At 71.8% G+C, this 115,343-nt stretch carries 92 protein-coding genes, 2 tRNA genes and 2 pseudogenes (1 of these 96 cut by a window edge); 65 read left to right on the top strand and 31 right to left on the bottom strand.

The annotated features are described in order from the left end of the window. From fes to ccsB, 6 genes are all read left to right on the top strand, one after another. On the top strand, window positions 1–323 hold the final stretch of the coding sequence (fes, locus tag ACQP09_RS14060) for an enterochelin esterase (protein WP_433399131.1). 1,153 nt of this gene lie to the left of the window's left edge; 323 of the gene's 1,476 nt are visible here — the last part of the coding sequence; the start codon falls outside the window, past its left edge; it ends in the stop codon at window positions 321–323. A 108-nt stretch (window positions 324–431) separates the two neighbouring features. Next, a complete protein-coding gene (locus tag ACQP09_RS14055) occupies window positions 432–1,721 on the top strand; it encodes a hypothetical protein (RefSeq protein ID WP_433399129.1) in 1,290 nt (429 codons plus the stop codon). 67 nt (window positions 1,722–1,788) lie between these two features. Beyond that, window positions 1,789–2,391: a TlpA family protein disulfide reductase gene (locus tag ACQP09_RS14050; protein ID WP_404069318.1), complete on the top strand. Its 603-nt coding sequence runs from the start codon at window positions 1,789–1,791 to the stop codon at window positions 2,389–2,391. Window positions 2,392–2,395: 4 nt separating this feature from the next. Continuing rightward, the gene (locus ACQP09_RS14045; RefSeq protein WP_433399126.1) at window positions 2,396–3,205 is read left to right on the top strand and encodes a cytochrome c biogenesis CcdA family protein; all 810 of its coding nucleotides are present in this window, start codon (window positions 2,396–2,398) and stop codon (window positions 3,203–3,205) included. Window positions 3,206–3,209: 4 nt separating this feature from the next. After that, window positions 3,210–5,147, top strand: coding sequence for a cytochrome c biogenesis protein ResB (locus ACQP09_RS14040; protein ID WP_433399123.1), 1,938 nt, complete (start codon window positions 3,210–3,212; stop codon window positions 5,145–5,147). Next, window positions 5,144–6,220 (top strand): c-type cytochrome biogenesis protein CcsB, encoded by a 1,077-nt coding sequence (gene ccsB, locus ACQP09_RS14035; RefSeq protein ID WP_433399120.1) that lies wholly within the window; start codon window positions 5,144–5,146, stop codon window positions 6,218–6,220. Before ACQP09_RS14040 ends, ccsB begins: the two co-directional genes overlap by 4 nt. 58 nt (window positions 6,221–6,278) lie before the next feature. Here the strand turns inward: ccsB and ACQP09_RS14030 are convergent, their stop codons facing one another. Further along, a complete protein-coding gene (locus ACQP09_RS14030) occupies window positions 6,279–7,616 on the bottom strand; it encodes an aldehyde dehydrogenase family protein (RefSeq protein ID WP_433399117.1) in 1,338 nt (445 codons plus the stop codon). 142 nt (window positions 7,617–7,758) lie between these two features. Beyond that, the gene (locus ACQP09_RS14025; RefSeq protein ID WP_433406590.1) at window positions 7,759–8,124 is read right to left on the bottom strand and encodes a PLD nuclease N-terminal domain-containing protein; all 366 of its coding nucleotides are present in this window, start codon (window positions 8,122–8,124) and stop codon (window positions 7,759–7,761) included. Between the two features lie 157 nt (window positions 8,125–8,281). Between ACQP09_RS14025 and ACQP09_RS14020 the strand changes: the two genes are divergently transcribed. Then, window positions 8,282–9,739 carry a menaquinone biosynthesis decarboxylase gene (locus ACQP09_RS14020; protein WP_433399114.1) on the top strand — a complete coding sequence of 486 codons (1,458 nt, stop codon included), beginning with the start codon at window positions 8,282–8,284 and terminating at the stop codon, window positions 9,737–9,739. Then, window positions 9,736–10,656, top strand: coding sequence for a menaquinone biosynthesis prenyltransferase MqnP (gene mqnP / locus ACQP09_RS14015; protein WP_433399111.1), 921 nt, complete (start codon window positions 9,736–9,738; stop codon window positions 10,654–10,656). The genes ACQP09_RS14020 and mqnP overlap by 4 nt, the downstream gene beginning before the upstream one ends. A 37-nt stretch (window positions 10,657–10,693) precedes the next feature. Here mqnP and ACQP09_RS14010 read toward each other — a convergent pair whose 3' ends face one another. Next, the gene (locus ACQP09_RS14010) at window positions 10,694–11,326 is read right to left on the bottom strand and encodes a rhomboid family intramembrane serine protease (RefSeq protein WP_433399109.1); all 633 of its coding nucleotides are present in this window, start codon (window positions 11,324–11,326) and stop codon (window positions 10,694–10,696) included. A 121-nt stretch (window positions 11,327–11,447) separates the two neighbouring features. On the opposite strand from ACQP09_RS14010, the gene ACQP09_RS14005 reads away from it, so the two are divergent. Continuing rightward, a complete protein-coding gene (locus ACQP09_RS14005) occupies window positions 11,448–12,131 on the top strand; it encodes a UbiX family flavin prenyltransferase (protein ID WP_433399106.1) in 684 nt (227 codons plus the stop codon). 10 nt (window positions 12,132–12,141) lie between these two features. Here ACQP09_RS14005 and ACQP09_RS14000 read toward each other — a convergent pair whose 3' ends face one another. Further along, a complete protein-coding gene (locus tag ACQP09_RS14000; RefSeq protein ID WP_018512700.1) occupies window positions 12,142–12,288 on the bottom strand; it encodes a hypothetical protein in 147 nt (48 codons plus the stop codon). Window positions 12,289–12,409: 121 nt separating this feature from the next. Between ACQP09_RS14000 and ACQP09_RS13995 the strand changes: the two genes are divergently transcribed. The 14 genes from ACQP09_RS13995 (at window position 12,410) to ACQP09_RS13930 (ending at window position 35,986) form a co-directional block, all read left to right on the top strand. After that, window positions 12,410–12,865, top strand: a complete 456-nt coding sequence (locus ACQP09_RS13995) for an Lrp/AsnC family transcriptional regulator (protein ID WP_010063935.1) — start codon at window positions 12,410–12,412, stop codon at window positions 12,863–12,865. 48 nt (window positions 12,866–12,913) lie between these two features. After that, on the top strand, window positions 12,914–14,077 hold the full coding sequence (gene mqnE / locus ACQP09_RS13990; RefSeq protein WP_404069302.1) for an aminofutalosine synthase MqnE: 1,164 nt from the start codon (window positions 12,914–12,916) through the stop codon (window positions 14,075–14,077). A gap of 104 nt (window positions 14,078–14,181) precedes the next feature. Next, a complete protein-coding gene (locus tag ACQP09_RS13985) occupies window positions 14,182–14,703 on the top strand; it encodes an N-acetyltransferase family protein (protein ID WP_433399101.1) in 522 nt (173 codons plus the stop codon). Window positions 14,704–14,867: 164 nt separating this feature from the next. Beyond that, on the top strand, window positions 14,868–15,161 hold the full coding sequence (locus tag ACQP09_RS13980; RefSeq protein WP_433399098.1) for a DUF4229 domain-containing protein: 294 nt from the start codon (window positions 14,868–14,870) through the stop codon (window positions 15,159–15,161). 402 nt (window positions 15,162–15,563) lie between these two features. After that, window positions 15,564–16,973, top strand: a complete 1,410-nt coding sequence (locus ACQP09_RS13975; RefSeq protein ID WP_433399095.1) for a dicarboxylate/amino acid:cation symporter — start codon at window positions 15,564–15,566, stop codon at window positions 16,971–16,973. 403 nt (window positions 16,974–17,376) lie between these two features. Then, a complete protein-coding gene (locus ACQP09_RS13970) occupies window positions 17,377–20,619 on the top strand; it encodes an amino acid adenylation domain-containing protein (protein WP_433399092.1) in 3,243 nt (1,080 codons plus the stop codon). Beyond that, window positions 20,616–26,453: an amino acid adenylation domain-containing protein gene (locus tag ACQP09_RS13965; RefSeq protein ID WP_433399090.1), complete on the top strand. Its 5,838-nt coding sequence runs from the start codon at window positions 20,616–20,618 to the stop codon at window positions 26,451–26,453. The genes ACQP09_RS13970 and ACQP09_RS13965 overlap by 4 nt, the downstream gene beginning before the upstream one ends. Further along, the gene (locus ACQP09_RS13960; RefSeq protein WP_433399087.1) at window positions 26,450–27,991 is read left to right on the top strand and encodes a class I adenylate-forming enzyme family protein; all 1,542 of its coding nucleotides are present in this window, start codon (window positions 26,450–26,452) and stop codon (window positions 27,989–27,991) included. Before ACQP09_RS13965 ends, ACQP09_RS13960 begins: the two co-directional genes overlap by 4 nt. Beyond that, entirely contained in the window at window positions 27,988–31,131 is a 3,144-nt protein-coding gene (locus ACQP09_RS13955; RefSeq protein WP_433399084.1) for a non-ribosomal peptide synthetase, read from the top strand. The genes ACQP09_RS13960 and ACQP09_RS13955 overlap by 4 nt, the downstream gene beginning before the upstream one ends. Then, window positions 31,124–31,375 carry an MbtH family protein gene (locus ACQP09_RS13950; RefSeq protein ID WP_433399081.1) on the top strand — a complete coding sequence of 84 codons (252 nt, stop codon included), beginning with the start codon at window positions 31,124–31,126 and terminating at the stop codon, window positions 31,373–31,375. The genes ACQP09_RS13955 and ACQP09_RS13950 overlap by 8 nt, the downstream gene beginning before the upstream one ends. Continuing rightward, window positions 31,372–31,656: a phosphopantetheine-binding protein gene (locus ACQP09_RS13945; protein ID WP_433399078.1), complete on the top strand. Its 285-nt coding sequence runs from the start codon at window positions 31,372–31,374 to the stop codon at window positions 31,654–31,656. Before ACQP09_RS13950 ends, ACQP09_RS13945 begins: the two co-directional genes overlap by 4 nt. Next, window positions 31,649–33,154 (top strand): condensation domain-containing protein, encoded by a 1,506-nt coding sequence (locus tag ACQP09_RS13940; protein WP_433399075.1) that lies wholly within the window; start codon window positions 31,649–31,651, stop codon window positions 33,152–33,154. Before ACQP09_RS13945 ends, ACQP09_RS13940 begins: the two co-directional genes overlap by 8 nt. Beyond that, window positions 33,151–35,256: a N,N-dimethylformamidase beta subunit family domain-containing protein gene (locus tag ACQP09_RS13935; protein ID WP_433399072.1), complete on the top strand. Its 2,106-nt coding sequence runs from the start codon at window positions 33,151–33,153 to the stop codon at window positions 35,254–35,256. Before ACQP09_RS13940 ends, ACQP09_RS13935 begins: the two co-directional genes overlap by 4 nt. A gap of 103 nt (window positions 35,257–35,359) precedes the next feature. Then, complete coding sequence (locus tag ACQP09_RS13930; RefSeq protein WP_433399069.1) at window positions 35,360–35,986, top strand: TetR/AcrR family transcriptional regulator; 627 nt, start codon at window positions 35,360–35,362, stop codon at window positions 35,984–35,986. 16 nt (window positions 35,987–36,002) lie between these two features. Here the strand turns inward: ACQP09_RS13930 and ACQP09_RS13925 are convergent, their stop codons facing one another. The 3 genes from ACQP09_RS13925 to ACQP09_RS13915 are packed head-to-tail and all read right to left on the bottom strand — an operon-like array spanning window position 36,003 to window position 38,620. Then, a complete protein-coding gene (locus ACQP09_RS13925; protein ID WP_433399066.1) occupies window positions 36,003–36,386 on the bottom strand; it encodes a VOC family protein in 384 nt (127 codons plus the stop codon). A gap of 27 nt (window positions 36,387–36,413) precedes the next feature. Continuing rightward, window positions 36,414–37,283, bottom strand: a complete 870-nt coding sequence (locus ACQP09_RS13920; protein WP_433399063.1) for a MaoC/PaaZ C-terminal domain-containing protein — start codon at window positions 37,281–37,283, stop codon at window positions 36,414–36,416. 5 nt (window positions 37,284–37,288) lie between these two features. Next, on the bottom strand, window positions 37,289–38,620 hold the full coding sequence (locus tag ACQP09_RS13915) for a 3-oxoacyl-ACP reductase (protein WP_433399061.1): 1,332 nt from the start codon (window positions 38,618–38,620) through the stop codon (window positions 37,289–37,291). A gap of 109 nt (window positions 38,621–38,729) precedes the next feature. On the opposite strand from ACQP09_RS13915, the gene ACQP09_RS13910 reads away from it, so the two are divergent. The 4 genes and pseudogenes from ACQP09_RS13910 to ACQP09_RS13895 all read left to right on the top strand — a co-directional run bounded on the left by ACQP09_RS13910 (window position 38,730) and on the right by ACQP09_RS13895 (window position 43,731). After that, the gene (locus tag ACQP09_RS13910; protein WP_433399058.1) at window positions 38,730–39,989 is read left to right on the top strand and encodes an acetyl-CoA C-acetyltransferase; all 1,260 of its coding nucleotides are present in this window, start codon (window positions 38,730–38,732) and stop codon (window positions 39,987–39,989) included. A gap of 74 nt (window positions 39,990–40,063) precedes the next feature. Continuing rightward, window positions 40,064–41,992: an AMP-dependent synthetase/ligase gene (locus ACQP09_RS13905; RefSeq protein ID WP_433399055.1), complete on the top strand. Its 1,929-nt coding sequence runs from the start codon at window positions 40,064–40,066 to the stop codon at window positions 41,990–41,992. An 8-nt stretch (window positions 41,993–42,000) separates the two neighbouring features. Next, window positions 42,001–42,261: pseudogene (locus ACQP09_RS13900) on the top strand (HD domain-containing protein); the annotation flags it as partial. 438 nt (window positions 42,262–42,699) lie between these two features. Then, a complete protein-coding gene (locus ACQP09_RS13895; RefSeq protein ID WP_433406589.1) occupies window positions 42,700–43,731 on the top strand; it encodes a MarR family transcriptional regulator in 1,032 nt (343 codons plus the stop codon). Window positions 43,732–44,268: 537 nt separating this feature from the next. Here the strand turns inward: ACQP09_RS13895 and ACQP09_RS13890 are convergent. Next, window positions 44,269–45,087, bottom strand: a complete 819-nt coding sequence (locus ACQP09_RS13890) for a class I SAM-dependent methyltransferase (RefSeq protein ID WP_433399052.1) — start codon at window positions 45,085–45,087, stop codon at window positions 44,269–44,271. A 103-nt stretch (window positions 45,088–45,190) separates the two neighbouring features. On the opposite strand from ACQP09_RS13890, the gene ACQP09_RS13885 reads away from it, so the two are divergent. From ACQP09_RS13885 to ACQP09_RS13865, 5 genes are all read left to right on the top strand, one after another. After that, a complete protein-coding gene (locus ACQP09_RS13885; protein WP_433399049.1) occupies window positions 45,191–45,448 on the top strand; it encodes a hypothetical protein in 258 nt (85 codons plus the stop codon). A gap of 112 nt (window positions 45,449–45,560) precedes the next feature. After that, window positions 45,561–46,631 carry a M20 family metallopeptidase gene (locus tag ACQP09_RS13880; RefSeq protein ID WP_433406588.1) on the top strand — a complete coding sequence of 357 codons (1,071 nt, stop codon included), beginning with the start codon at window positions 45,561–45,563 and terminating at the stop codon, window positions 46,629–46,631. A 107-nt stretch (window positions 46,632–46,738) separates the two neighbouring features. Next, the gene (locus ACQP09_RS13875) at window positions 46,739–47,359 is read left to right on the top strand and encodes a TOPRIM nucleotidyl transferase/hydrolase domain-containing protein (RefSeq protein ID WP_433399046.1); all 621 of its coding nucleotides are present in this window, start codon (window positions 46,739–46,741) and stop codon (window positions 47,357–47,359) included. Window positions 47,360–47,501: 142 nt separating this feature from the next. Then, the gene (locus ACQP09_RS13870) at window positions 47,502–48,371 is read left to right on the top strand and encodes a M23 family metallopeptidase (protein WP_433399044.1); all 870 of its coding nucleotides are present in this window, start codon (window positions 47,502–47,504) and stop codon (window positions 48,369–48,371) included. A gap of 763 nt (window positions 48,372–49,134) precedes the next feature. Beyond that, window positions 49,135–49,986 carry an arylamine N-acetyltransferase family protein gene (locus ACQP09_RS13865; RefSeq protein ID WP_433399041.1) on the top strand — a complete coding sequence of 284 codons (852 nt, stop codon included), beginning with the start codon at window positions 49,135–49,137 and terminating at the stop codon, window positions 49,984–49,986. Between the two features lie 82 nt (window positions 49,987–50,068). Here the strand turns inward: ACQP09_RS13865 and ACQP09_RS13860 are convergent, their stop codons facing one another. Further along, window positions 50,069–50,560 carry a DUF6087 family protein gene (locus tag ACQP09_RS13860; RefSeq protein WP_433399038.1) on the bottom strand — a complete coding sequence of 164 codons (492 nt, stop codon included), beginning with the start codon at window positions 50,558–50,560 and terminating at the stop codon, window positions 50,069–50,071. A gap of 168 nt (window positions 50,561–50,728) precedes the next feature. Here ACQP09_RS13860 and ACQP09_RS13855 point away from each other — a divergent pair, with 168 nt between their 5' ends. Both ACQP09_RS13855 and ACQP09_RS13850 read left to right on the top strand, forming a co-directional pair. Further along, window positions 50,729–51,208 carry a hypothetical protein gene (locus ACQP09_RS13855; protein WP_433399035.1) on the top strand — a complete coding sequence of 160 codons (480 nt, stop codon included), beginning with the start codon at window positions 50,729–50,731 and terminating at the stop codon, window positions 51,206–51,208. Window positions 51,209–51,263: 55 nt separating this feature from the next. Next, window positions 51,264–51,575: a hypothetical protein gene (locus tag ACQP09_RS13850; protein ID WP_433399032.1), complete on the top strand. Its 312-nt coding sequence runs from the start codon at window positions 51,264–51,266 to the stop codon at window positions 51,573–51,575. Window positions 51,576–51,611: 36 nt separating this feature from the next. On the opposite strand, the gene ACQP09_RS13845 is transcribed toward ACQP09_RS13850, so the two are convergent. The 3 genes from ACQP09_RS13845 to ACQP09_RS13835 all read right to left on the bottom strand — a co-directional run bounded on the left by ACQP09_RS13845 (window position 51,612) and on the right by ACQP09_RS13835 (window position 55,376). Next, entirely contained in the window at window positions 51,612–52,730 is a 1,119-nt protein-coding gene (locus tag ACQP09_RS13845; RefSeq protein ID WP_433399029.1) for a glycoside hydrolase family 43 protein, read from the bottom strand. 202 nt (window positions 52,731–52,932) lie between these two features. After that, window positions 52,933–53,742 (bottom strand): NAD-dependent epimerase/dehydratase family protein, encoded by an 810-nt coding sequence (locus ACQP09_RS13840; protein WP_433399026.1) that lies wholly within the window; start codon window positions 53,740–53,742, stop codon window positions 52,933–52,935. 305 nt (window positions 53,743–54,047) lie between these two features. After that, window positions 54,048–55,376: an LPXTG cell wall anchor domain-containing protein gene (locus ACQP09_RS13835; RefSeq protein ID WP_433399023.1), complete on the bottom strand. Its 1,329-nt coding sequence runs from the start codon at window positions 55,374–55,376 to the stop codon at window positions 54,048–54,050. A gap of 408 nt (window positions 55,377–55,784) precedes the next feature. Between ACQP09_RS13835 and ACQP09_RS13830 the strand changes: the two genes are divergently transcribed. From ACQP09_RS13830 to ACQP09_RS13805, 6 genes are all read left to right on the top strand, one after another. Beyond that, window positions 55,785–56,732, top strand: a complete 948-nt coding sequence (locus ACQP09_RS13830; protein WP_433406586.1) for a TIGR03619 family F420-dependent LLM class oxidoreductase — start codon at window positions 55,785–55,787, stop codon at window positions 56,730–56,732. Between the two features lie 10 nt (window positions 56,733–56,742). Beyond that, the gene (locus ACQP09_RS13825) at window positions 56,743–57,528 is read left to right on the top strand and encodes an SDR family NAD(P)-dependent oxidoreductase (protein WP_433399020.1); all 786 of its coding nucleotides are present in this window, start codon (window positions 56,743–56,745) and stop codon (window positions 57,526–57,528) included. A 121-nt stretch (window positions 57,529–57,649) separates the two neighbouring features. After that, window positions 57,650–58,774, top strand: coding sequence for an LLM class flavin-dependent oxidoreductase (locus ACQP09_RS13820; RefSeq protein ID WP_433399018.1), 1,125 nt, complete (start codon window positions 57,650–57,652; stop codon window positions 58,772–58,774). 205 nt (window positions 58,775–58,979) lie between these two features. Beyond that, window positions 58,980–60,719 (top strand): N-acyl-D-amino-acid deacylase family protein, encoded by a 1,740-nt coding sequence (locus tag ACQP09_RS13815; RefSeq protein ID WP_433399015.1) that lies wholly within the window; start codon window positions 58,980–58,982, stop codon window positions 60,717–60,719. Continuing rightward, window positions 60,716–62,179, top strand: a complete 1,464-nt coding sequence (locus tag ACQP09_RS13810; RefSeq protein ID WP_433399012.1) for an aldehyde dehydrogenase family protein — start codon at window positions 60,716–60,718, stop codon at window positions 62,177–62,179. The genes ACQP09_RS13815 and ACQP09_RS13810 overlap by 4 nt, the downstream gene beginning before the upstream one ends. A 227-nt stretch (window positions 62,180–62,406) precedes the next feature. Further along, the gene (locus ACQP09_RS13805; protein ID WP_433399009.1) at window positions 62,407–63,987 is read left to right on the top strand and encodes an APC family permease; all 1,581 of its coding nucleotides are present in this window, start codon (window positions 62,407–62,409) and stop codon (window positions 63,985–63,987) included. Between the two features lie 30 nt (window positions 63,988–64,017). Here the strand turns inward: ACQP09_RS13805 and ACQP09_RS13800 are convergent, their stop codons facing one another. Beyond that, window positions 64,018–64,746 carry a siderophore-interacting protein gene (locus ACQP09_RS13800; protein ID WP_433406585.1) on the bottom strand — a complete coding sequence of 243 codons (729 nt, stop codon included), beginning with the start codon at window positions 64,744–64,746 and terminating at the stop codon, window positions 64,018–64,020. A gap of 125 nt (window positions 64,747–64,871) precedes the next feature. Between ACQP09_RS13800 and ACQP09_RS13795 the strand changes: the two genes are divergently transcribed. Then, the gene (locus tag ACQP09_RS13795; protein WP_433399006.1) at window positions 64,872–67,706 is read left to right on the top strand and encodes a GNAT family N-acetyltransferase; all 2,835 of its coding nucleotides are present in this window, start codon (window positions 64,872–64,874) and stop codon (window positions 67,704–67,706) included. Between the two features lie 173 nt (window positions 67,707–67,879). Beyond that, entirely contained in the window at window positions 67,880–68,140 is a 261-nt protein-coding gene (locus tag ACQP09_RS13790; RefSeq protein WP_433399003.1) for a hypothetical protein, read from the top strand. A gap of 9 nt (window positions 68,141–68,149) precedes the next feature. Here the strand turns inward: ACQP09_RS13790 and ACQP09_RS13785 are convergent, their stop codons facing one another. Continuing rightward, entirely contained in the window at window positions 68,150–68,605 is a 456-nt protein-coding gene (locus ACQP09_RS13785; protein ID WP_433406584.1) for a sel1 repeat family protein, read from the bottom strand. A gap of 162 nt (window positions 68,606–68,767) precedes the next feature. Here ACQP09_RS13785 and ACQP09_RS13780 point away from each other — a divergent pair, with 162 nt between their 5' ends. The 4 genes from ACQP09_RS13780 to ACQP09_RS13765 all read left to right on the top strand — a co-directional run bounded on the left by ACQP09_RS13780 (window position 68,768) and on the right by ACQP09_RS13765 (window position 74,197). Beyond that, entirely contained in the window at window positions 68,768–69,613 is an 846-nt protein-coding gene (locus tag ACQP09_RS13780; protein WP_432147875.1) for an LLM class F420-dependent oxidoreductase, read from the top strand. 317 nt (window positions 69,614–69,930) lie between these two features. Beyond that, window positions 69,931–71,211, top strand: a complete 1,281-nt coding sequence (locus ACQP09_RS13775) for a phosphodiester glycosidase family protein (protein WP_433399000.1) — start codon at window positions 69,931–69,933, stop codon at window positions 71,209–71,211. A gap of 181 nt (window positions 71,212–71,392) precedes the next feature. Further along, window positions 71,393–72,877, top strand: coding sequence for a peptidoglycan D,D-transpeptidase FtsI family protein (locus ACQP09_RS13770; protein WP_433398997.1), 1,485 nt, complete (start codon window positions 71,393–71,395; stop codon window positions 72,875–72,877). Window positions 72,878–73,063: 186 nt separating this feature from the next. Then, the gene (locus ACQP09_RS13765) at window positions 73,064–74,197 is read left to right on the top strand and encodes a PQQ-dependent sugar dehydrogenase (RefSeq protein WP_433398995.1); all 1,134 of its coding nucleotides are present in this window, start codon (window positions 73,064–73,066) and stop codon (window positions 74,195–74,197) included. A gap of 112 nt (window positions 74,198–74,309) precedes the next feature. Here ACQP09_RS13765 and ACQP09_RS13760 read toward each other — a convergent pair whose 3' ends face one another. Next, window positions 74,310–75,050: an HAD family hydrolase gene (locus ACQP09_RS13760; protein WP_433406583.1), complete on the bottom strand. Its 741-nt coding sequence runs from the start codon at window positions 75,048–75,050 to the stop codon at window positions 74,310–74,312. Between the two features lie 150 nt (window positions 75,051–75,200). Between ACQP09_RS13760 and ACQP09_RS13755 the strand changes: the two genes are divergently transcribed. The 4 genes from ACQP09_RS13755 (at window position 75,201) to ACQP09_RS13740 (ending at window position 79,517) form a co-directional block, all read left to right on the top strand. Continuing rightward, complete coding sequence (locus ACQP09_RS13755; protein ID WP_433398992.1) at window positions 75,201–77,795, top strand: bifunctional FO biosynthesis protein CofGH; 2,595 nt, start codon at window positions 75,201–75,203, stop codon at window positions 77,793–77,795. A gap of 170 nt (window positions 77,796–77,965) precedes the next feature. Continuing rightward, a complete protein-coding gene (locus ACQP09_RS13750) occupies window positions 77,966–78,763 on the top strand; it encodes an NPP1 family protein (RefSeq protein ID WP_433398989.1) in 798 nt (265 codons plus the stop codon). Window positions 78,764–78,810: 47 nt separating this feature from the next. Further along, window positions 78,811–79,308 (top strand): DUF2975 domain-containing protein, encoded by a 498-nt coding sequence (locus ACQP09_RS13745; RefSeq protein ID WP_433398986.1) that lies wholly within the window; start codon window positions 78,811–78,813, stop codon window positions 79,306–79,308. After that, entirely contained in the window at window positions 79,308–79,517 is a 210-nt protein-coding gene (locus ACQP09_RS13740; protein ID WP_433398984.1) for a helix-turn-helix domain-containing protein, read from the top strand. The genes ACQP09_RS13745 and ACQP09_RS13740 overlap by 1 nt, the downstream gene beginning before the upstream one ends. Window positions 79,518–79,556: 39 nt before the next feature. On the opposite strand, the gene ACQP09_RS13735 is transcribed toward ACQP09_RS13740, so the two are convergent. The 3 genes and pseudogenes from ACQP09_RS13735 to ACQP09_RS13725 form a co-directional block, all read right to left on the bottom strand. Then, window positions 79,557–80,168 carry a hypothetical protein gene (locus ACQP09_RS13735; protein WP_433398981.1) on the bottom strand — a complete coding sequence of 204 codons (612 nt, stop codon included), beginning with the start codon at window positions 80,166–80,168 and terminating at the stop codon, window positions 79,557–79,559. A gap of 93 nt (window positions 80,169–80,261) precedes the next feature. Further along, window positions 80,262–80,335, bottom strand: a tRNA-Ala gene (locus ACQP09_RS13730). Window positions 80,336–80,442: 107 nt separating this feature from the next. Further along, window positions 80,443–80,601, bottom strand: a pseudogene (locus tag ACQP09_RS13725) (DUF397 domain-containing protein); the annotation flags it as partial. A 112-nt stretch (window positions 80,602–80,713) separates the two neighbouring features. Here ACQP09_RS13725 and ACQP09_RS13720 point away from each other — a divergent pair. Continuing rightward, window positions 80,714–83,080, top strand: a complete 2,367-nt coding sequence (locus ACQP09_RS13720) for a tetratricopeptide repeat protein (RefSeq protein WP_433398979.1) — start codon at window positions 80,714–80,716, stop codon at window positions 83,078–83,080. A gap of 147 nt (window positions 83,081–83,227) precedes the next feature. Here the strand turns inward: ACQP09_RS13720 and ACQP09_RS13715 are convergent, their stop codons facing one another. Next, window positions 83,228–84,190 carry a LuxR C-terminal-related transcriptional regulator gene (locus ACQP09_RS13715; protein ID WP_433398976.1) on the bottom strand — a complete coding sequence of 321 codons (963 nt, stop codon included), beginning with the start codon at window positions 84,188–84,190 and terminating at the stop codon, window positions 83,228–83,230. Between the two features lie 280 nt (window positions 84,191–84,470). On the opposite strand from ACQP09_RS13715, the gene ACQP09_RS13710 reads away from it, so the two are divergent. Beyond that, the gene (locus ACQP09_RS13710; protein WP_433398974.1) at window positions 84,471–85,589 is read left to right on the top strand and encodes an ADP-ribosylglycohydrolase family protein; all 1,119 of its coding nucleotides are present in this window, start codon (window positions 84,471–84,473) and stop codon (window positions 85,587–85,589) included. Between the two features lie 9 nt (window positions 85,590–85,598). Here the strand turns inward: ACQP09_RS13710 and ACQP09_RS13705 are convergent, their stop codons facing one another. Continuing rightward, a complete protein-coding gene (locus ACQP09_RS13705; protein WP_433406582.1) occupies window positions 85,599–86,381 on the bottom strand; it encodes an SDR family oxidoreductase in 783 nt (260 codons plus the stop codon). Between the two features lie 78 nt (window positions 86,382–86,459). On the opposite strand from ACQP09_RS13705, the gene ACQP09_RS13700 reads away from it, so the two are divergent. Further along, complete coding sequence (locus ACQP09_RS13700; RefSeq protein WP_433398971.1) at window positions 86,460–87,323, top strand: hypothetical protein; 864 nt, start codon at window positions 86,460–86,462, stop codon at window positions 87,321–87,323. Between the two features lie 207 nt (window positions 87,324–87,530). Here the strand turns inward: ACQP09_RS13700 and ACQP09_RS13695 are convergent, their stop codons facing one another. From ACQP09_RS13695 to ACQP09_RS13685, 3 genes are all read right to left on the bottom strand, one after another. After that, window positions 87,531–87,737: a DUF397 domain-containing protein gene (locus ACQP09_RS13695; RefSeq protein WP_433398969.1), complete on the bottom strand. Its 207-nt coding sequence runs from the start codon at window positions 87,735–87,737 to the stop codon at window positions 87,531–87,533. A gap of 200 nt (window positions 87,738–87,937) precedes the next feature. Beyond that, entirely contained in the window at window positions 87,938–88,795 is an 858-nt protein-coding gene (locus ACQP09_RS13690; protein WP_404069204.1) for a helix-turn-helix domain-containing protein, read from the bottom strand. Between the two features lie 360 nt (window positions 88,796–89,155). Continuing rightward, complete coding sequence (locus ACQP09_RS13685; RefSeq protein ID WP_093692004.1) at window positions 89,156–89,875, bottom strand: GOLPH3/VPS74 family protein; 720 nt, start codon at window positions 89,873–89,875, stop codon at window positions 89,156–89,158. A 193-nt stretch (window positions 89,876–90,068) separates the two neighbouring features. Between ACQP09_RS13685 and ACQP09_RS13680 the strand changes: the two genes are divergently transcribed. From ACQP09_RS13680 to ACQP09_RS13660, 5 genes are all read left to right on the top strand, one after another. After that, the gene (locus ACQP09_RS13680) at window positions 90,069–92,747 is read left to right on the top strand and encodes a serine hydrolase (protein WP_433398964.1); all 2,679 of its coding nucleotides are present in this window, start codon (window positions 90,069–90,071) and stop codon (window positions 92,745–92,747) included. Between the two features lie 210 nt (window positions 92,748–92,957). After that, on the top strand, window positions 92,958–94,832 hold the full coding sequence (locus ACQP09_RS13675) for an MFS transporter (protein ID WP_433398962.1): 1,875 nt from the start codon (window positions 92,958–92,960) through the stop codon (window positions 94,830–94,832). 204 nt (window positions 94,833–95,036) lie between these two features. Further along, complete coding sequence (locus ACQP09_RS13670) at window positions 95,037–96,023, top strand: adhesin (RefSeq protein ID WP_433398959.1); 987 nt, start codon at window positions 95,037–95,039, stop codon at window positions 96,021–96,023. Between the two features lie 73 nt (window positions 96,024–96,096). Beyond that, a complete protein-coding gene (locus tag ACQP09_RS13665) occupies window positions 96,097–97,116 on the top strand; it encodes an aminoglycoside phosphotransferase family protein (protein ID WP_433398956.1) in 1,020 nt (339 codons plus the stop codon). An 86-nt stretch (window positions 97,117–97,202) separates the two neighbouring features. Continuing rightward, complete coding sequence (locus tag ACQP09_RS13660) at window positions 97,203–98,810, top strand: alpha/beta hydrolase (RefSeq protein WP_433398953.1); 1,608 nt, start codon at window positions 97,203–97,205, stop codon at window positions 98,808–98,810. Between the two features lie 18 nt (window positions 98,811–98,828). Here ACQP09_RS13660 and ACQP09_RS13655 read toward each other — a convergent pair whose 3' ends face one another. Next, window positions 98,829–100,943: a restriction endonuclease gene (locus ACQP09_RS13655; protein ID WP_433398950.1), complete on the bottom strand. Its 2,115-nt coding sequence runs from the start codon at window positions 100,941–100,943 to the stop codon at window positions 98,829–98,831. A gap of 244 nt (window positions 100,944–101,187) precedes the next feature. Between ACQP09_RS13655 and ACQP09_RS13650 the strand changes: the two genes are divergently transcribed. Then, on the top strand, window positions 101,188–101,862 hold the full coding sequence (locus ACQP09_RS13650; RefSeq protein ID WP_433398947.1) for a hypothetical protein: 675 nt from the start codon (window positions 101,188–101,190) through the stop codon (window positions 101,860–101,862). Between the two features lie 229 nt (window positions 101,863–102,091). Here the strand turns inward: ACQP09_RS13650 and ACQP09_RS13645 are convergent. After that, window positions 102,092–102,164: transfer RNA gene (locus tag ACQP09_RS13645), tRNA-Arg, on the bottom strand. A gap of 359 nt (window positions 102,165–102,523) precedes the next feature. On the opposite strand from ACQP09_RS13645, the gene ACQP09_RS13640 reads away from it, so the two are divergent. After that, window positions 102,524–104,365, top strand: a complete 1,842-nt coding sequence (locus ACQP09_RS13640; protein ID WP_433398945.1) for an alkyl/aryl-sulfatase — start codon at window positions 102,524–102,526, stop codon at window positions 104,363–104,365. Here ACQP09_RS13640 and ACQP09_RS13635 read toward each other — a convergent pair. From ACQP09_RS13635 to ACQP09_RS13615, 5 genes are all read right to left on the bottom strand, one after another. Then, on the bottom strand, window positions 104,355–105,680 hold the full coding sequence (locus tag ACQP09_RS13635) for a UDP-glucose dehydrogenase family protein (protein WP_433398942.1): 1,326 nt from the start codon (window positions 105,678–105,680) through the stop codon (window positions 104,355–104,357). The genes ACQP09_RS13640 and ACQP09_RS13635 overlap by 11 nt on opposite strands. Before the next feature lie 39 nt (window positions 105,681–105,719). Then, a complete protein-coding gene (locus ACQP09_RS13630; protein WP_404069184.1) occupies window positions 105,720–105,950 on the bottom strand; it encodes a hypothetical protein in 231 nt (76 codons plus the stop codon). A gap of 39 nt (window positions 105,951–105,989) precedes the next feature. After that, complete coding sequence (locus ACQP09_RS13625) at window positions 105,990–108,110, bottom strand: BTAD domain-containing putative transcriptional regulator (RefSeq protein WP_433398939.1); 2,121 nt, start codon at window positions 108,108–108,110, stop codon at window positions 105,990–105,992. Between the two features lie 26 nt (window positions 108,111–108,136). Continuing rightward, complete coding sequence (locus tag ACQP09_RS13620) at window positions 108,137–108,352, bottom strand: hypothetical protein (protein ID WP_433398936.1); 216 nt, start codon at window positions 108,350–108,352, stop codon at window positions 108,137–108,139. Window positions 108,353–108,570: 218 nt separating this feature from the next. After that, window positions 108,571–108,891, bottom strand: coding sequence for a hypothetical protein (locus tag ACQP09_RS13615; RefSeq protein WP_433398933.1), 321 nt, complete (start codon window positions 108,889–108,891; stop codon window positions 108,571–108,573). A 221-nt stretch (window positions 108,892–109,112) separates the two neighbouring features. On the opposite strand from ACQP09_RS13615, the gene ACQP09_RS13610 reads away from it, so the two are divergent. Then, on the top strand, window positions 109,113–110,105 hold the full coding sequence (locus tag ACQP09_RS13610) for a LuxR C-terminal-related transcriptional regulator (protein WP_433398930.1): 993 nt from the start codon (window positions 109,113–109,115) through the stop codon (window positions 110,103–110,105). A 147-nt stretch (window positions 110,106–110,252) separates the two neighbouring features. Here the strand turns inward: ACQP09_RS13610 and ACQP09_RS13605 are convergent, their stop codons facing one another. After that, a complete protein-coding gene (locus tag ACQP09_RS13605; protein ID WP_433398927.1) occupies window positions 110,253–111,233 on the bottom strand; it encodes a UDP-glucuronic acid decarboxylase family protein in 981 nt (326 codons plus the stop codon). Between the two features lie 256 nt (window positions 111,234–111,489). Between ACQP09_RS13605 and ACQP09_RS13600 the strand changes: the two genes are divergently transcribed. From ACQP09_RS13600 to ACQP09_RS13585, 4 genes are read left to right on the top strand one after another with little or no spacing between them, the layout of a single operon-like run. After that, a complete protein-coding gene (locus tag ACQP09_RS13600) occupies window positions 111,490–112,245 on the top strand; it encodes a HalD/BesD family halogenase (RefSeq protein ID WP_433398924.1) in 756 nt (251 codons plus the stop codon). Between the two features lie 54 nt (window positions 112,246–112,299). Continuing rightward, complete coding sequence (locus ACQP09_RS13595; protein ID WP_433398921.1) at window positions 112,300–113,364, top strand: glycosyltransferase family 2 protein; 1,065 nt, start codon at window positions 112,300–112,302, stop codon at window positions 113,362–113,364. Then, window positions 113,361–114,659: an ATP-grasp domain-containing protein gene (locus ACQP09_RS13590; RefSeq protein WP_433398918.1), complete on the top strand. Its 1,299-nt coding sequence runs from the start codon at window positions 113,361–113,363 to the stop codon at window positions 114,657–114,659. The genes ACQP09_RS13595 and ACQP09_RS13590 overlap by 4 nt, the downstream gene beginning before the upstream one ends. Beyond that, a complete protein-coding gene (locus tag ACQP09_RS13585; RefSeq protein WP_433398915.1) occupies window positions 114,656–115,327 on the top strand; it encodes a hypothetical protein in 672 nt (223 codons plus the stop codon). The genes ACQP09_RS13590 and ACQP09_RS13585 overlap by 4 nt, the downstream gene beginning before the upstream one ends. Window positions 115,328–115,343: the final 16 nt, after the last annotated feature.

The raw sequence follows: 115,343 nt of genomic DNA, 5'->3' as shown, positions 1-115,343 counted from the left end.
CCGCCGGACTCCGCGACGGGCCGCCGGACGGGGCGCGCGGGGCCGCCGTCCACTTCGACGTCGGGCTGCACGAAGGCGCGCTGGCCGAACACACCGAGGCCCTCCAGGCGGTGCTCCGCGCCCGCGGCCACCGGGTCACCCGCAACCTCCACAACGGCGGTCATGACTACGCCTGCTGGCGCGGGTTCCTGGCGGACGCGCTGGTGGAGCTCATGGGTACCAGTCTTGACGTGGACGCGGCAGAGTCCCAGGGTGGAACGGGCCCGGCCCGCTGTCCGGCCGCGCGCTCCGCAGCGCTGCCCGGAAGCCCCGCCGGAAGGTAAAGCGTAAAGAAAGTCCCCAATTGCACGGAACCGTCGCGTCGCTCAAGGCCTCTCACTGTCCAGCAGTTTGTATGGCCTTGAGATAAAACGACCGCAGATGGGGACCACATGCGCGACATCAATCGAAGGGGACTGCTCGGCGCGGGGCTCGGCACCACGGCCGCGATCGGACTCGCCGGCTGCGGTTTCTCCAGTTCCTCCGGCTCGGCGGAGGGCGGCGGTGACAAGGGTGACACCGGCGCCGGCGGCAAGGGCGACACCGGCACCGGCACCGGCGGCAACAGCGGAAACGGTTCGCCGAAGGACCAGAAGGACAAGGGCCGGCTGATCGGCGACGGCTCCACCGCCGACACCGGAAAGCAGCCCCACCAGCCCGCCGCACCCGTCCCGCTCGAACCCGGCCAGACGCCGCCGCAGTTCGTGATCTTTTCCTGGGACGGGGCGGGCGAGGTCGGCAACGGCCTCTTCCCGCGCTTTCTGGAACTGGCGAAAGATCACGACGCCGCGATGACCTTCTTCCTCTCCGGGCTGTATCTGCTGCCCGAGTCGAAGAAATCCCTCTACCGTCCTCCGAACAACCCGCGCGGCGCCTCCGACATCGGCTATCTCACCGATGACCACGTCAAGGACACGCTGACGTACGTACGCCAGGCCTGGCTGGACGGCCATGAGATCGGCACGCACTTCAACGGGCATTTCTGCGGCGGTTCCGGATCCGTCGAACGCTGGACGCCCGCGCAATGGCGGAGCGAGATCGATCAGGCTGTGTCCTTCGTCACGGAATGGCGGACCAACACCGGCTGGGAGAACGAGGACCCGCTGCCGTTCGACTACCGAAAGGAGTTGATCGGCGGCCGCACCCCCTGTCTGCTCGGCCAGGACAATCTCCTGCCGACCGCGAGCAAACTCGGCTGGCGCTACGACGCCAGCTCGCCCGGCGGCCGCCAGACGTGGCCCGTCAAGCGCGGCGGCGTCTGGGATCTGCCGCTCCAGGCCATGCCGTTCCCCGGCCACTCCTTCGAGGTCCTCTCGATGGACTACAACATCCTCGCCAATCAGTCGCAGAATTCGACCAAGGGCATGCCCTCGCGGTATCCGGGCTGGCGCAAGCAGGCCACCGGCGCGTATATGAACGGTTTCGAGCGCGCCTACACGACGAATCGCGCGCCCTTCTTCATCGGCAACCACTTCGAGGAGTGGAACGGCGGTATCTATATGGACGCCGTGGAAGAAGTGATCAAGAAGACGGCCGGCAAGAAGGATGTGCGGCTCGTCTCCTTCCGGCAGTTCGTCGACTGGCTCGACGCGCAGGATCCCGCCGTCCTCGCCAAGCTCCGCACCCTGGAGGTCGGACAGTCGCCCGCAGGCGGCTGGAACTCCTTCTTTAAACAGGCTTGACAAGGGGCTTTACGGGCACCGAGGGGGGTGCGGGAGATCGCCGGAACTGCCATGCGAAACTTTTCACATGAGCTTTGGCCGCGCGTCCCGACGCCGCTTCACCCTGCTCGCCGCCACCGCCGTGGCCGGGGCCCTGACGCTGACCGCGTGCGGGGACGGCAACAAGGCCCAGGGTGGCGGCAACACCAACTTCGTCACCGGAAAGGGAGGCATCTCCACCGTCGCGAAGGAGGAGCGCCCGGACGCGCCGAAGCTCCAGGGCGAGAGCCTGGACGGCAAGCCGCTCGACCTCGCCGACTACAAGGGCAAGGTCGTCGTGCTCAACGTCTGGGGCTCCTGGTGCGGCCCCTGCCGGCTGGAGGCGAAGTACTTCGCCAAGGTCTCCGAGGAGACCGCCGACCAGGGCGTGCAGTTCCTCGGCATCAACACCCGGGACGCGCAGCGGGACCCCGCGATCAACTTCGAGAAGGACTACGGGGTCACCTACCCGAGCTTCTTCGACCCGATCGGCAAGCTCATGCTCCGCTTCCCCAAGGGCACCGTGAACCCGAAGGCGATCCCGTCCACCGTGGTGATCGACCGGGACGGGAAGATCGCGGCCCGCACGCTCCAGCCGCTGGACGCCGACCAGCTGCACGAGATGATCGACCCGATCATCGCGGAGAAGTGACCCGGTGATCCCGCTCGCCGCGCACCACGGGCCCGTCCCGCTCGCCTCGTACGACGGCGCGCTCACGCTGGCCTCGTACAACGACACCGTCGTCAGCGGGGCCCTGCTGCTGGCCGTGCCGATCGCCCTGCTGGCCGGGCTCGTCTCCTTCTTCTCGCCGTGCGTCCTGCCGCTCGTCCCCGGCTATCTGAGTTACGTCACCGGGGTCAGCGGCACCGACCTGGCCGAGGCCCGCCGTGGCCGCGTGGTGGCGGGCGCCTCGCTCTTCGTCCTCGGGTTCACCGCCGTGTTCGCCTCCACCGGGGCGCTCTTCGGCTACTTCGGCGACGAGCTCCAGATGCACTCCGAGGTGCTCAACAAGGTCCTCGGCGGACTGATGATCCTCATGGGGATCTTCTTCATGGGGCTCCTGCCGGGCGTGACGCAGCGCGAGTTCCGCCTCCACAGGAAGCCGGTGGCCGGGCTGGCGGGCGCGCCGGTGCTCGGCGCGCTGTTCGGGATCGGCTGGACGCCGTGCATCGGCCCGACGCTCTCCTCGGTGCTGTTCCTCTCCGCCGAGAGCGCCACCGCCGGACGTGGCGCGATACTGACCGTCGCGTACTGTCTCGGACTCGGCGTCCCGTTCATCCTGGCCGCGGTCGCCTTCCGCAAGGCGCTCGGCGCGTTCGGCTGGGTCAAGCGCCACTACGCCTGGGTCATGCGGATCGGCGGCGGCATGATGATCGTGACCGGACTCCTGCTGCTGACGGGCGTGTGGGCGACGCTCATGCAGCAGATGCAGACCTGGTCCAGCGGCTTCGTTGTGGGGATCTGAGTTCATGAGCAAGGCGAACAGCGGCACGGACACCGGCGCTCGTACGGAAGAGACGGCGGCCGGGACCGGGCACGAGGACCCGGCGACCGGGACCGGGCAAGAGGACACGGCGGCCGAGAACGCGTACGAGGACACGGCGGCCGGGCGCGAGCAGCGGCGCGTCGACGACGCGGCCGGCGAGCGGCTCTCCACCGCGCCCCGCGAGGAGCGCCCGGAGACCGAATCCGCCCACGGCACCGGCCTGCCCGCCATGGGCGTGGTCGGCTGGATCCGCTGGTTCTGGCGGCAGCTCACCTCGATGCGGGTCGCGCTGATCCTGCTCTTCCTGCTCTCCCTCGGCGCCATCCCCGGCTCGCTGATCCCGCAGACCAGCGTGGACGACCTGAAGGTCCAGAACTTCAAGGACCAGCACACCACCCTCACGCCGATCTACGAGAAGCTCCAGCTCTTCGACGTCTACAGCTCGGTGTGGTTCTCCGCGATCTACATCCTGCTCTTCGTCTCGCTCATCGGCTGCATCGTGCCGCGCACCGGCCAGTTCGTCGGCCAGCTCCGCAGCCGCCCGCCCGGCGCCCCGAAGCGGCTGACCCGGCTGCCCGCGTACACCACCTGGCGCACCGAGGCCGAGCCCGAGGCGGTCCGCGAGGCGGCCCGCGGCCTGCTCGGCAAGCGGCGGTTCCGCGCGCACACGGTGGGCGACGCGGTCGCCGCCGAGAAGGGCTACCTCCGCGAGGCCGGGAACCTGGTCTTCCACATCGCCCTGATCGTGATGCTGGTGGCCTTCGCCGCCGGCCAGCTCTTCAAGTCCGAGGGCGGCAAGCTGGTGGTGGAGGGCGACGGCTTCGCCAACACGCTCACCCAGTACGACGACTTCAAGTCCGGCTCGCTCTACGACTCCGACACGCTGGCCCCCTTCAGCTTCGTCCTGGACAAGTTCGTCGGTACGTACGAGAAGAGCGGCCCGCAACGCGGCACGCCGCGCACCTTCGAGGCCCGCGTGACGTACGCCGAGGGCGCCGACGGGCCCGACCGCAAGGCCGTCATCCGCGTCAACGAACCGCTCGTCGTGAACGGCACCAAGGTCTACCTCATCGCCCACGGCTACGCCCCGGTCGTCACCGTCCGGGACGGCAAGGGCAAGGTCGTCTCGCGGAGCTCCGTACCGCTGCTGCCGATCGACAACAACATCACCTCCACCGGCGCGATCAAGGTGATGGACGGCTACCGCGACAAGAACGGCGTCAAGACGCAGCTCGGCTTCAAGGCCTTCTTCGTGCCGACCTTCGCGGGCCACGGCAAGGGCCAGATGTTCTCGCAGTTCCCCGGCGCCGAGTTCCCGGTGCTGGCGCTGAGCGCCTACAGCGGCTCCCTCGGCGTGGACTCCGGGCTGCCGCAGAACGTCTACCAGCTCGACACGTCCAAGATGAAGGAGTTCAAGGACGAGAACGGCGAGCTGCTGAAGAAGATGCTGCGCCCCGGCGAGAAGCTGGACCTGGCCGACGGCGAGGGCTCGATCACCTTCGAGGGCATCGAGGAGTGGGCCAGCTTCCAGATCTCGCAGCAGCCGGGCAACGGCCTCGCGCTCGGCGGTGCCATCGCCGCCATCGTCGGACTGGCCGCCTCGCTCTTCATCCAGCGCCGCCGGGTCTGGGTCCGGGCGGTCCGGGGCGCGGACGGGGTGACCGTCGTGGAGATGGCGGGCCTCGGCCGCAGCGAGTCCGCGAAGCTCCCGGAGGAGCTGGGCGACCTCGCGGCCGCCCTGATCACGACGGCGCCGGTCGCGCCGGAGAAACCTGACGCCCCGGAAAAGCCCGAGGTCCCGGAGAGTCCTGACGCGTCGAAGAGTCCTGACGTCCCCGGGCCGTCCGGCGATGCCACGAACGAGGCCGGGAGCCGGCCCGTACACCCTGCTGAAGCACCTGCCGAAGGGGCTGAGAAGTGAATCTCGCCGCCGCAACCAACGAGAGCCTGGCGAACACCAGCAATGTGCTGATCTATTCGTCGATGGCCGTCTACACGCTGGCCTTCTTCGCGCACATCGCGGAGTGGGTCCTCGGCAGCCGCAGCAAGGTCGGCCGCACGGCCGCCGCGCTCTCCGGCTCCGCGGCCGGCGCTTCCGCCCCCGTGGTCGTCACCCAGGCCGGCTCCACCGCCGTACTGGAGCGGCCGAAGGTCGTCACCCGCTCCGCCGCCGGAACCCGTGACGTGCCGGACGGTCCCGGCGCGGCCGGCGGCACGTTCAAGGGCGACCTGTGGGGCCGGATCGCGGTCTCGCTGACCGTGGTGGCCTTCGCCGTGGAGGCGGGCGGTGTCATCACCCGCGCGCTCTCGGTGCAGCGGGCGCCGTGGGCCAACATGTACGAGTTCTCGATCACCTTCTCCACCGTGGCGGTCGGCGCGTACCTGCTGCTGCTCGCACTGAAGAAGAACGTCCGCTGGATCGGCCTGCCGCTGGTCACCACGGTCCTGCTGGACCTCGGCATCGCGACCACGACGCTCTACACCGACAGCGACCAGCTGGTGCCCGCGCTGCACTCGTACTGGCTGTGGATCCACGTCTCGACCGCGATCATCTGCGGCGCCGTCTTCTACCTCGGCGCGGTCGGCACGGTGCTCTACCTCTTCCGCGACAGCTACGAGAACAAGCTCGCCTCCGGTGGTACGCCGGGGAAGTTCGCCACCTCCGTCATGGAGCGGCTGCCCTCCGCGTCGTCGCTGGACAAGTTCGCGTACCGGGTCAACGCGGCGGTCTTCCCGCTCTGGACGTTCACGATCATCGCGGGCGCGATCTGGGCGGGCGACGCCTGGGGCCGGTACTGGGGCTGGGACCCCAAGGAGGTCTGGTCCTTCATCACCTGGGTCGCCTACGCCGCCTACCTGCACGCCCGCGCCACGGCCGGCTGGAAGGGCCGCAAGGCCGCCTACCTGGCGCTGGTCGCCTTCGCCTGCTGGCTGTTCAACTACTACGGCGTGAACATCTTCGTCACCGGCCTGCACTCCTACGCCGGGGTCTGAGACCGCGTGACGACGAGGGCGCCCCGGGTCTCCACCCGGGGCGCCCTTCGTCGTCACGTCAGCTCAGCGGCGTGTCCAGGACCGCCTTGCGGTGGCTGAACGTCTCCAGCGAGTAGCGGCCGTGGTAGCTGCCCATGCCGCTCTCGCCGACCCCGCCGAAGGGCAGGTCCGAGACGGTCAGATGGGCCAGCGGAAGCCCGATGCCGACGCCGCCCGACGAGGTCTCGGCCAGCAGCCGGTCCCGTACGGCGGGGGAGTCGGTGAACGCGTACAGCGCGAGCGGCTTGTCCCGGTCGTTGATGAAGGCGATCGCCTCGTCCAGGCCGTCCACCGTCACCAGCGGCAGGATCGGGCCGAAGATCTCCTCGCCCATCACCGGCGCGTCCGGCGCGACATCGGCCAGCACGGTCGGCGCGATGTACTTGGTGCCCCGGTCGTGGGCGCCGCCGGTCACCGTACGGCCGGAGTCCAGCAGCCCCGTCAGCCGGTCGAAGTGACGCTCGTTCACGATCCGCCCGTACTCCGGGTGCTCGGCCGGGTCCGCCCCGAACAGCCCCTCCACGGCGGCCGCCAGCGCCTGTGCGAGCGCCGGGGCGGTCTCCGGGTCGGTCAGCACGTAGTCCGGGGCCACGCAGGTCTGCCCGGCGTTGAGGAACTTGCCCGAGGCGAGCCGTCCCGCTACGGCCTTGAGGTCCGTACCCCGGTCGACGAAGACCGGCGACTTGCCGCCGAGCTCCAGGGTGACCGGGGTGAGGTGTTTCGCGGCGGCCGCCATGACGATCCGGCCGACCGTGCCGTTGCCGGTGTAGAAGATGTGGTCGAAGTGCTGCTCCAGCAGGGCCGTGGTCTCCTCCACCGCGCCTTCGACGACGCCGACCGCCTCCGTGTCCAGGTACTGCGGCAGCAGCCGCGCCACGGCGGCGGAGGTGGCGGGCGCCAGCTCGCTGGGCTTGACGACCACGCAGTTCCCGGAGGCCAGCGCGCCCACGACCGGGGCGAGCAGCAGCTGCACCGGGTAGTTCCAGGGCGCGATGACCAGGACGACCCCGAGCGGGTCCAGCACGGTGTGCGCGGTGGCCCCGGTGGGCGCGAGATGCGGCGGTACGGGGGCGGGCTCGGGCCGCAGCCAGTCGGCGAGGTGCTCCAGGGTGTGGTCGATCTCCCGGACCGTGAAGTCGATCTCGGTCCGGTACGCCTCCTTGCGGCTCTTGCCGAGGTCGGCGCGGAGGGCGTCCGCGAGGTCGTCGCCGTGCTCGGTGAGCAGGGCGCGCAGCCGCTCCAGCCGGCCGGTGCGCCAGGAGAGGTCCTTGGTGCGGCCGGTACGGAAGGTGGCGCGGAGGCGGGCGACGAGGTCGGCGGGGGACTCGGTGGAGGTCGCGGTGGGGGTCGCGGACATGTGGGGCTCCTCAAGAGGGTCACGCGTGCCCGTCAAAGAGAGGCGCGCGCTGCGTTACCCCTTCGAGGATGGCCGAAGCCACCCGCCTGACGCGCCCACCGCGCCGGTCGGAAAGATCACCCCTGCCGGGAGGAATAGCCCGTCAGGACGTGGGCGGGGTCTTGTCGTCGGGGCTCGTGCCGCCCTCGCGGCGTCCGCGCTCCTTCTCCTCGGCGGCCGCGCGCTCGGCCTCCTTGTCGTCCTTGAGGGACTTCAGGAAGTCGGGGTTGTCGTCCGGGGCCACCCACTGCTGCCGCCTGCCGCCCGGCTGCCAGGAGGAGAGCCCGGCGCCTCCGGCCGAGGAGTGACGCACCTTGCCCGCGAAGAGCCAGCCGATCGAACCGACCACCCAGAACAGCAGGATGATGAAGACCCAGGCGATCTTGGGCAGATGCTTGGTGTCCTCCTCCGAGGTGTTCAGGCAGTCGATGAAGGCGTAGATCATCAGCGCCAGCGGCAGGATGAACATCAGGGCTCTCATGGCGCGTCCCCCAGTGGAGCGGGCGGCGGGGCTCGGTGTTCCCCGGTGTCGCCGCCAGGGTACCGGCTGGCCGCCGGGAATCCCGGGCCCGGAGCCGGGGGAGCCCCGGCGGGGGCGCGCGGGCGGGGATGACAAACTGGACCGCATGGCTTACGACGATCTCCGCTCCCTGCTCCGGGCTCTTGAACGCGATGGTGATCTCAAGCGCGTCAAGGCCGAGGTCGATCCTCACCTGGAGGTCGGCGAGATCGTCGACCGGGTGAACAAGGCGGGCGGCCCCGCCCTCCTCTTCGAGAACGTCAAGGGCTCCTCGATGCCCCTGGCCATGAACGTCTTCGGCACCGACCGGCGCCTGCTCAAGGCGCTCGGGCTGACGTCGTACAGCGACATCAGCGACAAGATCGGCGGCCTGCTCAAGCCGGAGCTGCCGCAGGGCTTCGTCGGCGTACGGGAGGCCTTCGGCAAGCTCGGCTCGATGGTCCACGTACCGCCGAAGAAGGTGAAGTCGGACGACGCGCCGGTGCAGGAAGTCGTCCTGAAGGGCGACGAGGTCGACCTGGAGCAGCTGCCCGCGCTCTTCACCTGGCCCGGCGACGGCGGCTCCTTCTTCAACCTGGGCCTCACCCACACCAAGCACCCCGAGACCGGCGTCCGGAACCTGGGGCTTTACCGGCTCCAGCGCCACGACAAGCGCACCATCGGGATGCACTGGCAGATCCACAAGGACTCCGCCAACCACTACCAGGTCGCCGCCCGGCGCGGTGAGCGGCTGCCCGTCGCCATCGCCTTCGGCGCCCCGCCCGCCGTGACGTACGCCTCCACCGCGCCGCTGCCCGGCGACATCGACGAGTACCTCTTCGCCGGGTTCGTCCAGGGCAAGCGGATCGAGATGGTCGACTGCAAGACCGTGCCGCTCCAGGTCCCGGCGCAGGCCGAGGTCGTCATCGAGGGCTGGCTGGAGCCGGGCGAGATGCTGCCGGAGGGCCCGTTCGGGGACCACACCGGCTTCTACACGCCGCAGGAACCGTTCCCCGCACTGACCATCGACTGCGTGACCATGCGCAAGCGGCCGCTGCTCCAGTCCATCGTGGTCGGTCGGCCGCCGACCGAGGACGGGCCGCTGGGCCGGGCCACGGAGCGGTTCTTCCTGCCGCTGCTGAAGATCATCGTGCCGGACATCGTGGACTACCACCTCCCCGAGGCGGGCGGCTTCCACAACTGCGCGATCGTCTCGATCGACAAGAAGTACCCGAAGCACGCGCAGAAGGTGATGAGCGCGATCTGGGGCGCGCACATGATGTCGCTGACCAAGCTGATCGTGGTCGTCGACTCCGACTGCGACGTCCACGATCTGCACGAGGTCGCCTGGCGGGCGCTCGGCAACACCGACTACGCCCGGGACCTCACCGTCACCGAGGGCCCGGTCGACCACCTGGACCACGCCTCGTACCAGCAGTTCTGGGGCGGCAAGGCCGGTATCGACGCCACCCGGAAGCTGCCCACCGAGGGCTACACCCGGGACGGCGGCTGGCCGGAGATGGTCGAGTCCGACCCGGAGACGGCGGCGAAGGTCGACCGCCGCTGGAAGGAGTACGGGCTGTGAGCGGCGCGGCAGAGGCGGCGGCCGTCCCCGGCTCGGCGCCCTCGGGCAGCCGGGTGAAGTCCTTCCTGCGGCTGGTGATGATCGAGCACTCGGTCTTCGCGCTGCCCTTCGCGTACATCGCCGCGCTGACCGCGATGTTCCAGCTGGACGGGACGATCCACTGGGGCGTCCTGCTGCTCGTGACGCTCGCGATGGTGGGGCTGCGGACGTTCGCCATGGCCGCCAACCGGATCATCGACCGGGAGATCGACGCCCGTAACCCGCGCACCGCGGGCCGGGAGCTGGTCACCGGCGCGGTGTCGGTGAGGTCGGCGTGGACCGGGGCGCTCGTCGCGCTCGCCGTCTTCCTGGGCGCCGCCGCGCTGCTCAACCCGCTCTGCCTGATGCTGGCGCCGCTGGCCGTCGTGCCGATGGTGGTCTATCCGTACGGCAAGCGGTTCACGAACTTCCCGCACGCCATCCTGGGGCTCGCGCAGGCCATCGGGCCGATCGGCGCCTGGCTCGCGGTGACCGGCAGCTGGTCGTGGGACGCGGTGATCCTGGGGCTGGCCGTCGGCATCTGGATCGGCGGCTTCGACCTGATCTTCGCCTGCCAGGACGTCCAGGCGGACCGGGCCCACGGGGTGCTCTCCTTCCCGGCGCGCTTCGGCATCCCGGCGGCGCTCTGGGGCGCGCGGGTCTGTCATGCGGTGACCACCGGGCTGCTGGTCTGGTTCGGCCTGGCGACGGACGCCGAGGTCTTCTACTGGATCGGCATGGTGATCGTCGCGGTGGCGTTCGTCTACGAGCACCGCGTGGTGCGGCCGCACGACCTGTCCCGGCTGAACCGCGCCTTCTTCTCCGTCAACGGCTTCATCGGCATGGCGCTCTTCGCCTGCGCGCTGCTCGACCTGCTGGTGCGCGGCCTGACCCCGTAAGGCTCCGGCGGTCTTTACGGCCGTAAGAACCCGCGGCTCAGACCGTGACCAGGTTGTCCGGGCCACGGCGCGCGGGCGGACGGCGGAAGAGGAAGGCCGCCGCCACGCCGCCTATGAGCCCGAAGAGGTGGCCCTGCCAGCTGACGCCCGACTCGGTCGGCAGCACGCCCCAGAGCAGCGAGCCGTAGACCACGGCGACGCCGATGCCTATCAGCACGTCCCAGGGCCGCCGGTCCACGAAGCCGCGGACCAGCAGATAGCCGAGCAGCCCGAAGACCACACCGGAGGCGCCGAGCGTCACGGTGAAGGCGGGAGCGGTCAGCCAGACGCCTATGCCGCTGGCCAGGATGATCGTCACGACGACGGCGGCGAATCTGCGCAGCCCGCCGAGCGCGGCGATGAAGCCGAGGACCAGCAGCGGAACGCTGTTGGAGGCGACGTGCTCCCAGCCGCTGTGCAGGAACGCGGCGGGTACGACGTCACGAAGCTCGGCCATCTCGCGCGGGCTGATGCCGTAGGTGTCGAGTGCGTGGCCGGTCGCCACGTCGATCCCTTCGAGGATCCACAGCAGCGCGACCCAGCCCACCATCAGGATGCCGGCCGTGAGCGCTCGTGCGCTGCCGGTCGTGGTGGATCCGGTGGTGCGGTCGGTGCTCCAGTAATCGCCCATGGTCTGCCCCTGCCCCCGGGTTGCCCGTCATCCGTTGAACGTCCGGGGCCGCCGCCCGGTTCCGGGTGCGGGGTGCCGGGGCGTGCCGGATAGGCTCGCAGATGTGGAATCCGGGACTTCAGTGACTCATCAGCAGCGGCGGCCTTGGATTGTCGGGGTGTCCGGTGCTTCGGGGACCCCGTTCGCGGCCGCCGTCCTGCGCGGCCTGCTGGCGGGCGGCGAGAGCGTGGACCTGGTGGTGAGCCGGGCCTCGCGGCTCACCCTGCTGGACGAGACCGGCATCGCGTTCCGGGACGGGCACTGGCGCGATGACCTGCGCTGTTGGCTGGAGCGCGGCGCCGACGGGAAGCCGGACGCCTTCACGGTGAGCGATGCGGATCTGGAGCGCGTACGCCACTGGCCGGCCGGTGATCTGGCCGCCGGGCCGTCCTCCGGGTCGTACCCGGCCAAGGGGATGCTCATCGTGCCGGCCTCGACGGCCTGCGTGGCCGGAGTGGCGCTCGGCCTGTCGAAGGATCTGCTCCAGCGGGCCGCGAGCGTGACGCTCAAGGAGCGCCGGCCGCTCGTCGTCGCGGTGCGCGAGACCCCGCTGAGCGGCCAGACGCTGAAGCAGATGGTGGCCCTGGACGAGGCGGGCGCGGTCGTGCTGCCCGCCTCTCCGGCGTTCTACGCGGGCGCGACGCACATCCAGGACCTGGTGGACTTCGTCGCGGGGCGGGTGCTGGACGCGGCCGGGGTGGAACACCGGCTGTACCGCCGCTGGGAGGGAGAGCTCGGTGGCGGCTCCCGCAGCCCGGCTGAGTGAGGGGCGCGGGTCAGCGCTTCTTGGTGGTGCGCGGGGCGCGGGTCTTGTCCACGCGGTGCGCGGCGGCGGGCTGGTGGGCACGCGAGCGGTTGGCCAGGTCCTGCAGCTCGCGCATCCGGGCGTAGGCCATCTCGATCGTGTACACGGTGAAGTTCACTCCTGAAGATTCGAAAGCGTTTCTTGGATGTTCTAGAAGATTTGCAGGGTGTGGGCCCTGCATGCCTTAGATTCTACACGTAGACTCGCGGTACTGCTGAACAATGGAAGGTTTCAGTCATATGGACGCGGTGGACAGGCAGCTCATCCAGGCCCTCAGAGAGAACGGCAGGGCCTCGTACGCCGAGCTGGGACGGCTCGTGGGGCTCTCCGGGCCCAGCGTCACCGACCGCATCAACCGGCTGGAAACCGCCGGTGTCATCACCGGCTACCGCGCCACCGTCGACTCGGCCTCGCTCGGCCTCGGCGTCACCGCGCTGATCGGCATCTCGCTCTCGGACGCCGCCGACCACGAGGACGTGGCGCGCCGGCTGAAGGACCTCGCGGAGATCGAGGACTGCTGGTTCATCGCGGGCGACGACTCGTACATGCTCAAGGTCCGGGTCGGTGACGTGGACGGCCTGGAGAAGACGATCCGGCGCCTGAGCGGTACGAAGGGCGTCTCCCGGACCCGTACCACCATCGTGCTCTCCACCAAGTGGGAGAACCGGGTCGGGGAACTTCCGGAGGAGTCGTAGGCGTACGGTTGGTGCGGTCTGTTGTACGGAGGAATGGGAGGCGGCCAGGTGGACGCGGGACTCAAGCGCGAGCTGGAGCAGAAGGTCCGGGCCGGCGAGCGGCTGACCCGCGAGGACGGGATCGCGCTCTACGCGTCCGACGACCTGGCCTGGCTCGGCGGGCTGGCGCACGAGGTGCGCACCCGTAAGAACGGTGACGTGGTGCACTTCAACGTCAACCGCCACCTCAACATGACCAACGTGTGCACCGCCTCGTGCGCGTACTGCTCGTTCCAGCGCAAGCCGGGCGAGAAGGACGCGTACACGATGCGCATCGAGGAGGCCGTCAGCCTCGCCAAGGCGATGGAGGGTGAGAACCTCACCGAGCTGCACATCGTCAACGGCCTCCACCCCAACCTCCCGTGGCGCTACTACCCGCGCTCGCTCAGCGCGCTGAAGGAAGCCCTGCCGGACGTGGCGCTCAAGGCGTTCACGGCGACGGAGATCCACCACTTCGAGACGATCTCCGGCCTCAGCGCCTCCGAGATCCTCGACGAGCTGATCGCGGCCGGTCTGGAGTCGCTGACCGGCGGCGGCGCGGAGATCTTCGACTGGGAGGTCCGCCAGCACATCGTCGACCACCGCACCCACTGGGAGGACTGGTCGCGCATCCACCGCCTCGCGCACGAGAAGGGGCTCAAGACCCCCGCGACGATGCTGTACGGGCACATCGAGGAGCCCCGTCACCGTGTCGACCACGTGCTGCGGCTGCGCGAGATGCAGGACGAGACCGGCGGTTTCCAGGTCTTCATCCCGCTGCGCTACCAGCACGACTTCGTGGACATGAAGGACGGCAAGGTCCGCAACAAGCTCCAGGCGCGTACGACGATGGCGACCGGCGCCGAGGCGCTGAAGACCTTCGCCGTCTCGCGGCTGCTGTTCGACAACGTGCCGCACGTCAAGGTGTTCTGGGTGATGCACGGCGTGCAGACCGCCCAGCTCGCGCTCCAGCACGGCGCGGACGACATGGACGGCTCGGTCGTCGAGTACAAGATCACGCATGACGCCGACGACTTCGGTACGCCGAACAAGCTCGGCCGCGAGGACCTGCTGGACCTGATCCGCGATGCCGGTTTCCGGCCGGTGGAGCGGAACACGCGGTACGAGATCCTGCGCGAGTACCCGGGCCCGGACGCCGATCTGCGCGAGTCGCCGCAGCCGATGCGGGTCTGAGCCCCTGTACGCATGAAGAAGCCCCGGCCGCCGTCCCCGGCCGGGGCTTCTTCATGTTCCGGATGGAGTGGATCCGGCGCGGAGGTAAGGGTTAGGGTGCCTTTATGACACTTACCTTCGAGCTGGATCCCTCGTTCTCGCCGGCCCTGCGCGACGGCATCACCACCCTGTGGGCCGATGTCACCAACGCCGGCGGCGCTGTCGGCTTCGTCCCGCCGGTCACGGCCGAGGACGTCCGGCCCGACCTGCTCAGCCACCTCGTCGCCATGGAGCAGGGCCGCACCCGGCTGCTCGTCGGCCGTGACGAGGACGGCGAGGTCGCCGCCACCGCCTTCCTCGCCCTCAACGACCACCGGCTGCTGCGCCACTGGCTCTGGCTCTACACCGTGATGCTCCACCCGCGTCACCAGGGCAAGGGGTACGGTCGCGACCTCATGGCCGCCACCGCCGACGCGGCCCGCTCCATCGACGGCATCGAGGCGATCCGCCTCACCTGCCGCGGCGGCACCGGCGCCGACCGCTTCTACGCCGCCTGCGGCTACAAGGAGGTCGGCCGGGTCCCGGGCGGCATCCGGGTCGCGCCCGACGACTACCGCGACGACATCGTCATGCTGCTCCCGCTGTGACCCCCGGCCCGCTCTGACCGCGACCCCCGGCCCGCTCTGACCGCGAGCCCCGGCCCGTTACGACCGGGAACCCCCTGAACCCTGAGAATTCGGGCCATGCTTCACTGGACGGGCAGGAGTGTGTGAAGAGACCGAGAAGTCCACGGGAAGAGAGAGGGCCTGCCGTGTCCGCTGCCAAGCCGAGCGCGATGATCCGGTACACGGCGTTGCGCCTGTTGATCTTCGTAGGCTGCTTCTTCATCGCCGGTGTCGCCGTCCACTTCGGCCTGGTGCCCTCCGGCCTCGGCGGCTCCAACATGGTCTGGGTGATCCTGCTCGGCCTCGTCCTCTCCGCGCCGCTCAGCTACGTACTGCTGCGCAGGCAGCGCGACGAGATGTCCGAGCAGATCGTCTCCACGGTCGACCGGACCAAGGCCCGCCTCGACGCCAACCGCACCCGCGAGGACGCCGTTCAGTAAGGTTCCTCACACCCGCCGAAAGCCCCGGACCGGAGCGCACCGCTCCCGTACCGGGGCTTCGGCGTTCTCGGGGGCGCCGGGGGGCGTCAGGGGCGGGCCGGTGGCGGGTCGGGTTCCGTTCCATGGTCAAAGAAAGGCTTTGAGCTTCTCAAAGTTCAAGTGTTAACGTGTTCGACATGAAGACAGCAGTGCGCCTCCGTCATGCCGCGAGCATTCCGCTCGTGGCGCGCCTGCATGTCGATCTCTGCCGCTGTATGTCCGCGGTCTGTTGCCGCAACGTCTGATACGGCATCATGCAGCGGCGCCGCCCTTGACGCGGGCGCCGCGACCCCGTCCCCGTTCCACCGCACGACCGTACGGCTGTCCTCGTACGTCCCGATGCGTCCCCACTGGAGTGTGTCCGTGTCCGCGAATTCCGCGTCCGCCGCCCCCGAGGCCGAGCAGCCGTCCACCGGCTCCGGCCCCGCTTCCCGTATACCCAGGTTCCCGTTCTGGGCCCAGATCGTCGCCGGTCTGGTGCTCGGTGTCCTGCTCGGCTGGCTGGCCCGCAGCCAGGACGTGTCCTGGCTCGTCACCACGCTCGACAAGATCGGCTCGATCTTCGTCCAGCTGCTGAAGCTGGCCGTCGCCCCGCTGGTCTTCTTCGCGATCCTGGTGTCGATCACCAACCTGCGCAAGGTCAACAACGCCGCCCGGCTGGCCACCCGCACGCTGCTCTGGTTCATGATCACGTCGCTGATCGCGGTCGCCATCGGCCTCACGATCGGCCTGATCACCAACCCGGGCTCCGGCACCGGCCTCACGCCGAAGGACGGCGAGCTGCCCAAGCGCACCGGCAGCTGGATCGACTTCCTCACCGGCATCATCCCGAACAACGTGATCGAGCCGTTCACCGAGCTGAACGTGCTCCAGATCGTCTTCATGGCGGCCGTCGCCGGTATCGCGGCCCTCAAGCTCGGCGAGAAGGCCCAGCCGATCCTCACGCTCAGCCAGTCGATCCTGGAGCTCCTCCAGAAGGCTCTGTGGTGGGTCATCCGCCTCGCCCCGATCGGCACCATCGGCCTCATCGGCTACGCCATCGCCGGCTACGGCTGGGATCTGATCGGCAAGTACGCCACGTTCACCGCCGACATCTACATCGGCTGCCTCCTGGCGATGTTCGGTGTCTACCCGCTGCTCCTGGCCACCGTCGCCAAGGTCAGCCCGCTGCAGTTCTTCAAGGGCGCCTGGCCCGCGATCCAGCTCGCCTTCGTCTCCCGCTCCTCGGTCGGCACCATGCCGGTCACCCAGCGGGTCACCGAGCGCCTCGGCGTACCGAAGGAGTACACCTCCTTCGCCGTCCCGTTCGGCGCGACCACGAAGATGGACGGCTGCGCCGCGATCTACCCGGCGCTGGCGGCGATCTTCATCGCGCAGATCTTCGACGTGCAGCTCGGCATCGGCGACTACGTGCTCATCGCCTTCGTCTCGGTGATCGGCTCGGCGGCCACCGCGGGCCTCACCGGCGCGACGGTCATGCTGACCCTGACCCTCTCCACGCTGGGCCTCCCGCTGGAGGGCGTCGGCCTGCTGATGGCCATCGACCCGATCCTGGACATGATCCGCACCGCCACCAACGTGGCCGGTCAGGCGCTGGTCCCGGTCATCGTCGCGGCCCGCGAGAAGATCCTCGACCACGACAAGTACAACTCGGCCTCGTCCTCCTCGATCGACACGTTCGGCCCGTCCGACGACGACGGCTGGGACGAGAACCGCGATCGCGACCGTGACCGCGTGTCGGAACCGAAGGACGCGGTTCCGGTCTCGGCCTAGCGGCAACCCGGCCCGTACGTCCCGAGCGCCCCCGGCCCACCTCCTGAGGTGGGCCGGGGGCGCTTTCGTGTTCCGGGCGCGCTGTCCCGCGGCCCCGGAGGAGATGGGGGCGATTCCGGCCAGGGGGGGCAGAGGAGAGGTGGTGAAATGTCGATTTCGCTGCTGTTGGTCCCCGGGTTTCTCGCAGGTACAGGCCAGAGAGTGATGGTCCAGACCATTGACTCGATCGGGCTCCCCCTCCTACCGTGTCGCTTGCCTGGGGCCGACACCTCCAGGGGATTCCGGAACGGTGCAGATCCGCCCCCTGACGTGCTTTCTGACGGTCTCTCGGCAACTCCGTCCGGTGCTGTCCGATGCCCTCAGCGGTGTCGTCACCGGCGTTGGCGACAAGGGGGCGCAGCGCGTGATCGACACAGTCGGCGGTACCACGGCCACCGGAGGCCTCACGCCGGGGCATGGGCAGGAACGGCTCTGGTTCCTGCACCAACTGGACCCCGAGGACGCCTCGTACAACATTCCGCTGGTGCTCCGGTTGACCGGCGCCCTCTCCGTACCCGCCCTGGCCGCCGCGTTCGAGGGGACCGTCGCCCGGCACGAGGCCCTGCGCACCCGCTTCCCGGACGTGGACGGGCGGCCGGTCGCCGTCGTGGACCGGCCCGCTCCCGTGGTGGTGGAGAGCCTCGACCTCAGGGGCCGACCCGGGAGCGCCGGTCCGCTGCTGGCCGAGCGGACGAACGGCGCCTTCGACCTGGGCCGAGGCCCGCTCCTGCGGATCACCCTGCTGCGGACGGACGACGACGAGCACCTGCTCTGCCTGGTCCTCCACCACATCGTCGCCGACGGCTGGTCGCTGAACCTGCTCCGCGACGAACTCGCCACCCGGTACGCCGCCCACCTCGCCGGCCGGCCGGTCGACCTGCCAGAGGTCCTGCCGTACACGGAGTACGCGCGGCGGGAGCGGGCAGCCGCGCGGGGGCCGGAGGCCGAGGCGGCCCTCGCCCACTGGCGGGAGCGTCTCGCGGGCGCCCCCGTGCTCGATCTGCGGCCCACCGTGACGGGCACGCCGGACGGTGCGGGCGGCGGTGCCTTCCACACCCGGCGGATCACCGGGGCCGGTTCGGCCGTCGACGCGCTGGCCAGGGAGAAGCGGTGCACGCCCTTCATGGTGCTGCTCGCCGCCTACCAGGTGCTGCTGCACCGCTGGACCCGCCAGGACGACTTCTGCGTCGGCGTGCCGGCGGCGGGCCGGGGCGAACCCGAACTGGAGGAGGTGATCGGCTACTTCTCCACCACGCTCGTACTCCGCGCCGAACTGGCCGGTGACCCCGCCTTCGGCGAACTCCTGCGCCGCGTACGCCGCTCCGCACTGGCCGGCTTCGCCCACGACCGGGTGCCCTTCGAGCGCCTCATCGACGCCCTCGGTATCGAGCGCAGACTCGGATCGAGTCCGCTCTTCCAGACCCTGCTGACCGTGCACACCCAGGACGGATCCGGAAGCGGGGAGGGGCGGTTCGCGGATCTGCGGTGCACCGACGAGGACGGCGGCCACGCGGCCAGCAAGGTCGAGCTGATGCTCGACCTGCGCCGCGAGGGCGATGACCTGATCGCTGTCTTCGGCTACCGCACCGACCTCTTCGACGCCCCCTGGGCCGCCCGCCTCGCCCGCCACTTCGAGACGCTCCTGCGCGGCGCGCTCGCCGCCCCGGACACCCCGGTCTCCGAACTGGAGCTGCTGACGCGGCCCGAGCGCGACGAACTGCTGGCCCTCGGCACCGGCGCCCCGGAACCGCCGGGCGGCGAGGAACCGTTGCCGGTCGCCCTGGCCCGTGCGGCCGAGCGGTACGCCGGGCGGACGGCGGTGCGCGCCTCGGAGGGGGAGCTGACCTACCGGGAGCTGTGGGACGCGGCCGGTGCGCTCGCCGTGCGGCTGCGGGCCGCCGGGGTACGCGGCGGGGACACCGTGGGCGTCCGCCTGCCGCGCGGCAGGGCGGCGATCACCGCCCTACTGGCCACCTGGCGGGCCGGGGCCGCCTATCTGCCGCTCGACCCCGACCACCCGCGGCCGCGGCTGGAGTTCATGATCGCCGACACCGGCGTACGCGTGGTGGTCGCGGACCCCGCGGCCGAGGGGGCCGAGTGGCTCGCGGAGGGCGTCGCGGTGGTGGCCCCGGACGGTGCCGGTCCGGGGACCGCCGCCTGTGACCCCGCCTGGCAGGCCGGTCCCGGCGACCCCGCGTACGTCATCCACACCTCCGGCTCCACCGGCACGCCCAAGGGGGTCGTCGTCCCGCACCGGGCCCTCGCCGCCCGGATCGCCTGGATGCGCGCGGACTACGGGATCACGGCGGCCGACGAGGTGCTCCAGTTCGCCTCGCTGAGCTTCGACACCCACGCCGAGGAGGTCTTCCCCGCACTCACGGCCGGGGCCACGCTCACCGTCGCCGGGCCCGGCGCGACCCTGCCCGACCACCTCGCGGCCGGTGCCGGGGACGGGCTGACCGTCCTGGACCTGCCCACCCCGTACTGGCACCAGCTGGCCGACGACCTCGACGCCGTCGACTGGCCTTCCGGGCTGCGCCTGCTCATCCTCGGTGCCGACCAGGTCCAGCCCGCCGCCGTCGCCGCCTGGCGGGCCCGCTTCGGGGACACCGTACGGCTGGTCAACTCCTACGGCCCCACCGAGACCACCGTCATCGCCACCACCGCCGAGCTGGGCCGCTCCGACGCGGTGCACCGCCCGCCCATCGGCGGCCCGGTCGGCTCCACCACGCTGACCGTGTGCGACGCGGCCGGGCGGCTGATGCCGTACGGAGCGGCCGGTGAACTCCTCGTCGGCGGCGCGGGCGTGACCCTCGGCTACGGGGGACGGCCCGGCGCCACCGCGCGGGCCTTCGTGCCCGATCCGTACGGACCGCCCGGCGCCCGCCGCTACCGCACCGGCGATCTGGTGCGCTGGCGGCCGGACGGGCAGCTGGAGTTCCTCGGGCGTATCGACGACCAGGTGAAGGTGCGCGGCTTCCGGGTCGAGCCCGGCGAGGTGGAGGTGGCGCTGCTGGCCCTGGAGGAGGTCGGCGGTGCGGCGGTGATCGTGCGGGACGAGGCGCTGGTCGCGTACGTGGTGGCGGCCGCGAGCTCCGCGCCGGACGCAGCGCGTGAGCTGTCGCCGGCCGGGCTGCGGGCGGCTCTCGCCGCGCGGCTCCCGGCTCATCTGGTCCCCAACTCCGTGGTGGTCCTGGACGCCCTGCCGCTGACCCCGAACGGCAAACTCGACCGCCGCGCCCTGCCCGCGCCCGACCGGCGGCCCGACCTGGGCGGTGGCTACGTGGCTCCGCGCACCGACGCCGAGGAGCTGGTGGCGGAGGTATGGGCGGAAGTGCTGGGGCTCGACCGGGTCGGCGCGGCCGACGACTTCTTCGACCTCGGCGGCCACTCGCTCCTCGCCACCCGTGTCGTCGCCCGGATCAGAGCGGCGACCGACCTGACCGTTCCCCTGCGCACGCTGTTCGTCCACCACACCGCCGAGGCGTTCGCGCTCGCGGTGGAGGACCTGCTGCTGGCCGAGATCGAAGCCCTGACCGACGAGGACGCCGGGCGCCTGCTCGCCGCCGAGTCCGCATCACGGAGAAACGGAACGACGACGGCATGAGCAGCAGCAGTACGGATCAGTACCCCGGTGACACCGAGGCGGGCGACGGCCCCGGCGCCGGACCGTCCCCCGCGCCGGGCCGCTCGGGCGGCACCTCGCTCTCCGAGGCCAAGCGCGCCCTTCTCGCCCAGCGGCTGAGGGGCCGGGCACGAGCCGTGCAGGCGGTCCCGAGGCGCCCCGAGGGCACCGCGCCACCGCTCTCCTTCGCGCAGGAACGCCTCTGGTTCATGGAGCAGTTCGCGCCCGGTACCGCCGCGTACAACATCCCCGTGGCCCGCCGGCTGCGCGGCCCGCTGGACCGTCCGGCCCTCCAGCGGGCCCTGGACGCCGTCGTCGCCCGCCACGAGACCCTGCGCACCCGCTACCCGGCCACCGACGACGGCCGCCCGGTCCTGGAGATCGCCGACCCGGCCCCCTTCGGCCTGCGCACCGCCGACGCGGACGACGAGGAGCACGCGGCCCGGCTGGTGGACGAGCTGGGCGCGCTCCCCTTCGACCTGGTCACCGGTCCCCTGATGCACGGCTTGCTGGTCCGCGTCGCCGACGACGACCATGTCCTCCTCCTCGTCGTGCACCACAGCGTCAGCGACGGCTGGTCCAGTGAGGTGCTGGTCTCCGAGGTGCTGCGCGGCTACGCCGCGTACACCACCGGCGGCGGCGATCCGCTGCCCGAACTCGCCGTCCAGTACGGCGACTTCGCGCTCTGGCAGCGCGAGCGGCTGACCGGAGGCCGGCTGGAGCAGGAGGTGGCGTACTGGTCCCGTGAACTGGCCGGTGTGCGCCCCCTGGAGCTGCCCACCGACCGCCCCCGCCCCGAACGGCAGACCTTCGAAGGCGCGGGCTACGGCTTCGATATCGACCGGGAGCTGCTGGAGCGGCTCACCGCGCTCGGCAAGGAGCACGGGGCGACCGTGCACATGGTGCTGCTCGCCGCGTTCCAGGTGGTGCTGTCCCGGTTCGCCGGGCAGCGCGACTTCGCCGTCGGCTCGCCTGTGGCCGGTCGGCCGGAGCCCGAACTCGAAGGCCTGGTAGGGATGTTCGTCAACGTCCTGGCGCTGCGCGCCCGGCTGGACGGCGACCCCTCCTTCGCCGAGCTGCTGGGGCGGACCCGGGAGACCTGCCTGGAGGCGTACGCCCACCAGGAGCTGCCCTTCGCCCAGTTGGTCTCCGAGCTGAACGTCGAGCGGGACGTCTCGCGCTCCCCGGTCTTCCAGGCTGTCCTGGCGATCCAGAACTACGCCTCGGCCGCCGAAGCGACGGGCGACGCCGAACTCCCTGTGGGAGTCGAGCCGTTCGGACTCCATGCCGCCGGTACCCGGTTCGACCTGGAGCTCTTCCTCATGGAGGGGCCGGGCGGTCTGCGTGGCGCCTTCAACTACAACACCGACCTCTTCGACGAGTCCTCCGTCGCCCGGATCGCCGCCCATCTGGGCCGGCTCCTGCGTGGAGTCGCCGACAGCCCCGACGTACCGCTCTCCGCCCATGACGGGCTCGATCCCGCCGAGCGGCACCGGATGCTCACCGAATGGAACGACACGGCCTTCGAGGCCTCCGACGCCCCCGGGGCCGGGACCCTGACCGCCCTCGTTGCCGCGCAGTGCGCCCGTACGCCGGACGCCGTGGCCGTCGAGTTCGGCGGCGACTCGCTGACGTACGCGGAGCTGGACCGGGCCGCCGACCGGATCGCCCGGCGGCTGGCCGGAGCGGGCGCCGGGCCCGGGAGCCTGGTGGCGGTGAGCGCCGAGCGCTCGCTCGGCCTGGTCGCCGGGCTCCTCGGCGTCCTGCGGACCGGGGCCGGCTACACCCCGCTGGACCCGGAGTACCCGGCCGGGCGACTCGCCTTCATGCTCGCCGACAGCGGTGCCGGCATCCTGCTCACGCAAGCCGGGCTGCCGGTGCCCGAGGGATGCGCGGCGCGGGTTCTCCTGATCGACGAGGAGGAGGCCGAAGAGCCGGTGCACGAAGGTGAGTTGTCGGCGCCGGACGCCGACGACATCGCGTACACGATCTACACCTCGGGCTCCACCGGCCGCCCCAAGGGGGTGCCCAACACCCACCGTGCCATCGTCAACAGGCTGCGCTGGATGGCCCGCGGATACGGGATCGGGCCCGGGGACGCCCTGCTCCAGAAGACCCCGACCGGCTTCGACGTCTCCGTCTGGGAGCTGTTCCTGCCGCTGATCACGGGCGCCCGGCTGGTCGTGGCGCAGCCCGGCGGCCACAAGGACGCCGCCCACCTCCGCGACACCATCGCGCAGTACGGCGTCACCGTCGCCCACTTCGTGCCCGCCATGCTGGATGTGTTCCTCGCGGAGGAGGACATCGAGCGGTGCGTCTCCCTGCGGCGCGTGGTGTGCAGCGGCGAGGAGCTGGCCCCGCACACCGCCCGCGCGTTCACCGCCCGGCTGCCCGCGTGCGCGCTCGCCAACCTGTACGGGCCGACCGAGGCCGCCGTCGACGTGACGAGCTGGGAGTGCGAGGGGGAGCTCGCGACCGTGCCCATCGGCGCTCCGGTCGACAACACCCGGCTGTACGTCCTCGACGCCGAGCTGCGGCCGCTGCCCCCGGGCACCCCGGGTGAGCTGCACATCGGCGGGGTCCAGGTCTCCGTCGGCTACCACCGCCGGCCGGGCCTGACCGCCGCCCGTTACGTCCCCGACCCGTTCGGCCCGCCCGGCTCCCGCCTCTACCGCACCGGTGACCTGGCGCGCTGGCGCGAGGACGGGCAGCTGGAACACCTCGGCCGGATCGACCAGCAGGTCAAGATCCGGGGCCAGCGCATCGAGCCCGGTGAGATCGAGGCCGCGCTGCTCGACCAGCCCGAAGTCGCCGCGGCCGCCGTGATCGTCCGGGAGGACAGTCCGGGCGACAAGAGGCTGGTGGCCTATCTGGTGCCGGCGGAGCCCCCGGCACCTACTGGGGCCGGTGAGGCCCCGGTGACCGGGGAGCCTGGCGCGGGTGGGCCCGAGCCGTGGGAGCCCGACCCCGCCGCCCTGCGCACCGCCCTCCGCCGCACCCTGCCCGACTACATGGTCCCCGCCGCCTTCGTCGCGCTGGAGGCCCTGCCGCTCTCCCCGAACGGCAAGCTCGACCGGCGCGCGCTCCCCGCACCGCAGGCCCGCCGGACCGGGGGAGCGCTCGCCGCCCCGGAGACGGAGACCCAGCGGGTGCTGGCCGAGGTGTGGGCGGAGATCCTGACGCTGCCCGAAGTCGGCGTGGACGACGACTTCTTCGACCTCGGCGGCCACTCGCTCCTGGCCACCCAGGTCATCGCCCGCGCCCGTAAGCGGCTGCCCGAGGTGGGAGCCCGCCCGGTCAGCGTGATGGACCTGTTCACCTCCCGTACGGTCCGTGAACTCGCTGCCCTGGCCGACCTGGACGAGTCCGAGCGCGGCCCCCGCCACCTGCTGCACCGGCTGACCCGCGCCGCTCCCGCCGATGCCCGGGTGCTGTCCTACGTCTGCATCCCGTACGGCGGCGGCAGCGCGGTCGTCTACCAGCCGGTCGCCGACGAGCTGCCGCCCGGCCACGACCTGTGGTCCGTCGCCATCCCGGGCCACGACATGGGCATCACCGAGGAGCACCTGCCCTTCGACGAGCTGGCCGCGAAGATCGCGGCCGAGATCCGGGAACGGGTCGAGGGGCCCATCGCCCTGTACGGCCACTGCGCGGTCGGCAGCGCGCTGACCGTCGCCGTCGGCCGCCTCCTCGAAGCGGCGGACCGGGAGGTGGAAGCCCTCTACATCGGGGCGCAGTTCCCCTTCGCCCGGCCGCGCGGCCGGGTCCTCGGGCTGCTCAGCCGCGTCTCGGCGCTGGATCCGCTGCTGAACGACCGCGTCTACTTCACCTGGCTGCGCTCCATGGGCGCCGAGGTCGGGGATCTCGACGAGGCCCAGATGAAGTTCATGATCGGCAACATGCGGGCCGACTCGCGGGCGGCGGAAGAGTACTTCACCGAGGTGCTGGCCGAGGTGGAGGAGGGCGGGGACCTGCTGCGCGCCCCGGTCATCAGCGTGATCGGCAACCGGGACCCGGCCACCGACTTCTACCAGGAGCGGTACCGGGAGTGGCAACTGCTCGCCGAGCGGTCGGCGTTGGCCGTCCTGGACGAGGGCGGGCACTTCTTCCTCAAGTACCGGGCCCGGGAGCTCGTCGAGATCATCACCAGCACGCACCGGGCGGTCCTGGCAGGGACGGCCACCCGCGAACTGCCGGGCCGGGCCGAGGACGGGCCGTGGTGGTTCCACGGGGTGAGCGGCGGGGACGGTCCGGCCGAGGCCTCCGCCGACGACGTACGGGCGGAGGGGTCCGCACCGGTGGGCGGCGAAGGCTCGCCGGGCGCGGCCGCGGGGCCCGAGTCCGGTCCCGCCCCCGGCATGGGCCGGTTCCTGGCCGTCGCCCTCGGCCAGTTGGTCACCATCACCGGTTCCGCGCTCACCGAGTTCGCGCTACCCGTGTGGATCTACATGGAGACCGGCTCGATGGGCAAGTACGCCCTCTACGCCGTGATCGGGATGCTCCCCGGCATCCTCGTCGGCCCGCTGGCCGGAGCCGTCGTCGACCGGCTGGACCGGCGCCGGGTCATGCTCGCCGCCAGTACCGTCGCCGGGACCACCCAGGGCGCGCTACTCACGCTGCTGCTCAGCGGGAACCTGCACTCCTGGCACATCTACGTCCTCCTCGGCATGCTGTCGGTCGCCCTCACCTTCCAACGGCTCGCCTATGCCTCCTCCGTACCGCAGCTGGTCCCCAAGCGGTATCTCGGTCACGCCAACGGCATCACCCAAATGGCCTTCGGTTTCGCCCAGTTCATCGTCCCGCTGGCGGCGGTGGCCCTGATGGCGGGCATCGGGCTCAAGGGCATCCTCATCCTGGACGTGACCGGCTACGCCGTCGCGATCACCGTGCTGATGTTCGTCAAGTTCCCCAAGACCCTGCCCTGGACCCGGCACGAGTCGCTGGTGGCCGAGATCAAGAACGGCTTCGCCTACTCCTGGAAGAACCGGGGCTTCCGGGCGATGCTCCTCTGGTTCGCCGCGCTCAACATCTTCCTCTCGCCCCTCTTCCTGCTCGTCACGCCGCTGGTGCTCTCCTTCGACTCGCTGGAGTCGGTGGCACGGGTCGCCGTGGCCGGTGGCGCGGGCGCGATCCTCGGCGGGATCGCGATGGGCTTCTGGGGCGGTCCGAAGCAGAACCGGATGCGGGGCATGCTCACTCTCGCCGGGCTCCTCGCACTGGCCAGTGCGATGGTCGGTGTCCGGGCCGACCTGTGGATCATCGGCATCGGGGCGTTCGGCATGTCCTGCGCGCTCTCCATGGTCAACGGCGTCTACACGACCATCGTCCAGATCAAGGTGCCGCAGCGGTTCCACGGCCGGGTGTTCGCCCTGAACACCCTGGTCGCCTGGTCGACCCTGCCGGTCGGCCACGGGATCATCGCCCCGGCCGGCTCGGCGTTCTTCGGCCCGATGTTCGAGGACGGCGGTTCGCTGGCCGCGACGGCCGGGGCCCTCATCGGCACGGGGCCGGGGCGCGGTATCGGCTTCATGTACCTGCTGTTCGGGGCGGCGATGCTGGGCCTGGTCGTGATCGGGCTGCGGCTGCCGGTCCTGGCGCGCTTCGACCTGGACGTGCCGGACGCGCTGCCGGACGACCTGGTGGGCATCCAGGAGCGCGAACGCCGGGTGGCGGAGCGCGCGAAGAGGACCCCGAGCGCGCCGGGCGACGCCCCGCCGGAGGGCCCGGCAGCCCCGCCGGAGGGCTCGGCAGTCCCGGCGGACCCGCCGGTTCCGGCATCCGCGGCGGGTGTCGGGGGCACGGGGGGCACCCCATGACCGCCCGCCCCGCCCCCGTCCCGGCGTCCCGGGCCGGCACGCCCGCAACCCTCTCCGCCCTGCTCGCCCACCGTGCGGGCACCGACCCGGAGCGCACCGCGCTGATCTGCGGCCCGCGCACGCTGACCTTCGGCGAGTGGTACGAGCGCGCCGAAGCCCTCGCGGCCGGGCTGCGGTCCCGGGGCCTGGAGCCCGGTGCCCGGGTCGTGCTCCGGTACGGCAGCGGCGACTGGACCGCGTACGCCGTCGCCTTCTGCGGTGTCCTGCGCGCCGGCCTGGTGGCCGTACCGCTCTCGGACCGGCAGGCCCCCGCCGTGGCCGCTCACGTCCTCGTGGACAGCGGTGCCTCGGCGCTCCTCCACCCGGCCGGCGCGCACCTGCCGCCCGGTGTGCTGCCGACGGGGGTGTGGGCGGCGCCGGACGCGGAGACCGAGGCGGAGGGCGCGGCCCGTACGGCGGTGCTCCGCCCGCCCGACCCCGCCTCCCTCGCCCAGATCCTCTACACCTCCGGCACCACCGGCACCCCCAAGGGCGTCACCGCCGCCCACGCCAACCTGGCGCACGGCTGCACCTTCGACGAACGCCGCCGCCCGCTGCGCCACTCCCGTCACTTCCTGCACGCCTTCCCGGTCGGCACCAACGCCGGGCAGACCATGCTGGTCAACGCACTCGACTCGGCCGCCACCGCCGTGGCCGCACCGCAGTTCACCCCGGGGCGGTTCGCCCGGCTCATCGAGCAGTACGAGGCCGGCAGCGTCTTCCTCGTCCCGTCCATGGCCATCGAACTGCTCGGCTCCGACTCCGCCCGCCGGTACGCCACCGACAGCGTGCGGCTCGTCGGATCGACCGCCGCCGCCCTGCCGCAGCCGGTCGCGCTCGGCCTGACCCGCGCCTTCCCGAACGCCCAGGTCGTGAACTACTACACCTCCACCGAGGCCGCCCCCGCCCAGCTCACCCTCCTCTTCGACCCCGAACGCCCCGACTCCCCGGGCCGGCCCGCCTCGCCGCACGGTCTGCGGATCACCACCCCGGACGGTGCTCCGCTGCCGGCCGGCGAACCGGGGGAGGTCTGGCTGCGTACCCCGGCCGCACCGCGCGCCTACCTCGAACCGGCCGGGAGCACCGAACGGTCCGGCGCCGAGGTCTTCCAGGGCCGGTGGGTACGCATGGGGGACCTCGGCATGCTGGACGAGGAGGGGTATCTGCACCTGCTCGACCGGGAACGGGACGTGATCAAGTCCGGTGCGTACAAGGTCTCCACGATCCAGGTGGAGGACGCTCTCCACGCCCATCCGGCGGTCGTGGACGCGGCGGCGTTCGGTGTCCCGCACCCCGTGCTCGGGTCGGTCGTCGCCGCCGTGGTCGTGGGCCGCGACGAGCTGACCGCGCCCGCGCTGCGGACCTTCCTGCTCGACCGGCTGGCCCCCCACGAACTCCCCGCCCGCCTGCTGTTCCGCCCCTCCCTGCCGCGCAACGAGGGCGGCAAGATCCTCAAGCGCGAGCTGCGCCTGCTCCTGGACGACGAGGCCCTGCGATGACGACAACCCTCCCCTCCCAGCCGCTCAGCCCGGCCCAGCACGGCATGTGGGTCACCGAGCAGGTGCTCGGTCCCGGTGCCGCCCACCACCTCGCGCTGACCGTCCGCTTCCCCGCCCCGCCCGACCCCGAGGTGCTGGCCGCCGGCTGCGCCCGCCTCCTGGAACGGCAGCCGGTGCTGTGCTCGCGGGTCGACCCGGACGGCCCCGCGCTCGTCCCGGCGGCCGGTCCCGCGCCCGTACTGCGGAGGCTGAGCTGCGCCCCCGGCGGGCTGGACGCCCTCCTCGCGGAGGAGAGCACCCGGCCGTTCGACCTGACCGGCGGACCGCTCGTCCGGTTCGCGCTGGTGACGGCGGGGGACAGGCCCCCGGTGCTGCACGTCGTCGTCCACCACCTGGTCTTCGACGGCACGTCGAAGGACGTGCTGCTCGCGGAGATCCTCGGCACCGAAACCTGGCCGGGGCCGCCGGACGTCCGGGTCGGCGCCGCCGAGCCGGACGATCAGCAGGCCTCCCTGGCCCGGGAGTTCTGGGCGGACCGCTGGCACGACCCGGCCCCGCCCGTCCTCCCGGGGCTGGCCGCCTCCGTGCGGGACACCACCGCCCCCGCGCCGGGCGCCGCCCACGGCTTCACCCTCGGCCCCGCGCTCGACGCCCGTCTCACCGGGACCGCGGAAGCCCTCGGTGTCACGCGCTTCGAGCTGCTCCTCACCCTCTGGCACACCCTCCTCCTCCGCTACGGCAACCAGGCCCCCGTCACCGCCCTGGAACTGTCGACCCGGCTTCCCGGCAGCCCCGAACGCATCGGCCTGTACGTCAACGAGTTGCCGCTCTTCACCCACCCGGACCCCGACCGGCCGTTCGCCGACTTCGCCCAGGAGGTCCGGGCCGAGCTGCGGGCGGTCTACGGACACCGCCCGGTCCCGCTCGGCCGGGCCGTCAGCGGCCTCACCCCGCGCACCGCGCTCGCCCCGCTCTCGGTCAGCTACCGCCACCGCACGGGCTGGGAGGCGGAGGAGGCGCCGGGCTCGGAGATCGACTGGATCGGCTTCACCCACGCCGTACGCAACCTCGCCCACCTCCAGTTGGTGGACGGGCCGCAGGGGCTCGAAGGGTCGTTCCAGTACCGGACCGACGCCTTCGCTCCCGGTGCGCCCGCCCGGATCGTGGGCCACTTCCTCACGCTGCTCGACGCCGCGCTCACCGCGCCGGGTGCCACCGAGGCCCCGCTCTCCGGGCTGCCGCTGCTGGCGGGCGAGGAGCTGACGGCGGCCCTGCGCCCGGGTGACGAACGGCCCGCCGCCTGTCCGGCCGATGCCACCGTGGTGTCGATGTTCACGGACCGGGTGGCCGGGGACCCGGCCGCCGTGGCGGTGGTGACGGCGGACGGCATGGAGCTGTCGTACGGCGAACTCCACGCGGCCGTCGCGGTGTTCGCGGACCGGCTGGCCGAGGCCGGGCTCGGTGCCGGGGACCTGGTGGGCGTCGAGGTCTCCCGGTCCGTGCACGAACTGATCGCCGTGCTGGGGGTGCTGACGGCAGGGGCCGCCTACGTGCCCCTGGACCCCGGATACCCCGCCGAGCGGCTGGAGTTCATCCGGGCCGACGCCGGTCTTGCCGCACTCGTCATCGAGGGCCCGGCGCCGGACGGCCTGCCCGTCTTCTTCCCCAGGGAGCCGGAGGGCCCGGAACCCCTGCGTGTCCCCGCGGGCGCCCGCACCACCGCCCCGGCGGCCGGGGACCCCGCGTACGTCATCTACACCTCGGGCTCCACGGGGCGGCCCAAGGGCGTCGAGATCCCGCACGCCGCGCTCGCCAACCTGCTGGCGACGATGGCGGATCACATCGGAGCGGGCCCCCGGGACCGCTGGCTCGGGCTCACCTCGCTCTCCTTCGACATCTCCACCGTGGAGCTGTTGCTGCCCCTGACGACCGGGGCGCGCGTCGTCCTCGTACCGGAGGGTGCACAGCGCGACGGGGGAGCCCTGGTGAAGCTGATCGACGCCCACGCGGTCACCCATGTCCAGGCCACGCCGAGCAGCTGGCGGCTGATGCTGGCCGCCGGCCTGGACCGCCCGGACCTGGTGGCGATCGCGGGCGGTGAGGCGCTGCCGGGCCCGCTCGCGGACGAACTGGCCCGCGCCTGCCCCCGGTTGGTCAACGTCTACGGCCCCACCGAGACCACCGTGTGGTCCACCCTCGCCCACCTCACCACCGGCGCCCCCGTCACGATCGGCCGCCCGCTGGCCGCGACCCGGGCGTACGTCCTCGACGCGCGGGGGGAACCCGTACCCGACCACCTCCCCGGCGAACTCCACCTCGGCGGGGAGGGCGTGGCCCACGGATACCGGGGGCGCCCCGGCCTGACCGCGCGGTGCTTCGTCCCGGACCCCTGGGGTCCGCCCGGTTCGCGGCTCTACCGCACCGGCGACCTGGTCCGTCGGCTCCCGGACGGGCGGCTGGAGTTCGTGGGCCGCCTGGACAGCCAGGTGAAGCTGCGCGGCCACCGGATCGAGCTGGGGGAGATCGAGGCCCGCCTCGTCGGGGACGCCCGGGTGTCCCAGGCGGTCGTGGTCCTGGACGGCGGCACGGGCGAGGAGGAGGCCCGGCTGGTGGCGTACGTCGTCGGGACGACGGAACCGGCGGCCGCGTACGTCGTCGGGGCGCCGGAGGCTCCGGACGCCGAGGAGCTGCGGCGGCTGCTGGCGCACAGCCTGCCGGCTGCGATGGTGCCCGCGGTCGTGGTCCCGCTCCCCGAACTGCCCCTGACTCCCAACGGCAAGGTCGACCGGGCGAGGCTGCCCGAGCCGCCGAGGGTACGGCCGGACGGGCCGTTTGCCCCGGCCCCGGCCGCTCCGGCGGCCACCGTGGCGGAGGGCAGCGCAGCCGCGGTGGTGCGGGAGATCTGGCAGGAGGTGCTGCGGCTGGACGACATCGGCCCCGACGAGGACCTCTTCGACCTCGGCGGCCACTCGCTGACGATCACCGCCATCGCGGCCCGTATCCGCAAACGGCTCGGCGTCGAGGTCCCGCTCGACGTCTTCTTCGACACCCCCACGCTCACCGGCGTCACGGACGCGGTGGACGAACTCCAGCAGACAGCGGCGGACAGCGAAGCAGTGAGGAAGAGCGGCGATGAGTGACACGACGATGTACCAGGTGGTCGTCAACGACGAGGAGCAGCACGCGCTCTGGCCCGCCCGGACGGCGCCGCCGGCCGGCTGGCGGGTGGAGGGGTTCCGGGGCTCGGAGGAGGAGTGCACGGCGCATGTCGACCGGGTGTGGCCGGACATCCGGCCGCTCTCGCTGCGCCGCCGACTCGCGGAGCGGGCCGACGGGACGAAGCCGGCGGCCGCGCCCGCCGACTCCCCGGCGGTGGGCGGATGACGGCCGGGACGGAGGCCCGGTCCGCGCTGCGCGGCCGGGTCGCGGAGCTGGTCTCCGGGGCGACCGACGGTGAGGTGACCGAGACCGAGATCCTCGCGGACGGCGGTTCGCTGACCGCGCTGGGGGTCACCTCGCTGGCCTTCCTGCGGCTGATCGACACGGTGGAGGAGGAGTTCGGGATCATCCTCGACCTGGACGGCCCGTTCCGCTTCCTGGACGACCTCGACGGCCTGGTCGACCACATCGCCGAACTGACCGGGGGCGGCGAGGGCGATGACTGAGCCGCTGATGGTGGCCGCGGAGGGCGGAGGCGGGGCAGGGTCGGGCGGCCACGCGGAGACCCGCACGGTCACCGAGGAGACCGTCACCGTCGCGTTCGGCGGCGACCGCGACGGGCGGGCGCCGCTGACCTGGGGGCAGCGGGCGATCTGGCACGCCATCCGCCGTACCGCGCCCAACGACCACTACTTCAACATCGGCCGGGTCCCCCCGCTCGCCGACCGAGGCCGCCCCGCGACCGTGGCGGATGCGATCCGGGCCCTGGGCGTTCTGATGGAGCGTCACGAGGCCCTGCGGACAAGGGTGGAGCTCCCGGCGGACGGCCAGGACGCCGACGCGGGCCAGCGGCTCGCCGCCACCGGCCGGCTCCCGGTCACCCTCGCCCACGCCCGGGACCCGGCGGACGCGGAAGGCGCGGCCCACGCCCTCCTGGACCGGCTCTCCGCCACCCGCTTCGCCTATACCTCCGAATGGCCCATACGGGTCGCCCTGGTGGCGGTCGGGGACCGGGTCAGCCACGCCGTCCTGGTCCTCTGCCACCTGGCGGCCGACGGCCACGGTGCTGAGGTCCTCGTCCGGGACCTGCGCCTCCTGGTCCGCCGGGGCTCGGCCGGTCGCCCGCCCGCCGCCACCCCTCTGGACCTGGCCCGTGAACAGCACGGCGAGATGGGCAGGCGGCGGGGCGCCGCCGCCCTGGCGCACTGGGAGGCGGGCTACCGGGCCGCCCCCGCCACGATGTTCCCCGAGCCGGTCGCGGCCCCCCGCACCCCCCGCTTCTGGACCGGCCGGATCGTCTCGCCGGCCCTGGCGCGGGCGGTCGCCGCGGTCGCCACCGCCCACCGGGTCAGCGGCTCCACGGTGCTGCTCACGGCGGCGGCGGTGCTGGTGGCGGCCGGCCAGGGGCACCGTACGGCGGCGGTCATGCCGATCGTCGGCAACCGCACGGCCGCCGGTCACCGGGACCTGGTCACCACGCTGTCGCAGGACGGCCTCTTCGTCCTGGACCTGGCGGCGGCCGGTACGCCGGAGCCGTCCTTCACCGACCTGCTGCCCGCCGCCTACCGGTCGGCCCTGCGCTCCTACCGGGCCGCCGTGTACGACCCGGTGGAGTGGGACGCGCTGGGCGAGCGGCTGCGTACGGAACGGGGGGCCGAGGTCCACCCGTACTGCTGCTTCAACGACATGCGGCTGGTCGAGCGCCCGGCTCCGCCCGGCCCGGCACCGACCGCCGCCGAACTGGCGGAGCTGGGCGGCCGGACGGTCTTCGGCTTCCCGGCCACCCAGGAACGGGTGGCGTGCCGCTACTGCCTGCACATCACCGAGGAGGGCGACGCGCTCGCGGTGTCGCTGACCGCCGACACGGCGTACCTCCCGCCGGAGACGATCCGGGCGCACCTGTACGGGATCGAGGAGCTGGTCGTCACCGCCGCGGCGGGGCGGTCGCCGCTCCTGGCCGGGGTGCGGGAGCTGCTGGAGACGGCGGGGAAGGCGCGGACATGACCACCGAGGGAACGGCGCCGGGCGAAGGGCGCGCCCTGGGCCGGGGCGCGGCGGGCGACGGGCATGCCCCGGACCGGGGCGCGGTCGGCGCGGCGGGCTTGGCGGGCACGGCGGAGGCGGCTGGCTCGGCGGCTGGCCGGCGCGTACCGGACCGGGGCACGGCGGGGGACGGGAACCCGCCCACCGGCGAACCTCTCCGGGCCTGGGCCGACCGGACCTCCTGCGTCCAGGGCGGTGACCTGGCCTTCCACCTGACGGGCGCCGCCGGGGCGGCCGTACGGGTCACGGTCACCGAGGCCGTCGGCGAGCAGGTCCGGCTCACCGCCGCGGTCCACGCCCCCGACTGGACCCTGACCGTCCCCGAGGAGTGGCCCAGCTCCCTCTACCGCGCCACCTTCGACGTACCGCTGGAGAACCGGCCCACCACCTGCGAGGCCGAGCACGAGGTCTGGTTCGCCGTGCGCGCCGCCCGCCCCGGCACCGCCTCCCGGATCCTCGTCCCGATCCCGTTCGCCACCTGGCGGGCCTACACCCACGCCGGTCAGCCGCACCGGGGCCTGTACTACGCGGAGCAGCCCTACCGCGCGGCCCGGGTCTCCTTCGCCTCGCCGGGCGGCGGGCCGCCCCCCGAGCGCTGGGAGGAGGGGCTGCTGCGCTGGCTCCCCGGTGCCGGCTACCAGGTGGACTTCTGCTCCGGCCTCGATCTGCACAACGGCGACGAACTCCTCTCCCACTACAGCCTGTTGGTGGTGAACGGGCATGACGAGTACTGGACGATGGAGATGCGCGACAGCGTCGAGGCCTTCGCCCGGCGCGGCGGCAGCGTCGCCTTCTTCGCGGCCAACACCGCCTGGTGGCAGATGCGGCTGGAGGACGACGGGCGCACCATGGTCTGCCACCGGGACGCGGTCACCGACCCGATGACGGCGGTCGACCCGCGCCGCACCACCGTCGAGTGGTCCAGCGCCCCCGTCGACCGCCCGGAGAACACGATGACCGGCCTCAGCTTCCGCCGGGGCGCGGGAGCCTGGGGCGAGGGCATGGCGGTGATGGGGAAGGAGGCGTACACGGCCCGGTTCGCCGGCCACTGGGTCTTCGAGGGCACCGGCCTCACCGACGGCGAACCCTTCGCGCGCGGCGCCCTCGGCTACGAGACGGACGCCTGCGCGCTGGAGTGGACCGGCGGGGTGCCGAGGGCGACGGGGGTGGACGGAACCCCCGGCTCCTTCGTCGTGCTGGCCACCGCCGACCTGCGGCACTGGCGGGAGTACGGGCAGGGAGGAGCGGCCACGATGGGCGTCTTCCGGCTCGGCGCGGGCACGGTGTTCAACGCCGGAACGATCAACTGGGGGAGCGTCCTGGCGGACGACCCGGTCACCGACCGCATCACCCGCAACGTCCTGGACCGGCTCAGCGGCGCGGTCCCCGGCGACGGCTGGGACGCGGCGGGCGGGCCGGACGAGGTGCGGGCGCTCGCGGTCTGCGAGTCCGTGCTGTTCGGCGCGGACACCCGGGGCCGGCTGCTCTGCCGGGAGGTGTCCGGGCAGAACCTGCCGTGGCGCCCGGTGGGGGCCGCGCCGCGTGTCCGGGCGCTGGCCGCCGGGCGCGAGGCGGCGGGCGGGTTGCCGCTGGAGCTGTACGCGGCCACCGAGGACGGCCGGCTGCTGCGCCGCGCCCCGGAGGCCGGACCCCGCGAGGAGGAGTGGGCCGAGGTGGGCCAGGTCCCCCGGGGAACGACCGGGCTGGCCCTGTGCGACGCAGGGCTGTTCGCCGTCACCCCGCACGACGACACCCTGCACCACCTCTCAGCGCTCGACCCGGCCGGGCCGTGGCGGGTGCTGGGGGACGCGGGCGGTGCGATCGCCCTGGCCGCGATGAACTGCCGCCTCTGGGCGATCACCGCCGACGGCCGCCTGCGCACCCGGCTCCCGGCGGGCCCGTCCGACGGCCCGGTCCCCTTCGCGGACGCCGGTCCGCCGGGCCCGCCGGGCCCGCCGGCCGATCCGCGTACCACCCTCGCCGCCCACGCCGGGGTGCTGTTCGCGACGGCTCCGGGCGGCCCGCTGCTGATGTGCGCGAGGCCCGCGCTGCCGCCCCGCTGAGGGCTTCCCGGACGGCGTCGGTGGTGCGGCGCCGTACCCTGGACAGGTGCAGGGCGGCAGCGCGGGGAGGAAGTCGGACGTGGGTGCGGTGAAGAGCAAACGGATGCCACGCGCCGTGCGGGAGCGGCAGATGATGGACGCCGCGGTGCAGACGTTCGGGCAGCGCGGTTACCGGGCCGCGTCGATGGACGAGATCGCCGAGCTGGCGGGCGTCTCCAAGCCCTTGGTCTACCTCTACCTGCACTCCAAGGAGGACCTCTTCTCCGCCTGCATCCGACGCGAGGCCGAGGCCCTGGTGGCGGCGGTGCGGGCCGGAGTGGACCCGGAGCTGCCGGCCGACGGCCAACTCTGGTCGGGGCTGCGGGCGTTCTTCACCCACACCGCGGAGAACCCCGACGGCTGGGCGGTCCTGCACCGCCAGGCGCGGTCCCACGGGGAGCCGTTCATCAGCGAGGTCGTGGTGATGCGCGACGAGATCGTCGCGTTCGTGACGGGCCTGATCGGCGCCGCCGCCCGCGAGGCGCACCGCGACCCCGCGCTCGCGGACCGTGATGTGGCGGGCCTCGCGCAGGCGTTGGTGGGGGCCGCCGAGTCGCTGGCGGGCTGGGCCAACGACACGCCGGGCGTCTCGGCGAAGGAGGCCGCGGCGACGCTGATGAACTTCGCCTGGGCGGGCCTGGAGAACCTGATGCACGCCCGGCCGTGGCAGGCGCCGGTGGACGCGCCGTAGCGGTGGCCCTCAGGCGTCAGAGTGCCGGGATCCGGGCGCGCAGCAGGCAGAACTCGTTGCCTTCCGGATCGGCCAGGACGTGCCAGCTCTCCTCCCCGGTCTGGCCGACGTCGGCGGTCCTGGCGCCGAGGGCCAGGAGCCGTTCCAGCTCGGCGTCCTGGTCGCGGTCGGTGGCGCTGACGTCGATGTGCAGCCGGAGCTTCCCGGTCCTCGGCTCGCTGTTGGGGCTCAGCACGATCGTGGGCTGCGGGCCGCCGAAGCCGGTGTCCGGTGGCCCGATCTCGATGGACCCGTCGCTCTCCCGGCCGATCTCGGCATAGCCGAGCACCTCGCTCCAGAACGCGGCGAGCCGTTCGGCGTCGGCGGCTTCGATGACCAGTTCACTGATGCGGCATGCCATGGCGGCCAGTGTAGGAGTTCGGCTCTCTCAGAGCGCTCGCGTCACCGTCCCGGTGAGGTGCACGCGCCCGCTGGCACTCCGCAGGGCGAACGCGCTCCCGGCCGGGTCGGCCGCGTACGTCACGGTGGCGGGCAGCAGGACGGGTGCCCTGAACTCGGCTCGTACGGAACGGAGTTCACTGCGGCGTCCGTCCGGCCCGCCGTCCGCCTCGGCCAGGCAGCGGGCCGCCGTCCACATGCCGTGCGCGATGGCTCGGGGGAAGCCGAAGAGGCGGGCGGTGAGCGGGTGGAGGTGGATCGGATTACGGTCGCCGGAGACGGCTCCGTACCGCCGCCCGAGATCGCCGGGCAGCCGCCACTCGGCGACGGCGGGGAGATCGGGGGCCTGCGCCGCCCTGGCCTTCGAGCCCGCTTCGCTCCTCGGGCCCGCCTCGGCCTTCGTCGCGTGCCGTGAGAGATAGCCGCTGCGCGACTCCCAGACCAGCTCCCCGCCCACCCGCGCCTCGGTCACCATCGTGACCTCGGTGCCGCGCCGGTGAGACGTCAACTCGGCTGCGTACACGGTCGGTTCGAGCGCTTCCCCCGGCTGCACGGGCCGGTGGCTCCTGATCTCGATCCAGGTGTGGACGAGCCCGACGACCGGCAGCGGGAAGTCCCGCCCGGTCATCAGCCGCATGGCGAGCGGAAAGGCGAGGACATGGGGGTACGTGAGCGGGAGCGGGTCGGATTCCGGTGCCGGAAAGCCGCAGATCCTTCGGTACACGGCCAGGTGGCCGGGGTCGGCGGGGGCGGCCGGGAGGGTGAGGCGGGTGGTGGGCAGGGTGGCGTCCGGCCGGCCGGCGTGCTTGAACGGTGAGGTGACGGCACCGCGGACGAGGGAGGCGCTGAGGGAGGTCATCGCGCTCACGCTCCCAGCAGGCTCTGGCCGCAGACCCGCAGCACCTGGCCGTTGACGGCGTCGGAGCCGGGCTGGGCGAACCAGGCGACGGCCTCGGCGACATCGACCGGAAGGCCGCCCTGGGAAAGGGAGTTCATGCGGCGGCCCGCCTCGCGGATGAGGAAGGGGACGGCGGCCGTCATCTTCGTCTCGATGAACCCCGGCGCCACCGCGTTGACCGTGACGCCGTGGTCGGCGGCGGCGCGCGGCCCGAGCGAGCGGACGAGCCCGATGATCCCGGCCTTGCTCGCCGCGTAGTTGGTCTGCCCGGTGTTGCCGGCGATGCCCGCGATGGAGGCGGTGGCGACGATCCGGCCGCCGCGCGTGAGGACGCCCGCCTTGAGCAGCTCGTCGGTGGTGCGGAGCACGCTGTCCAGGTTGACCTCGATCACCGAGGCCCAGCGGTCGGCGGGCATGTTGGCGAGGCGGCGGTCGCGGGTGATGCCCGCGTTGTGGACGAGGATGCCGAGCCCGTCCGGCGCGGCGGCGGCGATCCGGTCGGCGGCGTCGGGCGCGGTGATGTCCAGCGGGAGCGCGGTGGCGCCGAGGCGGGCGGCGGTACGTTCCAACGCGTCGTGAGCCTGCGGAACGTCCAGCGCGATGACCTGCGCTCCGTCGCGGGCGAGCACCGAGGCGACGGCGGCGCCGATGCCCCGGGCGGCGCCGGTGACCAGGGCGGTGCGGCCGGTGAGGGGGGCGGCGGGGTCGGTGACGGGGGCGGCCGCCTGGTCGGGGGCGGCGGAGGTCAGCTCGATGACCTGGCCGCTGACGTAGGCGGAGCGCGGCGAGAGGAGGAAGCGCAGCGTGGACTCGGCGGACCGGGCGGCCACCCCGCCCGGAATCCGTACGAGCTGAACGGTGGAGCCGCGCCCGATCTCCTTGCCGAGCGACCGCACGAACCCTTCCAACGCCTGCTGCGCGGCGGCCTGATGGTGGTCGTCGGGTGACGGCACCGTACCGAGGACGACGATCCGCCCGCCCGGCGCGAGGGAGCGGACGACGGGGTGCAGGGCGGCGTGTACGTCTCCGAGCCCGGCGGCGGTGGTGACCCCGGTGGCGTCGAGGACCATCGCGGCGGGCCGGTCGGCGCGGTGGACGACCGGGAGCCCGGTCGCGGGCAGTACGTCGTCGAGGCCCGCGATCGCTCCCGCCCCGGCCGTCAGGTGCAGCAGCGGCCCCTCCAGGTGCGGGATCTCCGGGGTCCGGCGGAGTAGCGGCGCGGGCTGCGGCAGGCCGAGCCGGCGGGTGAGGAAGCGGCCGGGTGCTGTGCCGGTGAGGTGCAGATAGCGATCGGCCATTGTCCTGACTCCCTGCTCGGTCGTAGATTTACTCCAGAGTAAGGTTACTGAAGAGTCAGGAGCTGGTCGAGATGAAGAACCCCGGACGGACCGCCCCCGGACCGACGGCATGAACCTGACTGCCCCGCGCCGCGTAGCCGTCATCGGCGGCAGCCGCACCCCCTTCGCCCGCTCGGACGGCCCGTACGCCACCGCCTCCAACCAGGACCTGCTGACGGCCGCGCTCGGCGGACTGGTCGAGCGGTACGGCCTGGCCGGGCAGCGGGTCGGCGAGTTCGTGGCGGGCGCGGTCCTCAAGCACAGCCGCGACTTCAACCTGGCCCGCGAGACCGTCCTCGGCTCCGCGCTGGACCCGCGCACACCGGCGTACGACATCCAGCAGGCCTGCGGTACGGGCCTCCAGGCCGTGATCGCCGCCGCCAACAAGATCGCGCTGGGTGCCGTGGACTCAGCCATCGCGGGCGGCTCCGACACCACGAGCGACGCCCCGCTCGGCGTCAACGACGACCTGCGCCGCATCCTGCTCGCGGCCCGCCGCGCAAGGACGACGCCCGCCCGCCTCAAGGCCCTGTCCGCCGTACGCCCCCGCCACCTCGTCCCCGACATCCCGCGCAACGCCGAGCCGCGCACCGGCCTCTCGATGGGCGAGCACGCGGCCCGCACCGCCCGCAGGTGGGCCGTGAGCCGCGAGGACCAGGACCAGCTGGCGGCCACGAGCCACCAGCGCCTGGCAGCGGCGTACGAACGCGGCTTCCTGGACGACCTCGTCGTCCCGTACCAGGGCCTGACCCGCGACCAGAACCTGCGCCCGGGATCGACAGCCAGCAAACTGGCCACGCTGAAACCGGTGTTCGGCACATCCGGACCCAACCCCACCATGACAGCAGGCAATTCGACGCCGCTCACGGACGGTGCGGCGACGGTCCTGCTGGCGAACGAGGAGTGGGCGCGGGAAAGGGACTTGGAGCCGCTCGCCTACCTCACCCTCTACGAGACGGCAGCGGTCGACTACGTGGACGGCGACGACGGCCTCCTGATGGCCCCGGCGTACGCGGTGCCGCGCCTGCTGGAGCGAGCGGGCCTGGGGATCGAGGACTTCGACCTGTACGAGATCCATGAGGCGTTCGCCTCGCAGGTGCTGGCGACCCTCGCGGCCTGGGAGAAGCAGGGCTTGGCGCCGCTGGACCGGACCCGCCTGAACGTGGCCGGTTCCTCGCTGGCGACGGGCCACCCGTTCGCCGCCACGGGAGCACGGATCGTCGCCACGTTGGCCAAGCTGCTGGCGGAACGGGAGGCTCCGGGACGGGGGCTGATCTCGATCTGCGCGGCGGGCGGCCAGGGGGTGACGGCCATCCTGGAACGCCCGTAAGGACTTTGGTGATCTGCCGGACGGACGACCCGGCGACGAAGACCCGCCCGACCCCCGCTACCGAGGAGCCGCACGTGTCAACGCCTTCATCCGCCCTGACCTCTGGATCCACGCCCCCCACGCCCACCCTGGTGGAACCGACGAAGAAGAGGGGCCCGGACGGCCGGGTCCAGGAGGTCTCCGTACCGGCGCTCGCGCCTCCGGTCCTGCGGGGCTCGCTGGCGGAGATTCCGTTCGACAACGCGCGCGAGGCCCCGGCGGAGGCGGTGCTGAGCCGGAAGGACGCCGAAGGCGTCTGGCACGACGTGACGGCCGCCGAGTTCGCCGCCGAGGTGCTGGCGGTGGCGAAGGGCCTGATCGCGGAGGGGCTGCGGGCGGGGGACCGGGTCGCGATCATGGCCCGTACGACGTACGAGTGGACGCTGCTGGACTTCGCGTCCTGGGCGGCCGGCCTGGTGACGGTACCGATCTACCCGACCTCCTCCGCGTTCCAGACCCGCTGGATCCTCCAGGACTCGGGCGCGGTGGCGTGCGCGGTGGAGACGAAGGAGCAGGGCCGCCTGCTCAGCCAGGAACGCAGACAACTGGCCGACCTGGCACACCTGTGGCAGTTCGACACGGGCGCGATCGGCCATCTCAAGTCGCTCGGCAAGCACATCCCGGACGAGGCGGTGACGTCCCGCCGAGCCACGCTGGAACCGGACACGCCCGCCACGCTCATCTACACCTCGGGTACGACAGGCCGCCCGAAGGGCTGTGTGACCACCCACGGCAACTTCTTCGCCGAGGTGGACAACGCGATCGAACTGCTCCACCCGGTCTTCAAGTCGGTCTCGAAGGACCCGGCGTCGACCCTGCTCTTCCTCCCGTTGTCGCACGTGTTCGGGAGGATGGTGGCGATCGGCTGTATGCGGGCGCGGGTGCGCCTCGGCCACGCGCCCTCCATCCAGACGGAAGACCTCCTGGCCGACCTGGCAGGCTTCCGCCCGACGTTCCTCCTCGCCATCCCGTACGTCCTGGAGAAGGTCTACAACACGGGCCGGGCGACGGCGGAGAAGATGGGCCGGGCGTCCTCGTTCGACCGTGCGGCGCGCATAGCGCAGCGGTACGGCAAGGCGGTCGAGGCCGCCGAACACGGTACGGGCCCCGGCCCGGGCTTCGGCCTGCGGGCGGCCCGAGCGCTCTACGATCCGCTGGTCTACCGCCGTATCCGGGCGGCGCTGGGCGGCAAGGTCCGGTACGTGATCTGCGGCGGCTCCCCGCTGGGCCGCCGGCTCGCGTCGTTCTACGAGGGCGCGGGCATCGGCATCTTCGAGGGGTACGGCCTGACGGAGACGACGGCGGCCCACACGGTGACCCCACCCCTCAAACCCCGCCTGGGTACGGTGGGTTGGCCACTCCCCGGCACCTCGGTACGCATCGCGGACGACGGCGAGGTGCTGCTGCGGGGCGGCCAGGTGTTCCGGGGCTACTGGGACACGGAACGCGCGGAGCCGGTCCCGTACCTCCTGGACGGCGACTGGTTCCCGACGGGCGACCTGGGTGCGCTGGACGAGGACGGCTACCTGACGATCACGGGCCGCAAGAAGGACATCATCATCACGTCGGGCGGCAAGAACGTCACTCCGGCCCCTCTGGAGGACTGGCTCCGCGCGCACCCCCTGGTCAGCCAGTGCATGGTGGTCGGCGACAACCGCTCGTACATCACGGCCCTGCTCACCCTGGACCCGGACGGCCTCCAGCACTGGCGCCAGATGGTGAAGAAACAGGACGTGCCGATAAGGGAGTTGGTCAACGACGAGGAGCTGCGCACGTCGCTCCAGAAGGCGGTGGACGAGGCGAACCGCCTGGTGTCGCGGGCGGAGTCGATCCGTAAGTTCACGGTCCTACCGGTGGACTTCACGGAGGAGCGGGGCCACTTGACGCCGTCGCTGAAGCTGAAACGGGACGCGATCGCGCGGGACTTCACGGGGGAGATCGAGGGGCTGTACCGGAGGAGGTGAGGGGGCCGGCCTCGGCGGTCCGGGAGCTGGTGGCGGAGTACGAGGCGAAGGAGTCGCCGGAAGCGGTCTGCGCCCGCGACGCGGACATGCTGGAGTGCCTGCTCCAGGGCATCGAGTACAAGGCGCAGGGCTACGAGAACACCCAGCGCTGGATCGACAACAGCCGTGGCCGTCTCGTCACCGGTACGGCGAACCGGCTGGCCGATGAACTCCTGGCCCAAGGAACCATCGACTGGCTCCGGACCGCCCTGGGCGAGGACGAGAAGTAGCCCGAAGCTCGAAGCTCGGGTCTCGGTTTCCGGGCGGCGGGACTCGGGCTTCGAAGTTCGAGCTTCGGGGCCAGTGGGTTCACTCTTATGGGGTACGTGGACGGGGTCCTGGCCCGGAGCTCGGGTCCCGGGATTCGGGCCTCGGGATGCGAGCTTCGAGGTTCGAGCGCCTTCTTTAACCGGCGGGTAGATGAGGGGGGTTGGGAAAACCTCCCCTACCTCCCTGACCTGTCACGGCGAGCAAGTATGACTAATCGTGACAGCTTGCGGCGGAGCGTCACGAGTGCTTACGGTTCGAGAACTAAGCGACCCCGGTAGGTGTTGGAAGCACCAGGCCGGGGTCTGACCGCAAGATCGCAACCCTAGAAAGACGATCCCGTGGCTACCCAGCACCCTAGTCCTGCCCTGCAGTCCCCCGCACTTCCCGCCACGTACCCGATGGCCAACCCCGGCTACGGCAAACGCTCTGCCCCCGACCAACGCCCCCGCACACCCCAGGACTTCGCGCTCCTGCCGGTACGTGAGCGGTACGTCGCCGGGTTCGTCGACCACCTCCCCGACGGCGCGGCGATGAGCGTGAAGCAGCTCGCCAAGCAGGTTCCGCTCTACGGCCAGCAGGCGATCTCCTCCGCGTTGACGGCCCTGTCGGCGGCCGGCCATCTGCGGCGCGTACGGTGCCCGGTCAGCGCGGGCGACGAGACCAGGTGGGTCTCCCGCACGTTCTGGTCCCGCACCGCCCGCGACAACGAATGGTGGACCACCTACCTCACCACCGAGAACACCACCCAGGCGGCGGGCCCGGAACCGGATGCGACCACCCCGCCGCCGCCCTGGGTCCCGGACGAGGAACCCCCACCCCCACCGAAGGACCCCGGCCCACAACAGGACCCGGAAACCACTGCCGTACCGCAACAACGCACCCAGGTTCAAACCCCGAACACAGAACCCGAGCCTCCCGCGACAGACACACCCCCCGCAGCACCCCGCGCCCCCGAGGCAGGCCCGTCCACCGCCTTCCTCGCACTGGCGCGCCTGGGCCGCAGCGACCACCGCCTCGCGCTCTCCGCCGACGACTGCACGGCCCTGGAGCCACAGGCTGCCGAGTGGCTGGCCCGGGGCGTGAGCGTCGACCACCTCACCAGCGCACTCACCGCAGGACTCCCCACCGAGATCGGCTACCCCGCCGGCCTCATCCGCCGCCGCCTCACCGACAAAATGCCACCCCGTCTCCCGGCCGAGAACACCACACCCGACACCCCGACCCCAACGGCCCGCCGCGTCCTGATGGAATGCACCGACTGCGGCCGCCCCGGGAGGCCAGAAGCCCTCCCCGACGGCCTCTGCCGCCCCTGCCGCACAACCCACAACCAAGCAAGCGCCGAAGCCCCAGGCCACCCCACCGAAGGCGACGAAGCCGCCGACATCACAACCCACATGACCAACCTCCGCGACCTGCTCAAAACCGTCTGAGGCCGATGGCCACGGATCTCCTGGCAGAGTGCATGGACCGGGGGCTGGGGTGTTTGCACGGCGACCATTGACCTCCGGGGCGTCCCGGGCCAGCCGACGCCCTGGCAAACTCGGATAAGTGGGAGGTCGTTTGCACTCGGCGAGGGCAGAATCACTTCCGACATGCACAGCACCGAGCGAATCCCGTTCGCACCTCGGGAGAGATATGTCCGTTTCTCAAGAAGTGAGTAAAAACGAGCCTCCGGCTACATAAACCCGCAGGTCGCGAACTGTGGTCCCCGCGCACGCGGGGTTGGTCCCTCGTCCGGCTTTCCGCCGGCGGCTGCCACGGCAGTGGTCCCCGCGCACGCGGGGTTGGTCCCGTGCTCGGCGGCGGAACGGCGGAGGCATAGCAGTGGTCCCCGCGCACGCGGGGTTGGCCCCGTCCTCCTGCTGGTGCAGACCACCGGACCGGAGTGATCCCCGCCTCGGCGGGGGCGCACACGCACTCACGGCGCACAGGTGCGTTCCGCGCGTACAAGCGCGCCGACACCATCCTCACCGCAGACGGGCAGTCACCACGTGGACCTTCATTCCGCACGGCACGAGCCCGTTCGGCATCGCCAGACCCTCCGCTCGGGCGAGGAATGTCTCACGCAGTGAAGTGACGGTACGCGGATCGAGTGGGCCCACGTCGTAGACGCCGGACAGGGCTGCCCATACCTGCTCTGGAGCGTCGCTCAGGTCGACGGCGACGGTCTCCCAGTCGACCGGCGTGAAGCCTGCCGGGCCGAGGAGGCTGTCGAGTCCTTCGCGGCTCCGTGTCCGCCTGTCACCCAGCGCGGGCACCCGCTGCGCGGCAGGCGCGTCCTTGATCGCCGCCCTCAGCAGCCCGAGGAACAGCTCGTACGCCTCGCCGCCCACCGCCCCGTCCCCGATCACGCAGGCCAGCGTGGATCCGGGAGCCAGCACGCGGGCGATCTCGGCGATGACCTGTTCGACGTCCCCCATCAGCATCAGCGCCATGTGGGACACACAGGCATCGAAGCTGTCGTCGGCGAAGGGAAGGTCCTGGGCCCGCCCCTCCAGCACGGTCGCGCCGCCCAACCCCGGTCGCCGTCGCGCGAGCGCGACGGCTTCGGGCGACAGGTCCACGCCCGCGAGCCGGCGGCCCTCGGTCCGGGCCAGCAACTCCAGCAACAGGCCGTCACCGCAGCCGAGATCCAGTACGCGCCTGCTCCCGGCGACCCGGTCGCACAGGATCTCGTAGCTGGACCGTCCGTCCGCCGCCCGGGCGCCGCCGAAGGCATCCGCCGTCACGGCGGGGAGTTCGGCGTGGAAGGCCCGTAAAAGGGACTCTTGAGCTGTGGTCGTCATGAACGCGAACTTACGTCGTCCCGCACCGCCCGGTCCGGGGCTTCGGGCGGGGCGGTCCAGCCGTCGGCGCCGGAGCCGCCGACGCGATCCGTATGATCCGGACGTGATCTCCCAGATACCCGCCGACACCCGTCGGCTTCTCCTCATCGCCTGCACTGTCACGGCGCTGGTCGCCGGAGCCATCGGCGCGTTCGCCGCCCAATCCGTCCGGCCGGACTGTTCCTACTCGGTGTTGTCGCTGGGGTCGGAGTCAAGGTCGTCGGCGGAACAGGAAGAGGCCATCGAACGCGCCTACTGGGAAACCGTCGCCGCCGGTGAGTGTGCGCCGCCCCACCCCCGTTGGCAATTCTGGCGCGGCTGACAGGTGAGGGCCCCGGCCGGCCCGCCACTACGCTGGCCGCGTGACCAGCCACGACCACGCCAGCGCCCGTAACGACGCCACCGCCACCGCCTTCGGCGTCAGCACCGACGCGATGCTCGCGGACCTCCGTACGCTCGTCGAGATCGAGTCCCCCTCGCGTGACCTCGACGCCCTGGCCGCGTCCGCCGAAGCCGTCGCCACCGTCATCGAGAACCGGCTCGGCGGTCAGGCCGTGCTCATCGTGAACGAGGGCGGGACCCATGTGCACTGGGCGGGCGGGGGTGAGACCCGGGTGCTGATTCTCGGCCACCACGACACGGTGTTCCCGCTCGGTACGCTCGCCCGTCGGCCGTTCACCGTCGCGGACGGGCGCGCGACCGGGCCCGGTGTCTTCGACATGCTCGGTGGACTCGTACAGGCCGTTCATGGGCTGGCGGCGCTGGACGACCGGTCCGGCGTCGAGATTCTGGTGACCGCCGACGAGGAGGTCGGTTCCTTCTCCTCCCGGGCGCTCATCGAGGAGCGGGCCCGCACCTGTGGTGCCGTGCTCGTCTTCGAGGGGGCCGCCGACGGGGGAGGGCTGAAGACCGCGCGCAAGGGGTGCGGCGCGTTCCAGGTCTCCATCGCGGGGCGGGCCTCGCACGCAGGGCTGGAGCCGGAGGCCGGGGTCAACGCGCTCGTCGAAGCCGCTCACCAGGTGCTGGACATCGCCGCGCTCAGCCGGCCCGAACTCGGGACGACGGTCACCCCGACCGTCGCGTCCGCCGGGACCCTGGAGAACGTCGTACCCGCCGAGGCCACCGTCGTCGTCGACGTCCGGGTGGAGTCGGCCGAGGAGAAGGAGCGCGTCGAAGCCGCCTTCGCCGGTCTCGCGCCCCGCGTGGACGGGGCGCGGATCACGGTCGAGGGGTCCATCGGGCGGCCTCCCATGCCTGCCTCCGCTGCCGCCGAACTCTTCTTTCTGGCACAGCAGTTGCAGCCCGGTATCGAGGCCAAGGCAGTCGGCGGCGGCAGCGACGGCAACTTCACCGCCGCTGTGGGCGTGCCGACGCTGGACGGTCTGGGAGCGGTCGGCGGCGGCGCCCACGCCGACCACGAGTACGTCGTCATCGACGCCATGGCCGAGCGCGCCCACCTGGCGGCCGGACTGGTGAAGGCCATCCAGCACGCGCCGAGGCTGTAGGAGCGGTGCAAGCCATCCGGAACGCGCCGATGGCGTAGCGCGCCTCCGCCCGGAGTGTCGCCGCAAAATCGTTACCGCCCCGGCCGCCGAGAGCGGAGACTCGCCCCATGGCTGACATGGAGGCGTTCCGCGAGGCGGTCACCGCGTGGGCGGCAGGCGGGCCGCCCGAACCTGCCCGTGAGCTGGCCGAACAGCTCCCCGTACGGACCGCCGTCCTCCTCGAAGGCCCGAGCGACGCCGCCGCCGTCAACGCGCTGGCCGAACGGCGCGGCCGGGACCTCGCCGCCGAGGGCGTCTGCGTCCTGCCCATGGGCGGGGCGATGAGCGTCGGCCGCTTCGCCGGACTCCTCGGGCCCTCCGGGCTCGGTATCCGCCTCACGGGTCTGTGCGACGAGCAGGAGCGCGGCTTCTACGAACGGGGCTGGGAGCGGGCCGGTGCAGGGCAGGAGCAGGAGTTCTTCGTCTGCGCGGCCGACCTGGAGGAGGAGCTGATCCGCGCCCTCGGCGTGCCACGGGTGGAGCAGCTCGTGCAGGCGGAGGGCGACCTGCGCGCGCTCCAGATCTTCCTGCGCCAGCCCGCCCAGCAAGGCCGTTCCCCGCAGCAGCAGTTGAGGCGGTTCCTCGGTACGAAGAAGGGGCGCGAGATTCACTACGGCCGCGTCCTCGTCGAAGCCCTGGACGCCGACTGGGTCCCCGCCCCGCTCGACGGCCTGTTCGCCACCCTCTGACGCGAGACGGCCAGGTCGCGGGGTCTGTCGGCCGGGCGCGACTTACGGCACTCTGGTGTCCGTTCAACTCGCGTAGATTCCACGGCACTTCGCGCATCCCGCACCCCACTGCACGGTTGTCGACCCGGAGGATTCCCCGCTCATGCGATCGCCCAGAACCCGTACCCGAACCCATGCCCGTACTCGTGCGCGTACGAGCCTCCTCGCCCTGCTGGCACTCCTCGGCGGACTGCTCACCGTCACCGCCACCACGTCCCCCGCAGCCGCCGCGCCCAACTTCAAGGCACCGTACGCCTGCGGCCAGCAGTGGACCTACAGCCACCACTCCGCCGAGGTCAGACGGGCCCTCGACTTCGTCCGCACGGACGGCGGCGCCACCGCCGGCTCCCCGGTCCTCGCCTCCGCCCCCGGCACGGCCTACCGCCACTCCCAGCCCAGCGGCGCGGGCAACTACATCTCCATCGACCACGGCGGCGGCTGGCAGACCTACTACTTCCACCTCAACGCCTTCTCCGTCGCCAACGGGGCGCGCGTCGGCCAGGGCCAGCAGATCGGCACCACCGGGTCCACCGGCAACAGCTCCGGCGCCCACATCCACTACGAACAGCTTCTCAACGGCGTCGGCCAGAACATCGTCATCAACGGTCAGTCGCTGAGCCCCTACCCGGGCTCGTACTACGCCAAGTACCTGACCAGCGACAACGGTTGCGGTGGCGGTGGAGGCGGCAAGTACTGGGTCGACACCTTCGCCAACGCCACCGGCTACGCGGCCCCCAACACCGCCGACGCTCAGGGCATTCTCAACGCCGGTACGAACTACGTCTATTGCAAGGTATGGGGAGCCCGCGTCGGTACGGCGACCCAGTTCAACCACTGGTGGCTGCGCACCGACCTGGACAGCGTCTACGCGGGCAAGAACGGCCGCAACGCCTACGTCTCCGCGTACTACCTCTCCCGCTGGGGCAACGACGAGGCCCGCGACAACAACGGCACGGTGATCCCCAACTGCTGATCGCACCACCACCCCCATGACCCCGTGCACGGGAGGGCCGCGGCGGCTTCCTTCCCGTGCACGGCCTGCGGGGCTCCTCGGGCGCATCTGCGAGCCCTCAGAATCGCAGCGCCCCGATCAGCCGCCGGGCCGCACGAGCGTCGAGAGCCCCCAACTCCACGACACCGGGAGCCTCCTCGCGTACGGAGACGTCAAGGGCCCCTCCTCCCGTGGCGGCGGAGAAGGCCTGCGCCAGCAGGTCCCGCAGGGCCTCGGCGTCCGGCGCGTCCGGCCCGGGCGAGGACGCACCCAGCAGCCGCGCGAGCCGTACGGCGTCGTCGACCCGGCAGGTACCGAGCGTGATGCGTCCCTGCCGTACGCGCAGCTACGGGAGGCCGATCCGGTGCGCCTCGCAGATCATCCGCGGTGCGCGTGCGGCCTTGAGGGTGCGCTTGCTCCCGGTACGGATGAAAGGACCGTACCCTCGACGCCCACACGTTCGCCCCCGCCCCCTGGCAGGCCTTCGTCACCGCCGTACGGGACGGCTCGCTCTAAAGGGGTGTCCCCGGTGAGCGCACGGCCTCGGTCATGCGCTCACCGGCCGTGGGCCGCTGCCCCTACTCCGCAAGCATCGGGACCCAGTGGTCCATCACCCGGCGCGGAAGCCGATGGTGTTCGGCGATCCAGCCGTCCGGGGGTACCAGCGCTGACCGTGACGCTGTTTCCCTCGTCGACGGGGGTACCGGCGACTAGGCTGATCATCCGTTCGAGCGGTGGGGGGAACATGATCGACGTCGACGGGTATCTGGCCGTGCTGGGGGTGCCCCGGCCCACGGCCCCGACCGCCGAGGCGCTGTGGGCACTGCATCGGGCGCAGGTGGAGCGGGTCCCCTACGAGACCCTCGACAACCAACTGGGACGGCCGACGGGCATCGGTGCCGCGGAATCCGTGGCCCGGATCCTGCGCGGGCGTGGCGGCTACTGCTTCCATCTCAACGGGGCCTTCGGCGCGTTGCTGACGGCCCTCGGCTACGACGTCACTCTGCACCGGGCCGGGGTGCAGGGCGAGGTCGAGGACCCCGGGGGCCCGGGCGGCGACCATCTCGCGCTCACCGTGGGGCTCGACGGCGAGCGGTGGCTGGTCGACACCGGACTCGCCGGCGGAATGTACGAGCCACTGCCGCTGCGCGAAGGCACCCACACCCAGGGGCCGTTCACCTACGCGATGGCCCCGTCGGTGGTGGTGCCCGGCGGCTGGCGGTTCAGCCATGACCCCCGGGGTGCCTTTACGGCCATGGTCTTCGCGCCGGAGCCCGTGGAGCTGTCCTCCTTTGCCGCGAAGCACCACCAGCTGTCGACTTCCCCCGAGTCCGGATTCGTCCGGGTCTTCCAAGCCCAACTCCGCGACGCCAAAGGCGTGGACATGCTGCGCGGCTGTGTACTGCGCCGGATCGACGCCGAAGGCACGTACGAGCGGACCATCGACTCGGCCGACGACTGGTACGACGTACTGGCCGACGTGTTCCACCTGAACCTGCCCGACGTCGACACCCCTGCGCGAGCGGCGCTGTGGCACCACGTCCACACCGCACACCAGGAGTGGGAGGCCGCTGGGCAGCGTGCGACAACGCCCTGACGGGGCGGACGGCTCGCCGGTTCCCGCCCGCGATGGTTGGGCGGTCCGCCAGAGCCGAAGGCGCACTCACCCCCGCCCTGCGTCATTCACCCGGCCGGGGCTTGCGGTGCCTGCCCCGGCCGGCCCGCAGCGGCTGAGGCGGTGGGGCCGTCACCGTCGCCGGTTTCTCGACGCGCGGGTACAGGAGGCGCTGGGCCTCCGCCAGGTTGGCCACCGTGCCGTACGGCTCCCAGGCGTACCCGTTCCAGCGCTGGATGGCGCGGGGTGCGTCCGGGTTGAGGTGAGCGCCCTTCGGGCCGTCGCCGGGGCCGGCCCGCAGCGGCTGAGGCGGCAGGGCCGTCACCGTCGCCGGTTTCTCGACGCGCGGGTACAGGAGGCGCTGGGCCTCCGCCAGGTTGGCCACCGTGCCGTACGGCTCCCAGGCGTACCCGTTCCAGCGCTGGATGGCGCGGGGTGCGTCCGGGTTGAGGTGTGCGCCCTTCGGGCCGTCGCCGGAGATGAGGGGTACGGCCCGGAGGCGGCCGATCTTCGCGTCTCGGCGTCCTGCCCAGTCCGACAGAGGTTCGTCGTCCATCGTGCTGCTTTCCTCGTTCCGGCTACTCCTGGCCCAGCAGCGTAGTGGCCCGCTGTCCGTGATTGCGGGGGTTTCGGCCACGCCGGGAACAAGAGGTTCCGCCGTGCTCCCGAGAGGGGTGGCTGCGGCCCGCTTTCGGTGCGCCAGTAATCGTCCTACCCTCGGTCCATGCCTTGGGTGACGCTGGTCAGCGCCGTGGTCGGCGCCCTGATAGCGACCGCCTCCGCCGCGCTGCTCGACCGCAGTCGCTGGCGTCGGGAGCAGGATGACCGGCTCGTCAGCGCACGGCGTGCCCTGTACGGCGAGTACCTCACGTGCCTCTCCCAGGCCCGCAACGACTTCCGTAGCCTGGCCCGCGAGCGAACCATGAGCTCGGCCGAACGAGAGCGCTCCGCACGTGACAGTTTTGCCCCCTGTCACGGCGTGCGCTATCAGATGTCGATCACGGCCGCGCCGAACGTGTTCGTCGCCTCCGAGAACGCCTTTCGCCGTCTGCGCGACGTGCGGGATCTTGCCGCAGCCGGCACGCTCGCCGGAGACGAGGCGTACTCAGGGGGCCGAGCTGAGTACGAGGCGGCGCTCGAAGGACTCCGGGACGCCATGCGACTCGATCTGGGAGCTGATCGGGAACTGACCGCGGTCAGGTAGGGGCAGCGCCCGTATTGCCGCCACCCCGCATTCCTCAGAGGAAGAGCCTCCGCACATGTGCCGCAGGAACCCGCCCGGAAACCCGCCCCTGGACCCGCCCGGCGCCCTCGTCCGCTCCGTCGCCCTGCGCATGATCCGTCGGCTCGCTGACCGGCCGCAGCCGGTCAGCGCCCTGACATCGGTCGTTCACATGGTGGAGAACGACGAGACCGATGTGGCCATGGACGACATCGGGATGCTGATCCAGTACTTCCAGTTCTCCGTCCTGCGGTCGGAGTACGAGGACCTCGTCCGCGCCGCGGAACAGCTGGACTCCCTCGACTCGCTCACCGACACAGGGGTGGAGCGGCTGGTCGTCGACGGGTAGGGGAGCGATGAGGGGGCAACCCCGGGGCGGTTCGGCTCACTCGAAGAACTTCAGGCTCCACCCCGTGTTCGTGTTCGGCCCCGGCACGTTGGCCCGCGAGTACGTCGTGTTGCCCCACCATGCGAACGTGCCCGTGTACCAATGGCGGTTGGCCCACTCGTACGGTGTGCCCTTCGGGACCGCGTGGAACATCGACGGGAAGCGCTGGCCCGCCGGCGGGCTCGTGTTGATGTCGCCGTGGAGCAGGACGAAGGTGTGGTGGCCGGGGCCGTTCACGTACAGCGTCGGGTCCCAACCCGCCATCATCGTCGACCGGTTGGAGCCGAACAGGCAGCCGTTCGACTTGTACCAGTCCCATACGTTCGTGGGGTCGCCGCCCGCTCGCAGGCGCAGGTCCGCCAGGCAGTACTGCTCGCTCCAGCTGCCGTTGGCCGAATACACGATGTGCAGCTGGCCGTTCGGGTCCTTGATGGCCTCCGGGCTCTCGTTGATGAACGGGTTGCCCACCACCCGCTCCCAGCTCTCGCGCGGCTGCGAGATGATGTGCCGGGCGCCGGTGGGCTGCGTCGGGCTGCTCATGCGGGCGATGTAGAGGTTCTGCTCCACGTTCGTGTCGCCCGCCCAGCCCGACCAGACGAACCAGCGCTGGCCGTTGAAGGTGAACAGCGTTCCGTCGATCGCCCATTTGTTGTCCGGCAGGGCTAGTTGCGTCTCGGCGCCGTAGCCGCTGTCGGAGGTGGCGGAGCTGATCACGAACATCCGGTGCGCGGCACCTCGGCCCGCCGTGAAGTAGATGTAGTACCTGCCGTCGTCCATCACGATCTCCGGCGCCCAGACCTCGCCCCGGCCGCGCGTGTCCGACCAGACCTGGCGTGCGGGTGCCGTGGCGAGGCCGCCCGTCGACGAGGCCTGGCGTACGACGATGCCTCCGCCGGTCGACTGGACGCCGATGTACGTGCTGCCGACTCTCAGCACGCTGGGGTCGGCCGCGCGCAGGCTCGTCTGGCCCTGCGCGCCCAACTGCGCTGCGAGCGCGGCTCCTTGGGCGGTATCGGGGGAGGAGAGGAGCAGGGTGGCGGTGAGGGCGCCGGTCAGTGCCAGGGCGCCGAGGGCGCACAGGGCGCCTCGGGCGGAAGAGCGGCGGAACAGTCTCATGGGCTGGCTCGCTCCCGTTGTGCCTCCGGGTGGGGGTGGTGCGCGGACAGGGGCGGGGAGGGGGCGGTGGAGGCTGTGGGGTGGGGGCCGCCCTGGCCGGTGCGCGCGTCCGGGTGGGGTTTCTATCGTTGGAAGAGCGCTCTCACAGCATCCCGGTGGGGTGTGAGGGTGTCAACGAGCCGGGCAGAGCTGAGTGGTTGTCCTAGTGCGGCCACATCGGCGGGTCCGTGACGAAGTGGCCGCCCACCCGCGCGTCCGCCGGGTCGGCCGGGTCCAGCTCGCCCTGCTCGGCCACCAGTTTCGCCGCGTACGGCTCCGAGTCGTCCTGCGGGTCGTAACCGAGCGCGCGCGCCGTCGTCAGGTCCCACCACAGGCGGGTGTTGGCGGACGAGCCGTGGACCACCGTGTGGCCCACCGCCTCGGCGGTCAGCGCCGCGTGGAAGAGCCTGGCGCCGTCGGCGGGGCTCAGCCAGACCGACAGCATCCGTACGGAGGTGGGTTCCGGGAAGCAGGCGCCGATCCGGACCGACACCGTCTCCAGGCCGTGCTTGTCCCAGTAGAGCTGCGCCAGGTCCTCGCCGAACGCCTTCGACAGGCCGTAGAACGTGTCCGGGCGGTGCGGTGTGCCGACCGGGATCAGCGGGTCGCCGGGTCGCGGGCGCGGGGTGCTGCCGATCGCGTGGTTCGAGGAGGCGAACACGATGCGGCCCACGCCCTCCTCGCGCGCGGCCTCGTAGAGGTGGTACGTGCCCGCGATGTTCGCGCGCAGGATCCTGTCGAAGGTCGACTCCAGGGAGATGCCCGCCAGGTGGATGATCGCGTCCACTCCGCGTACCGCTTCGCGCAGCGCCTTGCGATCCGCCAAGTCGGCTGTGACGACGGTCGGTTCGCCGTCGATCGGTACCAGGTCGAGGAGCCGGAGTTCGTAGCCGTACGCGGGCAGCAGGTCCCGCATCAGCGTGCCCACACCGCCTGCGGCGCCGGTCAGCAGGAGGGTGCGGGGGGTGGGCATGGGGGTCTCCTCGCTGCGGAGCGCCGGGGGCCCGACCGGGTCTCGCCCTCGGCGCCGTCATCAGTGTCGTGCACGTCGTTCACGTGGATGGGCAAGTTAAGGGGGCTCGGCAGACGCGTCAACCCCCTTAGTTCGTCACCCTGTTGGTGGTGCTCGGAGGTGCCACCGGGTGTCAGGGCGGGTCCGAGCGGGGCCAGGCGCGGCACGGTACGGACCCGGACGTACGCCGAAGAGGCCCCGCCGCAGTGCGCGGCGGGGCCCCTCCTGGTCACACGTGTACGCCTCAGGCGTCACACGCGTACGCCTCAGGCGTCGGCGCCCGCCTTGCGGCGGCGTACGAGGAACATCGCGCCGGCCCCGAGCGCCACGGCGGCGCCGCCCGCGAGGGCGAGCTGCGTGGTGGCGTCGGACGAGCCGGTCGCGGCGAGGGTGCCGCTCGTGGTGGTCACCGGGACGCTCGAACCCGAGCCCTGCGGGGTGACCCCGTTGCCCGCGGCGGGAGCGGTGGTGCTCGGCTTCGGCGTCGGCTTGGTGACGGGCTTGCCGGCCGCGGCCTTGATGTCGAACTCGTCGACGGCGGCGTCCTGCGTCAGGCCGCAGGAGCCGTCCTTGTTGAAGTAGTCACCCGCGATGAAGGTGAGGCCCTGTCCGGCCGGGGCCTTGGCGTCGACGTCCAGGCGGAGCTTGATGTCCGCCTGCTTGCCGTTCTTCAGCGCGCCGATGGCGTCGATGTAGAGGTCGCCGTCGACGTTCTGCCACTTCGGGGACGTGGCGGTCGACCACTTCAGCTTCAGGTACTTGGCGATGTCCTTGGCGCCGCTCTTGTCGGTCGCGTGGACGCTCGCGTACGTGAGGACCTTGTCCAGGTCCTTCCCGGTGCCGTTGGCCACCCGGACCGAGAAGGTGGTGGAGGTACCGGCGGTGACCGAGGAGGGGAGGCCCTTCACGACCGTGGTCAGGCCGGGCTCGTCGACGCACTCACCGTCCCCGTCCCCGTCGCCGTCGTCTCCGTCATCGCCGCCCTGGTTCTCCTCCTCCTTCTTGGCGCGCTCCAGGGCCGCTTCGGCGGCCGTGACGGCGGCGAGCGCCTTCTTCGCGGCGTCCTGCGCCTTGGAGAGGGCCCTGAACGCGTCGACCCTCGCGTCGTCCGCGAGCTCGTCGGCCGCCGCGGCCTCGGCGTCGGCGGTGGTCTTGGCCGTCGCCGCTGTGGCGGCGGCCGTCTTGGCGTCGGCGAGGGTCTGCTCCGCCGCGGTCCGCTCCGCCTCGGTGGCCTCCTCGGTCAGGCCGTCGAGCACGGTCTGCGCGTCGGTGACCGCCTGGTCGGCGGTGGTCTTCGCGGCGGCGGCGTCCTGCGCGGCCTTCTTGGCGGCGTTGGCCGCCACGGTCAGCGGCGCGGTGTCGGAGACCGCCGCCTCCACCGCCGCGGAGGCGGCCTGCTCGGCCGCGAAGGCGTCGTCGTACGCCTTCTCCGCCTCGGCCAGCGCCTTTTCGAGCTCCTTGACGGTCGGCTTGGCGGGCGTCTGCGCCTGCGCGGGAGGCGCGGTGTCGGCGTAGGCGGGGGTGACGGAGAGCATGACGGCGGGCGTCGTCACGGCGACGGCGACGGCCGTGGCGAGAATGCGGCGAATCTTCACATGGGCCCTTTGAGTCCGGAGCAACGAAGGAGAGCGGCCGTCCCCGCGACGCCTGCGGCGAACACGGTGGAGACGGTGCGCAGGGCGTCAACGTGGTGGAACACGCGAGCGGCCAGTGGCGATGGTATGGCGGAAGTCCGGACGCGCGGTCGGTTTTTCGGCGCGGACGGGCCGTGCAGACGCTGTGATGAACGGACACACCGCGAGAAAAGGGGCAGTTGCTCTCTTCTGCTCCGCTTTTCCTGTGATCAACGCCATGGGCGGACTTCCGCGCCTCTTGTCTGATGGGTCGTCAGGTATGACGATGGCGGCCGTCACCCGGGCGGCGGACGCCCGGGTCCGAAGGGGAAGGAGGCCGCCGTGCCGCTACCCACGCCGGGACCGATGCCGATACCCACGCCCGGACCGATGCCGCTGCCGTCGTCCGATGGGCCGTTGTCGTACGGAATCCAGCTCCCGGTCCAGTCGCAGAGCGCCCTCTACGCCGAACCCTGGGAGGCGACGGCGACCCCCGCCGACCTCGTCCGCATCGCCAGGGCCGCCGACCGCGGCGGTTTCGCCTACATCGCCGGCTGCGACCACATCGCCATCCCGCGCCGGCTCGCGGAGGGCATGAGCACGGTCTGGTACGACCCCGTCGCCACGCTCGCGTTCCTCGCCGGAGTCACCGGACGCGTCCGCCTGATGAGCCATGTCGCCGTCGTCGGGCTGCGCCATCCGCTGATCACCGCCAAGCAGTACGCCACCCTCGACCACCTCAGCGGCGGCCGGCTGATCCTCGGCGTCGGCGCCGGGCACGTACGGGAGGAGTTCGAGGCGGTCGGGGCCGACTTCGACGGGCGCGGCGGTGTGCTGGACGAGAGCATCGACGCGCTGCGGGCGGCGCTCGGGCCGGAGGAGTACCCGGAGTTCGCCGGTGAGCGGTTCTCCTTCGCCGGCCTCGGCCAACTGCCGCGCCCCGCACAGGAGCGGGTGCCGATCTGGGTGGGCGGCTCCTCGCCGGCCGCCGTGCGCCGGGCTGCCGTACGCGGCGACGGCTGGCTCCCGCAGGGCGACCCCCGCGACCGGCTGCCCGCGCAGATCGCCCGGGTGCACGCGCTGCGGGAGGAGGCGGGCGTCGGGGCGCCGATCGTCATCGGTGCGATCACCGAACCGCTGTACGTCGGTGAGCCCGGCTGGTCCGTCGGGCGGCGGACCCTCACCGGGAAGCCGGAGGAGCTGGCCGCGTCGCTGCGGGAGTACGCGGCGATCGGCGTGCACCAGATCCAGGTGCGGTTCCGGAGCCGGAGCGTGGACGAACTGGCCGATCAGATGGCGGCGTTCGGGGCGGACGTGGCCCCGCGCCTCAACCAGTAGGGAGCGCGGTATGGGCAATCTGGACGGGCGAGTCGTCCTGGTCACCGGGGCGGCGCGCGGGCAGGGCGAGCAGGAGGCGCGGCTCTTCGCGGCGGAGGGGGCGCGGGTCGTCGTCGCGGATGTGCTGGTCGAGCAAGGGGAGTCGCTGGCGAAGGAGTTGGGGGCCGACACCGCTCGGTTCGTGCGGCTGGACGTGGGGAGCGAGGAGGGGTGGGCCGAGGCGGTGACCGTGGCCCGGGACGCCTTCGGGAAGATCGACGGGCTCGTCAACAACGCGGGCATCCTCCGCTTCAACGAGCTGGTCAACACGCCGCTGGCCGAGTTCGAGCAGGTGGTGCGGGTCAACATGACGGGTGCGTTCCTCGGGATCCGGGCGGTGGCGCCGGAGATCGAGGCGGCGGGCGGCGGGACGATCGTCAACACGTCCTCGTACACCGGTCTGACCGGGATGCCGCTGGTCGGGGCATACGCGGCGACCAAGCACGCCGTCCTCGGGCTGACCAAGGTGGCCGCGATGGAACTGGCCGGCAAGGGCGTGCGGGTCAACGCCATCTGCCCGGGCGCGATCGACACGGCGATGAGCAACCCGGCCCTGCTGGACCCGGACGCCGACCTGAGCGGGTCGGACGCGGCGCTGGACGCGTACTACCGCAAGCTCGTGCCGATGGGGCGGATCGGGCGGCCCGAGGAGGTGGCGGCGCTGGCCCTCTTCCTGACCGGTGAGGACTCCTCGTACATCACCGGGCAGCCGTTCGTCATCGACGGCGGGTGGCTGGCGGGCGTGAGCCCGTTCTGAGCGCGGCGGCCCCCGTGCCTGACGGTGCGTCAGCTATTGACGGGTCGTGGTGGCGGTGGAACAGTCGGTCGCACATCGCAATCTGACGATGCGTCAGAAAAATTGAGGACGGTGAACCTCCGTGGAATTCGGGCTCTTTGTTCAGGGGTACGTGCCCGCCGCGCGTGCCGAGGTGGACCCCGAGGCAGAGCACAAGGCGCTGATCGAGGAGACCGAGTACGTCATCCAGGCGGACAAGTCCGGCTTCAAGTACGCCTGGGCCTCCGAGCACCACTTCCTGGAGGAGTACTCGCACCTCTCCGCCAACGACGTGTACCTCGGCTATCTCGCGCACGCCACCGACCGCATCCACCTCGGCTCCGGCATCTTCAACCCGCTCGCGCCCGTCAACCACCCGGTGAAGGTCGCGGAGAAGGTCGCCATGCTCGACCATCTCTCCGGCGGGCGCTTCGAGTTCGGCACCGGGCGGGGCGCGGGCAGTCACGAGATCCTCGGGTTCATGCCGGGCATCACCGACATGAACCACACGAAGGAGCTGTGGGAGGAGACGATCGCCGAGTTCCCGAAGATGTGGCTCCAGGACGAGTACGTCGGCTTCCAGGGCAAGCACTGGTCGCTCCCGCCGCGCAAGATCCTGCCGAAGCCGTACGGGGCCGGGCATCCGGCCATGTGGTACGCGGCCGGGTCGCCGTCCTCGTACGCCATGGCGGGGAAGAAGGGGCTCGGGGTGCTGGGCTTCAGCGTGCAGAAGGTCTCCGACATGGAGTGGGTCGTCGAGTCCTACAAGAACGCGGTCAAGGACGCGGAGCCGGTGGGGGCGTTCGTCAACGACAACGTGATGGTCACCTCGACCGCGATCTGTGCCGAGACGCATGCGGAGGCGGTGCGGATCGCGGTGGGGGGCGGGCTGAACTACCTGCAGTCGCTGCTGTTCCGCTACCACGACACGTTTCCCCGGCCGGAGGGGATTCCGGAGTGGCCGGAGCTGCTGCCGGAGTACACGGAGGAGATCGTGGAGCTGCTCATCGCGGAGGAGCTGATGATCTGCGGGGATCCCGACGAGGTGCTGAAGCAGTGCCGGCGGTGGGATCAGGCGGGGGCGGATCAGTTGAGCTTCGGGCTGCCGATCGGGGTGAGTCCTGAGGACACGATGACGACGATTCGGCTGATCGGGGAGCACGTGATTCCGAAGATCGATACGGATCCGGTGCATCGGACCTCGCGGTTCCGGGCCGCCGCGAACTGATTCGGGGCGCTGCCCCGGACCCCGCGCAAACCAAGCCCCTCCGGCGATTGAGGAGCGGGGGTTCGGGGGCGGAGCCCCTGAGGGCCGGGCCCCGGCCAAGAGCTGGGCGGCGTCTTCCCGGACCGTCGTCCTGGTGAGCCGGGGTACGTACCGCGGCCGAAAGCGTACGTACCCCGGCTGTCCGAACCGAAGAAGGGACACCGTCATGCTCGACCACCTCATCCGCCACGCCACCGTAGTGGACGGCACCGGCGGCCCCGCCTACACCGCCGACATCGGCATCCGCTCCGGCCGCATCGCCGTCATCGCCGAGCCGGGGACCATTGCCGAGGAGGCCGTCACCAGCGAGGACGCCCACGGCCTCGTCCTCGCCCCGGGCTTCGTCGACCCGCACACCCACTACGACGCCCAGCTCTTCTGGGACCCCTACGCCACCCCCTCCATGAACCACGGCGTCACCACCGTCGCCGGCGGCAACTGCGGGTTCACCCTCGCGCCCCTCAACCCCGACCGGCCCGAGGACGCCGACTACACCCGGCGGATGATGTCCCGGGTGGAGGGCATGGCCCTCGCCGCGCTGGAGGAAGGCGTCGACTGGTCCTGGTCCACCTTCCGCGAGTACCTCGACGCCCTCGAAGGCCGTATCGCCGTCAACGCCGGGTTCATGGTCGGCCACTGCGCCCTGCGTCGGCACGTCATGGGTGCCGATGCCGTGGGCGGGCAGCCCACCCCGGGCCAGATGGACGCCATGCTCGCCCTCTTCCACGACGCCATGGACGCCGGCGCCTGGGGCCTCTCCACCACCCAGTCCTCCACCCACGCCGACGGCGACGGCGAACCCGTCGCCTCCCGGCACGCGCGCCCCGAAGAGCTCCTCGCGCTCTCCCGCGCGGTCGGCGAGCACGAGGGCACGCAGCTCGAAGCGATCGTCGCCGGGTGCCTGGACCAGTTCTCGGACGAGGAGATCGACCTCTTCGTCGGCATGAGCGCCGTCGCCGGACGCCCGCTCAACTGGAACGTCCTCACCATCGACGCCGCCGTCCCCGAACGCGTACCGCGCCAGCTGATACCCAGCGAACGCGCCCGCGCGGCCGGCGGCCGGATCGTCGCGCTCACCATGCCGATCCTCACGCCGATGAACATGTCCCTCGGCACCTTCTGCGCCCTCAACCTCATCCCGGGCTGGGGCGAGATCCTCGCCCTCCCCGTCCCCGAGCGCATCGAACGCCTCCGGGACGCCGCCACCCGTGCCGGGATGCTCCGCCGCGCCGACAGCAAGGAGGCCGGTGTCTTCCGGCGCCTCGCGGACTTCGGCCGGTACGTCATCGGGGACACGTACAGCGCCGCCAACGAAGGCCTCAGCGGCCGGGTCGTCAACGACATCGCCGCCGAACGCGGCCAGGACCCCTTCACTTGCCTGGTCGAGATCTGCGCCGCCGACGACCTGCGTACGGTCCTGTGGCCCATGCCCACCGACAACGACCCGGCCTCCTGGGAGCTGCGCCGCCGCACCTGGGAGCACCCGGACGTCATGCTCGGCGGCTCCGACGCGGGCGCGCACCTGGACCGGATGTGCGGGGCCCCGTACACCACGCGCTTCCTCGGCGACTGCCTGCGCGGCCGGAAACTCGTCCCGCTGACCACCGCCGTCCGGATGCTCACCGACGACCCGGCCCGCCTCTTCGGGCTGCGCGAACGCGGCCGGATCGCGGAGGGCTTCCACGCCGACCTCGTCCTCTTCGACCCCGAACGCATCGACGCCGGACCCGCCACCCTCGTCCACGACCTGCCCGGGGACAGCCCGCGCCTGGACTCCAAGGCCATCGGGATCGTCTCCGTACGCGTCAACGGCGTCGAGACCCTGCGCGACGACAAGGTGACGGGCGCGGTGCCGGGCACGGTGCTGCGCTCGGGCCGCGACACCCGGACGGTGAGTACGGCGTGAGCCGCACACCCGAGCGGTTGTTCATCGGCGGCGAGTGGGTCGAACCCGCCGACGGCCACTACGAGGTCATCGACCCCGCCACCGAGCAGGTCGTCGGCCTCGCACCCGAGGCGAGCCGCGCCCAGGTGTACGAGGCGGCGGCAGCGGCCCGCGCAGCCTTCGGCCCCTGGTCGCGCACCCGGCCCGAGGAGCGCGCCGCGATCCTGGACCGTACGGCCGACCTCATCCAGCGCGACTTCCCCGCCCACGCCGACCTCGCCCGCGCCGAGAGCGGAGCCACCGCCTCCACCGCCCGGGGGATGCAGGTCGGGGTCGGCATCGCCCGCTTCCGGCGGTACGCGCGCGGCGCCCTGGAGCCCGTGGAGGAGGCCATCGCGCCGCAGGTCAACGAGGCCGGTCCGATGGGGCGGGCCGGGGTCTTCGGGGCGGTGGCGGTCCGCCAGCCGGTCGGCGTGGTCACCTGCGTGACCTCGTACAACAACCCCTGGGCCAACCCGGCCGGCAAGATCGCGCCCGCTCTCGCGATGGGTAACACGGTCGTGGTGAAGCCCGCTCCGCAGGACCCGCTCTCCGTCTACCGGATGGCCGCCGCCCTCGCGGAGGCGGGCGTTCCGCCGGGTGTGGTGAACGTGGTCACCGGGTCGGGCGCGGAGGCCGGTGAGGCCGCCGTGGACTCTCCGGACGTCGATATGGTCAGCTTCACCGGCTCCACCGCCGTCGGACAGCGGATCGCCGAGGTGTGCGGGCGCGGGATGAAACGGCAGCTGATGGAGCTGGGCGGCAAAGGTGCCGCGCTGGTCCTGGAGGACGCGGATCTGGGCTCCGCCGTCGCGGGCATCGGGACCACCTTCTCCTTCTACAGCGGACAGATCTGTACGGCTCCGACCCGCGTCCTGGTCCACCGGTCCCGGCAGGACGAGCTGATCGCCATGCTGGCCGCGTACGCGAACGCGCTCACCGTCGGCGACCCGGCCGACCGGTCCACCGTCGTCGGCCCGGTCATCTCCGCCGCCCACCGCGACCGGGTGGAGGCGTACGTGGAGCTGGGCCGGAAGGAAGGCGCGCGGGTCGCGGCCGGCGGCACCCGCCCCGGCCACCTGGAACGGGGCTTCTACGTAACCCCGACCCTCCTCACCGACTGCACGCCCGACATGCGGGTGGTCCGCGAGGAGGTCTTCGGCCCGGTCGTCGTGGTCGTCCCCTTCGACGACGAGGAGGAAGGCATCGCGCTCGCCAACGACAGCGACTACGGCCTCATCGACTACGTCTGGTCCGGCGATGTGGCCCGCGCCTTCCGCGTGGCCCGGCGGCTGCGCGCGGGCGGGGTCGGCGTCAACACGGTCGGACGGAACATGGAGGCGCCGTTCGGCGGGTTCAAGAAGAGCGGTGTGGGCCGGGACGTGGGCTCGTACGCGCTGCACGCCTACAGCGAGACGCAGGCGATCGTCTGGCCCGGATGAGATCGCTCCCACCGCCTGTGGGAAAATTTTGAAACGGGACGAAACGGACAGTGCTGCGATTACCGTACGTGGCCACCCTCGTGCGACCGGCATGCATTGCAAGGCTCTGCGTGCAAGTGACCTTGAATTCATCAAGTGTTCATCGGGGATCGGCCGGTGTAACCAAGGGTGAGACATGGGAGTCTCACCCTCCGGATGTGGATATCGCAGCGCATAACGTCCCTCTCATGACTCAGCTGGACGCGCGGCCTCGGGCCGGAGACACGGTACGGGGACGCGCCTCGGCCGACGGTGGTGACGGGGGCGTACGCGGCAAGGGGCTCGGCGGGAACTCCGTCGGCCTGATGGGCAGCGCCGTCATCGGTGTCTCCACCGTCGCGCCCGTCTACTGCCTGACCTCGACCCTCGGCTCCACCGCCGGTGAGGTCGGCGTGCAGATGCCGGCCGTCTTCCTGGCCGGGTTCCTGCCGATGCTGCTCGTCGCCTTCGCCTACCGCGAGCTGAACAAGGTCATGCCGGACTGCGGCACCTCCTTCACCTGGACGGTGAAGGCGTTCGGCCCGCGCGTCGGCTGGATGTGCGGCTGGGGCCTGGTCATCGCGACGATCATCGTCCTGTCCAACCTGGCGGGCGTCGCCACCTCGTACTTCTGGCTGCTGGCCGGCGAGGTCACCAACAGCGCCTCGGTCGCCGCGCTGGACGACAACAAGCTCGTCCACATCGGCACCTGCCTCGCCCTCATCGCCGCCGCCACCGCGATCGGCTACCGGGGGATGACGGCCACCAAGGGTGTCCAGTACGCCCTGGTCGGACTGCAGCTCGCCGTGCTCGCGCTCTTCGTGACGATGGCCCTGAGCAAAGCGGGCAGCGGGGGCGCGGACTTCGCCGGTTCGCTCGACTTCTCCTGGTCGTGGATGAACCCGTTCGCCGTCCAGTCCTTCGCGGCCTTCACCGCGGGCCTCTCCCTCTCCATCTTCATGTTCTGGGGCTGGGACGCCTGTCTGACCGCCAACGAGGAGACCACCGGCAGCGAGAAGACCCCGGGCCGGGCCGCGCTCATCGCGATGGTCGTCCTGGTCGGCTCCTACCTGGCCACCGGCATCGCCGCCCAGATGGCCGTCGGCTCCGGCACCTCCGGGCTCGGCCTCGCCAACCCGGAGACCTCCGACAACGTCTTCGCCGCCCTCGCCGGACCGGTGATGGGCCCCGGCCTAGGCGTCCTGCTCTTCGTCGCCGTCCTCGCCTCGGCCGCCGCCAGCCTCCAGACCACGTTCATCCCGGTCGCCCGCACGGTCCTCGCGATGTCGACGTACGAGGCGATGCCGGCCTCGTACGCCAAGGTCCACCCCCGCTTCAAGACGCCCGGCCGGGCGACGGTCACGGCGGGCATCGGGACCGGCGTCTTCTACACCGTGATGACGCTGATCAGCGAGCACGTCCTGATCGACACCATCTACGCGCTCGGCCTGATGATCTGCTTCTACTACGCGCTGACGGCCTTCGCCTGCGTCTGGTACTTCCGCGCCGAACTCACCCGCTCCGGACGGGACCTGGTCTTCAAGGGCCTCTTCCCGGCCGTCGGCGGCCTGCTGCTCGCCGCCGTCTTCGCCAAGACCCTCTACGACATGTGGGACCCGGCGTACGGCTCCGGCTCCTCGGTCTTCGGCGTCGGCTCGGTCTTCGTGATCGGCGTGGGGCTGCTGCTCCTCGGCGTGGTGCTGATGGCCGCGATGGAGCGCCGCAGCCCGGCGTTCTTCCGGGGCCGGGTCCTGACGAAGGAGACCCCGGCCCTGGTGGTCCAGGACTGAGGTCTCCTTTTACGGCGTTACGTCGCTGGGTTACGGGCGCCAGTAACCCAGCGCGTTCACCCGGTCCTTGGGCAGGCCCAGCTCCTTGCGGAGGTAGGCCGCCAGGGTCCGGGTGGTCGACGTGTCGCAGGCGACCCAGACGTACGCGTCCGAGCGGTCGTCGCCCAGCAGTGCGGGCAGGGCCGCCTTCACCTCGGCGACCAGGTGCGCACCGCCCTCGCGGCGCTCGACGTGGTGCAGGGTGTGGTGGGCCTCGTCGAGGCGGAACGGCAGTTTCCGGTCCTCCTCGTCGGAGGACTCGAACCAGATCGTCGCCGGGGTCTCCGGGACCGCCTCCAGCAGCGAGTTGATCGCGGGGAGCGCGGCCGGGTCACCGATCACGAAGAGCCGCTTCGGCGCGGGGTCGGGCAGCGTGAAGCCGGTGCCCTGAAGCGTCGCGTCGATCGTGTCGCCGGGCTTCGCCGCTTTCGCCCAGTCGCAGGCCGGGCCCTCGTGAAGGGCGAATTCCAGACCGAAGGTGCCGGCCTCCGGGTCCGGGTCGACCAGGGTGTAGGCGCGCTGGTGCGGTTTGCCGTCCTTCTCGAACCAGAGCCGCACCCACATCGTCGGATGCGCTCCGCCGGTCGCGGCCAGCAGCCCGCCGTCGGTCACGTGCACCCGGCGGAACCGGTCGGTGACTTGCTCGGCGCCGGTCACGGTGAACGTGAAATCCCGCCCCCGGAACAGTTTGAGAACGACGCCTTCCCAGCCATGACCCACGGTGTCTCCCACCCTCCCTTGGTGCCCCGGCCCACTGCCCAAAGGGTCACTTTGGTTAGGCTAACCTAAATTTTGGGGGCTGGGGAGTGGCTGAAAACCACCGGGAGCAGGGGATGGGCAGAGCGATGACGACCGCTGACGTCGACAGCGAGAGACCGAACGGCAGACCGGGCCACGGGCAGGCCGACGGCTTCGAGGTCTTCCGGGACGACTGGGGGATACCCCATCTGAAGGCCGGCGACGCGCTCGCGCTCGCCCGGGCCCAGGGCCACAACGCCGCTCTCGACCGGGCCTGGCAGCTGGAGACCGAGCGCCACCGGGTGCTCGGCACGACCGCCGCGTACCTGGGCGCCGAGGCGCTCGACTGGGACCGGTTCGCCCGGCGGGCCCGGCTCGCCGACACCGCCCGCCGCTGCTACGAGCGGCTCACGCCCGGGACCGCCGCCTGGGTGCGCGCGTACGTGGACGGCGTCAACGCGGGCCTGGCCGAAGGTGCCGCGCGGACACCGGAGTTCGCCGCCGCCGGGCTCGTCCCGGGCCGCTGGGAGCCCTGGACCCCGCTCGGCGTCTGGCTCTCCACCCACATCCTCTTCGCCGGGTTCCCGACCAAGCTCTGGCGCGAAGAGGTCGCCCGCAGGCTCGGCGACGGCCGCGCGACCCTCTTCGCCACCGACGGCCCCGGCACCTCCGGCTCCAACGGCTGGCTCCTCACCGGCGCCCGCACCACCACCGGCGCCCCGGTGATCGCGGGCGACCCGCACCGCTTCATCGAGGACCCGGGCGTCTACCAGCAGATCCGCCTCGCCTGCCCCGAGTTCGACGTGGTGGGCCTCGCCGTCCCCGGCGTCCCGGGCATCGCGCACTTCGGGCACGCGGGCGGTGTGGCCTGGGCGATCACCAACGCGATGGCCGACTACCAGGACCTCTACCGGGAGCAGGCGCGCCGCACGGCGGACGGCGGCGTCGAAGCGCTCGGGCCGGACGGCTGGTACCGGGTCCACGCCCATACGGAGACCGTCGAGGTGGCCGGGGGAGAGGCGGAGACGGTCGAGGTCGTGGAGACGGACCGGGGGCCGGTGATCATCGGGGACGTACACGACGAGCCGCCCGGCGACGAGGCGCCCGACGCTCCCGTCATCAGCCTCCGCTACCCGCCCCGCGTCACCGGCGACCTGGGCTTCGACGTCCTGCCGGCCCTCCTCAGGGCCCGTACGGTCGCCGATCTCGACACCGCGCTCGACGGCTGGGTCGAACCCGTCAACGTGGTCCTGGCCGCCGACACCACCGGCGCCACGCTGCACCGCGTCGCCGGACACGTCCCGGTCCGCCCGCACGAGAACCGGCTCCGGGTCGTGCCGGCGCACGATCCCGCGTACGCCTGGAGCGAAGGCGCCGAGCCCACCCCCCGTACCGAGGTCGACACCGCCACCGGCACCGCCGTGATGGCCAACGAGCGCGGGCTCGCCGCACCGCTCGGCATCGAGTTCGCACCGCCGCACCGGGCGGACCGCATACGGGAGTTGCTCGGTACGCCGCCGGGCGCGGGCGCCAGGAGGCCCACCGACACGCCCCAGGGGACAAGGGGGCTCACCGGCCCGCCGTGGTCCGCCGGAGACATGGCCGCCGTCCACACCGACACCCGCCTCGCCTCCTCCCGGCAGCTCCTCTCCCTGCTCGCCTGGGCCCCGGACCTCGGCCCCGACGCCGAACGCCTCCGGGACCGGCTGCTGCGCTGGGACCGCCACATGGACGCGGACAGCACCGACGCCACCCTGTACTCCCGGCTCCGCGCGGACGTCGTCCACCGCCTGGCCGGCCACCCCGCGCTGCGGCCCGTCACCGGCGACGCCGACCCCTGGCGCTCGCCCGCCTACCCGCCGCTCTTCCGCCCCTGGCTCGCCGCCGTCCCCCGGATCGGCTACGCCCTGGAGACCCTGCTCACCGTCGGACTCCTCCCGTACGAGGAGAGGCTGGCGATCGTCGCGGCCTCGGCGGAAGCGGTGGCCGCGAACCACGACGCGCCGCTCCCCTGGGGCGAGGTCCACCGGGTCGCGCCCTGGCAGGCGCTGCCGGGCGCGACGCCCGAGGAGGTGTGGCCGGGGCTCGCGGGCGACCACGACTGCGTGCTCTCGACCTCCAGCGTGCCTGGCATCACCGACCTCTTCGCCCGGGGACCCGCCGCCCGGTACGTCTGGGACCTGGCCCGCCGCGAGGACAGCCTCTGGGTGGTGCCGTTCGGCGCGTCCGGCGTACCGGGCTCCGCCCACCACCGCGACCAGAGCGAACTGTGGGCGAGCGGCCGCCTGGCCCCCGTCACCACGGACTGGAACCTGCTGCACCGCACCGAGGAGAGCACCACCATGACCACGACACCCGATCCCACCGCGTCCACCGTCCCGGCCCTGCGTCCCGCCGTCCACGAGCAGAAGGTCGAGGGCTTCGGCGTCGTCCGCCTCGTCCCGGTCGACCCGGCGGCCGACGCCGGCCTGCTGCACGGCTGGGTCACGCAGGAGCGCGCCCGCTTCTGGGGCATGGCCGACCACACCCGCGAACAGGTCCAGGAGATCTACGCGTTCGTCGACTCGCTTTCCACGCACCACGCCTACCTGGCGCTGCGCGACGGCGTCCCGGCCGCGCTCTTCCAGACGTACGAGCCGGACGCCGACCCGGTCGGCGAGTGCTACGACGTCCAGCCTGGCGACTTCGGCATCCACCTGCTGATCGCGCCCGCCGAGGGCGCGGTGAAGGGGTACACCGACGCCCTGCTCACCGCGTTCATCGGCTATGTCTTCAGCGACCCGGCCCACCTGAGGGTCGTCGTCGAGCCGGACGCGCGCAACGAGAAGGCGCTCGCGCGGATGGTCCGGGTCGGCTTCGAGCTGGGCCCGGAGATCGAGAAGCCGGAGAAGACGGCCCGGCTGGCGTTCCTGTCGAGGACGGTGGCGCTGGGCCTGGTCTGAGCGGGTGTTTCCCGTGATCCGCGGCGCTCAGGGGCCGTTCCGGGAGCGCTGACGGCGAATGCCATGATGAGGAAGGGCGGGAGGGTGTTCCCGTCGCGGCGCGTCGAACGATGCCTCACGACCTCGGACGATGCCTCACGACTTCGGACGATTCGCACGACAAGGGATGCGACATGGCCACCGGAACCACCGACAGCCCTGCCACCCTCTACGCGCCCGTCTCGATCGGGCTGGGCGTCATCGCGCTGATCTCCACGTTCTTCCTCGGCATCCTGGCCACTCTGGCCGGCCTCCTCGCGATCACCTTCGGCGTCCTCGGCCTGGTCAGCAGCGTCGAGGTCAACCGGATCCGGTGCTGGATCGGCCTCGCCACGGGTGCCGTGGGCGTGCTCTTCCCGGTCTGGTTCCTCTTCGGCTACACCGGCGGCTTCTGAGTCCTCGTTCTACAGCGGGCTCGTCCCGTCCCGGTTCAGCTCGCCGCCCGTCCGGAAGAGCCGCCGCGCGACGACGTGACCGCGCGCGGCGGCCATCCGGTACCACGGCTCGGCCGCCGCAAGGCCCTCGCGCTCCTGGACCAGCCGGCCCAGCTCCCACATCGACTCCACGTCCCCGGCCTTCACCGCCTGCCGCAGCATCCGCTCCGCCGCGTCGGGCCGCCCCTGGCTCCGCGCGTCCAGGGCGAGCGTCCGCAGCCCCCGCACGGCACGGGCGTCGCCGGCCGCGGCGGCGGTGGCCAGCTGCCGCGGGTCCGGCGGCCGGCGGTAGCGCCGGGCGATCAGCAGCAGGACACCGGCCAGCCACATGATCCAGCTCAGCTGGATCAGCGTGCTGTTGCCGAGGAACACGCCGGTCAGGCTCAGCACACCTCCTGCGGGCAACAGGAAGAACCCCAGTCCCATCCCCATCCCACGTCCTTCCCACAGATCCGCAGATCCGCCGTTCTGCCGGTCCGCTGTTCCGTACTTCTGCAGCCGTCTCGGATTTCACCGCCGTACGGCTTACCTTGGCCCCTCGTAGAGACGACTCGCAGAGACGACTCGTAGAGACGACGGAGGTGTTCGATGCGGATCGCCACAACCATCTTCCTCACCGACGAGACGGTGACCCCCGTACGGCTGGCGCGCGAGCTGGAGCAGCGCGGATTCGCCGGACTCTATCTGCCCGAGCACACCCACATCCCGGTGAGCCGCCGCACCCCGTACCCGGCCGGCGGTGACCTGCCGCGCGAGTACGGACGGACGCTGGACCCCTTCGTGGCGCTCGGCCAGGCGGCGGCCGTCACCGAGCGGATCGCGCTCGGCACCGGGATCACGCTGGTCGCCCAGCACGACCCGGTCGACCTGGCCAAGCAGGTGGCGACCCTGGACCATCTCTCCGGCGGCCGGTTCACACTCGGCATCGGCTACGGCTGGAACGTCGAGGAGGCCGCCGACCACGGCGTCGCGTGGTCCACGCGCCGGGAGCTGGCACGCGACCGGATGGCGCTGATGCGGGCTCTGTGGTCGGCCGAACCGACGGCGTACGAGGGGGAGTTCGGGTCGGTCCAGGCGAGCTTCGCGTTCCCGAAGCCGGTACAGGCGCCGCGCGGTCCGGTGGTCGGCCCGCGCACGCTGATCGGCGGCGGAGCCGGCCCGAAGCTGTTCGCGGCGATCGCGGACCACGCGGACGGCTGGCTGCCCATCGGCGGCCGCGGCCTGACGGAGTCCGTCCCGAAGCTGCGGGCGGCCTGGGAGGAGGCCGGGCGCGATCCGAAGGACCTCCAGGTGGTGCCGTACGCCGTCCTCCCCGACGCCGGGAAGCTCGCGCACTACGCGGAGCTGGGCATCGAGGAGGTCGTACTCCAGCTGCCTCCGGCCGGTGAGCGGGAGGTGCTGCGGGTCCTGGACGGGTACGCGGCGTACCTCTAGGGCCTGTCGGGGGCTTCTGCCGGTCCGGACGGAAGGCGCCTTCTGTGGACGCGCAGACGGTCTGAGAGACTTCTTCCGCACCTGCCGCCACCCACAGGGCCGCAGTGAAGGGGACAGAGGGGGCCACCGCATGTCCATACCGACGCACCGTTCATTGCTTCAACAGTAAATCGAGGCTTCTCGTGTCAAGAAGGATCCTGCGTTCCGTTCTGCCGCTGGCCTTCGGGCTCGCCGTCCTCGCGTCTGGGTGTCAGGTCCCTTCAGCCTCGACGGCATCCGCACCGCCCGACTGTCCGAGCGATCTTGCTTTGTACAAGGTGAGCGACACCTCCGATCGCCTCCTGGCCGAAACCACGAGCGAGCGCAGAGCCCTCTGCCAGGTGGCGCCGGGGCTGGCGTTCATGAGGATCGAGAGCACATTGCGGGACGGCCGGACCCGGCACGTGCGGGCCCTGACCGTGGATTTTGCGTCGTTCACCGGAAAAATTCGGGCAACCGAGGGTGAGACGGTGATGGACCGGGAGAAGACCAGCGCCATGGCGGAGCTCATGGCGAGCCAAGGGCTGAAACCCCTCGCGGCGGTCAACGGAGGTTTCTTCGACATTGCCTCGACGTTCTCGCCCGGCGCTCTGGGCGGGCTGACGGTGGTCGACGGAAAGGTGCTGAACTCCGCGTCCAACGGTGAATCCGCTCTCGGTCTCGGAAACCACGGCACCAACCTCTGGATCGACAAGGTGTGGAGCCAGTCAGAAATCACGTTCACACCCCCCGATGGCAATCCGAGCCGCCCCGGTCACCTATTGGACGGAGTGAACCGGGAGCCGGGCAGGATTCAGGGCTGCGGGGGAGGCTTCGGCCCTGCTGGGGTCAACGACCGTAATGCCGACGCGAAGAACCTGATCGACCCGCGTATGCCGCAGGTGGGAATTCACTGCCTGGACAGTGAGGAAACCATCCTCTTCACGGAGGAGTTCGGTGCTCTGCCGTTCCTCGCCGGGAAGGTCAGGGCCGTTCTGATCGGTGTGGACCGGACGGTGAAGAGGGTCTCGGACACGACCGACGGCATGGTGGCCGCACCGGGGGAACATGTGGTCGTCGCCACAGGCTCGCATGCGGAACGGTTGAAGGCCGACGCCGTCATCGGATCGACGATGTCGCTTCCGGCCACAGCCGTCCAGAGGGGCGCATCGGCCGAGACTCCCGTGCACTTTCCCGGCGCCGATGACGCGACCGTCAACGGCGGTCCGCGGCTGGTGAGAAACGGATCGGTGGGACCGTTCGATTTCAGCGGCAGCACCACACCCCAGTACGCGTATCTCGCCCCGAGGAACGCGCGCACCGCGGCAGGCATCACCGCCGGCAAGGAACTGGTGCTCGTGGTGGTGGACAAGAAGTCCGGTCCGAAGGACACCGCCTACGGTCTGACCATGGCGCAGCTGGCGGAGGCGATGAAGAACCTGGGTGCGGCTGATGCCATCAATCTGGATGGCGGCGGCTCGTCAACGATGTGGGTGAAGGGGGCGGTGGTCAACCATCCCTCCGACGGCGCGGGCGAAGAGCGCCGGGTGGGCAACGCCATCGTCATCACTGCCGAGTGAGAGCGAGGGGCCCCCGCCCTCGGAGCGCCCGCGGCGTCCCGCAGCCCGAGGAGGCGCCCACCGGCTCCGAACCACATGGGGCCGGGGAGTGGGCCGCGTGGAACCGGGGCCTCCGACAGGGCATCCTTAGCCCGGGGATCGAAGACGTGCGGGCGGTGGGCCCGCCCGGGTGGGGAGTGGAATGAACAGGCCGTTGCGGCACATAGCCATCTTCTGCGGACTGCTGATGCTGGGGCTGCTGCTGCGGGCGAACTGGCTGCAGCAGGTCGACCGCGTGGAGCTGTCCCAGCACGAGCACAACCACCGGGTCCGGTACGAGCGGTTCGCCACGCCGCGCGGCGACATCATCGTCGGCGGCAAGGCGATCACCGGCTCGAAGGAGACGGGGAGCAGGGACTACACCTTCCGGCGCACCTGGAAGGAGGGCCCGATGTACGCGCCCGTCACCGGTTACGCCTCGCAGGCGCAGGGCACCTCGCTGCTGGAGCGGACGTACGACAGCGTCCTCAGCGGCCAGGACGACCGCTTCGCCTTCCGGCACGCCAAGGACGTCCTCACCGGGCAGCCGAGGCGCGGCGGCAGCGTGATCACCACGATCGACCCCAAGGCGCAGAAGGCCGGCTACAAGGGCCTGACCGACCTGGGCGCGCGCGGCGCGGTCGTCGCCCTGGAGCCGAGCACCGGCAAGGTGCTGGCCCTGGTCTCGACGCCTTCGTACGACCCCGGGGTCTTCGCCGGGATCTCGTTCAAGGAGAGCGACCGGTTCAAGGCGCTCCTCGACGACAAGGGCAAGCCGCTGGCCAACCGGCCGCTGCGCGAGACCTTCCCGCCCGGCTCGACCTTCAAGATCCTCACCGCCGCGGCGGCGCTGGAGCACGGTGTGGTCTCGGACGTGGACGCGCCGACGAAGGCGGTCTCGCCGTATCCGCTGCCGCTGTCCCAGAGCAAGATCGGCAGCGAGGCCGGTGACGCGCTCTGCAACAAGGCGTCCATGAAGACCGCCATGCAGTACTCCTGCAACAACGTCTTCCTCGACGCGGCGGCACAGCTGGGCGAGGACCGGATGCGGGAGACGGCGGAGAAGTTCGGCTTCAACGAGGACGTGTACGCCGAGGATTTCGGCGACATGCTCGCCACGAAGAGCCTCTACCCGCCGAAGCTCGACAAGCCCGGCACGGCGCTCACCGGCATGGGCCAGGGCAGCCTGACGAGCACGCCGATGCAGATGGCGATGGTGACGGCGGCGCTCGCCAACGACGGCAAGCTGATGCAGCCGTACATCGTGGAAGAGCTGAGGGGCCCGGACCTCTCCACGCTGGAGACGAACAACCCGGCGGAGATACGCCAGGCCGTCTCGCCGGAGACGGCGAAGAAGGTCCAGGAGATGATGGAGCACACCGCGAAGGAGGGCAGCGCGCAGCGCGCCCTGATCGACGGGGTGACGGTCGGCGGCAAGACGGGCACGGCCCAGCGTGGTGTGAATGTGCGCGACGAGGTGCCGTACGGCTGGTTCGTCAGCTACGGCAAGGCGGACGACGGCCGTTCGGTCGCCGTCGCCGTCTTCATCGACCCGACGGCCATGGACATCTCGCGCTCGGACATCTCCGGTGGCCGGCTCGGCGCTCCGATCGCGAAGAAGGTGATGGAGGCCGTGCTGGGCAAGTAGCTTGCCCGGAACCGGAATTGGTCGGCGCATTGGCCTAGGCCAATGCGCTCCCGTCCCCGTACCCTCATCCGTAGCCAGTGGCACACGCCCCCCACCCCGGTTGCATGCTGGCGCGGGCACCCCCACCGAACTCTGCCCCGAGCAGCCAGGGTGAACTCCCCCACTCGCCGCCTCCAGGAGGCCACGGTGAAAGTTCGCACCAGAAGCTCGGCGATCATCGGCGCCCTGTTCCTCGCAGTGACCTTGACGCTGACCACGGCATCGGCAGAGGAACCCCCCGCCGGGCCCTCGGCGCAGGTCGTACTGACGGAAGTGGCCCGCGCGCAGGGCCCGTCGGCCGGCGCGGCCGGACCGGACGGCAAGGTCTGGATAGCCGAACGGGCCGGAACCGTACGCGTACTGGGCGACTACGGCCTGAGCGACCCGGTCCTCGACATCTCCGCCGAGACCACGACCGACGGCGAACGCGGCCTGCTGGGCGTGGCGTTCGACCCGGAGTTCGCGCACTTCTACATCTCGTACACGAATCTCGAAGGCACCTCCACCATCGACGAGTTCGCGGTGGAGGACGGCCAACTCCAGCCGGACACCCGGCGTACGGTCCTCACGCAGGAGCAGCCGTACCCGAACCACAACGGCGGCGACATCAAGTTCGGCCCCGACGGCTACCTCTACATCGCGTTCGGCGACGGCGGCTCGGGCGGCGACCCGCACGGCAACGGCCAGAACCTCGACACGCTGCTCGGCAAGATCCTCCGGATCGACCCGACGGGCGGGGAGCCGTACGCCATCCCGTCCGACAACCCGTTCGTGGCGGAGGAGGGCGCGAAGGACGAGATCTGGGCGTACGGGCTCCGCAACCCGTGGCGGTTCTCGTTCGACGCGGGCACGGGCGACCTGCTCATCGGCGACGTCGGCCAGAGCGAGTGGGAGGAGATCGACTGGGCCCCCGCGAGCAGCAAGGGCGGCGAGAACTACGGCTGGTCCTCGATGGAGGGCAACCACCCGTTCCGCGGCGGCACGGAACCGGCGAACCATGTGCCGCCGGTCCACGAGTACGACCGCAGCGGCCTGGGCTGCTCGGTGACGGGCGGCTTCGTCTACCGGGGCGACGCGATCGCGGACCTGGCGGGGAGCTACGTCTACAGCGACTACTGCGACGGCACGCTCCGCACGCTGCGCATCGAGGACGGCGCGGTGACGGAGGAGGGTGACCTGGGGGTGCAGGGCGGCGAGGTGATCTCGTTCGTGGAGGCGGGGGACGGGGAGCTGTATGTGCTGGCGATAGGCGGCACGGTGTCCCGACTGGACCCGGCGTAGGCACGCGGGCCCACCCCACCCAAGCCCGTCCGGCGTTTGAGGACGAACCCCGGCCCACCCCAGCCCGTCCGGCGTTTGAGGACGGAACCCTTGCTGGGGTGGGCCCGGGCGTTCAGAGGCCCCTCAGGTACGAGACCCTCGCAGGCCGCCCGGCCCCCACCGCCCCGCTTCCGTCCTCAATCGCCGGACGGGCTGGCTGGGCGCCCGACGCCGGACGGGCTGGGTCGAGCCCCACCAGCTCCGTCAACGCGTTGACCCGGAAGTCCGCCGCCCCCACCACATCCGGATGCTCCGCCCACCAGAACCCGCACACCCCCCGCCGCAGATGCGCCGTCCGCAGCCCCGCCGCCGCGGCGGGGAACAGGTCGTCCGCCGGATGGTCGCCCACGTACAGCGTCGCCGACGGATCCGCCTCCGCCACCTCCACCACCCGCGCGAAGAAGGCCGGGTCCGGCTTCCGTACGCCCCACTCGTCCGACGTCACCACCAGATCCGCCGGCAGGTCCAGCGCCCGCAGCAACTCCCCGGCCCGCACCGACCCGTTCCCCGCCACGACCACCCGTACGCCCGCCGCCCGCAGCTCCGCGAGCGCCGGCCGTACGTCCGGGTAGAGGTCCGACTCGTCGAGGTGCTCGCCGCGCCCGGCCGCCGCCCGGGCGAGGTACGCCTCGTCGACGTCCATGTCCGGCCGCAGCACCCGCAGCGCGTCCGTCGCGTCGCGGCCCTGCGCGACCGCCGCGCCGACCAGCGCGCCGAGCGTGTGCGCGGGCACACCGAGCCAGTTGGCCCAGGACGCCCAGTGGCGGTCGTCGCGTACGAGGGTTTCACCGATGCCGAGGACGATCGTTTCCATCACCGTTCCGACCTTAGGCGTGAGGACGCCGTCAACGGGCGCGCATCCGGGTGAGTCGGCCCGCACGAGTGACCAGGAGCACCTCGCGGCCTGCGCATACAGGCCCCAGGCCCTGGTCCGGTGCGCGCGCCTCGCTCGTATGCTCGGTTCATGACCGATCCCGATGCCGATCCCCAGAGCGGACGTCCCACCTCCAACGCCATGCGGCGCGCGCTCAAACGGGCCCGTGACGGCGTCGCCCTCGATGTCACCGAGGCCGCCGTCCTGCTCCAGGCGCGCGGCGAGGACCTGAAGGATCTGGCCGCGTCCGCCGCCCGCGTCCGGAACGCGGGCCTGGAAGCGGCGGGCCGGCCGGGCGTGATCACGTACTCGCGCAAGGTCTTCATCCCGCTCACCCGCCTCTGCCGTGACAAGTGCCACTACTGCACCTTCGTCACCGTCCCCGGCAAGCTCCGCCGCGCCGGCCACGGCATGTTCCTGTCGCCCGACGAGGTGCTGAAGATCGCCCGCGACGGGGCGGCGATGGGCTGCAAGGAAGCGCTGTTCACGCTCGGCGACCGCCCGGAGGACCGCTGGCCCGAGGCGCGGGAGTGGCTGGAGGCGGAGGGGTACGACGACACGCTCGCGTACGTACGCGCCATGGCGATCCGGGTCCTGGAGGAGACGGGCCTGCTGCCGCACCTCAACCCGGGCGTGATGACCTGGACCGACCTCCAGCGGCTCAAGCCCGTGGCGCCGTCCATGGGGATGATGCTGGAGACGACGGCGACCCGCCTCTGGTCCGAGCCCGGCGGCCCGCACCACGGCTCCCCGGACAAGGAACCGGCCGTACGGCTGCGCGTGCTCGAAGACGCCGGACGTTCCAACGTGCCGTTCACCACCGGCATCCTGATCGGCATCGGCGAGTCGTACGAGGAGCGCGCCGACTCCCTCTTCGAGCTGCGCAAGACGGCCCGCGCCTACCACGGCATCCAGGAAGTCATCGTGCAGAACTTCCGCGCCAAGCCGGACACGGCGATGCGCGGGATGCCCGACGCGGAGCTGGAGGAGCTGGCCGCCGCCATCGCGGTGGCCCGGCACATCCTCGGCCCGTCCGCCCGCATCCAGGCGCCGCCGAACCTGGTGGACGCCGAGTACGCGCTGCTCATCGGCGCGGGCATCGACGACTGGGGCGGGGTCTCGCCGCTCACCCCCGACCACGTCAACCCGGAACGCCCCTGGCCGCACATCGACGAACTGGCGCAGAAGACAGCGGACTCGGGCTTCACGCTCCGCGAACGCCTCACCATCTACCCGGAGTTCATCCAGCGCGGCGAGCCCTGGCTCGACCCCCGCCTCCTCCCGCACGTCCGCGCCCTCGCCGACCCGGAGACGGGCCTCGCCCGCGAGGACGCCCTGCCCGTCGGCCTGCCCTGGCAGGAACCGGACGAGGGCTTCACCTCCTCCGGCCGCACCGACCTGCACGCCACCATCGACACCGAGGGCCGCACCGGCGACCGCCGCAACGACTTCGACGAGGTGTACGGGGACTGGGAGGCGCTCCGCGAGGCGGCGGCGCCCGGCATGGTCCCGTCCCGCATCGACGCCGACGTACGCCAGGCGTTGAGCCAGGCCGCCGACGACCCGACGAAGCTCACCGACGACCAGGCCCTGGCCCTGCTTCACGCGGACGGCCCGGCGCTGGACGAGCTGTGCCGGATCGCGGACGCGCTGCGCCGGGACGTGGTCGGCGACGAGGTCACGTACATCGTCACGCGGAACATCAACTTCACCAACGTCTGCTACACCGGCTGCCGCTTCTGCGCCTTCGCCCAGCGCCGCACGGACGCCGACGCGTACACGCTCTCGCTGGACCAGGTCGCGGACCGGGCGGCGCAGGCGTGGGACGTCGGCGCGGTGGAGGTCTGCATGCAGGGCGGCATCCACCCGGACCTGCCCGGCACGGCGTACTTCGACATCGCGCGGGCGGTGAAGGAGCGCGTCCCGGGGATGCACGTGCACGCGTTCTCCCCCATGGAGGTCGTCAACGGCGCGACCCGCACCGGGATGTCGATCCGCGACTGGCTGACCGCCGCCAAGGAAGCGGGACTCGACTCGATCCCCGGTACGGCGGCGGAGATCCTCGACGACGAGGTCCGCTGGGTCCTCACGAAGGGCAAACTGCCCACGGCCACCTGGCTGGAGGTCATCAGGACGGCGCACGAGGTGGGCCTGCGCTCGTCCTCGACGATGATGTACGGCCATGTCGACCAGCCCCGCCACTGGCTGGGCCACTTCCGTACGCTCTCCCAACTCCAGCAGGAGACAGGAGGGTTGACGGAGTTCGTCACGCTCCCGTTCATCCACACCAACGCCCCGGTCTACCTGGCCGGCATCGCGCGTCCCGGCCCGACGGACCGCGACAACCGGGCGGTGACGGCGATGGCGCGCCTGCTTCTCCACCCGCACATCACCAACATCCAGACGAGCTGGGTGAAGCTGGGTACGGAGGGCGCGGCGGAGATGCTCCGCTCGGGCGCGAACGACCTGGGCGGCACGCTGATGGAGGAGACCATCTCCCGTATGGCCGGGTCGAGTTACGGCTCGTACCGCTCGATCCAGGACCTGAAGGCGATCGCCGACCTGGCGGGCCGCCCGTCCCGCCCCCGGACGACGCTGTACGGAGAGGTCCCGGCCGAGCGGGTCGCGGCGGCGACGGCCTCGGACGGCCACCTGCCGGAGCTGCTGCCGGTGGTGCCGGGCTGACCGGCAGGCCGGGGGCCCCTCGACCGGGAGGGGCCCCCGGCCGGTGAGGGGCGGCCCTCCCCAGCCGGGCCCCTGCCCGGCGCTCCGCCGTTTCCTTCTGTCATGAGCAGGGCAATTCTTGCGGGGACTGCCCCTGTCGTATCGCTCTGCCGAGTCAGGAGTGAGACCCCATGCGCCGTACCCCGCCCGGGATGCCGACCGTCACCCGCACCGCCACCGTCCTCGCCGCCGCCGCCGGCCTCCTCGTGCTCGGCACCGCGTCCGCCGCCCACGCCGACCCGCCGCAGCACCTCCCGCAGAACGCCGGAGGCTACGAGCAGACCTTCTCGCCCGCCTACGACTACGACGGGGACGGCTGCTACGCCACGCCCGCGATCGGCCCCGACGGCACCCTCGCCCCCGGCCTCAAGGCGTCCGGCGCGATCAACGGGAGCTGCCGGGACAAGTGGGACCTGGACAACTCCCAGACGTACGCCCGCTCCAAGTGCAACAACGGGTGGTGCGGGATCGTCTACGCGAGCTACTTCGAGAAGGACCAGGCCGTCCACGGCAGCGGCCTCGGCGGCCACCGCCACGACTTCGAGCACGTCATCTCCTGGGTCAACCAGGCCTCGAACCAGGTGGATTACGTCTCGACCACCCAGCACCGCACGGTCAAGACCTACCCCCGCTCCCAGGTCCGCTTCGACGGCTCGCACCCCAAGGCCGTCTACCACAAGGACGGCCCCAGCACGCACTTCTTCCGCCTCGCCAACAACAACGACGAGCCGCCCGAGAACCACTACGGCACCTGGCGCTACCCGCCCATCGTCGACTGGAACGGCTTCCCCAGCACGGAACTTCGCGACCGCCTCATGAACGCCGACTTCGGCGCCGCCACCATCAAGGTCACCGACAAGGACGACCGCTTCCGCAACCTGCTCAACAACGCCAAGCCCGCCGGAATCCCCTTCGACCCCTGGGCCTGACCGTGACATCTATTGACTTTCGATAGCTATCGATCGAAACTCGATAGATGCACAGTCTTCTGGTGGGCATCCTCCGTATCGGCATCGCGGCAGCGGTCCTGTCCGGCCTCTTCGCCCAGGCCGTCATCATCCCGACGACCGCGGCCGACGAGGTGGACCTCTTCCCTCCGTACGAGCCCTACGCCCTGCCGTACGTCATCGCGTCGATCCTCGGGGTGGCGTGCGTGCAGGTCGCCCTCGGTGCGATCTGGATGCTGCTCTCGAAGGTCGAACGGGACGCCATCTTCACGCGCTCCGCGTTCCGTTGGGTCGACACCATCATCGGCGCGGCCGTCGTGGCGACCTTGATCGCGTTGGGGGCGGCGGTGCACCTCACCTTCGACACCATCCCGTCCCCCGACGACGGCATGGACGTCGAGGGCGCGCTGCTCGCCGCGCTGGCGTGCGTGGCGGTGGGAGCGGCGTTCTCCATGCTCATGGTCATCATGCGTACGCTGCTCGGCAAGGCGATGGACATGCGGACGGAACTGGCCGAGGTCATCTGATGCCGATCGTGGTCGAGATCGATGTGCTGCTCGCCGAACGGGACATGTCGGTGGGGGAGTTCGCCACCGCTGTCGGGATCACGCCTGCCAATATCGCCGTCCTGAAGAACGGCCGCGCGAAGGCGGTGCGGTTCGCGACGCTGGAGGCGATCTGCCGCGTACTGGAGTGCCAGCCGGGGGATGTGCTGCGGTACGTCCCCGACGAGTGACGGCCGGGGTGGTCCCGGTGGCCCCGGTGGCCCCGGTGGTCAGTCCAGGGTGAGCTGGAAGTGGGCCGTCTCCCGGGAGTTGGCGTTCGAGGGGGTGACCTCCACCGTGACCGGGATGCCCTTCCGGGACGGCTTGAGGTGGATCGGGACGGTGCGTTCGTCGTCCTCGGCGAGCGGCGGTGCGAGGGCGGCGGTCGAGCGGGCGTGGTTCAGCCACTCCACGTCGTACCCGGCGAAGTGGTCCTCGTCGCTCGCCTCGCCGGCCCGGACGGCGAGGGGCGTGGAGTACGAGGCCCGGTCGAGGGCCAGCTCCTCGTCGCTGCCGTTCTCGTAGGTCACGGTGAGGCTGTACGTGCCGTCGTCGTGGGCCTCGGGGCGGCTGACGGAGACCCGCAGCCCGTCCTCGTACCGGGCCGTCGCGCCGGGGCCGAGCGGTTCGTACGCGCTGCCCGACCGGCCGGGCTGCTCCATCTGCCCGTCGCCGTCGAGGCTCTTCTCGAACTCCGTCACCGCGTGCGCTCCGAGCGCGAACAGCGCGAACAGCGCGAAGAGGGCGAAGAGGGCGATCACCGTGATCGAGCAGCCGTAGAACCACCGTGAGCCGTCGGCGGAGGGGGTGTCTGCTGCGGTGGCCGCTTCTTCCGTGTCCATGACGGCCACGGTAGGAAGCGGACGCCGGGTGATCATGAGCGCGCGTACTCAGGGGCGGTTGCGTGGAGACGGGCGGGCCGGCAGGCGACGGGATGGGGCCGGCCGGATTCGAACCGGCGTCCTCCCACATGCGGTGAAGGCGCGACAACCACTGCGCTACGAGCCCCATCCCGCTCGCGAGCATAAGGTCACGATGCCCAGGCCTGCCACGCCGGGCCCGCACCTTCGCCCGGAGAGGACGGAGACACGGGCCCGGGGCCGTACGCCGGTGGGTTCAGGCCTGGGCCGCGAACTCCACGAAGGCCGCCCAGGCGGGGGCGGCGACGAAAAGCGCCGGGCCTGCGGGGGCCTTGCTGTCGCGTACGGGGACGAGGCCGCGGTAGCCGTCGGCGACCTCGATGCAGTTATTCAAGCCTCCGTCGTGGAGGTCGCTCTACGGTTCGCGCTCACGCAGGCCGTGCTGTCCTTGCGGGACGTGCTGCTCATCGCGCACAGCCGGGGGGAGCGGCTGCCGGATCCCCAGGTCCGCTGACAGACTGGCCCCCATGCCCGCCACCTCGCCCCGCCGCCTCTCCCTCCAGCAGATCGTCGAAGGGCAGCGGCGTGCCGCGTTCGTCGGGCGGGAGGGTGAACTCGATCTCTTTCGCGCCAACTTCTCCACTCCGCCCGAGGACCCACTCCACCGGTTCGTCTTTCATGTGCGGGGCAACGCCGGGGTCGGCAAGACCTCGCTCGTACGGGAATGGCAGGAGGAGGCAAGGGAGTTCGGGGCGGTCACCGCGTCCGTCGACGAAGGGGCCGACTCCGTCCCGGAGCTTCTGGCCTCCGTGGCAGGGCAGTTGGCCGACCAGGGGCACCCGCTCCGGGCGCTGGACCGGATGCTGGCCACGTACCGGCGCGCCCTCCACGACGCGGCGGGCCGGCTCGCGGCCGACGGGGACGAGCCCTCGCCAGCCGCTCTCGCCGCCGCGCAGGCCGGGCTGGTCGCGGCCGGGGCGATACCCGTGGTCGGGGCGCTCGCCGGAGGCATCGATCCGGCGGTCGTGGCACGCGGTGCCGGCGGGCTGCGGGCGGTGTTCGGCGGGCGGGCGCGGCAGCAGGAGGAGGCGTTCCTGCTGGCCGAGCCGGTACGGGCGCTGACGCCGGTGTTCGTCGCCGAGCTCGGGCGGATCGCGGACGCGGTGCCGTGGATCGCGCTGTTCCTGGACACCTACGAGCGCACCGCGCCCCTGCTGGACCGGTGGCTGGCGGACCTGCTGCTTCCCGGCCGGTACGGCGAGCTGCCCGCCAACCTGGTCCTGACACTGGCCGGGCAGCGGCGCCTGGACCCCGCGCACTGGGGCGATCGGGGCCGCCTGGTGGCCGACGTACCGCTGGGGGCGTTCACGGAGGCGGAGTCGCGCCAACTCCTGGCCGAGCGTGGGGTGGTGGCGGAGCCCGTCGTACGGGAGGTGCTGCGGCTCTCCGGCGGGCTGCCGGTCCTGGTGTCGACGCTCGCCGCCAACCCCGGCGCGGCCGGTGAGGCGAACGCGACCGCCGTCGAGCGCTTCCTGGCCGGCGAGAGCGACCCGGACCGCCGGGCGGCGGCCCTCGCCTGCGCGCTGCCCCGTAGGTTCGACGAGGACCTGGTGGCCGTCGCCGCGCCCACCACCGTCCCCGGGCTCTACGACTGGCTGCACGAGCTGCCGTTCGTCGTCGAGCCCCACTCGGGCCGCTCCCGCTACCACGGTGTCGTACGGGCCCCGATGCTCCGGCTCCAGCGCACCGGCTCACCGCGGCGGTGGAAGGAGACGCACGACCGGCTGGCCGAGGCCTTCGCCGTACGCCGGGACGCGGCGGCCGAAGGGCTCGACCCGGACCGGCTCTGGGCCGAGGAGCCGTGGCGCCGGGCCGCCCTCGACGTGCTCTACCACCGGCTCTGCGCCCGCCCCCGCACCGCCCTCGCCGACGCCCTGCGCGCCGGGATCGCGGTCTGCGGCCAGCAGCCGTCCGCCGCCCGGCACTGGGCCCGGACCCTGGTGGAGGCCGGTGAGGACGCCGACAGCGCCGTACTCCGCGACTGGGGCCGGGACCTCCTCGTCGCCTGCACCGACCACGGCCCCCGGCCCACCGCCGTCCTCGGACTCCTGCTGACCCGCGTGGAGTTGACCGATACGGAGCGGGCGGCGGCTCTGGTGGCGCGCGGCTGGGAGCGCTTCCGGGCCCGGGAGTTCGACGCGGCGCTCTCCGACCACGGCCGGGCGGTCGCGGTGGACCCGCGCCACGAACGGGCCTACCAGGGACGGGCGGTGGTGCTGCGGGCGCTCGGCCGGTACGAGGAGGCGCTCGCGGACCTGGACCGGGCCGAGGAGATCGCGCCGACCTGGGCCTGGGCGGTGCGGGAGCGCGGTGAGACGTACCGGCGGATGGGGCGGCTGGAGGAGGCGCTGACCGTCCTGGACCGGGCCCACGCGCTGGATCCGGCCGACGCGGTGCCGCTCGGCAGCCGCGGGCTGGTCCTGCACCGGCTGGGGCGCCACGAGGAGGCGCTGGAGGACTTCGACCGGGCGATCGCGCTGTGGCCGGAGTACGTGTGGGCGCTGGTGCGCAGGGCCCAGGCGCGTACGGCGCTCGGCGACCCGGTGGGCGCGCTCGCGGACCTGGACCGGGCCGAGGAGCTCACGCCCGGTCTCGCCGGGACGGAAGGGGAGCGGGGCGAGGTGTACCGGGCGACCGGGCGGTACGAGGAGGCCGTGGCCTGCTACGGCCGCGCCATCGCGATGGACGCCTGCTACGCCTGGGCCCACGGCAGCAGGGCCCTGGCGCTGGAGGCCCTGGGCCGCCTCCCGGAAGCCCGCGCGGACCTGGACCGGGCGCTGGAGCTGGACCCGGAGTACGGCTGGGCCCGGGCGCAGCGGGAGCGGCTGGGGTGACTGGGGTGAGGGGAGGGACGTAAGGGCCGGAGGGGAGCCGTGCGGTGCGGTCTGTCGGCGCTGCTTCGGGGCGTTGTCGCTAGCTAGCCAGCCAGCCAGCCAGTCGGTTGGCCGGCCGGCCAGTGAGTCGGCCGGTCAGCCGGTCCGTCAGCCGGTGTGGACCCGGGTCATGTTCTTCTCCGCGAGCGACGCGTAGTAGTCGGTGAACAGCTTGCCGACCAGCTCGCCGCGGCTGGAGACGCCGACCTTCTCGAAGACCGCCTTGATGTGGTCGCGGACCGTGTGCGGCGACAGGTGCAGCCGCGTGGCGATCTCGCCGGTCGGCAGGCCGCGCGCGATGTACTGGGTGACCTCGGTCTCGCGGTCGGTGAGCTCGTACGCGTCCACGACCAGCGGCACGATCTCCGAGGTCTTCGCCGGCTCGATCACCACCGCCGACGCGCCGAGCCGGCCGTTCGCCTCGCGCAGGCAGGAGGCATGGCAGACCAGCCAGCGGCCCGCCCGGTTCCGTACGCGTGCGCGCGCCTGGCCGCCGTCCCGCTCCCGCGCGACGGCGCGCGCCTTCATCGCCGTCGCCTGGACCCAGGCCGGTACGCGGACGCCCAGCGGCGACGGCACGGCGGGGCCGTCGGGAAGCGTGTCGAGGTAGGCCTGCGCGTCGTCGTTCACCGACATCAGCGCACCGCCCGCGTCGAACAGGAGGAGTCCGGGACCGTGCGGCGCGTCCGGCAGCGGCTGCGGCGACGGCTCCGCGAACGAGCGCAGCCGCTTGGCGAGCGGAGTGAGGACGGAGGCGATCAGCCGCGTCTCGGCGTCGTCGAAGGCCGCGCGGCCCTCGGACCGGAACAGGCTGATGTGGCCCTGCGGGCGGCCGCCGACGCGCAGGACCGCGCGCAGCTCGTCGTGGAGACCGCGCGGCCGCATGAAGGTCCGGTACAGCGTGCTGCGCGCCGGCGCGTCGCCGGTGGTCCGGCGGAGTCCGGCGACCGGCACCGGGGCCTGCGCCAGATCACGGAAGAGGTTGACGTTCTCGGTGAACAGCTCGGATTCCCAGTAGACCGCGCAGCCGCCCTCGTCCAGGTTCTCCGCCCGGACCGGCGCGGTCATCATGCCGGTGACCGGGTCGGTGACTCGCGCTCCTCCCGCTGATCGCCGCCGCGGTCGCCTTCCTGCCGGCCCGGCGCACGCCTTAGTGGCGTGTCCGGGAGCGGGATATCGACGCCGCGTCTCCGTCGTACCGCCGGGCCATTGCGCGTGTATCGGGACAGTGCGGACGGCCGCGTCCCGGTCGCCCCCTCTACCGCCCGTTCCCGTTCGATTACAGTGCTGGGGCGGTCGCCCGCAGAGGCCCGCACTGGCGGCGGACCATGGGGTGGCGGGAGGCGGCGGGGTGAGCACAGGCACCACGGCGGTCTGGGGACGGGCCGAGCAGCAGGACTTCCGCAGCCGGGTTCGCGGGGCGCTACTCGGCGGGGCCATCGGGGACGCGCTCGGGGCCGGCGTCAGCGGGCTCACGCTGGAGGAGATCCGGGCGGCGTACGGTGCCGAAGGCGTCGTCGACTACGTTCCCGCGCACGGCAGACGCGGCGCCGTCACCGCGCTCACCCAGCTCACCCTCTTCACCGTGGACGGCTTGATCCGCGCCCAGGTCCGCCGCGACACCGGCGCCTGGCACCCGCCCACCGACGTCCACCGCGCCCACCTGCGCTGGGCCGCCACCCAGCACGACTGGGGGCCCGACGAGCGGCGCAAGGACAACGGCTGGCTGGCCGCCGAGGAGTGGCTCTACGCCCGCCGCGAGCCCGCCCGCGTGTGCCTCGGCGGCTTCGGCGACACCGTCATGGGCACGCTGGAGCGGCCCAAGAACCCCACCGCCCGGGACTCCGGCGCGCTCACCCGGTCCGCGCCGTTCGGGCTGCTCGTGGGGTGGGAGCCGCAGCTCGTGCTCCAGCTGGCCGTCGAGTGCGCGGCCCAGACCCACGGCCATCCCGCCGCCCAGCTGGCCGCCGGAGCCTTCGCCGTACTCGTGCACGGGCTGGCGCGCGGCGAGACCCTGGACGGTTCGGTGCAGCACGCGATGGCGCTGCTCGGGGAGCGCCCCGGCCACGAGCCGGTGACCGAGGCCCTGCAACAGGCCCTCGGGTCGGTGCGGCAGGGCATTCCGGGACCGGCGCTCATCGAGGCGCTGGGTGCGAGCGACGCGGCGGACGAGGTGCTCGCCGTCGCCGTGTACTGCGCGCTGGTCAGCGAGGACGTACGCCACGGGCTGCGCCTCGCGGTCAACCATGGTGGGCCGTCCCGTGCCACCGGGGCCGTCTGCGGGGCGCTGCTCGGCGCGCTGCACGGCGAGACCGCGCTGCCGCCGGCCTGGCTCGCGGAGCTGGAGGGCCGGCCCACGCTCCTCGAACTGGCCGACGACTTCGCGATGGAGATGACCCAGGGCCCGGCCCTCCACAGCCCGACCGCCGCGGCCCCAGGCTGGCTGGCCCGCTACCCGCGCGGCGCGTGACACCGTAGGTCAGCGCATCAGCTCACCGGCGTTGACCAGCAGCGACTGGCCGGTGATCGCCCGCGCCCGGTCGGAGGCCAGGAAGGCGACGGCCTCCGCCACATCGCCGTCCGTGGCCAGCTCCGGCAGCGCCATCCGCTCGGTGAGCCGGGCCAGCACCGCGGACTCCGGTACGCCTTCGGTGTCGGCGGTGATCTGGACGTACGCCTGCACCGGCGGCCCCCACATCCATCCCGGCAGCACGGTGTTGACCCGGATCCGGTGCGGCCCCAACTCCCGCGCCAGCGAGTACATCGCCGAGGTCAGCGCGCCTTTGGACGCCGCGTATGCCGCCTGCCGCACCTGGGAGGGCGCGGCCACCGCGGACTGCGTGCCGATCACCACCACCGAGCCGCCGCGCTCCTTGAGGGCGGGCAGGCAGGCCCGGGTCATCCGCAGCGTACCGAGCAGGTTCACGTCGAGGACCGACTGCCAGGTGGCGAAGTCCGCGTCCTCCAGTCCGCCGAAGTAGCTGTCCCAGGCGGCCACATGGACCACCGCGTCGATCCCGCCGAACCGCTCCACCGCCAGTGCGGCCAGCGCCTCGCACTGCGCCTCGTCGGTGATGTCGGTCGGCAGATGGGCGGTGCGGAGGCCCTCCGGATCGATCTCCGCCGCGCTCTTCGCCAGGTTGGCCGCTGTGCGCGCGCCGAGCACCGCGCGCCCTCCGTCCCGTACGACGGTCTCCGCGACCCGGTGCCCGAGCCCGGCGCCGACGCCCGACACGATGACGGTCTTTCCCGCGAGCAGCATCGGTGTGCCTGACATCGGCGCCTCCCGGCCCTGGAAGTTTTTCTGACGGATCGTCAGAGTAGGTTGATGCGGGGGCCGATGGAAGAGGAGGGAGGCCCGGTGGGCGATGACGGGACACGGAGCGAGAGGTATGCCGAGCTGGCGGCGGTGGGGCCGTACGGAGTGCGTCCGGGGCACGCTCTGATCACCATGGTCGAGCCGCATCCGGGCCATGAGTACGCGTACAACCGCTGGTACGAGGACGACCACTACTACGCCGGTGCGACGGCCATGCCGTGGATGTTCGCCGGGCGGCGCTGGGTGGCGACCAAGGACCTCCAGGAGCTGCGCTATCCCGCGGAGTCGGCGGTCGCGCGGCCGGTGGGGACGGGGTGCTACCTGTCGACGTACTGGGTCACCGAGGGCCGCTACGACGAGCACATGAAGTGGACCATCGCCATCAACAAGCGGCTCAACCGGGACGGCCGCGTCCACCAGGACCGCACCCACGTCTTCACGGCCTTCCAGGACCACGAGGCCACCGTCTACCGCGACGGAGCGGCCGGCCCACGGGACTTCCACGCGCTGGACCATCCGTACGAGGGTCTCGTCCTCCAGGTCGTCGACGCCGAGGGGCCCGAGCAGCGGGCGGAGCTGCTGGAGTGGCTGAGGTCCCGGCATCTGCCGCAGCGGCTGAGCGGTTCGCCGGCGGCCATGGTGACCGTCTTCCGGCCGACGCCCCTGCCCGGCGACCGCATGACGTACGTGAAGCAGGTCGAGGGGGTGGAGACCCGGCTGACGCTGCTGTGGTTCCTCCAGGAGGACCCTCGCAGCTGCTGGGACGCGCACTTCACGGGGCTCGACGCGGCGGTCGCGGAGGCGGGGCTGGGGCGGGTCGAGCTGGTCGCGCCGTTCATCCCGACCGTGCCGGGGACCGATCGGTACGTCGACCGGTTGAGGTGACGGTCGCCGGGTGGGGGTGGGGGTGGGGGTGTGTGGGCGGTGGCGTGCCGAGCCCCCTCGGCCAGGACGGCGAACCGGTCGAGAGGGCTCCATCAGGTGGTGCGGTGGTGCGGTGGTGCGGTGATGCGGTGGTGCGGGGTGGTGCGGGGTGGTGCGGTGGTGCGTGATGCGGTGGCGCGATGTGCTGTGGTGCAGCCTGCGGTGAGGTCAGGCGTCGACCGGGCCCGTGGCGACATCGCGCACGAACGCGTTCCACGCACCGGGGACGAAGGTGAGCGAAGGGCCCTCGGGGGCCTTCGAGTCACGCACGGCGATGGACAGAGCGACCGGGGACTTGACCTCGACGCACGCGCCGTTGCCCCCGGAGTACGACGACTTCGTCCACGTGTCCGTAGCACCCTGAAGAATTGCCATGTTCACTCCGGTTCAGAGAGTTGGGTGAGTCGCGCCGACCTGATTGCGGTTGGCGTGATCGACGCTACTCGCCAAGCCCCGTCCATGAGATGGCCGTTCACTCGACCGGGTGTCATTTGGTCAGTAACTCTTACGCTGTGAGTCGGCGGCGGTGTATCGTGCCGCCGCCGCTCACCCGGTGCTCTTGGGAGTGTCCTGATTCAGCTGGTGTACGACTTGGCGATCTTGGTGATGAACTCCCGCGTCTGCTCCACGTTCAGAGCCTGCGCCCGCAGGTGCTCGTACATCACGCTGTAGCGCTGGACGTCGTTCGCCTTCTCCAGGTAGAGATCGCTCGTGACGCCCTCGATGTAGACGACGCTGGAGTCGGCGGCGTCCGGGAACTCCAGGATCGCGTACTGCCCGTTGATCCCGGGGTGCGCTCCCATGTCGAACGGCAGCACCTGCACGGTCACGTGCGGCAGGTGCGACTGCTCGACGAGGTGCTCCAGCTGGTCGATCATGATCTGGTTGTCACCGACCCGCCGGCGCAGCGCCGACTCGTCGATCACGGCCCAGAGCCGCAGCGGGTTCTCCGGCGCGTTGACCCGGTCCTGGCGCCGCGACCGTACGTTGACGCGCTTCTCGATGTCCGACGGCGGCGCCTCCGGGAGCGCGCCGCTGATCAGCGCCTCCGCGTAGGCCCGGGTCTGGAGCAGGCCGGGAACCATCTGGGGCTCGTACACCCGCAAGGACTCCGCGTCGGTCTCCAGGCCGATGTAGACGCTGTACGGGATGTCGCCGAAGGCGTGCCACCAGCCCTGCTGGCGCGAGTCCTTGGCCATCTGCATGAGTGAGTCGACGATGCGGACGTCCTCGACCTCGTAGACCCCGCAGAGGTCGCGCACGTCGCGCTGGCTGATGGAGCGGCGCCCGTTCTCCAGGCGGCTGATCTTCGACTGCGAGACGAGCAGACGCTCCGCCACCTCCTCGGCCGTCATGCCTTTGAGTTCGCGCAGGCGGCGCAGTTCCTGGCCCAACCTGCGTCGCCTGACTGTGGGATTGACGTTGGACGGCACGGAAAGTGCACCTCCGGCTATGTAGCTGTGCGTATCTACTGCTCAGCAGATTGCCACCCCTTGCCCCGGCCGCGCTGGGAAACGGCCACACGCAGGTGCGTGGGGTATAGGCCCCGGGCCGCGCACCGGAGCACACACCGGCGCGCGGAAAGGCGTGCGCTACGGCGCGCAAGCGCGCGGGGCAGCCGGTCGAAACCGGCTGCCCCGCGCGTGGTGCGGCTCCCGAACCGGGTCCGATGACGACGGTACGGCGGTGTGCGGTTGTCCGCGCGGTCCTCTGCGCGGTCCTGCTCGGGTCCGGCCCGGGCGCTCTGGTGCTCAGCGCTCAGGTGCTCAGCGCTCAGGCGCTCCGGGCCGGCGTCAGCTCGCGGCGGTGTGCGCCATGCTGCCCCGGCGTGCCTGTGCTTGCGGCTGCAACGGAACGCCCGCTGCCTGCTGCGTACGGCGTGGCTGGACCGCCACTCCGTTCTGGACGTCCATCACGGCATGCGCCACGAGGCCGCCCATGGGGTCGTGCCTGATCAGGTCCCGGAGCCGGGAGCGCGATGAACGCCCCTCGTTCCCGGGGTACAGGTGCTTGCCGAGTCCGACCGCGTGGGCCAGTGCGGCGAGCGCCGCGGTCCGCGGGTCCGGCGGTACGCCGGTGCGGATCGCACTGTCCAGCCGGGCTCTGATGTCCCGGCTGATGGCTGTCTCCGTCGCCTGGTAGCGAGTCGTCGGCAGCACTCCGCACATCTGGCCCGCCACGGCATGAACCATGCCGCACCGCTCCAGATGAGCGAGATAGATCTGGCGAAGCCCCAGCCGGGGTCCGCCGATCCAGTGGACCGCCCGGACCGGGCTGCCACGACGGCGCAGCAGCTCCAGTGCGGAGTCCAGTGTCGGATCTCCTGTCGGCCGTGGCATCACCACGGCGATACGATCCCCGTCAGGGGCTATCCGTCCTGCCAGAGCCAGCTCCACTAGCTGTGCCCCGGCCAGGCCGAGGTCGAGCGACTGCGGCTGCGCTGTGGTACCCGTGGTCGGGTCCAGAGCGAGCAACAGAAGCTCCTCCGGGATTGTTCTGCGGCTCCTGCCCATCCATGCCTCCCCGCGTGGATGTCTGACAGGGTGACCCCTCTCACATTCATCTGTCGAGAGCGCCTGACTGCTTTGTACGGGAACCAGTAGGTATGTCGTTCTCGTCTAGCAGCTCGGCCAGGGGTTCACACAGGACACTGGTAGATGGTTCGGACAGCGCGGGGGTTGCCCCGCGGCGCATGAGGAGGCATCGGTGGCGGGCGAGTCCCCCGACAAAACGGAGCAGCGGAAGTCGTCGGGGACGGCTGCGGAGGAACGCGACCCGCGCTTCGCGGTGTTCCGCGAACCCGGTGGAGATGTGGACGAGGCCGCGGATGCGCATACGGATGCGGCTGCGGCTGTCGACGAGGTGACGCCGGAGGCGGCGAAGTCGGACACGGCGAAGTCTGAGGCGGCGAAGTCGGACACGGCCACGGCCGTCTTCCGGCCGCGGCTTCCGGAGGACGAGGCGGGGGCGGCCGGTTCTCGCGGTTCCAGCGCTTCCCGCGAGGAGGGGCCCGGGGAGGCTTCTGAGGGCGCTGTAACGCCTCAGAAGCCCGCACAGGGCTCCGCGGAGGACTCGGGCGGCGCCAAGGGTCCCGAGGGCCCTTCCGCGGCTGGGGGGGCCGCTGAGGACGATGCGGACGGTACGGCCGGCGCTGCGGCGGAGGAGCCGGAGGCCGGTGACGTACGGCTGCGCGCGGCTGTGGCGGCGTGGGTCGACGCGGCGGCCGAGGACGAGGGCAAGGTCGAGGAGTCGTCGAAGGGCGGGGTGAAGGGCGAGTCGGCCGGGGACGCCGACGCGGCGGCCGAGGCTGCTGAGCCTGAGCCCGATGCTGCCGCTGAGCCCGTGCCCGGGGCTGCCGCTGCGCGCGAGGCCGGTCGCGAGGCTGCTGCCGAGCCCGCGCCTGCCAACGACACCGAGCCTGCCGCCGACAGCGAGGCCGAGCCCGAAGCCGGAGCTGAGCTCAAGCCCGTCGAGGAGCCGGAGGCCGAGCCGAAAGCCGCAGCCGCAGCCGCAGCCGCAGCCGCGACTGAGGCCGACAAGCCGGAGTCCGCGACCGACCCGGAACCCGAGCCCGAGACCGACTCCGCCGACACCACCTCCGACCTGCGAGGAATCGATCAGCCCACGGCCGTCTTCAAGGCCGTCGCACCCGCCGGGCGGGTCGATCAGCCGACGACCGCACTGAAGCTTTCGCCGCAGGAGCTCCAGGCGCTGAAGGCTGCGGGCGACAAGGCGAGGGACGAGTCCGAGAGCGGCGCTCAGCCGAAGCAGGACAAGCCTGAGCAGGACAAGCCCGAGCAGGAGAAGTCGGCTCAGGACAAGCAGGGCAAGCAGGACGAGGCCGAGGCGAAGCCCGAGCAGGACAAGCCCGAGCAGGACAAGCCCGAGACCGCCGCCGAGCGCACCAGCACCTTCGTGCCCCTGCGCTCCGACGACGTACGACCGGCCCCCGCGCCCGGCGCGCCGAAGCCGGAGACCGCGACCGGGACGCCGGCAGGCAAGCAGGAGGCCACCCCGCCCACCCAGGCTACGGCTCCCACCCCCGCCGCCCCCTCCTGGGCAGCCGCCGAGCGGACCCGGCAGCAGCCGCTGCCGCCCAAGCCGCCGCTCGACCTGCTCGCCGAGCTGACGAACACCCCGCCGCCGGCCGAGACCCCGGTCCGTACGGCGGTCCGGCGGGTCAAGATCTGGACCCCGCTGCTCCTCCTCCTGCTGATCGTCTTTGCGATCGCGCAGGTGATGCGCCCGCTGCCGGACCCGGCCCTGGAGCTCACGGCGAAGCCGACGTACACCTTCGAAGGCGGCGAGACCAAGCTGTCCTGGCCCGGCCAGGGGCAGTCGGCCGTGATGGTGGACGGCGTCGGGTCGCTCGGTTCGGAGGGGGCGCAGAAGCCGGCGCCCATCGCCAGCGTCGCGAAGGCCATGACCGCCTACGTGATCCTCCAGGAGCACCCGCTCAAGGGTGACGAGGAGGGCGAGACGATCACCGCCGACCAGCAGGCGGAGGACGAGTCCAAGAACGAGGACGAGTCCGTGGCCCAGCTGACCAACGGCCAGAAGCTCAGCCAGCTCCAGTTGCTCCAACTGCTGATGATCCCCTCGGGGAACAACGCGGCACGGCTGCTCGCCCGCTGGGACTCCGGGAGCGAGGACAAGTTCGTCGACAAGATGAACGACGCGGCCAAGGACCTCGGGATGACCAACTCGACGTACACGGACCCGAGCGGCCTGAAGAAGACCACCGTGTCCACCGCGACCGACCAGTTGAAGCTGGCCCAGTCGGTCATGCGGAGCGAGGTGTTCCGGAAGATCGTGGACATGCCCGATATCGAGATCGAGGGCATGCCCGGCAAGATCTACAACAACAACACGCTGCTTCTGCAGCCCGGCGTGAGCGGTATCAAGACCGGTTCCTCCACCCCTGCGGGCGGGAACCTCCTCTGGTCCGCGAACACCGTGGTCGACGGCAAGACGCTGTGGATCTACGGGGCGGTCATGGGCCAGCAGGCCGGTACCGGCGGGGTCCACGACAGTCTGGAGCTGTCCCTGGCCAACAGCCTGAAGCTGATAAAGGGCGCGCAGAAGGCCCCTACCTCCGCCACGGTGGTGAAGAAGGGTGACGTGGTCGGATATGTGGACAACGGATTCGGCGCACAGACCCCGGTCATAGCGACGAAGAACCTCAAGGCGGTCGGCTGGCCCGGGCTGCAGGTCGAGCTCAAGGTGACCGACAGCGGCAAGGGCATCGCGCACTCCGCGAAGGCGGGCAGCGAGGTGGGCATGGTCACCGTGGGCACGGGCACCGGAAAGGTCACGGCACCGGTGGTGCTGCAGGACGACCTGACCGAGCCGGCCTTCGGCGACAAGCTGACCAGGATCGGCTGAGCAAGATCTGCTGAGCAGACAGCGGTAGAGCGGTAGAGCGGTACAGCGGTACGGAAGCGGGCGCGGGGGCGGGGTGAGCGGCGTCGCTCACCCCGCCTCGGTGTCAGGGGTATGTGTCGGAGGTACGTGTTAGCGTCCCCGGACAACTGAAGGACGCCGGGACGCGTCCTGTAAGGCGTACGGGGCCGCCGGAGGACGGGGAGAGCCGTAGTGACCACCGCGGAGCCGAGACCCGGCCGCGAGGCGGACAGCACCACCGGAAAGATCGCGGACGGCGACAGCGCCGCGCCGCGCGTCCTGCTGCCCTCACCGCGTACGCCGGAGCCCTCGTCCGCCTCCGAGCGGAACGCCGCTCCTGAACCGTCCGCCACCCCGCCCAGGCGGCTGCTGCGCCACCCCGTCACCATCGCCACGGCGGCCGCGGCCGTCACCCACGTCCTGTGGTTCCTCTTCTTCGCCAACAGCGGCGGCGACATCGCGGCGCAGGACGCCTGGGCCGAGTTCGTGGGCCGGCATCCGGGCACGGCGTACAACCTCGCGTGGTACGGGGGCATGCACCCCGTCTCGTACAGCGTGGTCTCGCCGTATCTGATGTCGGTGCTCGGCGTCCGCTCCACGATGATGATCGTGGGGACGGTCTCGGCGGCGCTGACCGCGCTGATCCTGGTCCGGGTGCGGGCCGTGCGCAATCCGCTGGCCTGCTCGCTCGCCGGGGTCTTCGCCTACCTGTGCAACGCGCTGTCGGGACGGGTGACGTTCGGGCTCGGCATGATGTTCGCGGTCGGCGCCGTCGCCGCCGTCTTCTGCTGGCCGCACCGCTGGCGGTACAAGCGGTGGGCCAAGGCGGCCGTCGCCGCCCCGCTCGCCGGTCTCGCGACCGCCTCCAGCCCGGTCGCCGGGCTCTTCCTCGGCGTGGTCGCGGCCGCGCTCTTCCTCCACAAGCGGCGCCCCGGCGCGTACGCGATCGGGCTCGCGCCGGTCGCCGTGGTGGCGCTGTCCTCGCTGCTCTTCCCGTTCTCCGGAACGCAGCCGATGTCGCTGGGGACGGTGTCGCTGCCGTTCCTCTTCTCGGTCCTGGTCTTCGTCCTCGTACCGCGCGACTGGTCCACCGTCCGCACGGCGGCCGCCGTCTACGGCCTCGGCACCGTGCTCACCTACTTCGTCGACTCGCAGATCGGGTCGAACGTGACCCGGATGGCGATGCTGTTCGCCGGGATCGTGCTGCTCGCCGCCCTGCCGTACACGAGGCCGCGCAGCCGCCGCTGGTACGCGCTGGTGCTGGCGTTCGCCGGGCTCAACTTCTGGATCGGCTTCAAGGGCGTCGACGACATCGTCCGCACCACGCCCGACGCCTCCTGGGCCCGTTCGCTGGCCCCGCTGGTCAACCAGCTCCAGCAGGTCGGGGCCGAGCGCGGCAGGGTCGAGGTGATCCCCGCGAGCAGCCACCGGGAGGCCTCGGCGCTGGCCACGTACAACCTGGCCCGCGGCTGGAACCGGCAGGCCGACATGAAGCGCAACCCGCTCTTCTACGATGACACGCTGGACGCGGTCAACTACCGCCAGTGGCTGGACCGGTGGGCCGTCCACTACGTGGTGCTGCCCACCGGCAGGCCGGACAACGGGGCCCAGCGGGAGACGGAGCTCGTCGGGCAGGGGCTCTCCTACCTCCGCGAGGTGTGGAGCGACGAGAACTGGAAGCTCTACCGGGTCCTGGAGCCGACCCCGCTCGCCGATCCGCCCGCCACGGTGGAGAAGGCGGGCGCGAACGAGCTGACGATCCGGGTCGAGTCGGCGGGCCGGGTGCTGATCCGGATTCCGTACTCGCGCTGGCTCGGCCTCGTCGACGAGGACGGCAAGAGCCTGGAGCGGCCGCAGGAGACCGAGGAGTCCAAGCTGCGGACGGCGGAGGACGAGACGGCTCCCAAGACCTTCGACAACCTCCACGGCTGCCTGAACAAGATCGAGGACGAGGGGCCGTACGGCGACGAGTGGACCGAACTCCTCGCGCCGAAGCCGGGCGTGTACCGGCTGGCGGCCCCGTACCAGCTGCAGCCGGGGACGCCGTGCCCGGAGGAGCTCAGCTGAGCCGGACCGGGCTCGTGTGCACGACCTGAACGGGTCTGCACGGGCCTGAACAGGTCTGAACAGTTCTGAACCGGCCTGTTGTGCAAGGGTGTTGCGGAACCGACCCCTGTACGGCGCCCTGCGCGGGCTCCCGCGAGGATCTTTGTACGGGCCATCTTCGTATGGCCTCCCTCTGGAGGCGCAGCCCTGGCAAGGTGTCCTGGCATGAGGTGCGAACACTGCGGCGGACAACGCGGCGCGCTCCCGGGGATGGTCTGTCCCGGCTGCGGAGCGGCCCGTTCCCGGACGGCGGCCGGCGACGGCTCCTGGGTCGCGCACGAGACCCTGGCAGGCCGCCTCTCCACTCTGCCCCGACGGCGTAAAGCCTTGCTGGCGGCGGGAGTCGTGGTGGCCGCCGGAGGCCTGGCGACGGTGGCCGTGCTGCTGCTGTCGGGCGGCGGGAGCGTGGGCGGCGGCACGAGCCGTACGGACGCGGCGGGCCGCGCGGGCGCCCTGCCCGGCCCACCGGACCGGATCGGAGGCGGGGCTCCGACCCGTATCGGGCCGGGGGAGGAGGCGCCTGGTACGCCACCGTCCGAGGAACCGCCGGACCCTTCCGGCCCGTCCGGTCCCTCCGACCCGTCGGAGGTGCCGGATCCTTCGGACGGGTCGGACCCTTCGGACGGGCCGGAGGGGCGCCGCTTCACGGGGTGGGCCGGGCCGGGCTGCGCGGAGGGGGAGTACCGGGAGTACGGCCGCTTCGAGCGCGGCGAGGCGGGCTGGTACGCGGTCTCCTCGGGCGGCTTCACCGGCGGCGGCTGCGACGGCCGGTTCAGCGCCGTCCCGATGTCGGGCAGCCCGACCGAGGACCGCGGCTCCATCGCCACCTGGTCCTGGCACCTCGGCGCGGGCTTCCGCGCGTGCGCGCTGACGGTGTTCGTGCCGTCGGCGCCGGAGGGCCGCGCCCAGGACGTGGCGGGTGACCCGACGGTGTACCGGGTGCTCTCCGACCCGACCGACGCGCACTCCGCGTACACCGGCTTCGCGGTGCGCCAGACCCAGCACCGGGGACGCCCGGTCGAGGTCGGCAACTACCCGGTGAAGGGCGACACGTTCGCGGTGCTGCTCATCGACCGGGGCCGGGACTGGGGTGCGGCGGACCGGGTGGGGGCGCACCATGCGGCGGCGCAGATGGGGGTGGTGTGCCGGTGAGGCGGTGCCGCTGTGGACGCGGTCGGCCGGCGGAGGCCGGAGTGGTGGGCGCCCGACGGGGCACAGTGCGGGAATGACCTTGTACGGCCTGGACGCCACCACAGACGACGCCACGACCCCGGAGCCCACGACCCCGGAGTCCACCACCCCGGAGTCCGCCACCCTGGACAGCACGACCCCGGGCTCCGCCACGCCGCACTCCACCGCGCTGCACCCCACCGCACTCGACTCCGCCACGCTCGACTCCGCCACGCTCGTCCGAACGCTGGTCGCCGCGCAGTTCCCGCACTGGGCGGACCTGCCGGTGCGGGCGCTGGACGCGAGCGGGACGGCCAACTCCGTCTACCGCCTGGGTGAGGACAAGGCGGTACGGCTGCCGCGTACGGAGGGCAGCGCGGCGGACGTGGCGACGGAGCACCACTGGCTGCCCCGGCTGGCCCCGCAGCTGCCGGTGCCCGTCCCGACGCCGCTGGCCCAAGGCGCTCCGGCCGAGGGCTTCCCGTGGGCCTGGTCGGTGTGCACCTGGCTGGAGGGCGGCAACCTCTCGCCCAGCGACGGGACGTGGGCGCCGGAGCTCTTCGCGGCCGACCTGGCGGAGTTCGTGCTCGCGCTGCGTGGGGTGGACACGGCGGACGGCCCGCCCGCGTACCGGGCCGAACCCCTGGCCTCCCGGGACGAGCGGACGCGCAAGGTGATCGCCGGGCTGGACGGCGTCCTGGACGCGGCAGCGGCCACCGCCGCCTGGGACGACGCGCTGGCCGCGCCGGCCTTCACGGGGGCGCCGGTGTGGGTGCACGGGGACCTCCAGCCGGGCAACGTGCTGGTCGCGGAGGGCCGGCTCACCGGGGTGATCGACTTCGCCTGCATGGGCCTGGCGGACCCGGCGGTGGACCTGATCGCCGCGTGGTACCTGCTGCCCGCGGCCGCCAGGGAGACGTTCCGTACGGCGGTGGAGGCCGACGACGCGAGCTGGCGGCGGGGGCGTGGCTGGGCGCTGTCCATCGCGGTGATGGAGCTCGCCGCCTACCGGGAGTCGAACCCGGTGATGGCGCGGAACGCGTGGTGGGTGATCGAAGAGCTGCTGGCCGGCTGATCCGAGGCCAGGGGGAGCTGGCCCCCCTGCAAACGGGGGTGCCAGCCGTAGTGAGTGCGAACGCCGAAACTTCTAGCGTCAGTTGCATGAGATACGCACCGAAGTCCAGGACGATCCACAGCCCGACGGCCCGCAGCGCCGCCGCCGCAGGCCTCGCACTGGCCGTAGGCCTCACCGCGTCTCCGGCCCTGGCGACGCCCACGGCGAGGACGGCGACGACGGCACCCGCGAAGACGGCGGCTCAGTCGCAAGCGGGGCTGGACCGCTACTACGACCAACGCCTGACCTGGGGCACGTGTATGCAGTCCCCGGACGACACGACGGGCCGCGACCTGGACAAGGCGGGCGTGCAGTGTGCGAACGTCACGGTCCCGCTGGACTACGCCGCTCCCCGGGGCCGCACGATCACGGTCGCGATATCCCGGCTCAAGGCCACCGACACCCGCCACCGCATCGGCGCGATCCTCCTCAACAACGGCGGCCCCGGCGGCACGGCGGTGGACTCGCCGCCGGTCATCCGCAAGGCGATGAAGAAGGTCGGCGCCCGCTACGACATCGTCGGCTTCGACCCCCGCTTCGTCGGCCGCAGCACCCCGCTGGACTGCGGCTGGCCCGTCAGCTTCCCCTGGTTCTCGGCCGGGGCCGGCAGGGCGGGCTTCGACCGCCATGTGGCCCTGAGCAAGAGCCTGGCCGCCAAGTGCCGCGCCACCAACGCCTCGGTGCTCCCGCACGTCACCACGCGCAACACCGCCCGCGACATGGACGTGATCCGGGGCGCGCTGGGCGAGCGGAAGATCTCCTACCTGGGCTACTCGTACGGTACGTATCTGGGCACGGTCTACACCCAGCTGTTCCCCGGCCGCTACGACCGGATGGTCCTGGACGGGGCGATCGACCCGCGCGCGTACACCCCGCGGCTGATGAAGGACGCGGTCCGGGAGAACGACGCCGCGCTCTCCGCGTGGGCCACCTGGGCGGCCGGCCACCACACGACGTACACCTTGGGCCGCACCCGTACGGCGGTGCTCGCCACGGTCGACGGAGTCATGGCAGAGGCGGCAAGGGGCCCCCTCACGGTCGGCACCGAGCCGGGCACCTTCCGCCTGGACGACACCCACATACCGACGCTCCTCTTCATGGGGCTGGCCGACGACACCGACGCGTCGCGGGCGTTCCTGGCCGAGCAGGTCTCCATACTCTCCAAGGCGGCGAAGGGCCGGCAGGTGCCGCTCTCGCCGGAGTTCACCGAGCAACTCCGCTTCGCACTGACCGGCGAGGGCTCGGCTTTCGGCAGCGTCCAGACGGCGATCCTCTGCGGCGACGTACCGGCCTCACGGAACCCCGAGCTCTACTGGCGCGACATAGAACGCACCCGCGCCGCCCACTCCTTGTTCGGCCCCCTCACCGAGAACATCGGCCCGTGCGCGTTCTGGGACGCCCCACGCGAGCACCCCACCCGCATACGCCACGACGCCCCGTCCCTGATAGTCGCCGCCACCGGCGACCCCCGCACCACCTACCGAGGCAGCGTCGCCCTCCACGACCAGCTCCCCAGCTCCAAGCTCCTCACCCTCAAGAACGCCAACCGCCACGCGGTGTACGGGGAGTACGGGAACGCGTGCGTCGACACCAAGGTCAACCGGTACCTGGCAACGGGCAAGCTGCCCAGGAAGGACGAGGTCTGCGTGAAGTAGGGCGGGCGGCGGGCCCGCCTACTCCACCTCGATGCCGTAGTCCCGCACCAGCTCCTCCAGCCCGCCCCGGTATCCCCGGCCACCGGTGACGAACTCCCAGTCACCGTTGGCGCGGCGGCGGAAGGAGCCCAGCACGAGGGCGGTCTCGTCCTCGCGGCCGTCGGAGACGGCCAGCTGGTCCAGCGGGGTCCCCTCGCCGTCGAGCAGCCGGATCCCGGCGTCGGCGAACCCGGAGAGATCGGCGTCCGGGTTGGCGACGGGATCGATCGCGGCGATGACGACGAGGCGGTCCGCACGCTCGGGCAGAGCGTCGAAGGAGACCTGGATGGCGGCCTTGTCCGGCGCCAGGGGGACGAGCGCGCGGACCGAGCCGTCGGGCGTCCGGGGGTTGTTGTAGAAGACGAAGTGGTCGTCGTCCAGGACCCGGGTGCCGTGGCAGACGAGCGCGCAGACGTCCAGGGCGACGCTGCCCGACCAGTACATGCCCAGCACGTTGTGGTCGCCGTCATCGGCCGCGCCCGTACTGTCCGGTGAGGCCGCCCGCTGAGCGGGGACCGATGCCTCTCCGCCGCCCTGCCCGGTGTCACGGCCGCTGTCCCCGGACCCGTTGCCCAGGCGTCCTCGCAGACCGTGGCGGTGCAGCAGGTCGACCAGTTCGGAGCCCGCGACCAGCTCCAGGGGCTTGCCGTTGGCGAAGGTGTGGGCGCCGGGGCCGAAGTGGGACGTGGTGACGAGCACGCCCTTGTTGGCCCCGGCGTCCTGGACCGTGCCGTACAGGTCACGGACGGCCGTGGGCGGCACGGTGTTGCGGTAGCGCTTGACCTGAACGACGATCTTGCCGCCGCGGATCGGTGTCGGGTCCAGCGCATCGACGTCCACACCGCCGTCGTTCGAGCGCTGCGTGGTCACCGCCTGCATGCCCATGGCGCGGAACAGGTCGGCGACCAGCCCTTCGAAGGCGATGGGGTCCATCTCGTACAGATCGGGCTCCTCCTCGCCGCCATGGGTGACGACTCCGTTCCCGACGTCTTCGGGCACCCGGCCGGGCCGCACGGGCGCGTACTGGTCGGGACGCGTCGACAACTGGCCCCGGAGCCCCTCGACCAGGCAGGTGACGGCGTTCACCTGCTCCAGGTGCAGGGCGGCGAAGGCCGAGCGCGGGGCCATGACCGTACCGAGGAACATGGGTGCGCGCCGGCCGGTCGTCGGGTCGTGATCGTCCACGAACCCGTTCAGCGCGACCGACTCCAGCGCACCGAACTCGTCGGCCGCGAAGAGATCACGCAGCACCAGCAGAAGGGACTGAGCGAGGACATCCCGGTACAGGGCGCGGCGCTGTGTGACCGGCCGCGGTGAGTCCTTCACCTGATCGGCGTTGATCATGTAGCGCGCCGCCTTGGCCTCCGGGACGACGTCGTACCGGGGCAGCTCCCAGTTCAGCACCAACTGCCGTGCCCCGGCGTCGTACGCCGCCGACACCTGGCGGGGCAGGCCCTCCGGCCATCCGGTCGAGGCGTAGAGGGCGGCGGAGAAGAACTCCACAGCCGCATCGGGATCCCCGTCGCGCAGCCCTGCGGTCATCTCCGCAATGGCCGCATTGTGCCGACGGATTTCGCCCAACTGCCCCTCCGCCCACTGCTCGTACTGCTGCCACTGCTGCTGGCGCTGCGCCTCCGCGGCCTGGGCGGCCCGCCAGTCCCGTTCGAAGGAGGCGCGCGCTTCCGCCTGCGCCTGGGCCCGTCGGCCGGCGGTCCAACCACCCTGCGCCTGGTACTGGTGCTGCTCCGGCATACGGATCGGCTGCGCGAGCTGCCCCGGGTCGAACGCCGCGACCTGCTCCGCCCGTGCCAGGGCGCCCACCCTGAACACCGGGGCCCGGCACCCTTCCGCCAGCAGCCGCTGCAAGACCTCGACCTGGGCGTCGATCTCCTCCGTACGCCGCCGAGCCTCCGCCTCACGCTGCTCCCGGTACGCCCGGCGCTGCTCGCGGTAGCTGGACGCGATCTCCCGCTGCCGGGCGCGCTGCTGCCTGTCCAGCTCCCGCTGATACCCGGCTTGCGCCTCTTGTCGACGTTGCTGTTGGCGCTGCGCCTCGGCCCAGACACCGACCAACCCATTGGAGCGACGGCTCATGCTCTACAGGCCCTCCCCACCAGCGGCCCGGCATACGTGCAGCCAGCCCCTGGCCCCATAACCAGCAGTGATGGAGCGACTCTAGTCGGCAACCAGTCGCAGGCCCATGCTCTTGCCGCACATGCCCGTACGGGGTGACTTCGCGCGGTGCCACGACGCCGTGTTCTCGCGAAAGCGGACCGCCGGCGGATCACCAACTCGTAGGCTACGGAGCCTGCTTGTAGTCACCGGTGGAGGGAATCCGTTGGACCAACTGCGAAGACTCGTCGACGCCAACGCCCAGCGGAACCAGGCCGCGGTGCGCTTCCGCCCCAGCACCTGGCGCCCCTGGCTGGAGCCGCACGGAGCAGGGCACGTCCTCGGCATCGGCAAGGAGGCCACGAACGGACGACACGGAGACCGGGAACTCGACCGGCACGACGTGACGGCGCTGCGGTCACGTGCCGGAGACGACCCCGCCGGGCTCCGCGACCTGTTCGTGGCCGTCATGATCTGGGGCTCGGGCACGACCAACGGCCGCGGCCCCCGCTACACGTCCGCCGCCCTCGCGGACGCGCGCCTTGATGACGTCCTGCGGGACACACGCGCGTCGGTCCGAAGCGGAAACTTCGAGGCGGCCTACACCCGGTTCACCGTCAACGGTGTCGGGCGATCCTTTTTCACCAAGTGGTTCGCGGCCGTGGACGACCGGGGCCCCGACGCCGACCGGGCCCTGATCCTCGACGACCGCGTCTTCCGCTCGCTGAACGCCCTGGGCTGGTCGAGCAGAGAGGCGGCGGGCGTGAGCCATTGGCCGACCAGGTACGCCGTGTACGTGAACACGATGCACACCTGGGCGAGAGAGCTAGGGGTGACGGCCGAGTGGCTGGAGTGGCTCCTCTTCGACCGCCACGGCCGAGTGTCCGCGGAGGCCCCCTGAGGACGCCGCCCGTGGGCCACGACGTGCGGTGCGGGCTGAGGCTGTGCCGCGTACGGTCCTGCGCCTGCTCCCGCTCCTACCCCTGGATGCCCGCGCCTACCGGCCAGGCGACGGACCCGCCGTCGCGGTAGTCGTGTCAGGACCCGCTGCCATCCGTCCAGAGCTGGACCGACTACCGAAAGGGCCGGTTCACGAGGAGCAACCCTCTGAACCGGCCCTTGGCGCGCTGTGCCCCCGGCAGGATTCGAACCTGCGACACCCGCTTTAGGAGAGCGGTGCTCTATCCCCTGAGCTACGAAGGCGAGGGCCTGGAGAAACCCTGGAGAGGATCCGGTGGGTGGATCTTCGACAGGAGCGCCAAGCCCGCTGGTCAGATGTGGTGTGGACCCTGCTGAGCAGCAGTGCTGCCTGACAGGAGCTACGCCGACGGCCGACCAGAGAACAGGGTAGCGGATGGCGATCCACCGGCGGTGCCACGTTTCGCCTCCGGTCGAGGTGGACCCGCTGAGCAGCATGTTCGTTGCGATCCACGAGGTGCTGGGCCGGACCGTTTCGGCGTGGGCCGGTCGCGGGGTCAGGAGTCCGGTATGCGGTGGTTCGCGGGCGGTGGTCAGATGGGGCGACAGGCTGGGACGCGTGTGGGGAACGGAGCTGGAGACAGATGAGCGAGACCTTGCCCTCCTTCGATGACACGGCCGACTTCGACAACGCCGACCGGGGCTTCATCGGCGCCCTCGTCCCCGGCGTGGTGAAGAGCGACGACGGACGGGTGGTCTGGGACAACGACGCCTACGGCTTCCTCGCGGCGGACCGGCCGGACACCGCGCACCCCAGCCTCTGGCGGCAGGCCCGGCTCTGCACGCGTCAAGGTCTGTACGAGGTCACCGAGGGCATCTACCAGGTGCGCGGGCTGGACATCTCCAACATGACGCTCGTCGAGGGCGAGCGCGGGGTGATCGTCATCGACCCGCTGATCTCCGTCGAGACCGCGGCCGCCGCCTTCGCGCTCTACCGGGAGCACCGTGGTGACCGGCCCGTCACCGGAGTGATCTACACGCACTCCCACGGCGACCACTTCGGCGGCGTCCGCGGTGTCCTCCCGCACGGCAGCGAGGAGGGCGTCCCGATCCTCGCCCCCGCGGGCTTTCTGGAGCATGCCGTCAGCGAGAACGTGTACGCGGGCAACGCCATGGCCCGCCGGGCCAGTTACATGTACGGCGTCGGCCTCCCCAAGGCCCCGGACGGTCAGATCGGCGTGGGCCTGGGCGCCGACACCTCCACCGGCACCATCAGCCTCGTCCCGCCGACCGTGGACATCACCCGGACGGGCCAGGAGGAGACGGTCGACGGCGTACGGATCGTCTTCCAGCTCACCCCGGGCACCGAGGCCCCGGCCGAGATGAACTTCCTCTTCCCCGACCACCGCGCCCTGTGCCTGGCCGAGAACGCCACGCACAACATGCACAACGTGCTCACCCTGCGCGGCGCGGTCGTCCGCGACAGCCGGATCTGGGCCCGCTACCTCGACGAGGCCATCGAGTACTTCCACGGGCGGTACGACGTCGGCTTCGCCTCCCACCACTGGCCCACCTGGGGCCACGACGACGTGGTCGGCTTCCTGAGCGAACAGCGCGACCTGTACGCGTATATGCACGACCAGACCCTCCGCCTGCTCAACGAGGGGTGCACGGGCGTCGAGATCGCCGAGCGGATCGAGCTCCCGCCCGCGTTGCGGAAGGCCTGGCACGCCCGTGGCTACTACGGCTCGCTCAGCCACAACACCAAGGCGGTCTACCAGCGTTATCTCGGCTGGTACGACGGCAACCCCGCCCATCTCTGGGCGCTCCCGCCCGAGGAGGAGGCCCGCCGGTACGTGGAGGTCGCCGGCGGTCCCGCCGAGGCGCTTGCCAAGGCCCGCGCCTACGCCGAAGCCGGCGACCTCCGCTTCGCCGCCACCCTCCTCGGCCACCTGGTCTTCGCCGACCCGGAGAGCCAGGAGGCCAAGGAGGCGCTGGCCGGGGTGTACGAGCGGCTCGGGTACGGGGCCGAGAACGCCACCTGGCGCAACGTCTACCTGCGCGGCGCCCAGGAGCTGCGCGAGGGCGTCACGGGGGACATGGTCGACCTGTCCAACCCCGAGATGGTGATGGCCCTCACCGTCCCGATGCTCCTCGACTCGGTCGCCATCGCGATCGACGGGCCGCGCGCCTGGGACGACGACCTGGTCATCGACCTGGTCCTCACCGAAGGACCCGGCCGGGCAGGCACCCGGCACCGGCTCACCCTGCACAACGGCGCCCTCACCCACCGCGAGGCCACGGCCCCGCCCCGTACGCCCGCCGGGCTGACCCTCACGCTCACCAAGGCCCAGCTCCTCGGGCTGCTGGCCGGCCGGAGCACCGACGAACTCGGCATCACCGCCGAAGGCGACCCCGGCCTGTTCGTACGGCTTCTCTCCTACCGTACGCAGCCCGATCCCGGCTTCCCGGTCGTCACTCCCTGACGGAGGCCGGACGCCGTGTCGCCCGGCCCACGCCCATGTGGGTGAAGCCGGCGGCGAGGAGGGCGGCGGGGTCCAGGAGGTTGCGGCCGTCCAGGAGCAGCGGGGTGCGCATCGTGCGGGCGGCGGCTGGCCAGTCGACGTCCGTCAGCTCGGGCCACTCCGTGACCAAAATCGCCGCGTCCGCGTCGGCCAGCGCGGCGAGCGGATCCGGGTGGCGGGTGGTGGCGGACCAGGGGTCCTGCTGGGCGGTGGTGTGCGGGGCCATCGGGTCCCAGCAGGTGACCGTGGCGCCCTCGGCGAGGAGCCGGGCGGCGAGCGTGGTGCTGGGCGCCTCGCGCATGTCGTCCGTGGCGGGTTTGAACGTCATGCCCAGGAGCGCGACGCGGCGGCCCTTGAGGCCGTTCAGCTCGGCCTTGAGGCGCTGGACGGCCCGCCGCGGCTGGAGCTCGTTGACCTGGATGACCGCGTTCAGCAGCTGGAACGGGTAGCCGGAGTTGCTGGCCATGGCCCGCAGCGCGCGGGAGTCCTTCGGGAAGCACGAGCCGCCGTAGCCGAGGCCCGCCTTCAGGAAGTGCGGGCCCAGGCGGTGGTCCAGGCCGACGGCGCGGGAGACGTGGCCGATGTCCGCGCCGGTCGCCTCGCAGACGGTCGCGATCTCGTTGATGAACGTGATCCTCGTGGCCAGCAGGGCGTTGGACGCCAGTTTGACCATCTCGGCCGATGCGACATCCATCCGTTCGACGGGGGAGTCGAGCGCCGAGTAGAGGGCCGCCACCCAGGTGGCCGTCGTGTCGTCCGAGGCGCCGATGACCACGCGGTCCGGGTGCAGGAAGTCGTCGACCGCCCGGCCCTCCGCCGTGAACTCCGGGTTCGAGGCGTATCCGACGTCCGTCAGACCCCGTTCGTCCAGAGCCGCCCGCACGCGTGCGCCCGTACCGACCGGGACCGTGCTCTTCACGACGACCGCGACGAGATGCGCGGCATCCCGTACGGCGTCGATCACCGCCCAGACGCGGGACAGATCCGCGTCACCGGAGGCGGTCGGCGGGGTGTCCACGCAGACGAAGACCACCTCCGCGTCGCTCACCGCCTCCTGGACGTCCAGCGTGAAGGAGAGCCGCTCCTTGTTCCGGGCGATCAGGTCGCCGAGGCCCGGCTCGAAGAACGGTACGTCGCCGGAGTTCAGCAGCCTGATCCGCTCGGGCTGGATGTCCCGGACGACGACCCGGTGACCCAGCTCCGCGAAGCACGCTCCCGTCACCAGGCCGATGTAGCCCGCGCCGAAGACAGCGATCCTGCGGGACGTGCCAGTCATGGTTCTCTTCCGTTCTCTCGGTCCCGCGCCGGGGCGGGGTCAGGCGCGGCGGCCCTGGTTTCTCGGGTGGTTGCGGGCGGTGCGCTCGTTGCCGAACTTGTACGAGCCCGTCCAGCGCGCCATCACCTCCTGCGCGTCGCCCGACTCCACCTCCTCGGTGAACTTCGCGGCCCGTTCGCCGCGCAGCGTGGTGGCCTTCCGGCCGCGGTGCGTGATGAGGACGGTGCCGTCGGTGCGGGCCTCGTAGCTGAAGCCGGAAGGGCGCGGCATGGGGTCTTCCTCTTCTCTCGGGTGCGGTGGGCGACCGGTTCAGGCCGTGTCGTCCGTTCTGGTCCGGTCCCAGGAGGCGCGCACCGGCAGCACGCTCGGCACGGTGCCCTCCTCCGCCGCCAGCATGCCCTGCGCGAAGAGCCGGACCAGCGGATGCAGCCGGTACGCGTGTCCGCCCGGGTGGCGGACCGCCTCGGCCCAGTGCGCCGCGGCCAGATCGGCCAGCAGCTCGTCGGCCTCCTCCGCGCCGAGGCCCAGAGGCGCGGCCGCCGTACCGGGCTCCACCGGATGCGGGCCCAGCGCCGAGTGGAACCGCAGCGTCCGGCGGGCGGCGGGGCTCAGCCTCCCGTACGCCTCCGTCAGGCGGTCGCGCAACGACAGGTCCGCGACCACCAGCTCCGCCAGGGCCCGTCCGGGGTCCGCGAGCCTGGCGGCGTACCGGGACAGCGGCCAGTGCGGGCGCGCCGCGATCTTCGCGCCCGCGATGCGCAGCGCCAGCGGCAGCCCGGCGCACGCGTCGACGACGGCGGCCGCGGCGGCGGGTTCGGAGTCCGTACGGGAGCGGCCCGCCAGCCTGCCGAACAGGGTCCGCGCGTCCGGCGGCGAGAGCGGCGCCAGCACCGTACGGCCCACCCCTTCCAGTGCGTACAGGCCCGAGCGGCTGGTGATCAGCACCGCGCAGCCGTCCGTCACCGGAAGCAGCGGTCGCACCCTGCGCTCGTCGGCCGCGTCGTCCAGCACCAGCAGCAGCCGGCTGTCCGCCGTACGGGTACGCCAGGCGCGGGCGCGGTCGTCCAGGGCCGCGGGGATCCGGTGCTCCGGTACGCCGACCAGCCGCAGCAGTTCGGCCAGCGCGTCGGCCGGGTCCAGCGGGTCGGGGCCGGAGCCGCGCAGGTCCAGGTGGATCTGGCCGTCCGGGTAGGAGCGCTTGACCCGGTGCGCCGCCTGCAGCGCCACGGCCGTCTTCCCGATGCCCGGCATCCCGGTCACCACCTGCACCGCCTGGTCCGGGCGGCGCGGGCGGCGGCTGGTGAGCGCGGTGGACAGGCGGATGACCTCCTGGTCCCGGCCGGTGAAGTCGGCCGGTGCGGGCGGCAGTTCGGCGGGGCGGAGGGTGCCGGTCGCCGCCCAGGGAGGTCCCGGCGGTGGGGGAGCGGGTGGTTCCGGACGCGGTGCCGGAGGTGCGAGCCTCGGCGCCGCCGGTGCCTTGGCCGCGCCCCGTACGGCCCCGCCCGCCGGAGCCGCGACCCGCGCGGACGCGCCCGCCTGAACCGCCGCCCGCGCGGACGCGCTCACGTGAGCCCGTACGGACCCGCCCGGCCCGTTCGCCTGAGCCCGTACGGCTCCGCCCGCCTCGCCTCCCGTACGTCGTGCCGTGCGCGGTAGCAGTGACGGATGACCGGTCAGCAACGCCTGTTGCAGGCGGCGCAGTTCGGCCGACGGCTCCAGGCCCAGCTCGGCGGCGAGCGTGGCCCGGGCGGCACGGTAGGCGGCGAGTGCGTCCGCCTGGCGGCCCGAGCGGTACAGGGCCGTCATCAGCTGGCCGCGCAGCCCCTCCCGGAGCGGGTCGGCGGCGATCAGCGCGATGAGTTCGGGGATGAGCGCGGCGTGCCGGCCGAGCTCCAGGTCGGCGTCGATCCGCCGTTCCAGCGTGGCCAGGCGTTCTTCCTCCAGCCGGTCGCGCTCGGCGTCGGCGAGCGGGTCGCAGACGCCGCCCAGCGCGACGCCCCGCCAGACGGCGAGAGCGCGGCGCAGCTCACCGGCGGCGGTCACCGGGTCCCCGGCCGCCAGGGCCTCGGCGCCGCGCGCGGCCCGCTCCTGGAACTCCAGCAGGTCGATGCGTACGCCCTGCTTCGGCAGCCGGATGAGATAGCCCGGCCGCCGGCGCTCCACCGCGACGCCGGGGCCCAGCAGATGGCGGACGCGGGAGGCGTACGTATGGAGCTGGGCCGGGCAGGTGGCGGGCGGACGGTCGCCCCAGAGCAGCGCGGTCAGCCGGGTGTCGCTGACCACCCGGCCCCGGGCGAGGAGCAGCGCGGCCAGGACCGTGCGGGGCTTCGGCCCGCCGAGTTTGACCGGGTCGCCGCCGCGGTGGGCGTCCACCGGGCCGAGCAGGCTCAGCCGCAGGGTGCCCGTCGAGGTCTCCGGTGTGGTCTCCACTGACGTCTCCGCCGGGGCCACCGCCGTCACGGGCCCCATATGTTGCCGTTCGGCGTGGAGCCGGAGAGTCGGCCGGCCGGGGTGCCCGTCACGCTCAGGGGCGCCGGTGCCGAGGCCGTCGTGTGCGTGCCGCTGGCCGGGGCGGTGGCCGCGTCGGCCACCGCTCCCGCTCCCAGGAGTACGGCGCTCAGTGCCGCCGCCGCGCATACCGACGTGATCGTGGAACGGATGAGAGTCTGCATGGGTCCCCCCTGGACGCATCAGCTGAGCAGGTGATCCGGGTGTTCCGGCCGGATCGGGCCGGCCGGGTTCGAGCGCCTTTCCCCTTTGACCGGCGCTCTGTCCGGTGGGAACACTCTGCTCGGGGCGGACGGCCCTGCCCAGGGATTCCGTTGACAGGGACCTGCAATGGCAGGACGAGGACACGCCGACAGCCCGGCCCGCTCGCGGTTGCCTGGAGTCAGCTTTCCAGCGTCAGCAGGTCCACCAGCAGCGTGAGCGGCATCGCCGAGACCCTTCTCAGCCGCAGGCCGCGGGCCGTGCAGCGGCTCAGCACCGCGTCGGCCGCCCGTTCGGACTCGGTCAGCGTGGGACGGGAGAGGAAGAGCACCGCGTCGTGGCAGAGCGCCGGACCCCGGGAGAGCGCCGCGGCGGGCGGCGCCGGCTGGACGTAGATGTGCGCCACGCCGTCGCCGGGACGGGCCGCCCGCGCCAGCAGGCCCCGTACCTCGGCCGGAGAGAGGCGGGCGGCGGATTCCAGCCGGATGTCTACGAGGTACACGGCCGGCCCGTCCTGTCCGCCCGTGGCAGCTCCTCGCCGGTGGCCGCCCGCGTACACCTGGCCAGGCCGCTGCGGAGAGCGCCCGTACGGGCCCGGTCGAGGCGGTGGATACTGTCCAGATCAGGCCATGGCGTATATTCTTCGCCCGCATCCGCGTCTGTGACCACGTACGCGGAAGCGATGTGCGGTGCGACCCACCGCCACTCTGGGGGAGGGGAACCATGCTCGGTCGATTGGGGATCGGCCCGGATGAGGAAGCGGTCTACCGCGCCATGCTCCAGGACGGTCCGGGGGCCGTCGCCGGTCTCGCGGAGGCGCTGGGATGGCCCGAGGAGCGTGCGGCCTCGGCGCTGGACCGGCTGGCCGCGCTCTCGCTCGTACGGCCTTCGGCGGACGGCGGGCCCGGCCGTCCCGTCGATCCGGAGGTGGGCCTGGCCACGCTGCTCGCCGGCCAGGAGAGCGAACTCCTGGAGAAGGAACGGCAGATCAGGGCCAGCAGGATCGCGATGGCCGGGCTGCTCGCCGACATCCGCGCCACCGGGCAGGGCGTCGCCGAGGTGCGGAAGCTGCGGACCATGGAGCAGATCCAGTCGAAGATCGAGCACCTGGCCACGACCTGTACCGGCGAGATAGCGGCGTTCGTCCCCGGCGGCGGCCAGAGCGAGCAGCACCTGGAGGCCGCCCGTCCGCTGGACACCGCCACCAGCGGCCGAGGGGTCCGGCTCCGGTACATCTTCCTCGACAGCTGCCGCAACTCCACCGCGACCAGGGAGTACGTGGCCTGGCTCGGCGAGCGCGGCGGGCTGGTGCGGACCGTGCCCCGGCTGCCGCTGCGCATGCTCATCTACGACCGTTGCCGGGCGATCGTGCCGATGGACGCGGCGGCGGCGGACCGGGGTGCGCTGGTGCTGGAGGGCACCGGGGCGCTGACCGGTCTGCTCGCCCTCTTCGAGCAGACCTGGCAGCAGGCGAAGCCGCTCGGCGAGAGCACGGCCGAGGTCGCGGCCGGCCACGGCAGCCCGCTGACCTCGCCGGAGCGGGCCGTGCTCGACCTGCTCACGGAAGGGTTCACCGATGAGGCCATCGCCCGCCAACTCGGCGTGTCCGTACGGACCGTACGGCGTGTCACCGCCGATCTGATGCAGCGGCTGGGAGCGCGCAGCCGCTTCGAGGCGGGCGTGCTCGCCGCCGGCAAGGGCTGGGTGAACGGGTGACCGTGCCCGGCTCGTGCCCGCCGGCCCCCGACGAGCCCCGCTGCCGCCCGCCGGCCCCCGACGCGCCCCGCCCCCGCCCGCCGACACCCGACGTCCCACGTTCGTCCCCGATCCGGTTGCTCCAGGGCTGCAGCGTGGCAGCGCGTTCTACATTTCCTCTGCACCGGCGAGCTGCAGACCCTCCACACCGGCCTCCCGCCTGCCGCGGAACCAGTCGATCGTGGCGGTGAGTCCGCGTTCCGTCGTGAACCGGGCGCTCCAGCCGAGCCCTTCGCGCGCCTTCGTCGTGTCGGGCCGGCGGATCGACGGGTCGTCCGTGGGGCGCTCCACGTGCGCGATGGCGGAGGCGGAGCCGGTGAGCTCACGGATCCACTCGGCGAGCCGGAGGACCGAAATCTCCTCCTGGTTCCCGAGGTTGACCGGCCCCGCCAGCTCCGACTCCGTCATCCGGACGATGCCGTCGACCAGGTCGGGGACGTAGCAGAGCGAGCGCGTCTGCGAACCGTCACCGGCCACGGTGAGCGGCTGCCCGGCGAGCGCCTGGCGGATGAAGGTGGGCACGGCGCGGCCGTCGTGGGCGCGCATCCTCGGCCCGTACGTGTTGAAGATGCGGACGATGCCGGTGTCGACGCCGTACGTACGGCGGTACGCCATCGTGATCGCCTCGGCGTACCGCTTGGCCTCGTCGTACACCGAACGCGGCCCGACCGGGTTGACGTTGCCCCAGTAGCTCTCCGGCTGCGGATGGACCAGCGGGTCGCCGTACGTCTCCGAGGTGGAGGCCAGGACGAACCGCGCGCCCTTCTCCCGGGCCAGGTCCAGCAGGTGCCGGGTGCCCTCCGAGCCCACCCGCAGCGTTTCCAGGGGCAGTTCGAGGTAGTCGACCGGGGACGCGGGCGAGGCGAGGTTGAGTACGGCGTCGACCGGGCCGTCCACCGCCGGTATCCCCGCCGTCACATCGGCCTCCACCAGCCGGAACGCGTCGCCCACCAGATGGGCCACGTTCTCCGGGGAGCCCGTGACGAAATTGTCGACGCACAGGACGCGCCAGCCGTCCGCGAGCAGCCTTTCGCACAGATGCGAGCCGAGAAATCCCGCTCCGCCGGCCACCACCGCTGTTCTCGCCATCTTTTTCTCTCCCGTTCATCGGAATCATCGCACGGAACATCCTTGGGGATTTGACCGCAACGGGTCGGCTCCTGCAAGCGTGGGTATTTCACCGGAGCCCGGCCCATGAGTTCCTCATGTGCGATGTGAGATCTTCACGTCCGGCGGGCGGATGGCTTCCTCATGCGTAATCGGTGAGCCCGGCACTACCGGACCGGGCGGGAATTCCTGAGACTCAAGGGGTCAACAGCGGTTCCTATCCGAGGGGAAGTTCACCGTGTCGCAGAACAGCATCACCACCGAGAACATCGAAGAGCTGATCGCGAAGAACATCGCGGAGCGGTTCGCCGACGACCACGAGGTGCTCGGGCTCTCGCAGCACTTCCGCCGCGAGGGGTACGTCAAGCTCCCCGGCCTCGTCTCGCCGGAGGTCTTCGACGCGGTCGCCCAGGAGACCCACGAGCTGATCGACACCCACCAGAAGCGCATCGACATCCGCCTCAAGGAGACCGGCGACTCGCCGCGCTACATGTCCACGGTCGGCCAGAAGGCCATCGCCACGGACGGCTCGCTGATCCCGGCCGTCTACGAGTCCGCCGCGCTCAAGGACTTCCTCTCCCGGCTGGCCAAGGAGGAGGTCATGGGCTGCCCGTGGGACGAGGAGAAGTACATCATCACCCGCCAGCACCAGAAGGGTGACACCCACGGCTGGCACTGGGGCGACTTCAGCTTCACCGTCATCTGGCTGATCGAGGCCCCGTCGCTGGAGTACGGCGGCATGCTCCAGTGCATCCCGCACACCGACTGGAACAAGGACGACCCGCGCGTCCAGGAGTACCTGCAGAAGCACCCGATCCGCAGCTACGGCCACGCCAAGGGCGAGCTGTACCTGCTGCGTTCGGACACCACGCTGCACCGCACGGTCCCGCTCAACGCGGACAGGACCCGCATCATCCTCAACACCTGCTGGGCCAGCCGCGCGGACCAGCAGAAGGCGGCCACGCACGAGACGATGAACGCGATGTTCGACTGATCTGGACGGACCTTTATCCGGGCGCGAGCAGAAGGACGACGGACGATGGCCAGGATGCCTGCCACGCTTTCCATCACCGCGATGGTGCCCTGTTTCAACGAGGAGGAATGCATAGAGCAGGCATACCTGCGTATCAAGGAGGAGGTGTATCCGTACGGGGACGCCGAAATTCTTTTCGTCGACGACGGCAGTACGGATACGACCCTCTCCATCATCAAGCGGCTCGCCGCCGGTGACCCGCGCGTCAGCTACATATCCTTCGCCCGCAATTTCGGGCTCGAATCGGCCTTTACCGCCGGATTCTCGTACGCGTCGAAGGAATGGACCGTCCAGCTCGACGCCGATCTGCAGTCACCGCCCGCCGAAATCCACAAACTCACCCGGCGGGCCGTCGAAGGGGAGTACGACGCGGTGTTCGCGGTCCGTACCGGCCGGCAGGACCCCTGGTACCGCCGGCTCGGCACGGTCGGCCACCAGGCCATCGCCACCCGGATCCTCGGCATCGAACTGCCGGTCCACGCCTCGGTGTTCCGGGTGGTGCGCACCTCGGTGGCCCGCAAGGTCGCCGCCTGCAAGGTCAGCACCCCGTACTTCCTGGCGACCCTCCCGCTGATCGGCGCGCGGTACACCACGGTGGAGACGGCCCACTCACCGCGCGCGGCCGGGGTGGCCAAATGGTCGCTGGCGAAGCTGTTCCGGCACGCCGCCGACCTCTTCGTCGGCTTCTCCTACCGGCCGCTCGCCCTGATCTACCTCGCCGCGCTCGGCGCGGCGGCGGCCGCCGTGGCGCTGACGGCGGCCGGCAGCGGGCTCCAGCCGCTGGCGCTGGCCTCCGTCCTGCTGCACACGGCGGGGCTCGGCGCGCTGGCCCTGCTGGCCCGCTACCTGGTGCGCGTCATGCGCGGCAGCGCCGGACTGCCCCGCTACCAGATCCGCGAGGCCAACGTGCCCGTACGGCCGCAGGACTACCTCTACGCCGACCCGCACGCCGGCCCCGAAACCGGTCCGGTGGTCGCCGACTTGCACGCCGGATCACCCACCGACCCGCACCCCCATCCAGAGAAGACCACCGGCCGGGCGGCGCCCGCGTCGCTGCTCCAGACAGGGAACCTGCCATGACCAAGCCTCACATCCTCGTGCTGGGCGGCGGCGAGGACCAGCTGCCCGCCTACCACGCGGCGCGCCGACTCGGGTACGGAGTCGTCGGCGTCGACCAGCGTCCGCACGCGCTCGGCGCCTCCGCCGCCGACCTGTTCCTCTGCATGACCACCCGGGCCCCGGAGCGGATCGCCGCCATGGTCGGCCACCTCGACATCGCCGCGGTCATCTCCCCGGCGAGCGACGCCGCCCAGGAGTCGGTGGCCGAGCTGAGCCGGCTGCTGGACACCCCGTACCGGCCGGCGCCGGACGCGGTGCGCGCCTCGGTCGACAAGGGGTACTTCCACGAGGTGCTGGAGCGGCTCGGGCTGCCGACGTACGCCTACGTCCAGTCCGCCGACCCGGTGGAGCTGCGCCTCGCCGCCGCCGCACTGCCCATGCCGGTGATCGTGAAGCCGAGCGACTCCTCCGGCAGCAAGGGCGTCCAGGTCGTCGCCGACCAGGCCGCACTGCCGGCGGCCGTCGCCGAAGCCCGTACGTACTCCTTCTCCGGCGAGGTGATCGTCGAGGAGATGCTGCTCGGCCGGCACCTCTCCGCCGAGGCGTTCCTCCGCGACGCCAAGCTGGCGACCATCGCGGTCACCGAGCGCTCCACCACCGGCGCGCCCCACATGATCACGACCGGGCACATGGTCCCGGCCGAACTGGCGCCGGTCACCGAGATCGCCCTGCGCTCCATGGTCATGGACATCTGCGGCGCGCTCGGCCACACGGACGGACCGGTCAACTTCGACTTCGTGGTCGACCGCACCGAGGAGATCCGCTTCATCGAGATGGGCGCCCGGCTCGGCGGCAACGGCATGCCGCTCCTCGTCCGGCACGCGTACGGCATCGACACCTACGAGGCCGCGCTCCGCCTCGCGCTCGGCCTCCCCTTCGACCTCCAGGCCCGCCACGACAAGAAGACGGCCCTGCAGATCCTCTCCACCGACACCGACGGCACCCTGCGCACCATCGAGGGCGCCGACGCGGTCCGCGCGCTGCCGCAGACCGCCGAGCTGCGTATCTTCCCGACCCCCGGCTCCCGGGTCCGGCGCTACACCCAGGCCGGACACAAGCTCGGCTACCTCCTGCTGGTCGCCGACACCTACGCCGAGCTCCGCGAGGCGCAGGCCAGGGCCAGGTCCCTCCTCCGCTTCGGCGTCGAACCCGACGCACCCGGCAAGGCCGCCCCCGTGCCCGCCACCGCCCCCGAACCCGCCGTGGCATCCGCCACCGCCCCCATCCGCACCGACCTGCTTACGGAGAAGCGTTGACCACGCTCCGGCGCCATGCGCCCTTCCTCATCCTGGCCTCGCTCGCCCTCGTCTTCGCGGCCATCGTCTGGTTCGTGATGCCGCACGACCGCGAGGTCAAGAGCCTCGGCGTCATGCTCTTCAAGCTGGTGCCGTTCGTCCTCGCCACCGAGGCGCTCGCCCAACTCGACCCGGAGTGGGCGCAGAAGCTCCGGCTGCACCTCTTCGCGCCGCTCTGCTTCATGCTCTACTTCCTCTACTTCGTGCCGAAGATCTTCTTCCACGCGGAGAACCATCCCGAGCTGTACTACTACGTCCTGACGCTCACGCCGTTCCTGATCCTGACCTTCCTCTTCTGCTTCCGGATCGGCGGCGGCGCCGCGCACCTGGTGCGCCGGCTCGGCTACGCGATGCTCCTGATCATGCTCTCGGGCCTGGAGGACCTCGCGTACCTCACGATCAACGACCACACCGACCCGCAGTGGCAGACCATCCCCGAGGTGTGGACCTGGGCCTCGCACATGACGGTCCGGCTCGGCCACCCGGCCAGCAAGCACGAGGCGTTCGCCATGATCATCACGCATGTCGTGGTCGCGCTCTTCGTGCTGTTCGCCCCGACCCGCTGGTTCAGCGCCCTCGGCCGCGTCGTCCCGCGCCGCCGCTCGGCCGTGTCCGGCACGGCCGCCTGACGGGCCTGACGGAATC

This window comes from Streptomyces sp. CA-146814 (assembly GCF_050942385.1).
Classification (GTDB): Bacteria; Actinomycetota; Actinomycetes; order Streptomycetales; family Streptomycetaceae; genus Streptomyces.
Note: the sequence above shows the minus strand (reverse complement) of the source record. Positions and strands in the feature narration are given on the sequence as shown.

Bases quoted from the DNA above. Each gene is read 5' to 3' on its own strand.
- ACQP09_RS13825 (WP_433399020.1), top strand. From the start codon at position 56,743: ATGGGCAATCTGGACGGGCGAGTCGTCCTGGTCACCGGGGCGGCGCGC.
- ACQP09_RS13655 (WP_433398950.1), bottom strand. From the start codon at position 100,943: ATGAGCCGTCGCTCCAATGGGTTGGTCGGTGTCTGGGCCGAGGCGCAG.
- ACQP09_RS14025 (WP_433406590.1), bottom strand. From the start codon at position 8,124: ATGTTCATCCTGCCGCTGGCGCTGATGATCTACGCCTTCATCGACTGC.
- ACQP09_RS13805 (WP_433399009.1), top strand. From the start codon at position 62,407: ATGACTCAGCTGGACGCGCGGCCTCGGGCCGGAGACACGGTACGGGGA.
- ACQP09_RS14050 (WP_404069318.1), top strand. From the start codon at position 1,789: ATGAGCTTTGGCCGCGCGTCCCGACGCCGCTTCACCCTGCTCGCCGCC.
- ACQP09_RS13995 (WP_010063935.1), top strand. From the start codon at position 12,410: ATGGACGCGGTGGACAGGCAGCTCATCCAGGCCCTCAGAGAGAACGGC.
- ACQP09_RS13985 (WP_433399101.1), top strand. From the start codon at position 14,182: ATGACACTTACCTTCGAGCTGGATCCCTCGTTCTCGCCGGCCCTGCGC.
- ACQP09_RS13780 (WP_432147875.1), top strand. From the start codon at position 68,768: ATGCGGATCGCCACAACCATCTTCCTCACCGACGAGACGGTGACCCCC.
- ACQP09_RS13785 (WP_433406584.1), bottom strand. From the start codon at position 68,605: ATGGGACTGGGGTTCTTCCTGTTGCCCGCAGGAGGTGTGCTGAGCCTG.
- ACQP09_RS13880 (WP_433406588.1), top strand. From the start codon at position 45,561: ATGCTCGCGGACCTCCGTACGCTCGTCGAGATCGAGTCCCCCTCGCGT.
- ACQP09_RS13715 (WP_433398976.1), bottom strand. From the start codon at position 84,190: ATGATGACCGCGCCGGTCCGGGCGGAGAACCTGGACGAGGGCGGCTGC.
- ACQP09_RS14030 (WP_433399117.1), bottom strand. From the start codon at position 7,616: ATGTCCGCGACCCCCACCGCGACCTCCACCGAGTCCCCCGCCGACCTC.
- ACQP09_RS13610 (WP_433398930.1), top strand. From the start codon at position 109,113: ATGCTCGGTCGATTGGGGATCGGCCCGGATGAGGAAGCGGTCTACCGC.
- ACQP09_RS13595 (WP_433398921.1), top strand. From the start codon at position 112,300: ATGCCTGCCACGCTTTCCATCACCGCGATGGTGCCCTGTTTCAACGAG.
- ACQP09_RS14040 (WP_433399123.1), top strand. From the start codon at position 3,210: ATGAGCAAGGCGAACAGCGGCACGGACACCGGCGCTCGTACGGAAGAG.
- ACQP09_RS13620 (WP_433398936.1), bottom strand. From the start codon at position 108,352: ATGCAGACTCTCATCCGTTCCACGATCACGTCGGTATGCGCGGCGGCG.
- ACQP09_RS13950 (WP_433399081.1), top strand. From the start codon at position 31,124: ATGAGTGACACGACGATGTACCAGGTGGTCGTCAACGACGAGGAGCAG.
- ACQP09_RS13860 (WP_433399038.1), bottom strand. From the start codon at position 50,560: ATGGACGACGAACCTCTGTCGGACTGGGCAGGACGCCGAGACGCGAAG.
- ACQP09_RS13920 (WP_433399063.1), bottom strand. From the start codon at position 37,283: ATGACCTCCCTCAGCGCCTCCCTCGTCCGCGGTGCCGTCACCTCACCG.
- ACQP09_RS13865 (WP_433399041.1), top strand. From the start codon at position 49,135: ATGATCGACGTCGACGGGTATCTGGCCGTGCTGGGGGTGCCCCGGCCC.
- ACQP09_RS13745 (WP_433398986.1), top strand. From the start codon at position 78,811: ATGCACAGTCTTCTGGTGGGCATCCTCCGTATCGGCATCGCGGCAGCG.
- ACQP09_RS13630 (WP_404069184.1), bottom strand. From the start codon at position 105,950: ATGCCGCGCCCTTCCGGCTTCAGCTACGAGGCCCGCACCGACGGCACC.
- ACQP09_RS13960 (WP_433399087.1), top strand. From the start codon at position 26,450: ATGACCGCCCGCCCCGCCCCCGTCCCGGCGTCCCGGGCCGGCACGCCC.
- ACQP09_RS13870 (WP_433399044.1), top strand. From the start codon at position 47,502: ATGCGATCGCCCAGAACCCGTACCCGAACCCATGCCCGTACTCGTGCG.
- ACQP09_RS13890 (WP_433399052.1), bottom strand. From the start codon at position 45,087: ATGACGACCACAGCTCAAGAGTCCCTTTTACGGGCCTTCCACGCCGAA.
- ACQP09_RS13605 (WP_433398927.1), bottom strand. From the start codon at position 111,233: ATGGCGAGAACAGCGGTGGTGGCCGGCGGAGCGGGATTTCTCGGCTCG.
- ACQP09_RS13845 (WP_433399029.1), bottom strand. From the start codon at position 52,730: ATGAGACTGTTCCGCCGCTCTTCCGCCCGAGGCGCCCTGTGCGCCCTC.
- ACQP09_RS13795 (WP_433399006.1), top strand. From the start codon at position 64,872: ATGACGACCGCTGACGTCGACAGCGAGAGACCGAACGGCAGACCGGGC.
- ACQP09_RS13930 (WP_433399069.1), top strand. From the start codon at position 35,360: ATGCCACGCGCCGTGCGGGAGCGGCAGATGATGGACGCCGCGGTGCAG.
- ACQP09_RS13790 (WP_433399003.1), top strand. From the start codon at position 67,880: ATGGCCACCGGAACCACCGACAGCCCTGCCACCCTCTACGCGCCCGTC.
- ACQP09_RS13755 (WP_433398992.1), top strand. From the start codon at position 75,201: ATGACCGATCCCGATGCCGATCCCCAGAGCGGACGTCCCACCTCCAAC.
- ACQP09_RS13740 (WP_433398984.1), top strand. From the start codon at position 79,308: ATGCCGATCGTGGTCGAGATCGATGTGCTGCTCGCCGAACGGGACATG.
- ACQP09_RS13910 (WP_433399058.1), top strand. From the start codon at position 38,730: ATGAACCTGACTGCCCCGCGCCGCGTAGCCGTCATCGGCGGCAGCCGC.
- ACQP09_RS13670 (WP_433398959.1), top strand. From the start codon at position 95,037: ATGAGGTGCGAACACTGCGGCGGACAACGCGGCGCGCTCCCGGGGATG.
- ACQP09_RS13705 (WP_433406582.1), bottom strand. From the start codon at position 86,381: ATGCTGCTCGCGGGAAAGACCGTCATCGTGTCGGGCGTCGGCGCCGGG.
- ACQP09_RS13685 (WP_093692004.1), bottom strand. From the start codon at position 89,875: ATGGGCAGGAGCCGCAGAACAATCCCGGAGGAGCTTCTGTTGCTCGCT.
- ACQP09_RS13590 (WP_433398918.1), top strand. From the start codon at position 113,361: ATGACCAAGCCTCACATCCTCGTGCTGGGCGGCGGCGAGGACCAGCTG.
- ACQP09_RS13770 (WP_433398997.1), top strand. From the start codon at position 71,393: ATGAACAGGCCGTTGCGGCACATAGCCATCTTCTGCGGACTGCTGATG.
- ACQP09_RS13635 (WP_433398942.1), bottom strand. From the start codon at position 105,680: ATGACTGGCACGTCCCGCAGGATCGCTGTCTTCGGCGCGGGCTACATC.
- ACQP09_RS13925 (WP_433399066.1), bottom strand. From the start codon at position 36,386: ATGGCATGCCGCATCAGTGAACTGGTCATCGAAGCCGCCGACGCCGAA.
- ACQP09_RS13850 (WP_433399032.1), top strand. From the start codon at position 51,264: ATGTGCCGCAGGAACCCGCCCGGAAACCCGCCCCTGGACCCGCCCGGC.
- ACQP09_RS13700 (WP_433398971.1), top strand. From the start codon at position 86,460: ATGGAAGAGGAGGGAGGCCCGGTGGGCGATGACGGGACACGGAGCGAG.
- ACQP09_RS14020 (WP_433399114.1), top strand. From the start codon at position 8,282: ATGGCTTACGACGATCTCCGCTCCCTGCTCCGGGCTCTTGAACGCGAT.
- ACQP09_RS13965 (WP_433399090.1), top strand. From the start codon at position 20,616: ATGAGCAGCAGCAGTACGGATCAGTACCCCGGTGACACCGAGGCGGGC.
- ACQP09_RS13660 (WP_433398953.1), top strand. From the start codon at position 97,203: ATGAGATACGCACCGAAGTCCAGGACGATCCACAGCCCGACGGCCCGC.
- ACQP09_RS13750 (WP_433398989.1), top strand. From the start codon at position 77,966: ATGCGCCGTACCCCGCCCGGGATGCCGACCGTCACCCGCACCGCCACC.
- ACQP09_RS13760 (WP_433406583.1), bottom strand. From the start codon at position 75,050: ATGGAAACGATCGTCCTCGGCATCGGTGAAACCCTCGTACGCGACGAC.
- ACQP09_RS14055 (WP_433399129.1), top strand. From the start codon at position 432: ATGCGCGACATCAATCGAAGGGGACTGCTCGGCGCGGGGCTCGGCACC.
- ACQP09_RS13855 (WP_433399035.1), top strand. From the start codon at position 50,729: ATGCCTTGGGTGACGCTGGTCAGCGCCGTGGTCGGCGCCCTGATAGCG.
- ACQP09_RS13895 (WP_433406589.1), top strand. From the start codon at position 42,700: ATGGCCAACCCCGGCTACGGCAAACGCTCTGCCCCCGACCAACGCCCC.
- ACQP09_RS13945 (WP_433399078.1), top strand. From the start codon at position 31,372: ATGACGGCCGGGACGGAGGCCCGGTCCGCGCTGCGCGGCCGGGTCGCG.
- ACQP09_RS13875 (WP_433399046.1), top strand. From the start codon at position 46,739: ATGGCTGACATGGAGGCGTTCCGCGAGGCGGTCACCGCGTGGGCGGCA.
- ACQP09_RS13735 (WP_433398981.1), bottom strand. From the start codon at position 80,168: ATGGACACGGAAGAAGCGGCCACCGCAGCAGACACCCCCTCCGCCGAC.
- ACQP09_RS13940 (WP_433399075.1), top strand. From the start codon at position 31,649: ATGACTGAGCCGCTGATGGTGGCCGCGGAGGGCGGAGGCGGGGCAGGG.
- ACQP09_RS13815 (WP_433399015.1), top strand. From the start codon at position 58,980: ATGCTCGACCACCTCATCCGCCACGCCACCGTAGTGGACGGCACCGGC.
- ACQP09_RS13935 (WP_433399072.1), top strand. From the start codon at position 33,151: ATGACCACCGAGGGAACGGCGCCGGGCGAAGGGCGCGCCCTGGGCCGG.
- ACQP09_RS13955 (WP_433399084.1), top strand. From the start codon at position 27,988: ATGACGACAACCCTCCCCTCCCAGCCGCTCAGCCCGGCCCAGCACGGC.
- ACQP09_RS13830 (WP_433406586.1), top strand. From the start codon at position 55,785: ATGCCGCTGCCGTCGTCCGATGGGCCGTTGTCGTACGGAATCCAGCTC.
- ACQP09_RS13720 (WP_433398979.1), top strand. From the start codon at position 80,714: ATGCCCGCCACCTCGCCCCGCCGCCTCTCCCTCCAGCAGATCGTCGAA.
- ACQP09_RS13695 (WP_433398969.1), bottom strand. From the start codon at position 87,737: ATGGCAATTCTTCAGGGTGCTACGGACACGTGGACGAAGTCGTCGTAC.
- ACQP09_RS13840 (WP_433399026.1), bottom strand. From the start codon at position 53,742: ATGCCCACCCCCCGCACCCTCCTGCTGACCGGCGCCGCAGGCGGTGTG.
- ACQP09_RS13915 (WP_433399061.1), bottom strand. From the start codon at position 38,620: ATGGCCGATCGCTATCTGCACCTCACCGGCACAGCACCCGGCCGCTTC.
- ACQP09_RS13640 (WP_433398945.1), top strand. From the start codon at position 102,524: ATGAGCGAGACCTTGCCCTCCTTCGATGACACGGCCGACTTCGACAAC.
- ACQP09_RS13665 (WP_433398956.1), top strand. From the start codon at position 96,097: ATGACCTTGTACGGCCTGGACGCCACCACAGACGACGCCACGACCCCG.
- ACQP09_RS14010 (WP_433399109.1), bottom strand. From the start codon at position 11,326: ATGGGCGATTACTGGAGCACCGACCGCACCACCGGATCCACCACGACC.